The following is a 115,343-nucleotide window of genomic DNA, read 5'->3' on the forward strand; positions in this document are numbered from 1 at the left end:
TGGAGGCGCCTCCCGGAGTCGAACCGAGGTCCACGGATTTGCAATCCGCTGCATAGCCACTCTGCCAAGGCGCCTTTTTATTACGCTTCAGGGCTCTACCCCGTTGCGTTGGTGGCTACTTTACGGATTGAGAGAAGATAGTCAAACAAAAATATTTCATTTTCTGTTCGTTTGATTTCTTTTAAGTCAATTCGACCAAAGTTCGATCTTATTGGCTTAAAACGAAGCAATATAAATCTCGCTTTCAGTTCGTTTTGTCCCATGAAACATTAAGGCGTTTAATAGTTGCTGACCCTTTTTAGCAATCTTCCCACAACATTAGGGTGATAAGACCAAGTGTGATCAAACATCGACATTAATGCAGGATTTCCGTATTTCGATAAGCTAATCGCGTGAAAACGGTTTTTCTTCGCTTTGAGCGCATCCACTTTGGCCAGTAACTCGTCTTGTTGTTTTGGCGCGATAAAGTCGGAAATGACTACCATGTCTGCGTTTTTATATTTATCACCGCTCATCAAGTCGATAGATTTAATCAAAGTTGGCTCTAAGTCTGTACCACCATGGAAGCTATAAGTTAGAAAGTCCGCCGCCTCGCGCAGACCATCTTGTTTGGTTAGTTCGTAGGTAATGTGTTCCGTAGAAAAAATAATGACATAGCAATCACGTTGCTCCGCTAGTGCGATTTGCATCAGAGCATAAGCCATGGCTTTGGCGCATTGCTCAGGAAAGCCACTCATGGAACCGGACGCGTCCACACAAACAATGAAGGGGCCTTTTTCGATATCTACCGCTTTATGGTCAGGTCGGTGAGCTTTAACTTTACGTAACGTGCGCGATTTGCCTTGTGTACGATAGTTCATGAGCCGTTTATCAACTAAGTGTTTATAGAACACAACTTCAAGTTCAGGATACGCCAAAAACATCGTTTCGTTGGGAAGTAGCTTATTTAGATCATCGCTTTCGTGAATACCGACAATATCATCCGTCGCCTCATCACTTTTCTCTTCGACCAATTGAAGTTCTTCAGTGGGCGCACGATTTAGTTCAGGATCATTTACTTGCCCCGCCATACGACCGAGTTGCTCCGCAATTTCTTGCAAGCCTTGGTGCTTCTTCAGAAACTCAGCATGGCGCTTCATCACCGTTAAGTCTGTTTTACTCAACTTGGCAGATGCCATATCCCACAGGCGCCCTACACTTTCAGCGTCACCCGACTCCGTGACTTTATCCATATTACGCATGGTTTCCATACGTTGATACAGGTCATTCAGCACCTTTTCTTTATTGGCTTCAAGCTCGCTTACTTGCGCTTGTTTTATAGCATCGGTGAGGCTTTTGTACCATTGATCACAAAAGTAATGAGGGAACATAGGGTTATTCATCCCTTTGTTCTTTTCCATCATTCGGCGAGCTTGCATGTAAAACGCAGAGTGCCATTCCAGCTTTTTAATCACATCTTCGATGTTTTCAAAAAACGCCTCTTCATCCCAATGAATAACCTCTTGATATAAAGACAGCTCTTGTTGGAAACGCTCTGTCTCACATACCTTGGTGATCCGTTTTTTGACGCTGCCTCGCCACTTTAACAAGTGACCTTTGACCGAAGATTTAACACCTCGGTTTTCTGCCATCATCATGACTTGTGAACGAGCCATCAAATCATTAACTGCGCTATCGATGATGCCGGAGTCGGCCACCATCAGCGCGAGGTTAAGTCCGTCTGCACCTAGCATGTCGTCTCCTTATGAGAAAAACTGATTTAAGTTTTTAAAGCGTTGGATAACTTTTTCACTTTCTGCTTGGATTGATTCAAGTCTCTGACTGACCTGTTGCAGACTCGACTCCATTAGGCGGGGTAGTTCAGGATCAACAAAGCTATGCGGAAGCGCATCATGAAAGTTCGCTTTCACCTTGCGCATATGGTGTTCTGCCTCACTAAGCTGATTTACGGCTTTTTCGCTCTGCGTTAACCACTTTTGGTAAAGCTCTACATCCAAGCCCTCTTGAGTCACTAGGCTAACCAAAATGCCTCGGTTCGCGATATCACGGATAACTAGGTTATTCGCCGCGTCAACATCAAATCGTAAACGGCACATGTTGGTGTTTTGATTGACGTAACCATACACATCACCGCTTCCCTCTTTAATGACTCGATCTAACTCATCTTTGGGTACATAAACCCAGCGGCTATCACCTTTTTCTGATTCTGAAACCGACATGTTGCTTTGCAAGACAACCAATTTAACTAAGTTAACGGCTGCGCCAACTTTGTACATCTTGGCTTTAGAGGTATCAAAGCGCATGGTTTCTTTACGCAAAATGCCCGTTGCCGCTTCAGACGTTAACGTCATGCGGTAGGCATCTTCAAGTTCATGTTGAACATCAACCAAAGACTCTCGGCAGTACTCAATTTCCTGCTCCGCGTCTTGTTGATCAAATGCATGTTTTAAGGCGAACTCTTGAACCACTTCACGTACCACATCTCGCGATTCAGGACTGTTCCATAAACAATCTTGCAGCAGTAGAAGGTCAAGCGGATTTATTTCATCGCGACCATTAAAAAACGCGCTCGCTTTTAACAACTTCACGGCTTTCTTCCAGCGGCGGTCAGAGACATACATATCGGTATTGGCCACATCACCAAACTGAGCTTCAACTTTGCTTTCTAACATCGTTTTAAGCTGGAAAAGCTTTTCGAATGCATTGTCGGTTAACGTCAATTTGTCGAGCTGTTGTTGCCATTGATGATATTCTTCATCAGTTATCGCTAGGCCTTCTGGTACTTGTGCCTCTTGCGATGTGCCCACAGTCAACATCGACTTAAAGTTTTGTTTATTCTGAATTCGATTCACAAACACACGCACCAACATGCGGTCGTAGAGCGCATCCAATCCACTATCTTCATCGGGTAATTCATTGGAAGCCGATACCAACAAGCGCATTGGCACACGCTCTATATCGCTGCCATTTTTGAATGTTTTCTCATTAACCACTGTCAGCAATGTATTAAGAATTGCAGGGCCCGCCTTCCAGATTTCATCCAAAAATACGACTTGTGCAGTTGGCAAATACCCTTTAGTTAAGCGAACATAACGGCCGTTGTCTTTTAGCTCTTGGATACTCAGTGGCCCAAACACCTCTTCAGGGGTTGAGAAGCGCGTCATCAGGTATTCGAAGTAACTGCTGTTATCGAACGCTTGGATGAGTCGTTTGGCAATTAAGCTTTTTGCAATACCAGGCGGACCTAAAAGAAAAACACTTTCACCAGCAAGTGCAGCAAGAAGGCAGAGCTTGATCGTATGTTCACGCTCATAAACGCCATCCGTTAACGCTTTCGCCAATTTATTGATGCGTTCTGAGAGAAGCGCTTTTTCGGCATTTGAGGCAAATAAGGTTTGTGTCATACGTTCTCCGGCTGCTGAAGTGGTATTGCGTTAACATTTTTATACACTTGTTATAACTTTGTTACAAATGTATTTTGTCGAATTCCTCTTATAGCAGATGCTTTTCCCCTTCTTGACGAAGCAATCAAAGTTTCCATTTATGAGACATTGCTCACTTAAAGTGCAAACGCTTTCGTCGTGTTGCAGTATTTTTTGCTTTTGTTTCCCACCATTTGTGGTTAATGTCGAAAAACGTCAAAAATGCGGTAACAGCTAGGGTTCATAACTGCATGAGCAAGATAATTTATAAATGGAAGCAAATTTCTCTGATTGAAGAAGACGTTATGCTTCCTACAGGACAGGCAATTACGCACACTACAATCCATCATCCGGGCGCTGCAGTGATTCTCCCTATTACAGCGGAGGGTGAGGTTGTCCTTGTCCACCAATTTCGGCCTTCACTTAATAAATGGCTATTGGAACTTCCTGCTGGTACCAGGGAAGGCAACGAAGAGCCGCTCTGCTGCGCCAAAAGAGAGTTAGAGGAAGAAACTGGGTTTAGTGCAGAGAAATTCACGTCTCTCGGCCAAGTCACCCCTCTTGCCGGATTTTGTGATGAGATACAGTATCTATTTGTTGCCGAAAAGCTCAATAAAACAAACCGTTACGAGTGCGATGAAGACGAAGTGATTGAGGTCGTCACCTTGTCAATCAAGCAACTCGAAGAAAAGATTGTCGATGGCACGATCACCGATGCCAAAACGATCGCTTGCTTAAGCAAAGCGCGCCTTTGCGGATATATTTAGGACTTTGACCAAGGAGACATTCATGGATTTTCGATCAGATACCGTTACACAGCCCACCCAAGCCATGCGAGAAGCCATGTTTAAGGCCCCCGTTGGGGATGATGTTTATGGTGATGACCCTACGGTCAATGAGCTTGAAAAATTTGCTGCGCAGCTTGCTGGTTTCGAAGCAGCTTTGTTTACCACTTCAGGCACTCAAGCCAATCTGCTCGGTTTAATGGCGCATTGCGAGCGGGGAGATGAATATCTATGTGGGCAACAAGCACATAACTACAAATACGAAGCTGGTGGCGCGGCGGTTTTGGGATCAATTCAACCTCAACCAGTCGAAAATAACCCAGATGGCACGCTACCATTTGATAAACTGGCTGCTGCGATTAAACCAGATGATTGTCACTTTGCTCGCACTAAGCTTCTCAGCTTAGAAAACACAATTAATGGTAAAGTACTACCTCTGTCTTACTTAGCAGAAGCACGTGACTTCGTGAATAAACATAACTTGCAGATGCATCTAGATGGCGCTCGCGTTTTTAACGCAGCCGTTGCACTTGATGTTCCGGTAAAAGAGATCGGTCAGTACTTTGATTCAATGACGATCTGTCTGTCGAAAGGTCTGGCTGCCCCTGTTGGCTCGCTACTGCTTGGTAGCAAAGACTACATCGCAAAAGCACGTCGCTTAAGAAAGATGGTCGGCGGTGGTATGCGTCAAGCGGGTATTCTTGCCGCAGCAGGCAAACTTGCCCTTACCGAACAAGTGGAACAGCTAAAACAAGATCACATCAACGCAAAAACCTTAGCGGAAGGTTTAGCAGAACTGCCTGGTTTTTCAGTCAACCCTGAATTTGTTCAAACGAACATCGTGTTCGCGAAGCTTGATCCTCAAGTGGACATAGTAAGTATCGCTGCGAAACTAAAGGAACAAAACATCACGATAACCCTTGGAAATCCAATTCGTTTTGTAACTCATAAAGATATTTCAGCGAAAGACATCGACACTTTCTTATCAAGTATAAAATCTCTACTTTAATTTGATTTTGATCATTGAGCTTCCCCTAAGGGGAAGCTTTATTGTATCGGCATGATTTTTAGCGAATAGATAACCTCCATGCTCAGATTTGTACTTTTAATCTCTTTTATTTTCTCTTCCGCTATCTATGCCGAACCGTTTGGTGATGCTGATAAAGGTAAAAGCAAATCACCTAGCTGTGTCTATTGCCACGGTGTTACAGGCATCGCAACGAACAACACCTATCCAAGCCTTGCTGGTCAAAATGCTCAGTACCTTTACAATGCAATGAAATCTTACCAAGCCGGTGAGCGTAAAGGGCCACTTGCAGAAATGATGGCAGCACAGTTAAAAATGTTAAATGATGGAGACCTTCGTGATGTCGCTGCTTTTTATGCAGAACAGTCGGAAATCAAGTGATTAGATCACCTGTAGATGTACTATGAAAGCTCGTGAATCATCCAAACTCAACGCATATTGAAACATTAACCCAATATTTGACCACAAAACAATCAAATTAACTTCACTTCAAATATTTGATGAATTTATAGTTCAACGTAAGCATTAATATTGACTTTTTATTCTATTTTATCGATATTTCATGCTTTATTGAATTTGACGTGAAGTAAGTTATGTCTCACACACATGCGCAACCAGCAGACTCGGTTGCTACCCCTAAGTCGTGGCAGATGCCAGATACCCTCATTTTGATCTTCATTGTTGGTATTCTTGCTGCGATTCTTACCTACTTAATTCCTGCTGGTCATTTTGATAGCCAACAGGTGACCTACATGGTCGACGGTGCAGAAAAAACTCGCACAGTTATCGATCCTTCTTCTTTCTCTTATGCAACCGACGAAAACGGTGAACTGGTTTACAACAAGGTTGGCCTGTTTGCTTCTGGTGGTGGCATTGGTCTGATGAACTTCCCTTTCGAAGGGCTAGTTTCTGGCTCTAAATGGGGCAGCGCAATCGGCGTGATTATGTTCATGTTGGTTATCGGCGGTGCTTTCGGCGTTGTAATGCGCACAGGCACAATCGATAACGGTATCCTGCGCCTTATCGATAAGACCAAAGGTAACGAAGCGCTATTCATTCCAGTGCTATTTTTGCTGTTCTCGCTAGGCGGTGCGGTATTTGGTATGGGTGAAGAAGCCGTAGCGTTTGCGATTATTATCGCGCCGCTTATGGTTCGCCTTGGTTATGATGGTATCACTACGGTAATGGTTACCTATGTTGCGACTCAAATTGGCTTCGCTACTTCTTGGATGAACCCTTTTTCCGTAGCTATTGCGCAAGGCATTGCGGGTGTACCTGTTTTATCCGGCATGACAGTACGCATGGGGTTATGGGCTGGCTTTACGTTAATCGGTATCGCTTTCACAATGATCTACGCCGCTCGTGTGAAGTCAAATCCTAAACTTTCTTACAGCCATCGCACAGACCAGTATTTCCGTCAGCAAGAGCTTGGCAATCAAGATTCTCGTTGGAACCTAGGTGACACACTCGTTATCCTTACGGTTATTGCGACCACGGTGTGGGTCGTTTGGGGCGTAGTCGCTAACGCATGGTACATCCCAGAAATCGCGTCTCAATTTTTCACTATGGGCTTTGTTGTCGCGATCATCGGTACGATTTTCCGCCTGAACGGTATGACGCTAAACTGCGCAGCTGATGCATTTAAAGAAGGTGCAGCTATTATGCTTGCACCTGCCCTGTTAGTGGGTTGTGCAAAAGGTGTATTGTTGATCCTTGGTGGTGGTACAACTGATGAAGCGAGTGTACTGAACTCAATTCTAAACAGTGCTGGCGGCGTGATTAGCGGGCTTCCTGACGTGGCTGCGGCATGGTTAATGTATGTATTCCAATCTATCTTCAACTTCTTCGTCACTTCGGGCTCTGGACAAGCGGCACTAACGATGCCTCTACTGGCCCCTCTGGCAGACATTGCAGGCGTTACGCGCCAAGTGGCAGTTTTGTCATTCCAACTTGGCGATGGCTTTACTAACGTTATCGTCCCTACTTCGGCATCTCTCATGGCAACGCTTGGTGTCTGCCGTATCGACTGGGGTGACTGGGCAAAATTCTGCTGGCGATTTATTCTATTACTCTTTACCCTATCAAGTATCGTCGTTATCGCAGCTCATATTATGGGTTTTGCGTAAAACGAAGCCAATTGGTAATTAAGGCGAGACATGTTCTCGCCTTATTAATATTCATGGTATGACGACGCTAAGGTTTTAGATTAGCTTATGGTTTTGGAGTGGTAACTTTAATGGCAACACAATTTCTCGATGACGTGATTCAAGGTCATCAAGTGATTCAATCTCTCAATGTAGCAGACCTAAATTCGGGCGAGCATAAGTTTTGGTTTCGCATCGCAACGAATGCTCTCTCTCAGTGGCAACACCTACCTGTGCTAGTGTTCAAAGGTGAAAAACCTGGCAAGAAGATCATGATTACCGCAGGGGTTCATGGTGATGAGTACAATGGTGTGTTAGCAGCGCAGAAAACTGCTCGAGAGCTCATCGGCACTGAAGTCGCTGGTACTGTCACTATTGTTCCAACCATTAACATGCCTGGTATGCTAAACCACAGCCGCGATTTCTATTCCGCAGACCCTGATGCGTCTCCTGCAAACTTAAACCGCTTTTTTCCTGGTGACCAAAACGGCAATGAGGCCCAACGTTACTTATATGCATTGTGGAATGATTTGCTCAAGCCAAATGCTGATTTAGCCATTGACCTTCACACTCAAACCAGTGGTGCGGCCTATCCACTTTACGTGTTTGCAGATTTCCGAATCGAGCAATCATTAGAAATGGCTCGCCTCATTAATCCTGATGCGATTTTAAATGATCCTGGAGATGCTGGCGTCCTTGAAACGGTCTGGAATAACCATGGTGTCCCAAGTATTACTGTTGAAGTAGGTATGGGGCGATACACCGAGCAAGAACTTATCAGTCGAACTGTAACAGGCATTTTTAATGTGCTGAAAAAGCATAGCATTGTTGAAGGTGATATGGACCCTATTACGTCATGCTTGGAAGGAAACGAAATCGTCAGTGTGAAAGCGACACACGGCGGCTTTGTACTGCCTCATGTCAGTTTGATGAATTTTGTCGAGCAAGGCCAACTTCTTGCGATTCAATACGACAACTTTGGCGCTGAGATTAAACGCTACACCGCCCCAACAAGCGGCACAGTACTTAGCCACAATGTTGAATCTATTCGAGCACCAGGTTCCCTGATCGTTCGTTTGATTAAGTAAACCATAACCGTTTGTTGATAGAGCAACCTTTCGACGCTCACTCAAATTTATATAAGCCCCATCACGAGTAATCACAAATGATGGGGCTATATCCATTTTGACCACATTAAGTTACGCCGTAACAAATTACTGTTAAGCGAAATGACAAACTGAGCTCTTAATTAGGAAGCTTCCCCTCTGTCCGCTTTTTCAGCCACGCTGATGAACTTAAAGTTGTCTTTGTTTCTCTTGTTCAACAAAAATGAGCTCGTCGATAGCGAAACCTTTCTCTTTAGCTACGTACTTAAAGCGCTCCACTACTTTCTCATCAACGTTAGGCGTTCTAGACAATAGCCACAAATAGTCGTGGTTGTAACCGGAAACAAACGCATAGTCATAGTTTTCACCTAGCTCAAAAACAATGTAAGAAGAGTATATTGGCCCAAAAAAGGAAACCTTTAAGTGTCCAACCGTTTTATCTTCAACAAAATAAGCTTTGCCTTCAGCTTCTGACCACTGTCGCTCTTCTTCGGAATATCCACGGTTTATCACCTTAACCCCACCATCCTCGCGAACCTGATACTCAGCGGTAACGTTGGATAAGCCTCGCTCAAATGAATGGTCTAGGCGTGCAATTTCGTACCACTTACCTAGATATGGCTCTAAATCGAAATTATTGACGGGTTCCACCCCATCCGGCTTCGAAGTACAACCAAATAAAGTTGCAAGTGACAAAAGTAAAAATATTTTTATCGATTTCATACAACACCTAAATTTTAATTAGTGATTGATTTTACTCTAGAAGATAACAAATCGATCACTAAGCCGCACCATCGCCCTCATAGGTACACATCACAATTCTTCATCATCAATAGCGCGCTGAACACCGAAACCTCGTCATCTCAGCAAATCGATAACAAGATTGCTCTATTTTTGACTTACAAGCTGACCATGATTGTACATTTTGTCAGCATTTAACCCTATGCATATAGAAACTTTGCACAACATAGACATTCGTAGGCATATCACCCTCCTATAATACGTTGCGTTATAGACAGAGGTTATTGTTATGAAATTAAAAACAGTGTCAGTTTGTGCACTTTTGGTGTTACTTGCAGGTTGTCAGCAGGAAAAGCCGAGCGAAACGACACAATTAACGACCTCGGCAGATGTATGTAATGCACAAGGAAACATGCCAGGTGGGTGGAATGAGTTTAACGCGACCCCTGATGCACAAAAGGCAATGGCCTTTGTTTTAAAGAAAATGGACACAATAGCGTCGTTTAAACAAATACTGAATGTTCACGCGCAAATCGTTAGCGGCGTCAACTATGCTATTGAGTTTGAATTGGATGATGGCTCTGTTTGGAACACGATTGTTTATCGCAACCTCGATGGCGAATATGCGATTACCCAATCGCCAAAAGAAGGCCACTTTTGCGAACAGTAGCGACTTAGTCAGAAAGCCCCTAACAATAGGGGCTTTTTGATCTAACAGTAATCACTGAATTAGACAGCGAAGCGACATTGAGATTTAATCGACACCGTTGAACCAAGTCTTGATGGTTCAACATCAATCCTCTGCGCCATTTGCTCTTTCAGCTCAGAAACGTGAGAAATAACACCGATCATGCGCCCAGTCTGTTGCAAGTCCACTAGCGTTTGAATAGCAAGATCTAAAGACTCTGGGTCTAAACTACCGAAGCCCTCATCAATAAATAAAGTGTCTAAACGGATACCGCCACTATAGGATTGCACAACATCCGACAAACCAAGTGCCAGAGCAAGCGCTGCCATAAATGATTCACCGCCGGAAAGTGTCGCAACATCACGCGTTTTTCCTGTGTAGCCATCTTCAACCATTAAATCTAAGCCGCGACCCGCTGCGCCTTTGAAGCCCTCTGTTTTTCGAGCAAGAATATAGCGCCCTTTACTCATAAGGCTTAAGCGTTGAGAGGCCTGAATCAGCACATCATCCAACAGTACACCAAGAACAAAGCGATGTAGGCTAACCCTGCTGCCTGTTTTACCGCTAGCAACGTCGTACAACGTACCAAAGACTTTGTATTCTTTTTCTAACTTACTATTTTTCTCATGCAACACGGCAATATCTTTACGAACCTTTTTAAGACGTTCAAATATTGAGCGTGTGGTATCAAGTTGATTCCTTACTTCAATATATTGCGCCTGCAGAGTGGTTAACCTGTCGTTAAACGACTCCAAATTAGGCCTTTCAAGATCTTTCAATGCATGATTTAAATCATGTAGTGTTTGCTCAAGCTTGGTTTGTGCCTGTTTGAAACTGTCTATTTCTTGCTGCCAGGCTTGAAGTTCATCATCTCCCACTCGACTACTTAGATAATGGCTTTCATCCTCAAATTTACTCGCCTGTAGTGCCTCATTCCACGCTAATTCTGCTTGGCTAAGTTTTTGCTCTGACTCAGATAACCACTGCTTGTTCGTCGCTAAGTGACTTTCCGCATTTGATTTCTCCAATATCGCTTGCTGCAAAGCGGTTTGCGCCTTTTCTAAGCCTGTGTTCAAACTCAGAATTTGCTCTTTTGTCAGCAAAATTTCACGTTCAAGCAAGTCAGCGGAACTGTATTTTGGGTCAATAGAAGCGTGTAATTGAGCCAATTGTTCTTGGTTCGCTTTAACGGTTGATTCATTTGCCGCCATTTTATTCTGCAGCTCATAAATTTTATTTTCACCCACGACGCAGCGTTGATTAAGCTGTTCAACGTTCCTTTCTAGTTTTTCAATATCAATAGCTTGTAGACGTAGGAGTTGAGCATTAAGCGCTTGCAAATCATTTTGAACCGTCGAGATCTCAGATGTAGCATACTCACCCAACTCCTCTTTCAACTGGTTACACTGATTCTGATACTGACTAATGACAACGTTATGTTGTTCTAGCTGATTGCTTAGTTGGTTCAACAAGGTTTGAGCTTCTCGCTCTTTCGCTCTAGCCGCCTGAACTTGCTCTTTTGTAACGGCTTCTTCAACAAACGTTGCGGGGTTAGGATGCGTTTCGCTACCACACACCGGGCATGCTTCACCTGCTTTTAGTCGCTGCGCTAATACTGCTGCTTGAGCGTTGTGCCACTTAAGCTCTATCGTATCAGCGTCTTGTTGACACTGCATATAGCGCTGACTGGCTTCGTTTAGTGACTGCTGCTTACCTACAGTTAGCGCATTGAGTTTAGAGAGCTCTAAAGTAAGATCATGCAGCTTTTTTAGATCCTGTAGCAGCCGTTGTTTTTGTTTTATTTCCGCATCGATGCTGCCAATAAGCGCAACATCAACTCGTGCTTTCTCTAGCTCCTTCTGTCCCTGCTGGGCCTGTAACGTTAACTTATCTTTTAGTTCTATGTACTGTTTTAACGTTGCTTCAAATTGTTGTTTTTGTTGATAACCCGCCGTTATTTTACTTTCCAAATTGTCTTTCTCGACCAACTTGTTTTTCATACTTTCAAGCTGATACTGCAGTTGCGTTAACTGCGGGACCTTTGCCGCGGCCTCTTTTGCACTTTGCTGCAAGTTTTCTTGTTCTCTCGCAACGACATGAGCTTTTTCGAGACTCTCTTTCAAAGCTACGATTTTTTGCCTAAGCTCTTGCGTTTGAGCTTTTGCATTTTGTAATGAGACGTAGGGCAACTCTATCTTATTGGCATTTTTAGCGTTTTCTAATTGCTGTTGACGAGCTTTTATCGAATCTGAGTGTTCTAGATGCAGCTTGAGTGCGCTTTCTGCTTGCTCTCGTTTCGAAAACTCTCCATTCAAGGTTTCCGCTTTTTGCAATTCAGATTTAGCAGTATTGAGCTTATCTAACGCTGCTTGCTCATTCTGTTTATCAGACTCTAATTGCTTAGTTACTTGTTCCAGTTGTTGTAATAGTTCTTGTTCAGAACTCGCTTCTGCAACTTGTAAAGCACCTCGAATTTGATTATCAAATTCGCCTTTCGCTTTACTAATTGCACTCGCTTTATCTTTGAGCGCGTACTCAATTTTTTTATATATGTCAGTTTGAAAGAGTTGGCCAAAAATTTCTTCACGCTCTTTAGAGCTAGCAAGCAACAGTTCTCGGAATTTTCCTTGAGGCAACACCATAACTTGACGAAATTGAGTTTCATTCAAGCCAATAATATTGCTAACTTCAGTTTTAACCTGAGTCGTCTTGCTGGTGATAAGCGTTTCAGTCTCACCGAGTTCATAAAGAGCAGCAGTGTGCTTTTTAATCGTCATCCCTTCACCACGGGCCTTGGGCGCTTTCTGCTCAGGGGATCGAACAACTCGGTATTGTTTGCCGTGTAACGAAAATTCGAGAACTACTTCGGTTGGTAAATCTTGCGCGGATAAGTCACACCGCATCTGAATACCTTGTCGCTCATTACCTGTGGTTTCACCATAAAGGGCGAAGCAAATGGCATCTAAGATCGACGTTTTACCGGAACCTGTAGGACCATTAATCAAAAATAGAGGGTTACTGCCAAGCTTCTCAAAATCAATGATTTCAGTTTTTGCAAACGGACCAAAGGCTTGCATGATTAGTTTAATTGGTTTCATCTTTGGTCCCTATTGCTGTGATAATTGCTTAATAATGTCAGTAACAGCTTGCTCTTGCTCTTTAGACAACTGGCTATCTTGCGCCTCAATAAAAAAATCTCGGAACATATCAATTTCGCTTCGCGCCAACTTTGCTTGCGCCATTTCCTGCTCTACCCCAATTAACATGCCAGGTTTCTCAAGGTGTAAAACGTTTGGATACACTGAACGAAGTTTTTCCATTGGGTTTAAAATCGCATGTTTATCCATCAAACGAACTAACAAATAATCTTCATTCTTAGGGTCTGTTTTTCCTTGCTCAATAACTTTATCCAGCTCGCCCTCTACAATACGCATTTCATGAGGAGCCGTAAGATCAATATGCTTTGCAGAAACGAATCCTTTCTTGTTCAGTTCAACTAACGTGAAACCTTTTCTCTGGTTCTGTTCACCAAAGCTATACTTCATGGGAGAGCCAGAGTAACGGATATGCTCTGCGCCTTTCTTTTGAGGCTGATGCAAATGACCAAGTGCGACGTAGTCAAAATCTAAGAAGTGTTCATGACTCACGCGATCAGAACCACCAATAGATAATGGTCGTTCAGAGTCTGACTCGATGGCCCCATCAACAAAACAGTGACTCACGAGTACGCGCTTTTGCTTAGAGATAAAGCGCTCTTTAATTTGCTCAACAAGCAATTGATGAGCCTCATCATGAGTGGATACCGAGGCTTTGTAGGCAAACCTGACCTGTTCAGGGTCGTTATAAGGCATACCATAAAACGCGACCTCATCCCCAGAATCCGTTTTTATGATGATGGGAGTGAGCATATCTTCAAAGTTGCTAACAATATGAAGACCTGCATTTTTCATTTGCTCTGAGCCGAAACCTAACCTTTCTGCACCATCATGGTTGCCAGATATCAATATCATTGGTGTTTCTAACTCGGTACAAATGCGTTTCACGACTCGATTTAACAGTTCTATTGCAACCGTTGGTGGCACCGAACGGTCATAGATATCTCCCGCCACTACAACTGCATCGACGGGGTTGCGTTCAATATAGTTAATCAGTTGTTCGAGTACTGCTTGTTGATCTTCGAGTAGTGATACGTTGTGGAATTGTCGACCAAGATGCCAATCTGAGGTGTGGATAAACTTCATTCGAATTCACTTTCCGCCAATTCTATGAGTAGGCTTGCTTCTGTCAGAGTCCATGTACCGTTTATAAAAAGGAATGCGTCACGGGTGGGATCTCGAACAAGCCAAAACTCAAGTTATTTTATATCGGTAAGGATATCTTGAGTCGAACAGCTTTTCATGTGGTTTGTGTTCTATGACTGGCTATTTAATCAGAAAGCGAGAATAACACTGTAAAAACGCGGTGAGCAAAGCTATTTTGACAAGCAAGCTGCGCCTAGTCATTGTCCAAACATCATTAAAGGGCCAGTTTCGAGTCAATCCCCCATAACATTTGCATCACTAAAACCTCAGCTACTAGAAGGAAAAGCAATAGCCAGACCTATTCACTACGCCAATTGTATATTACTCCTACCGCATAGCCATCTGGCTCGATGTCGGCTTGCAACACGTGAAAGTCTGGGCAGGGGCTGCTTCTTTGAAGCTCATCAATCACTAACGCTTTTAAAACGCCGCCACATGCACCCAATCCGCCAAGTTTGATATCAACAAATTGATACTGAGTTTGATCGGTCACCCACGGAGACAAGAATTGCATTGAGTTTAACCATTGCGGTTCTTCCTCATTAACGGATAAATACAATTGACTGAGTGGATGTTCACAACTTACTCCTAATTGCTTAAACACTTTGTCCACGGCGATGCGTTGTTGTTTGGCATCTAAATCAATTCGAACAACATCAGGCACAAGACCTGAATGTCGAAAAAAACACTTGGTTAAAATGATAGAGCTTTGAGGTTTGACATGCCCTTCTACATCGCTCGTAACCTCTATAGCCAGTATCCAAGTCGCTTGCGTTTCATTAACTTCACGATTTATCCGATTTAGTGCCATCAAAAATGCAGCTTGGCCATAAGGATAAAAGTAAATTTCAGTATTGACAGTTTGGTCAACGAAAATAGAAAGCTCCCTTATCAATGCTTTAAGCAAACTTTTGTCTACCGAAGATGGTAAAAGAACACAGAGATTCCCCTTGATATCAGCTTGCTCAAGACTCTCGCGCTCAGAGCGCACGAGGCTTAATATATGCTCATCTATTGATTGAGCAAAGTCAGGGGGTCGGATTTCCTCGGACAATCTAAAAGAATCATCAGCTATCTCGCGAACGGTGTGTGAACGGCCATTAAAGGATAGAAGATGCGTTTGAAATGCGAGTGGCATCTAGCCTCCGATTAAAACCGTAGGCATACCAGATAGAATTTTGCCACCATGAGACGTTGAATCGCCGACTCTCGCGGCTGGTTTACCGTTGATTGTTACGCTAGAAGAACCTGCTGAGATACTATCCGGAGGACCGATACAAATAAGCTTGTCGCCTTGTCTTGCCGCAGGTATCCCGCCAATCGTTACGTTTGGTGAACCAACAACGACGGGACCACCGACATGCGGTATCTTTCCTGTTTTTTTAGGGCAAAGATGAAAGCTGCCCAAAATTGCGGCTGGTTTACCCACTTTAAATCACCTTAGTTCAATGAAATTTGCCCAGCTTTAAGAGCAATAGCTGAGCCGTTAATGGATATTTTATTACCTTTGATATTGATTTCTCCAGAGCTAGACATCTGAATAGAAGCACCACCTACTTTGATCTCGACGCTCTTTCCTGCATTAAAAGACAGTACTTCACCCGTTTCATTCGAAAAGTTTTTACCTACTTTCAAGCTCGCGTTCTGACCAACCTCTTGATTAACATCATTGGTCACTTTTTCGGTTTTACTGTTTTCAACGGCGATATCAACACAGTCTTCAACTAGCATTTGGAACAGTTTTTCAGCATGAAGATAAATGTGCTCTTCACCAGGCTTATCATCGAAGCGCAACTCATTAAAATTGGATGTACCTTTTTGTACAGAGCGTGATTTATAACCACTCTGAGAACTTTGCTCTGGTAAAGCGTAAGGAGGGAGTTGACTACCGTTATATAGTGACCCCGTTACGATTGGTTGATCAGGGTCTCCGTTGACAAACTCGACGATGACCTCTTGTCCGACTCTAGGGTGAAACACCGACCCCCATCCGTTACCTGCAATATTTTGCGCAACACGAATCCAACATGAACTATTTACATCGTATTTACCAACACGGTCCCAGTGAAACTGAACTTTGATACGGCCATGTTTGTCTATGTAAATTTCACCATCTTTGTTCCCCGTAACTACTGCGGTTTGCAAACCTTTCATCTGAGGTTTCGGGTAGTTAACTGAAGGACGCAGGATTGTCTTTGAGTCAACACAACTAAACGAGACTTTGACACCTTGCGCACCGGTCCCACCTTGACCAGTCTGGTTATAAACAGCAGCAGACAAAAAAACAGAAGACAGTACATATTCTTTGCCGACTCGAGATTTATCTTCATGCTTTTTAAACTTGAAGCACTTGCCTACACTGAATGTTCTGCACGTAGCCTCGCCACGACACAAATATGCATTTTGCTGTAGTGCTTCTATTGCATGCGTGTTTCTCAGTGCGTATTGATCATTGCTCTCCATTTCACCCATGTATTCAAAATACTCGCTTCCAGGTACTGTAAAAAAATCACTTTCACCCTTTGCAGTATTTTTAGGATTCGAAGAAGGCTTGAGCATGTTATAGCCTGACTTTTGACTCGCTTTAGTAGTCAGAATTTGCGTTTCATGCCAAGAAGAAATGTGGCTAGACTTCGCCGTACCTGTATCAAAATCGACTAAAAACTCAGTACCCGGCTTATAAAAACTGATGTCATCAAAAATATTGAGCGTATGGGCAGACTTAGTATGTGTAAAACAAAATGATAGCCCCTCCTCCGATAACAGACGTCGAACAAATTCAAGATCTGATTCTTCATATTGTACTTTGTACGTGTATTTAGGATAGGACTTGGTTAGCTCAAAACTAAAGGCAACACTATGCTCCGATAGTACTTCAGAGATAATTTCCTTTATATCTTTATACTGAAATATTCTGCAATTTTTTCGATATTCAGCGAAACGTAATTTAGGCTCTATTAATAATTCTATGTTTTTATAATTTTCGCCTTTATGTGTATTAAAAACCCTTTTCCCTTCTAATCTTGCAGCAGAAACATAACCATGCATATAACGAGGATTTGAAGAAACATCCTCATTATTTTCAAGGGTAATGGTAACTTCCTTACCAATAATTTCGTTTAACTCACTTCGTTGATCATTAAAGTAAGCTTTAGCACGCAATGAAAAAAGTTCTGAGATCTCTTCTCTATACTCAAACGAGTTTAGTATGATGGCATCTTTACCGAATGGCGAAGAAATTCGGATGAAATTGTTATCTTGAGTTGCTCTTTTCATTAAATACTTCTTTCAAAAAAATGCGGAGGAATACTCCCCCGCATGAAAATTACATTTGTTGACCTTTAACACCGCTGTAGCCGTATACCAATGGAGCAGAAGTGTTGTTCTTATCGTCAGTAGGAGTCACTGTCATCATCATTTCTGTGTAAGAAATTGTGATAGTTTCAACTGGACGATCGTCTTGGATAGAAACTGAGTAGTTAGAAATCATCGCATCAGTCAGTTCGATCTTCATGATCTCTTCAACCTTCTCACCCTGCTTAGTAATATGGAAAACCGCTGGTTTACCTTTACCAATCGTCGCTTCTTTAAATAAGTCAGGAGAAGAACGGTCTTGAAGTTTAGTGATAGTCAAATCATATAGACGAGTAGCGCTCGCTTCACGGTCCATCGCTGTACCAGTGTATGATGAGATCTCACGACCTACACTCCAATCTACAGATAGTAGTGTAATCAAATCTTTGTATTGCTCGGCTGTTGCCTCACCCTTAATATCTGCGTATTTAAGATACGTATTAGACTGCATGCTAATCTCCTATAGCATTATTAATTGACATATATCGTAATAATTTAATTATCTGACGTTTGGTGATAATTAGTGATTAATGTATCAAAAACTTCATTTTAAATACGCCCTGTTATATCTTTAAATAAGATTTAATTTAAGCGTTTTTTATAAAAAATAATAGTTAATATGAACCAAATCCCAATTATTATTGAGAGTGTAAAGGATGTTAAACTATTGAGACATCAAGTCCACTAGTTGTACCTTTAACAATAATTTCATCAAACGTCTTATCATTAAGAATTGCATGCAATATTTCATGAGAAATCTTCGGAAGCAATGTATTTTCTATGGTTGTTTGTACCACACGCGCACCACTCCCAGACTCATTGCTATTGTCTACAATATCATTAATTAGTTCCTCATCAAAAAACAGGTCAGCGTTATAGTGCTTACGAATACGAGTCGTAATTTTATCCAACTTTAGTTTTGTTATTTCTATCAATACTTTTCTTGATAGAGGCAAATAAGGTAATACATTCACACGCCCTAAAAATGCTGGTTTAAAGTCAACCAACAAATCATCGCGTAAAGCATCTTTTAGTGCTGACGGCTCAGGCGCTAAATCAGGATCAGAATACAAAGACATCGTCGTTTCGGTCCCTGTGTTCGCGGTCATAATAATAATAGTGTTTTTAAAGTCTATATCTCGACCTTCACCGTCTTTAATTGAGCCTTTATCAAATACCTGATAAAAAATATCTTGAACACCAGGGTGCGCTTTTTCCATTTCATCGAGGAGAATTACACTATAAGGTTTACGTCTAACAGCTTCAGTCAGTACACCTCCTTCTCCATAACCGACATAACCAGGAGGAGAACCTAATAGCAATGAGACTTTATGCTCTTCCTTAAATTCCGACATATTGATAGTCGTGACATTTTCTTCACTACCATACACTTTCTCTGCAATCGCCAAAGCCGATTCGGTTTTACCCACTCCGCTTGGTCCGGTTAGGAGAAATACACCATTTGGTCGTGTCTCATCCGTGAGCTGCGCACTCGCAGTTTTTATCACTTCAGACATGAGCTCTAAAGCGTGATCCTGCCCGACAACTCGCTTGCACAAACTTTCTTTCAAACCCAATACTGCTTGGATTTCATCATCCTGAAGTTTACCCAGCGGTATACCGGTCCAATCCGAAATAACTTCTGCGATTAGCGCTTCATTTACATGCGAAAAAACTAAGGGCTGTGAGTTAGCGGAGAGGTTATTTTCAAGCTCTTGTAACTTGTCTCTCGCAGTCTCAGAACCCTCCTGGATTATTTGGGTTCTAAGTGACTTAGCTTCACTTACCCATTCTTTTTCTTTTTCCCAAAGTACTTCTAATTCAATAATGTCATTAGATAGCGCATCAATCTCTTTTCGGACACTTTGCAGCTGCACATCAAGAGATGCTCCTAGCCGATTCTCTTGGCTAAGATGCTCATACTCAGCTTGCTTTGCTTTAAGTTTATTTCTTTTCGCATCTAGGCCTCCCGGTGTAGATGACTGACTTAACGCAACTCGAGAGCAGGCCGTATCCAAAACAGAAACCGCTTTATCTGGCAGTTGACGACCATTAATGTATCGAGCTGAGAGTTGGACCGCTGCATTGAGAGCTTGGTTAGTGATATGAACATCGTGGTGTTGTGCCATTACATCAAGTAAGCCTCGTAACATTTCGATCGCGAGTTCAGGGGCAGGCTCATCAACCTTTACGACTTGAAAACGCCTAGTTAAAGCTGCATCTTTTTCAAAATACTTTTTATACTCTGCCCACGTTGTTGCTGCGATCGTTCTGAGTTCACCTCTCGCTAATGCTGGCTTCAGAATATTCGCCGCATCACCTTGGCCCGCTTGCCCACCACCGCCAATTAGGCCATGAGCTTCATCAATGAACAATATAATAGGCTGTGGAGCGTCGTTTACTTCCTTAACAAGGTTCTTAAGCCTGTTTTCAAACTCACCTTTCATGCCCGCGCCGGCTTGCAGTAACGCCAAATCCAGAGACTTAATTGCCACATTTTGCAGAGCGGGAGGTACATCGCCATCAATGATCTTTTGCGCCAAACCTTCAACAACGGCTGTTTTTCCAACACCAGCTTCTCCCGTAAGAATCGGGTTGTTTTGTCGGCGTCTTAATAAAATATCGATCATTAGGCGAATTTCATTATCTCTACCAATCACCGGATCTATTTTACCTTCCCTAGCTTGCTCAGTAAGGTCTGTTGTAAATTGATTCAAGGCGGAATTCGCGTTTGACTGCGCTAAGTCATTCGATCTTGATTGAGGCGCATTACTTTCTTTAAAGTTCAATAAGCGAGATGGTTCTATCTTGTTTAGTTCAGGACTAATCGAACCAGCCATGTTGACTAACGTATCATCAGACAAGTAGGCAAATAAAAGATGGATGCACCCCAACTGTTCTTGATTGAATTCAATGGTTGCAGATAACAAGGCATTTTGCATAACAGTCACCGTATGAGCTGATAGCCCAGGCACCGACTGGCATCCTGTTTTGTATTTTTCTAATGCCTTTTGAATATCGGTTTCAACCTTGATTTTATCGACATCAAATTCGTCAAAAACTTCAGAGTAAATATCGTCAGGATGGCGGATAATCATCATTAACCAGTGAGACATTTCAATACTGTGATGAGTTCGGGAGCTTGCCATCGCAGCTGCCTGTTCAAGTGTTTCCTTAGCCTGAGGAGACAATCTTTCGACCAACGCTGAAAGTGAGAGTGAAGCCATTACATTTCCTTTAAATAGTAATTGTTATAGTTCGATCTTTTGTACGTTCGTGTTTTTTAAGCACAGAACCAATACCTAACTGCCCCTGCTGTTTCGATAAACAAGCTTGTGGTAGCAAACTATGTTTGGTGGTGAGCTGCCACTTCAGTTGTTTATGTTTTCCAATCAACTCATAAGCAGCGTTCTTAATGATTGCTATATTGGGTTGGTTAGGAAGCAATTTACTAACTAGCTGTTTATCTTTTGGCAGAAATTCTATTGTTGTCCCCGCGTTGATATTCCATGCTTTCGAACCCAAAGAAGCTCCAAAACCAAGTTGAGCAAACTGCCCTTCAGGCATAGTTCGGGATGCAAGGCGTGTTTGCTCTTCTTTCGTAAGGTGTAACCATTGTCCTTGAAATTCATGAACTTTTACTTGGCATCCAGATAAACATTCAAGAATACTTTTTAGTCCACCTTTACTTCTCATTGGTGAAGCAAACACACCACCATAGTGCCGGGACAGTGAACTCCCTTCCCCAGTTAATGCCGATTTACAGCTTTCTAACGGCGAACGCGCGCCCTGCGCATGCGCACGAGACTGAACAGTCAGCTGACTCAGTTGCCAACATCGATAATAAAGAGATAATAAGCGATGATTGAAAATATCGTAGAAGTCCACCATAGCCGTATCGCCTTCTTTTTGGCGATGTAAAGCTAATTCACTATAGTGCTGGGGAAGCACACCTTGCTCACCCGTTAGGCCAATTAAATTGGTCTCAATCTCTAACTTGTTGTCATCTATATTTTTCAGTTCACAAAGCTGAGCATTTTCAAAACCTAATGATGGATTAACCTTTAAGTTTAGCTTTTCATGCTTCGGTAACGCATCTGTTCCTATTTGCGCCTCTGCTTGCAGAACTTCGTGTTCAATAAGATGAATCGCTTCAAACAATGGATGTTGCTTTAATTCTCGATAAAACTGTTCCGCGCTCATAGCAACACCTTATCGCCAGTTAATGCGGGCCATACGTGGAAAGACTTTCCCGTGGACTTAAGTCTTATTTCTAACTGCGTAAAAATGTTAATTTCAGCATATTGCGAGAAGTAAACAGATAAAACACTACCTAAGAGAAAGATCTGCTCTTTAGGTAAAATTTGATCAGAAACCGTCAAAATAATTTTTATACCGTGCGCAAATCCAACTTTACCTTTCTGACTAATTCTTCCTGTAGTAGGCTTAAACTCTAACTTAGTTAAAGCATCGATTACCGCTTTCGTTTCTGCTGTCCCAGAAAATGCATAGAGATTAAGGGTCTGCTTCAAAGTTGCTAAACCATCTTCCTCGGTAAAATGGTTTAAAGTTAAAAGCTTAGTTAACTGCCATCGTGTGCTTTCATCCATTTCTGGCCGAATAGTTTCTGATAAAGAAACTAAACAACGAACAGATTCGAAATTGTCATTAACCTCCGGTAAAGATACTTGCGGCAGCCCACCTCCAAATGGAAGTTTCTGCGCTAAGTTGCGGTTACAGCACTCAGCTTCCACGTACATTAACCAGTTTTCCCGGCTATCCGGGCTGAACAATTGATGTTTTTTATCAACAAAAGAAATGTAAGTTTCTCTACCTGGCTCATCATACCCACCAGCCCAGTTCTTATCCTCACGTCTCATCAACCAATAAATCTCACTAGTGTTCGTATAATGCGTGTGCTCACCAGCGTGATAACATGGCAAATTGTGGTACGTTTTGTTCCAGTTTCTCAACGTTACGTCAGAAATTGAGACAACCTCATTACTTTCAGCTTCTTGGTATTGTGGAGACAAGTGGTAATCGTATTCAGTTGGTAGAATACGCTTAGGCTCCATAATACTTTTAAATAAGTTGATCACAGGCACACAGCCTACCATTAAGCTTTCTTCGTCCACTTGCTTTGGAAGCCAGTCATCGTTGGTATCAAAGTAAAAATACAGTTCGACTTGCTCTCTAAGATCTAGCTCTGATAATCCAAGTTCGGTGATATCAAAGAACATAAACTTCTCAGGAAAGTGTAAATACTCAACAAGTAATCTTGCTCCTGAAAAGCTTCTTTTACTGTATGGCACAACTTTCTCATCTTCTGAAAATCCCACTTCAGAAAGATGTCTTTTGGTTAAAGGACGAACTTCTTTGCCATCCACAACAACAGATAAACCAATTAGGTTTTGAAACAGCATTTGGTAGAGCTTAAAAGTCAATTGAGATTGACCGTTTAAATAGAAGCGCAGCCGTTCTACCCCCATTTCACCAAGAGGAGTCTCTTCATCTTGAGCCGTGAGCTGTACTTTCAAAACTGAATGAGCATTGCTTTCCCATCGTGAGCCAACTGGCTTGAAAGGCGCATTTTTAAAAACGCCAGAGGTCACATCAACAGGATACATTCTGACCGGATAACAAGTTCTAAACTCGCACTCATGATATCCAGGAGCACCGATAACAACTCGCTCGCCTTCTTCTACATCAAAATAAGAGGAAGTGGAGTTCGAACAGCTCATTTTAATGACTGACATTGACGGGATTGGGGCGTGAAAATCCGGATATAACTGTCCCATCAAAGACTCTGTAAACTGAGGGTAACTATTGTCTAAGCTTTGTCTAATCCTTGCTGTTAGAAATGCGCAGCCTTCTAACAATCTTTCTACGTGTGGATCGTCAACCTGTTCCTCACTAATACGAAGTCTCGCAGCAATCTTAGGATACTGCTCCCCAAACTCTTGCCCTTTATGACGCAAATAAGCTAACTCGCGATTATAGTACTTGAGAAACTCTTCACTCATTTTGCTCTACTCAGTTTCATACCTAAATTTACCGGCTCTACTTCAGAATTGAATCGCACTTCATGAATACTGTTATCAATTAAGCAAGTGGCATTTATCTGTAACCTCAATACCCTATCAATAGCGTTTTTCTCGTCCGAAATCTGGACATGAGGGTTCCTTAACCTCGGCTCAAACTCTTTAATTGCATCATGAACAATGTCGCAAAGCTGATTCTGCCCTTCTTGGCTGCTATAGGGCATTGAGGAAAAATCTGGCAGCCCATAATTCAATATTGAATAACGAACCTCTAGAAGATCATCAGGAATGTTTTTCCATCCAATACGACTATTCAGCATCGACTCTAGATCTCTAAGTAAGCTGCTCAACATTTGTTGCTGGCTTGCAGGGAAGTCTTTCTCATCTCGAGTGAGAGGATCACTATCTATCAATTTGTCGAGCAGAGAAACGGTTAACGACATGATATTTCTACGCTATTTGTTTCTGTTCTAATAATGTAGTCAAATCACAGATTGGAAGCGCTGAGTCACCGACTAACCAACATTTTTGACCCAAGCCAACAAAAGATTCTTGCTCACCAATCTGCTTCCAATCCGTTTCTCGACCTAACTTTTGCGCATCGGTCTCTGAGTCAACATATGTCAACGGCATATGGCCTTCGCCTTCACCAAGTCCATCGATATCAAACTCGACAGGTCGCCAAATACTCTCTAACAAAGAAGTAGGTGCTTTAACTTCTAGCGTATGGATGCTCGATATGGGTACAAGAAAATAGTTACCTGCTGTAGAAAACAGTTCAATGTAACCACCTAAACGATCATCAATATCTCTAGCATCTTCGTAGTTTGTGCCGTTTACGTTAAACCCTTTAATAGTACGATGCTCTTCAATGCGATGCGATAGACGTGACGCTTCTTCGTACTCTTGATTTCCGAGAGCAAGATTAAATCGAACAAGCTCTTTAGTTAATTCCTCATCACCTAATACTTTGGCACTAGCCGCACCATTGATAAAATCCTTTCTAGCTTGAGCTGCTTTCACTAAATGTCGTAGCTGACTTGCACCAGGCAGATACTCAGGAAACAATTTAATCGATTGCATGAGCTGAGCGTCCGCACGCTCGAAGTCCCCATCAATGCAAAGAAGCTCAATGAAGGAACTTCTCAAGCTCGCATCTTTAGGGGTTGCTTTAATTTCATCAATTAATTGCTCTAGAGCGTGTTGCAATAGGCCTTGGGACAAAGCATTTTTCCATTGAGTCATTGTTATTTCCTTACACCATGTGCTCTGGTGATAATTCGGTAATTAATTTAATGCTAGATACCATTTGATCGAGTTGAAAATGCGGTCGCAAATGGATAACTGAGTAATAATGTCCAGGAGTTTCTCTTTTCTCTCGAACTGTAATTTTCGCTTCATTTAGGGGGTATTTAGCCCGAAGCTCATCAGACGCTTCATCTGATGCGGTAGTGTACTGATGTAACCAGCGTTGAAAGTCACGCTCTAGGCTTTCCGCGTCTTGATACCCACCAATTTTGTCACGCCCCATAACCTTGAGATAATGTGCGACTCGCGATACACACAATGTGTATTGCAACATCGATGTCAGTTTTGCATTCGTTGAAATATGCTTTTCTGCGTATTGTTTGGGCTTGTAGAGAGATACATTCGAGGTCATCCCTACCATATCGGTCTCAGGTATTGGAGAAATAGAAATAAAACCGCACTCAGACAATTCTTGTTCTTTTCTCTCAGAGATTTTCAAGTTTAACGGACATCTTTCACGATCATTCTTGCCATTAACACGCATCTTGCTCCTTGTAGGAGCGACGATAATACCCTGACTGTAATCGCCTTGTTTAATCCCTCGCATATGCGTGAACCAACCATGTTCCTGAAATGCTCTAATTGATACAGCAGCAAAACAGTACGCACTACTCCCCCATAGCAAATCTCGGTTGGAGTCGCAGACGTGTTCTTGAAAATTGAATTTATCATTCCGCGAGCCATCACTTTTGTATGGCTGACGGAACAAGACGTTAGGTGCAGTCAAACCAATAAATTTAGCGTCATCGTTATCTCTCAAACTACGCCACTTTGCATAATCTTCCTGTTCAAATTGGGCTGCTATATCTCTTATCGCAGAGAGTTGAGCGAAACTATCAACACCAAACATCTCTGGCGATGCAGACATGATAAATGGGCTGAATGCTGCAGCTGCAGACTGAGAGATCTTACTTAACACAGACAGATCTCTATCAAAATAATTTTTACTAGGATCACAGCGAAGCTGATAATCTCCAACCACCACACCAAAGGGTTCTCCCCCTGCCATGCCATATTCATTTTGATAGAGCAACTTAAATAGTGCTGATTGGTCAAACTCGATGGCTTTTAAAGCATCTTTACTGATTTCATTCCATGTCGCCGTTAAAACCTTAACTTTTACAGAATCCGATGAATGAGAATCAACCTGTTCACATAAATACCTAACTCCAACCCACCCCCTTTCGAGCTGTTGAAACTCAGGATGATGTAATATTTCATTTAGTTGAGATTCTAATAGCTCATCAATGCGGTTAATTGTGTTCATCACACTATGACGAAAGCTGTCCAAATCTCTTGAACGTGTACCTTCTAGCCAAATTCGCGCTGACGCTACAAGATCAGAAGATTCATTGAATCGAGTCAACCACGGGCTATCAAGTTCAGCATAGCCTCCGGTACTAAACTCATGTTTTAGCTTGCTAGGGTCGCGAAAGTTAAGTGACACTGCTAATTCCATCTAGAACATAAAGATTGGTCATGGCTGGCCTTTCGACCAGCCAATTCATTTCTTATCCACCTGACTGAGGGATCTTGGCCACAAGTCGCAAAGATGTAGTCAGTTCTTCCATTTGCAACCAAGGTTTCAGCCATGCTACGGCATTGTAAGAACCAGGTGCGCCAGGAATTTCCTTAACCTGAACACGAGCGTCTGCTAGAGGGTATTTCGCTCTGATCTCTTGACCACCGCCTTCAGAAGCATTGACGTAACCTAGGATCCAGCGGTTCAGCCAAGACTCAACGTCTTCTGCTTCCATAAAGCTACCAATTTTATCTCGAGCCATTACTTTCAAATAATGCGCAAAACGAGATGTTGCCATCATATAAGGTAGGCGGGCAGAAATGGCCGCATTGGCCGTTGCTTCAGGGGATTCATGGTTCGCTGGTTTTTGACAGGTTTGCGCACCAAAGAACACTGCATAGTTGGTGTTTTTGTAGTGACAAAGCGGTAAGAAACCAAGCTTACCAAGCTCCGCCTCACGTCTGTCGGTAATACCAATCTCTGTTGGGCACTTCATATCAGGGTCGCCATCATCACTCATGAAGAAATGCGTTGGCAAGTTATCCACTCGACCGCCGCCTTCTGCACCACGGATGGCAGTACAAAATCCATATTTTGAAAATGCGTCAGTTAACTTAACACCAAGAACATACGAAGAGTTCATCCAACAGTAGTCGTTATGTTCAGCGTTAACAGCAATACCTGAAACAGGATCTACTTCGAACTCTTCAAACCCAAACTCTTCGACTGGAGCGGTAGCTTGTCCGTATGGCAAACGAGCAAGGACTTTTGGCATAGTCAGACTAACGAAGCGCGAATCGGCACTCTCGCGGAACGAACGCCATTGGGCGTATTCTAGTGATTCAAATACCTTATCTAGGTCGCGTGGTTTTGACAGCTCAGTCCACTCATCAAAGCCGAATAGTGCTGGTGAAGCCGCGGACAAGAATGGAGAGAAGCCAGAAGCCGCTACATTTGACATTAGGCGTAACGACTCAATATCTTCTGGGTGGTTGGTAAACTCATAGTCTCCAATCAATGCACCATACGGTTCACCACCAGCACTACCAAACTCAGACTCGTAAACCTTTTTAAAGATCTGGCTTTGATCAAACTCAACAGCTTTGCTCAAGTCTTTATGTAGCTCTTTCTTGGTCATGCTCATCATGCGAACTTTCAGAGTAGAGCTGGTCTCTGAATTCATCACTAGATAATTTAAGCCACGCCAAGAACCTTCGAGTTTCTGTAATTCTGGGTGATGCATTACTTCAGACAACTGATCAGAAATCTGCCTATCGAGCAAATTAATCGCTTCACGAAAAGTTACTGTTAGGTTTTTGTTCCAAGTAACTGTCCCTTTCATTGCTTCTTCAGCGAGCGTTTTAATCAGCTCCTCAGCACGAGAAGCTTCGGTCTGCTTAGTCGCACCAATAGCTTGATCTAAGAATGAAGTTGTCTGTTCATTAACAGTTGGATCTAACTGTTTTTCAGCTTCAGTCGTCATTATTCCGCTCCTTCAGTACTGTCTGACTTCGCTTTCTTGCCAAGATCTAACTCGCCTGCAAGTCTTGCCAGATTGTCTGTATTGTTCAAAACATCCTCTAGGATATTTTCAAGCTCTTCTGAGCGGTCAACTTTTGTCATCAAATCACGCAGTTTATTACGCGTTTCCATCAATTGGCGTAGTGGATCAACTTGATTTACGATCGCAGCAGGCTCAAAGTCTTGCATTGATTTAAAGTTTAAATCGACCTCAAACTGTGAATCGTCATTCGCAAGCTTATTCGCAACTTTAAACTTCACCGATGGATTCATTTTTTTGAGTACATCGTCAAAGTTATCTCGATCGATCTGAATAAAACGGCGGTCTTTTAATGGCTTCAACGCTTCTGTGTTTTGACCAGCGAAGTCACCCATTACACCTACAACAAAAGGCAGTTCTTTCTTAAGAGTCGTACCTTCAGTTTCAACATCATAGGTAATGTGGACACGAGGCTTCCGTACTCGTGATAGTTTCGAGTGGATACTCGTCATACCATTCTCCCTTTATTAATTTTCATTTTGTTCTGCTATGCCAACCAAACGGAAGTAGCTTTTCTTTGCATCCCCGTCGGAGATAAGTTCCGCCAGTAACTCCGGCAGAGGCATCCCACACCAACGAATGATCTGTTCGATGGAGTAAGAAACTGGTGAGTGAGGTTCACTCTCTCGGAAGAAATCAGCTACTTGCTGCAATTGTCTAATTGCCTGCTCTCGTGATTTCATGTTTGTCGCTAATAATGCATCACAACTTTGTGCACTTAACGGTTGTTCAGAAGAAGATTCATCAAGATCCTCTAGCTCTTCAATCACTGCTTGTGGTTGATTAAAACGATCTCCAAGAAGGTGCTTTAATGCCGAGTGTATTGATTCAAGTCTTTTTGATATATAAGAGCTAGGAGTCACATCACCGACCGCTTCATCTAATCGCTGACTGAATTCATTAAATGATTCCGTAGCGAACTCCAAATCCGTGATTAATTCTCGATAAAACGTATCAGAAGTCGACTTAACCGTAGTTGCAATTTCAGATAGCTCAACAGCCCCAAGCTCGACTCGATTTCGGCGCTTATCTTCGTCTAAGCGCTCAAGCTCTATAGCTTGCTGATATTCCCAATAGGCATAAGCTTGCTCCACGCCTAAGTCAGTCAATGGTATACAAGCAATTGGAAAAATAAGTGTTCCTTCACTATCGATACCATTGAGGCCAATAATCGCCGATATTCTTGTCTCAATACCATCTTCATCAGGCATTGGGTACAGATCATCCCAAAAGTTCTCAATTAAACTGGTTGCGAGTTTGTAGCCAACGCCCATACCACGAAAACCATACAATCGAGTTAGGGCTTCTATAAGCCAGGCAACAAATTCCAAATCTTTAGACTGATTCGTGAGTATTTCTGGGACATCTTCAATAAATACTCGCCATAAATTACTGTGGGTATAGATACTTTCTTCTTCTATAAGAGCATTACGTTCAGCGTTGCGGGCGGCCATACGCTGATCTTTCAACCGATAGTAAGCAGACTGTGGTGATACATCCTCTCTAGGATCAACACCTGTAGGATTTTCTTGAGATATAGGAGCCAACGCTTGTTCATACCAATCAAACATTTCATTACTCATAAGCTCTCCCTCTTAGAAAGACAGGTATCGTCGCGTCTTCTCTAGTTACTGTTTCGCACTCCGTTTGCGCTTGGCGAACTTTGATCAAAGCACAAGTTACGTTATCACTTGCGCCCCGAACCAAAGCCGAATGCATGAGCGCTAATCCAGCTTGGTTGACTGAGTCTGCATACAATGTCCGATGAATTTCATCACTCGTAAGTTCCTTAGAGAGTCCATCGCTACAGAGTAGAAACTGATCGCCGTCAGCCAACTGCCCTGAAACTTGATCAATAGTGACACTTTCGTCGACCCCAACAGCTCTGGTAATAACATTTGCAAGAGGGTGCGATTCGGCATCTTCAAATGCCAATAAGCCCTGATCCACTAAGTCCATGACTTGACTATGATCACGTGTTTTTTGGACAAAATTACCACTTCTAAGCTGGTAAATTCGGCTATCACCCACCCAAAGACAGTGGTAATACCCATCCTGAATAAACAACAAAACAAGTGTTGTTCCCATCGTTTTACCGTCTAAGTGATTTTGTGCGTATTGGTAAATTTCTAAGTTCGCTTCTTGAACCACTCTTCGGATATCATCGATATTAGTATTGGAGACATCCTGCATGTGGCGCGCGACTCTATCCACTAGCATCTGGCTTGCTATATCGCCAGCACTGTGTCCACCCATTCCATCGGCAACCACCCAAATATGCTGCTCTGTCATATCCAACAGAGCATCCTCGTTATAAGGGCGTACTTTTCCTGCGTGCGATTTAGCAAAGGTAAAATAGTTCCAATTCATTCTTCTATCCTACCAATTCCACTTTTTCCAGCCGCCATCAAGCATGGCTGAAAACTGACCAATTGAAGGAAATCCACTAGTAATGAACATGCATGGTTCAACCTTCGTTGAACCTTCAGTCCACCAAAAACATGGTTTACTCAATTTTTCTTTAATGAAGTAATTCAAAAGCGTGTTTTGATCAGTATTGCCGTGATCATGAAAAACTGTAGATATTTGGCTTTGATAAAGAAACTCTAGAGGCCTCACTTCACTTGTTACATTCGCAACGAGGTCATTTTTTTCTTGAGTACTCTTATGCCAAACATCAAAGACAAAGTCGTCCTCAAGTACTGAAAGAGCAAGAGCGGCACTGTCCTCTGTCCAAGCTCTGTCACCCCAATATTGCGCAGCTTCACCTTTTACGGCACGAGCTATAGTAAAGAAAAAGTATCTACCGCATGCATCAACACTAGGAATCATGCTACCAATGTAGGTTGAGTCTTCTAAATAGCTAATATCCAAAGCAAAGTGCCACACAGGAGCCGTTAAAAAGTGCTCATTCCAGCTTTCACCCAGTTGTTCCCTGCTGACTGCAATAACCGCCTGTTGCCAATCATGCCAACGCTCCGAGAAATCTTGTGATAAACCATCTTTCACAAAGTCCCCTTTTGCAGGCATTTTGCCGATATATCCCCAGCCTGATGTTACAAGGTTCGTGGACATCTGAACCTCTCCATTTCATTTGACCAAAACGGATTAATGGCACTAGAAGGAATAAGCTCTAGCTGCACCTTATTTCCCTTTAAATCAATCATAACTATATTGTCTTTACGCGATTCTGGCCTTGCTTTAAGTGATTGATCCAAAAGCTTGAATATGCCCCACTCACCTTCATAGGTATGCGCAATTTCGCGTTTAGATTCAGGTGGTGTGAACACAATTCGAGTCTGATCTTGACCGGCAGGCCAACTCAACGATTTAGCTCTTGCTGGTCCATGCTTATAAACCAAATCTTGTCCACCCAACTCTAAGACAAATCGAGTAATGTGCTGGTCTAGATAAACAGGCTTCATCCCAAACTCTACGCGTAATGAATTATCAGATTCAAAGAAAGACTGCCTGATACGTTGCGCTCTTTGAAAGACCATTAGTGTTTCTGGACGAACTCCAATTTCCTTTTCTAATCGCCAACGACTTTTCGAAGTATCCACAAACGGTTCGAGGTATTCTTGGAAGAATGCGTCAAGCATACCTCCATAACCAAAGAATCGCTTAAAGTCTTTCAATCTAACTTCTCTGCTCGCGTTGGGCTCGAATGGATATCTGCCAGCAATAGTCCGCTGATAAGGGCGGACCACCTGTGTTACCCAAAGTTGATTTAGATGATCCTTCGAACCGCTCTCCGCAAACTTAACCGACTCTTGAGAAAGCTCACCTAGCCATTGATTAAATGGTCTCGGCAAAAGTTCTTTAGCACGAGCAATGGAAGCTGCGACATCTTGTGTAACGGTTCCATCTAAAATACTTTTGTAGGCAATTTTCTGATTGTTACCAGAGCTTGATAAGTCACTTAAATACGAACGCAAGTTAACCATTGCTTGTTGAATATCATCAAAGTCTTGCTCACCAAGGCGTAAGATCTCTGAAAAATGCGATTCGACTTCTTTACCTGGCAGAGCAACATTGAAGCCGTTTTCTTCAGGTAAATACATGTCTAGTCTATCTGCCGTATTTGAAAACTTAACTTTGGCAACTTTACCAGCAACTTCAGAAGCGGCTTTTTGATTTTCTGACAATGATACTTTTGATAGAGCAACCTCTTTTTGGATTGCTCTCAACAAAGATTCGATTGGTCTTTCAACTCCAGATAAAACCCTCGCTTGCTCTGTCGCAAGTTCTAGGCTCGGAGCCTGCTTCAATTGAATATCTTCGATCAACGTTTTCCATTCATTAACATAATCTTGATAGTATCGAGACTGAACGCCTTGGATGGCACTATCTTGATCAATTTCATGAGCCTTAAGATCGTCACCATAAACCCAGTTCTCTTCCATTAGGCTTTTTACTGTACGGTTGATCTGAATCTGAAAAATGCTATGAAAACCATTGTACGTGTAGAAACCCGAAATGCCTTGTGATAGCGGTTTTCCACTAGCTCGCTCGAACTGCTCAAGCCCTTTAGGTCCCAATACATCAGTCAAGCGAAATGAAGGTACATGACTCTTAGAAAATTGTATTTTCATTCGCTGATAAGCACGTTCAGGTAGAGACATTTGAGTCAACACTTCTCGAGCACTCGTCACAGCAGCAGTGTTGTAAGTAAAGCCTTGTCCATCGTTGCCTAATAAATATTGAGTGTGCTGTAGCAAGCGTCTTCTTAAGTCTGCGTTTAGCTCACCCGGATATTGACGTTCGAAATAAAAGTTAAACCAAGCCAACACTTCATCTTGTTGATATTTGTCTGGATTGAATAACATCAAATACGTTTTTAACGTTTCGTACAAATACTCACGATGCTGTTGATTGCTCTCCATTTCTGACACCAGGCTATCAAGAAGCAAAGGGGCGAAATATTGGGTCAAAGCATCAGAATATGCATTGTTTGCCGCCTGAGATACTTTGTCTCCTTGATAGAGACCAAACCTCTTTACAGAGTCGGCATCACCGTAGTTGCTTTGCTTTCCGAGAGGAAGCGTCATCAACCTATCTAATGTTTCTACAGCTGAAACAATATCCGCTTCAAAATCTAAACTTTGAGCGCCAATCAGTGCATCAATATGGCTAGCTTGTTCATTGGTATCGACAATTAACTGTGAGTTCCACTTATAACTCATAAACCAAAGCGCAGAAGCTCCTAGCAGTAGCGTTGTACATCCAATGTAAACACCTCGACGCATCCAACCTGACTGCTTTTGATAGTGACGATTAACTGTTCCTAACAGTTGCTCTTTGAAAATAACCTTGTCAAAAAGATTCTTTACGAAATAACTATGAGAACCAGTCTGACTCTTTGCTAGAGCTAAACGATTTAACCCAAGTCCATTGGTTGATTCATTCATCAGCTTATCGACTGGTAAGCCTTCTTGAACCGAACTCAACATAAACACACCACGAATCAAGGCAGGCTCTTCAAAACTGTTTTGTGCAAAAATTTCAGCTAAAAACTCGTCAAGATTAGCTTGTAGCACTCTTAATTGCTTTGGAAATTCAAAGATAAGCGCGCGTTTATCTAAATCGTCCTCAGTTTCAAGTATTCTAAGCATACGGGCATCAAGACGCTCCAACATGCCATGAAACTCTTTGTTGAATAGAGAAATAACGCCTCTTTCATCATCCACTTCACGAGGGAACATGAAACCAAATAATTCCTCTCGCTCTCCCTTACTTAAATCGGCAAAGAACTCATTGAAACCGGCAACTAAATCCATTTTGGTGAGCAATACGTAAATCGGAAACTGCATGCCTAACTGGTTTTTCAGTTCTTGAAGTCTCGACTTAATTGCTCGAGCATGAAGACTTCGCTCGGTTCGAGTCTGAGACATCACGCTGGCTAAGCTTATCGTAACAATCGCACCATTAATTGGTCTTTGCGTTCTATACTTTTTCAACAATCCTAAGAAACCATGCCACGCTTTAGAGTCGACCTTTTCTTGACTGTCTTGTGTCGTATACCGGCCAGCCGTATCTATAAGAACTGCTTTATTTGCAAACCACCAATCACAGTGGCGAGTGCCACCTACACCGGCAATAGAGTCAGAGCCAAGGCTGTCTCCTAATGGAAACTCTAACCCCGACTGCTTTAATACGGTTGTTTTCCCCGTTCCAGGAGGGCCAATCAATACATACCACGGTAAGTCATACAAACTTCTCTTGCCTTTGTGTGTTTTCGTCACTACTTTGACAGCTTGCTCAATACGCTCGCGCATTAAGTCAATTTCACTTGCCGCTTCTTTATCTGATTGGCTATCAACCTCAAGCAACGTTTGAATACTTTCGTCTTCTTTCACCTTCTGCTTATGCTGCTTGGTAACGTTAAATATCGCCCAAAGCAACACTAACACAAGAATAGTGACTAGCCGTTGAAAGTCACTCTTTAGGGGCTCATACCCCGCTATCGTAATAAGTGGACCAACAACCCAAATGAAAATAGAACAAGCAGCGACACCGATAAGACCGAGAAACCATCTTTGAGTAAATATTCTGCCAATTTCTTTAATACGCATCTCTATCTACCTATTATTAATTCGCGACAAGAAGGTCGATTTCAATCCGGCGGTTAATAGCTCGGTTTTCATCACTACTGTTTTCAACTAATGGTCTTGCATCCCCCAATCCCTCGGGTATCACTCGCCCTTCTAATGCACTATTCGAGATCAGTTGTTCAGACATAGCAGTGGCTCGAGCTAATGATAGGTGCCAGTTCGAGGGATATTTACTCGTGAAAATAGGCCTATCGTCGGTGTGACCAGTAACAATGATCTTGCCTTGGGTCGACTCCAATGTTCTCGCAAGCTTAGAAATAACGGGTTGGATGTAAGCGACAACATCAGCACTACCTGATTCAAATAGATCTTGAGACTTTAACGAAATTCTTACCCTGTCTTGCAGCGGCTCAACATTGATTAGCCCCTTACCGATCTCAGTTGCTAGATACATTGAAATCTTTTCTGCAATTGGCGCTGATTTTGATTCTGACGTTGCATCTTGCTTAAGTTGTTGCGGTTGAATCAAATTGACTAATTGAGAAAAGGTGTGATTGGATGCCTTATTTAGCTCATAGCTAAAATACATATATATGCAGACCAATAATGCCGCCGTTACAGAACATACAACCCAAAGAGGGGCTCTATCAGAAGCCTTTGAGCCATTCAAAATGTGTTGGTCGATACTATTACTTAGCTCCTGAGGGACTCCTCTCCCATAAGACTTAAGAGTAGCAATAACCTGTCTTCTCAATTTCCGGTGCGATTCCAGTCCATTTTTTTCTAAACGGTATTGACCCAGAAACCCGAGAGATAAGCACACATACATTAGTTCAAGCAAATCTAAGTTCGCATCTGGTTTCGCCATGCACTTATCAAGATGCTTAAAGAACGCTTCCCCACCTTGACTGCTAGCATAGAAGGAGCTGAGTAATGAATCGTGACTCCAGAATGAATGCCCACCCCAATTGGTGTTAAGGACAACTTCATCTAGTGAACAGCATAAACAATAACGAGCTGTATCAATGGTATCCAAATCAACGTCATGCTGACGTAATCGGTTCTCATAATCTCTAAGCTTTTGTGCCAATGTCTCTTTTAGAAACAACGGATCGGAATGAGTCGCTGTCGACCGAATTTGACCGATAATAGATAACAGGCCATTCGCCTCTGCTAGTAGAGAGTTATTCCCATAAGCGACCACTGAATCATTGTTCACCAATTCAGGGCTTTTTGAGATAACTACGGTATTATCCACAGACTTTTCTGATTGTGGTTTCGATGCGGGTGCTCTTCCACCCGGTGTTGGTTTTACTATCGTTTGTTCCATACAGAGCGCGCCTATTGATTAATACTCCAAAGCTCAAGTTCAGCATTCGGAAAATGCCCTGATAGGTGAAGCGCAATACCGCCACTATCTTTTAGCCTCATCCAAAATGGCCCTTTCTTGACAACTTCGAAATAGACATAGCCCGTTTGGTAAGGAATCTGTCTCGGGACGACACTCAACGGCACTACGTTTATACCGTTGATCTGATTATTAATTAGATCGCGAATCTGTTCTGCCGGGCCAAACTTGAGTTGCGCTGGGACCAGGCGTCTTATTTCATCTGTTGTGGTATCTGCTTTAATTGCTAGCACAAATTGGCATGACTCAAGCAAGCGTTTATCTGGAAGCGGCGTCACTTGAATACCGTATTGGCGAGGCTCCAACGGAAGTTTGGTCGCAGTTTGGTCAAGAACAACACTGAGGTACTGACTGAGTATCTGATTCAACTCGCTATAAACACTTGATACATCTAAGTGATCATACGCAAGCAAACTTGGGAGTCTTTTAGTTTTATTAGAAAAAGTGGCTAACTCACCAATGTAACCTTTAAGTGTCGTCGCTAATTCCAGTGGATGTAACCTATCTAACTCACTGAAATGCTTTAACTTCGCCTCATATCGGTTCAACATTTGGAGCATGATGAAATCAACAGCAGATGCCGATGCAGATTTGCCCTTAATCAAGCGCTGCGCAATAACGTCAGCACGCATCTTTGTCATCGCGATAACGTTACGTAGATAAGCTGACATGACTTTATCGCTCAGGAGATTGATAAGCGGAGGAACGTACTCATCGTCTAGTATAACTTCCCCTTCAGGAGTTACCTCTTTGATCCTTAAGATAGGTAACTCCACATAACCCGCTAATTTGTCATTACTCGCTTTCAACTCAAGGTTGAGGGCTGCAACTTGGATGGTTTCTTCATCTTGTCCTGTAAGGTTATCTATCACGTCGATATCTTGAAGTACATAACGAGAGAGGATCGATTCGCTTACATCCGAAACGTTTTTACCTGTAACACTTGAAAGAGGGAGAGTTATTTTTACTAACGTATTTTCAGTGTTTTTATCAATAAGTAGAGGCGAAACTGAATCGTTGGATATTAACGTATTAACCAACGTCATATCTGGCAAAACAGCTTCAAGATGCTCAAGTTCAATAAGACCATCTTTTAGCGCGTGTTTTTTTACTCGACATTTCCAAACTCCCCAATTGTAAACCCCACCTAACTGATGTAAGCCCTTGAATTCTTGAGAGGTTGCGCGTTCTTGTTGTTGGAAGTGCTGGGGACGTAAAAACATTCCTTCGCACCAAGCCGTCTTGGAGTATTGCGTCATTTATAATTAGCCAACTAAACGTTATTTAACGACCAAAGACAGATCTTCTAACAATACTTGATATGTGTTGTAACCGGTCTTATCCACTTTAATGACTTGTCGCCAATTTGAGTTTTCAATATCTCGAAACGCTACGACAATGCCTAAATATTCTGTCTTTGGAGACATACTTGCTTGATATGTTTCTTTCTGACCTGGAGTTAATGAAACTTCATATTTATTCACTAAATCAGGTCCTAAGACTTTTTCACTTTCTTCATAAATAGAAAAAAAGTCCTGGCTTTCGAAAATGGTATTTGACGTTAATTCAAATACATACACCACTACAGGAGAAGGCCTGCCGTTTGAATCAGGATTAATGTTATGACTTGCTGCTATTTCTAAATCTGAGTATGGATCAACAACTAGGTTCGCTGCTGAGCACCCAAATAAAGCTATTGAAATTAATAACAAAATATATTGGTAAAACTTTTTCATCACCCTAATTCCTAGCCTTTGTTTTTTAATGCTAATTCATAGTGCTTAGCGAAGTCTTCTAAATAGAACGGAGACTCTTTATTGATAATATCATCGGATAACTTTTCATGAATATCCTCAAACCTCTTCCAACTTTGAGCATATTTTCTAGCTGGAATAACCTTATTAATAACCGTGTCTTTCGCTAAAGCATCTGAGTATATAGAAGTAGGTTCAACAAGTGACATAACACTCGAAACCGTACCTTCAACACCTTTCATTAAGGCTTGCTCATGACTTTCGATGTCATTAAATGCTTCTTTAATGGCTGCATTTGGCTTTAAGAAGCTAGCGGTTTGACGGTTATATAAGTTATGAATCGCATCTTCTAAGTTTGCAGAAAACTTTAAAGGGTTATTTTCTGACTTACGAAATGCGGTATGACTAAGTCGATTTGTTTGTTTAAACACTGCTCTGTTATGCAGTGTTTCCATTAAACCAACTAGCATCAAAGAAAATGACTCCCCCAGTTGTTCGAACCATTCCTCTCGGTTATCGCTGGGAATCATCATTGGATCTATACCCACCCCTCTAACAAAAGCCGCAAGTTCACCCCCATTGGTATCAAAGTTGGGAGTCGATAGGTGTTCTGATTGTCGGTTAACTTTCGGTAAAGTTTCAGATACGGTGCTCTGTTTTTCGGGCTTTGGGATATCAATAAAATCATCGACTAAACCAATATCTAGCTGAAAGTCAGAAGGAACACTTTCGTTTAAGAGTTCACTAGCACTAAGGCCTAGGTCAACAAATTCTGCTTCCGATGGACTTGAGACTACTTCAGGGGGTGCGCTAGAAAGACTTTTACTTGTCTCAAGACTGAATACATCTGTATCTGTTTGAATAGAAACTGAAATTTGATAATCCCCTAAGCTAACCATATCGTCATCGCTTAGTGCTATTTCATTTCCTTGACCCACAGGAGTTACAGCATTATTTACAAAAGTACCATTAGTTGAGAGGTCTTTTATCAAGTATTTGTCACCAAACTTAATCAGTTCTCCGTGGGTTCCGGATACCACTCTTTCAGGATCTGGTAGTGTCCAATCACATTGTTCAGACCTACCAAATGTAACCTTGGCATGTTCATCACTTGATTCAAACACGAACTCACTCTCAATCTCTGGAGTAAATTTGTGAAAACTTGTTATGGTTAAAACCAACTTCATGTAAACCTCGCCAAAGACCTGCTAGATATTATTTTTAATTTTATTATTAACTGCTTTCTTATTAACAGTAAGATTAATAAAAATCTTAATACTGCCATTGAAAATCATGCACGGAATAATGAATCATTTTTTTATCAAAGCAATCACGTATTGTTCAACAATTTTAATTATCCAACCAAGTTCAAATTTTTGACACTTAGACTTTCATCAATAAAAAAACGAATGTTAGTTTGGCCGAGAAATTCTAACATAATGACTTTTCATTGAGCAGAAAGGTATATATTCCCCCATCATTTATACGGAGTTCTTGTGATGGAAGACAGTAATAAAAACAATTCTATAAATAACGAAGAAAGCGGAGATAAAACTAAAATTGTAAAGACTCAAAAACGAGACAATGCAATTAAATCAACCAAACTCACTAATAATGAAACCTCCGTTAAAAATAAAAATGAAACAAATACAAAACTGTCTCAAAAAGAAAACACTCCGTTAGTTAATAAGAAAAAAAACAATAAAGATGACTCATTAAATAATAACAAAGATGTTATTAACGAAAGCTTAATAGGAACGACCGTTAAAAATCGGTATGAAATTGAGTCGGTTATTGGGCATGGTGGGCTTTGCGATGTTTACTTAGCTAAAGATAAGATTCTTGAATCTTCAGGTTCAGAAACACCCTACGTTGCGTTAAAAATATTACAGAAAGAGTTTGCTTCTCAACCAGAGACTGCACGCATGTTAATACGTGAAGCTCAACAAACTCAAAGGTTAAGCCACCCTAATATCATTAGGGTTTTTGATTTTGGTGTTGATGGCGAAATATACTTTTTAGTTATGGAGTATATTAACGGAGAAACATTAGAGAGTTTAATACAGCGTTCTAGGCCCCATGGGCTGAAGTTTAATGCAACTTTATCAATCCTAAATCAGGTACTCGATGCACTCTCATATGCTCACTCTCTTGGTGTAGTGCACGCCGACCTAAAGCCCGCTAATGTGATTTTAACGTCTGAGGGTAACGTTAAGCTGCTTGATTTTGGTGTATCTAAAACTCATCAATTAAAGCAGGATCAATATGCGGCTAAACGTAAATCCGAAAATGTTGAAACGCTTGGTTATACTCCCAACTATGCATCACTCAACCTGTTATCCGGTAAGGAACCGAACTTAAGCGACGATATGTTTGCTCTATTTTGTATTGCTTACGAGTTATTGAGTTGCAAACACCCTTACGCAAGAACTCCAGTTAATGAAGCTCTCAAACAGAAGATCAAGGTCTCTAAACCAACTAACATGCCCGCATCTAAGTGGCCAATATTTTCAAGCGTATTTTCAACTGGCATCATTCCGAACGAGCTGACCCCTGAGCAGTTGAAACGCAAATTGAATATGCGCTATTGGCCTATCGCTAGCGGCGCGGCAGCGAGTATATTATTAGTTAGCGGCATTGTATTTGGTTATCAGCAGCAACAAGAAACCATCGCCACTTTGGAAACCGTTATTAGCAAGCAAAATGATCAAATTGCCGGACAAGAGTGGCAGCTTGATACGCCAGCAGAAAAAAGTTTGGCACTGATTGATAGTGAAAAAAGCTTACATCCAGTCGTTAAGGCTGGCTTATTACGCTTACACAAGACCTATATTCTCAGCGAGTTTGAATCTGAAATTGATCAGGTTTTGAATTCTGATGCCAACAACTACCCGAATTATGATGAAATTGAGTCCATACTTGATAAAGCAAAAACCTACTACCCTGACTCACATAAAATAGAAGTTCTTGCCTTAGATATTCAGTCAAGCAAGCACTCCACGTTACTTTCGATAGCAAGGCAAATCAACAGTCAACTTGAAAAGTCTCGGTACAGTAAAGAAGACGGCAGTAAATCCATCTATGAGCTCAAGGATGAGTTAAATCAGATTCATCAAGGTTATCCTTTCACGCCAAGTTCGTTATCTAGCGATGTTTTCGGTCAGCACCTCACTGAAGCACTCAAAAAGAAAGACGCAGCTGCACTTGTTGCTCTTATTAAGGTTGGGAACACCTTCTTTTCAAACGTAGAAGAGCATCAAGAGAACTTACAGATAAGTAATGCGATGAAAGATGCAGTGCTGGAAATGAAATTATATGAGACAGCGCTAGATTCCAACAACCCTCTACCGTTTCCAGAAGATGCCGCTAGAATCCTGTTCCAAGAAGAGTTTGAAAACTTTTATTCTCGCCTAGAAAAGGCAAGGACGACAACTCATCTCGATAACTTGGTGAAGGATGTGGATCTGTTCTCGAAAAACTTTCCTATTGGTTTTCAGGATGTTAACGATTTAAGATTCAAAACTGCTGATAAATACTTACGCTTCTCCGATATATTGCTTAATAAGCGAAGGACTTCAAGCGCAAGACGCGCTATGAAGAAAGCCAACGAGCTTATGAAGCAAATAGAACAGGACTCTAAGCAAAGCTAGTAATACAAAAGGGACTCGAGTCCCTTTTTTGCCGTAGATTACTTGCCAATATGCAACTAGATTGCTAATTTATACTTGTACTTAATGAGGAGAGTTAGCCTTGACTGAAGGAATAGTCAAAGTTGGCGAACGTCTGGCGTCCGTATGTAACGATAGCCTTAAACTAGGACTGCAAGACACTTACCGACTCGGCGTTTTACTTGGAAACATCCCCTTTGCTACTTGTGTTAAAAACACGCGAGTTGAAGTTTTTTCATCCCTACATTTCGACCATTGCCGTTTGGATATAAGTCAAAATATCTTTAACAATCACTTTCTTTTTGTAAGTTTATCTCAAGCGACAAGCAAACTATTTCTGCTCAAATACTGGTTATGCCATTCATACCTTCGGCTAAGCCTTCATTATCCGAAACATTCCTCTACCTCAACGTTTAATAGGGGTATACATGATTAATTTTGATGTTCTCAATACATACATGGATAACGACGTAGATCTGATCGTCACTGTTTTTTCTACATACCTTGAAGATCACACGAATGATATAGAGCGTATAGATGAGCTATATGCAAGCAAATGTTGGTCAGAACTCTATCTATTAGCTCATAGTTTAAAGGGCATTCTAGAGAGTTTCGGAGAAGACACCGCGGTCATTGCGTTTCAAAGAATAGAAGAAAAAACCAGAAACGATACAGCGCCAGATAGCTCAGATATAGCTATAGTTACTAAAGAGCTAGCTGCAATTAATCAACAAATCTTCACTTACTTGAAGAATATGCAATAAAGAAATTCAAGGCTTAACTGGGGGAAATATGGCAATGAATAATAGCAATTTTAGGGAGTTGATTGAGTCTCTCAAAGACCTAACACCAACTCAAAAAAGGTACTTACTTAGCCGTACAAAGATGGCGCTAGATGATGAAAGTAATATGTTAAACATCAGTGATATTCTAACACCAGAAGAGTTGGAGGCGTTACTATCACCGGCACCAACAACGAATACAAAATAACAATGATATACAACGCAACCGTCAGATTAACGCTAGGGACCAAGTGAAGCAAATCGACTTTGCTTGGTTGTTAGTTTCTCTCCCTATTCCTTTTCACTACAACAAACGTATTGTTTTCGAAACCTTTTTCCAATGTAAACAGGTCAGATAATTGAGCGACTAACATCAGTCCGCGACCAGAGGAGGACCAACTATCGTCATCCATTAAGTTAGGTGCCTCAATCTGTTTATTTTTATGTTGGATGAACGTCTTTTCATTGATCGGCGCTCCGCAATCAGAGACTCTCAGTTCCACGAAACCGGACACTTGGTCATCCCCAACCCTACACTCCACTTCAATTGGCAGGCCTTCTATTTCACTGTAAGAATGAATATAAGCGTTATTCATGAGCTCAACGACACAAAGCTCCAATGATTGAATTGCATTTAAGGGGATTTGATGACCCATCAAAAACCGAACAACGTCTTTGCTCGCACTTCGTGAGTGAGTAAGGGAGCTCCCGTAAGTTCGTTTAAATTCGCTCTTTGACATTCTTTTCCTTAAAATCGAGCCTCTCACCATGCCATTTTACCTGTAAAAGGCTGGCATCATCATCAAACTCATCTTCGTTGTGCCAAGATTGTACTTTTTTAAAGACGTCTCCCACTTGATCTTCAACTGGCAGCGTGCAAACAGCTTTTACACTCGATGCCAATCGTTGTAGTGAAAACATCTCCTCACCCTGTCTCGCTTCAATCAAACCATCCGAATAAAGCCACAATGCATCGCCCTCATCCAGACTAATTTGGTTACCGATATATTCCATCGGCTGCATTGCACCAACGATAAAGTTATCGTCACCTATCTGTTCCATCGTTTTCGTACTCGCTCGCCAAACTAAGATCCTGGGGTGGCCAGCCGTGCAATAGCTAAGTCGCCCTGATTTTGTGTTAAGAATGGCGTAAGCCATAGTAAAGTAAAGTTGACTGTTTCTAGTTTGCTGATAACGCCGATTTAGCCGTTCAATCACAGATGCAGGCTCACTTACGCAATAGCCGTCATCTCTCAACTCCATCGTGATCGAATCAGGCCCCTGACTTTGAGATAGCGTCTGTTGAATAGAAAAAGCCATCAAAGCTGAAGAAACACCATGACCAGAAACATCAAATACATAAAACGCAACATGTTGTTCATCGAGCTCCAAATACCCCAACATATCACCACCAATCTGGGAGCATGGTTTGTAGACATAACTAAACTGTATATTTTGGATAGTTGATTCAGAAGGGAGTAGTTGCTCCATCAGATGACTCGCAGACTGCAGGTCTTGGTGAATTGTTTGATAGGCCGCATCTAGTTCTTTATTTCTCTCAACGAGTTTGTTGTGCAGTTCTAAAGTACGAAACCCCGCACGGATTCTGGCCTGAAGTTCCTCTACAGACGTCTTCTTATCTACGAAATCATCTGCGCCAGCATCAATGCCTTTCACGATCGAACTTTGGTCATTTCTAGAAGACAGTAGAACAAAGAAAATGTAACGCTCGCTAACTTTAGATTTTAATTGGCGACACAATTCAATACCACTAATTCCAGGCATCATTAAATCACTCAGCACAAACTGAATATCAGGGCGGTGGGTTAGCACTTCGAGCGCCGCTCGTCCGTCTTCAACAGCAAGCACTTCATAGCCTTGCTTTTCCAATGCACTGCTGATGTAAAGCAGGACTGTTTTACTATCATCGACCAAAAGAATGGGTTTCATCTTCCTCCTTAATACGGTTGCTTTACTGGCTAACGCAAAACACTAGTCACTGACTGCTCATTTCTAAAACGGCTGTAGTCTTCGGCTAATAATTGGTGTTGATATCGAGTGTAAGACAACGCTTCATTAGAAATTAGTATCTGATGCTCTTTTTCGATTAACTGACTTTGCAGCCTTTCAATCTGTTCATTCTGCTGTGTGTAATTGAGGTACAGTGCGAATAGACCAAAAACCGAAACCATTAACAGGGCTATTAAAATATTATTGATAGTTTTCACTTGAATATTCATGACCTCTCCTTGTCTATTATTAGACTTTCCATGATGAAAGAGAGCGTCTACGGACCAAGAGCTCGAGGCTCTAAAACGCAACGAAGCAAATTGAGGTTGTTTTTCCAATTATAGGCGATAGGAGAAAAAATAAGAAAAATCTGAAAAAATTTGAATATCCTGCTGAGTTAAGAATCGGTAAGGTAGTAGCAGCGAGCTATCATCCACTCGCTGCAATACATTAACTCTGAAATGCAGGTCTAGCTAAAATTTGGTTATACCATCGAGCAATGTTTGGCGACGTCGATAGCACATCAATTTCTAGGCCTTTAATTGCGAAACTGATCAAAATAAAGCCTGTTATATCGACAATAGTAAAATGGTCTACGGCGATAAAATCATTATGTTCAAGACGCTTGTCTAAGACAGGCAGAAATTCGTAGACGCGTTGTTTTGATTCTTCGCCCCATGCTTCAACGCAACGTTCTCTGTCTCCATAAACTCCGGTCATGTTTCGAAACGCCTGAAATGCCGCATTTAGTCCTTGGAACTCCACCACACGATGCCACATTTCCACCTGAGCACGTTCGAGCTGGTTAGCACCAAACAGCGCCAGATCATTTTCAAACGCTTCATCTAGGTAGCGACAAATCGCCACGCTTTCACAGATCGTCGTACCATCATCCAGTTCTAGTAGAGGCACTTTACCGTTCACGCTTTTCGATTTAAACGGTTCAGATAGGTTATCGCCCTCACGAACGTTCAGCGCAATTCGCTCAACCTCGCCACCGATTTCCTTTAGAAAAATGCTAACTCGCTTACAACTTGGAGTCATTGCGGTTTCATAGAGCTTCATTTCACATCCTTTTATCTTTTTCTAACCGATTGGTTAGGATATACTGTAGCCAGTTTATAAACGATCAGTCAAGAACTTCACTATCAAAAATTTTCAAACAGTTGTGGGTCTGTTTGCTGAGCGAGATTTTTGATGCCGTTTGTGAGTTCACATGAATTTGGAGGTTGATACCCAAGAATAGATGGGTATTCATCATATTGGTTCAGTTCGAACGCTAGAGGTTCTCTGTACCATCCCTCCAAAGCAATTTAACTACCCGATAAGCAGACCCAGGCAGGTAATTTATGGCAAGAAAAGCCAACTTCGACCGAGATGAAAAGCTTCTCGTGGCTATGGATGTGTTTTGGCGCAAGGGCTTTGCGAACACGTCTATCTCGGATCTCACCGACGAGTTGAACATCAACCGCTTCAGTCTTTACAACACCTATGGTGACAAGCAACAGCTCTACTACGAAGCGCTCGATACCTACTTGAAAAAGGTCTCGCTACCGTCACTGAATGATTTGGAAAAAGACGACGCGTCCTTACCTGAGTTGGAATCGTTCCTCAAATCCTTTGCTGAACTGCAACGCAAACGCAACTGTGGGTGTTTTATCCAAAATGCGTTGATTGAGCACGCTGGTGAAGACGATGATGTACTGCGTAAAGGGCATTTTTTGTTCGACCATCTTATCGACATCATTGCGGATGCGCTGACCAATGCGCAAAAAGAAACCTTAGTGCCGAAAACGTTGAAACCAGAAGAGCTCGCTCGTTTTGTTCTCAACAACATGCAAGGTATGCGCGTACTTGGCAAAGCCAAACGTTATGCCGACTTGGATACCGCGCTTTCCTGCTTGCTGGTTTTGATTAGGAAGTGACATGTCGATTGAAGTGATAGCAGTACGTCTTACCAAAGGCATGGACTTAAAGCTGAGCCTAGCGAAATTGGTCGAGCAGCATGGTATCAAAGCAGGCTCGATTGCCTCATGCGTTGGCTGTATCTCTGACCTCAACCTTCGTTTGGCAGGTGCAGAGAGTAAGTTAACCAAACAAGAGCCATTTGAAATCGTCTCTGTGATGGGAACACTAACGCCTGAGCATCAGCACGTTCATATCTCGGTGTCTGATCGTGATGGACTAGTTTGGGGTGGGCATTTGCTGGAAGGCACAGTGATTGATACTACCGCAGAATTGATCATCCATTCTTACTCAGAGCTTGAGTTCACTAGAGCGATGGACGACTCGACTGGCTATACCGAACTACAAGTGAATCCTTCCAAATAGTAAAAAGCTCCAGAGCCATACTGTGGTGTCTCTGGAGCTTTATTCGCTTGTCTCTTACGCTAAGAATTTACTCATATCGCGCAAGCTAATTTCGAGGATCATTCTTCGACTAAATAACAAACCTGATTATCGTCGATCGTTACTTGCCACGTTTTTAGGCAGTGCGCATCGTCTTCCAAACACTGCCCACTCTTTAAACTGAAGTGTTGTTTGTATAGCGGTGATGCAACACACATCTCACCATCGATATCACCGACAATCCCTCGACTCATCACATAAGCCTTACCAATTGGGTCCCAATCTTGAACGGCGTAAACACCGCTATCAGGAATGTAGAATAGCGCGACATGCTCGCCTTCAATCAACACCGTGGCACCGATGAACGGCATTAGGTCACCAAGCTGACACAATTTCACTTTGGTTAAAGCTGCCATTTACACCTCCTGTTTCACTGGAATACGCTGACCGCGCACACGTTGGTACGGTAAGACTTTACTGCCCGACGTGCTGTTCAAGAAAGGACGGAAGCGTTGCAATTTTTGAGGATTATCCAACGTACTCTTCCACTCACATTGATAAGTATCTACGACTCGCGCCATTTGTTCATCCAAAGAATCACATAGATTCAGATAGTCATCCAAAATCACTTGTTTAAGGTAATCTAGGCCCCCTTCCATGTTCTCCATCCACACTGACGTGCGCTGCAAGCGATCAGCGGTGCTGACGTAGAACATCAAGACTCGGTCAATCATGGTGATCAACTCTGGTTTGGATAAGTCGGATGCAAACAAATCAGCGTGTCTTGGTCTCATGCCGCCATTACCACACACATATAGATTCCAGCCGTTTTCAGTGGCGATCACCCCAATGTCTTTACTTTGCGCTTCTGCACACTCGCGAGTACATCCCGATACGGCAAACTTAAGCTTATGGGGCGCTCGCAATCCTTTGTAGCGGTTCTCTAACTCAATGGCTAATCCGACCGAGTCATCAACACCATAGCGACACCAAGTAGAACCCACACAAGATTTCACGGTGCGCACCGACTTGCCGTAGGCGTGCCCTGTTTCAAAACCAGCATCGATTAAGGTTTGCCAGATTTCAGGAAGCTGTTCTAACTGCGCACCAAATAAATCCACGCGCTGACCGCCAGTGATCTTGGTGTATAGATCGTATTGCTGAGCAACTTCGCCTAGCACGATAAGTTTGTCTGGTGTGATTTCGCCGCCCGGAACACGAGGCACTATCGAGTAAGAGCCATCTTTTTGCAGGTTAGCCATGAAAGCATCGTTAGAATCTTGCAGAGATTGATGCTGTGGCTCCATGATGTGTTCATTCCACAAAGAAGCAAACACAGATGCCGCTGTCGGCTTACAGATATCACACCCATGCCCTTTGCCATGCAGTGCAATTAAGGTGTCGAAGTCTTTAATCTGTTCTACTTGGCAAATATGGAACATCTCTTGGCGACTTAACTCAAAGTGCTCACAAAGGTGGTTGTTAACCTCTACCCCCATGGCTGCCAGTTGAGTATCCAATACCGACTTGACCATATTGCTACAGCCACCACAGCCAGTACCGGCTTTGGTGTTGGCTTTAAGGTCCGTCAGGTTGGTAGTGCCAGCTTGTATCTCGGCAACTAAGTCGCCTTTTGTGACGTTGTGACAAGAACAGATGATGGCGCTGTCTGGCATCTCTCCATCAAGCATTCCGGTATCAAACAACAGGTTCGCGGCGTGGTCTGGTAGAACCGTTTTGTTCAAATAACACTGTAAGAGCGCATCGTAGTCACTGTTGTCACCAACGAGAATCGCACCAAGCAATTGGGTGCCGCTCGCATCAACCACCAGCTTTTTGTAGATGCCTGCAACCGCATCTTGCAACACCATTTCTTGAGCGCCTTCGGTTTGCATTTGTGCATCGCCGATAGACGCCACATCCACCCCAAGCAGCTTGAGCTTGGTGCTCATGTCTGCGCCTTTAAAACCTTCGCTTGGCATACCAGTCAAGACATCGGCAGTGGTTCTCGCCATGGTGTAACCGGGTGCGACTAAACCAAAGATCTTCTGCTCCCAAAGGGCACATTCGCCAATCGCGTAAATGTTCTCATCGCTGGTTTGGCATTGGTTATTAATCACAATGCCGCCTCGCTCGCCTATTTCTAGCTCAGCCAGCCTTGCCAACTCATCTTGAGGACGAATGCCTGCGGAGAAGACAATCACATCCACTTCGAGAGGATCTTTGTCTTTAAACACCATACGATGCTTAGCCGTTTCACCATCGCAGATTCGTTCCGTACCCGTTGAGGTGTGAACGGTTAGCCCTAGCGCTTCAATCTTCTCTTTTAGCACTAAGCCAGCACCATCATCTAACTGTACAGGCATCAGGCGAGGCGCAAATTCAATGACGTGAGTTTCTAACCCCAATAGTTTGAGTGCGTTTGCCGCTTCTAAACCCAATAAGCCACCGCCAATCACTGCACCTGTTCTTGCACCTTCACATGCCTTTTTGATCTGTGAAAGATCATCAAGCGTGCGGTAGACAAACACATTGTCGCGGTCTTTACCTTCAATTGGCGGCACAAATGGGTAAGAACCGGTCGCGAGCACGAGTTGGTCGTAACCCAGCACATCTTCACCATCAAGAAGAATGCGCTTTTGTTCTCTGTCGATGCCTATTACTTGGCTGCCAAGTACGAGTTGGATGCCATGTATGTCGTACCATTCTTGGTTACTCAGCATTAAATCATCATGAGACTTACCCGCAAACAAAGAGGACAACTGTACACGGTCATACGCGATAAAACGCTCTGCACCAATCACGGTAATTCGGTGCTCCAAATGCGCGTTTTTCTGCACCAATTGCTCGACAAGGTGTTGCCCGACCATACCGTTACCTACCACAACGATGTGGCTCAATGCGTTCTTTACTGGAATCGTTAAAGGACTGTTCATCGCTGCCTCCTTATGCCGTTTGCGCTGCGGTTTTGGGTTTGTCTTCTTTCGAAGCAGGAATCTCGACTTTGGATTGCTTCTCGTAAAGAAACTTCAGCACCGCTTGTCGACACTTCTGATACTGCGCATCATCCGCCAGTGCTACACGCTCACGAGGGCGCGGTAGATTCACTTCTAACACTTCACCAATGGTTGCTGCTGGTCCGTTAGTCATCATCACGATTTTGTCAGATAGCAGCACGGCTTCATCCACGTCATGGGTAATCATGATGACGGTATTGTTTAGCTCGGCTTGAATCTTCATCAGTGCATCCTGCAAATGCGCACGAGTTAACGCATCCAACGCGCCAAATGGTTCATCCATCAGCAAAACCTTTGGTTGAAGTGCCAGTGCTCTCGCGATGCCGACTCGCTGCTTCATACCACCCGAGATTTCATCCGGTTTTTTGTGCGCGGCATGCTGCATTTGAATCAACTCCAAGTAGTGATTCACTTGTTCCTGAATCCACGCTTTGCCCTTTTTGACTGCAATTTGTTTTACTGCAAGCTCAACGTTTTGATACACGGTGAGCCAAGGCAATAATGAATGGTTTTGGAACACCACTGCGCGGTCAGGTCCCGGTCCAGCTACTTCTCGTCCATCGACGATCACGCCGCCATCTGTTGGCATGTGCAGCCCTGCGACTAAGTTCAATACCGTTGATTTACCACAGCCAGAGTGACCAATTAGGGATACAAACTCGCCTTTATTGATTTGTAAATCGACGTTCTTAAGCGCGATGAACTCGCCATCTGGCGTTGGGAATCGCATCCCTAAACGCGTTAGATCTAATAATGCTTTTTCCATGATCTTTTCCCTTATCTCAACGCTTGTTGTTTATTCCAAGACAGCCACTTTTGAAGTTGCAACATGCCTCTATCGAGCATCAATCCAATAAAGCCGATCGTGATGACGGCGACCATAATACGACCCAATGATGCCGAGCTGCCGTTTTGGAATTCATCCCAAACGAACTTGCCTAACCCTGGGTTCTGAGCGAGCATTTCTGCCGCAATCAACACCATCCAAGCGATACCTAAAGAGAGACGTAAACCGGTGAAGATCATTGGAATGGCAGAAGGTAAAACGATGGTGCGAATGTGCTGCCACCACGAAAGTTGAAGTACTTTGCTCACGTTGACCAAGTCTTTATCAACGCTCGTTACGCCCACGGCGGTATTAATCAGCGTCGGCCATAAGCTACACAGCGCCACTGTGATCAGAGAGTTAATGAACGACTTAGCAAACATCGGGTCATCACTCACATAAGTGGCACTTACAACCATAGTGACGATAGGCAGCCAAGCCAAAGGTGATACGGGCTTGAGCAATTGAATGATTGGGTTGAACGCTTGATACAGCCCTTGATTAAGACCAAGCACGATGCCAAGCGGAATCGCAATAACCGTCGCCAACAGAAAGCCTGCAGTCACAGTCACTAAGCTTGTTATGATTTGGTCGAAGAACGTCGGTTTACCTGTGTAAGGACGAATCTTCACTTCCGCATCCGGATTCTTGACTAACTTCGCAGCATTGCGTTTTTCCTGACGTTCGATAAACGCTTGTTCCTTTTCTCGCTCTTGCCAATGGTCATCGACAAGGTTGCTGAACTGCTGAAAAGTTTGCACAGGCCCCGGTAGCGTACCTAATGAGGTTTGCACTTCTCTCGCTGCTAAGTGCCACATTGCCAAAAATATCAGCAAACCAATGACGGGCAAAAGTACCAACCGACTTCGGTTCACTACCTGCTTAGCAGGAAAAAGGGAAATGACATTACTAGACATACTCACTCCTAAGAAATTTACATCCTTGTTGCCACAAGCGAATCCCCTCGCCTGTGGCGTTTATCGTTATGGTTAAACCTTGTCTTTTCCTTTAAGCCCGATAGAGAACTTCTCTAGATATTTATTTGGCTCGCGACCGTCATAAACGATGTTGTCGATAAAGTGTGTTTGTGGTGCACGGAAACCATCTTCAGCACTAAAATCTGGGAAGTCTTTTTTACTCAACACACCATCTTCAATTAGCGCTTGAGCCGCTTGTTGGTAAATGTCCGGTCGGTAAACCTCTTTTGCGACATCCATGTACCAATCATCGGATTTCTCGCTTGAGATCTGTCCCCAGCGACGCATTTGGGTCAGGTACCAAATCGCATCGCTGTAATACGGATAAGTGGCGTTATGACGGAAGAACACGTTGAAGTCTGGCACGTCTCGTTTGTCGCCTTTCTCGTATTCAAATGTGCCCGTCATCGAGTTAGCAATAACTTCGGCATCGGCTCCAACGTATTCGCTTTTTGATAGCATCTTCACTGCCTCTTGGCGGTTGGCATTGTCGTTTTCATCTAACCAATGTGCCGCTCGAATCAAGGCTTTCACTACGCGAATGTGCGTGTTTGGATACTTCTCAGCCCAAGCTTTAGAAACACCAAATACTTTCTCTGGGTTGTTCTTCCAGATCTCGTAATCGGTCACGACTGGTGTACCAATGCCCTTGAACACAGCTTGTTGGTTCCATGGTTCGCCAACGCAGTAGCCTTTGATTGTGCCCGCTTCCATTGTGGCTGGCATTTGTGGTGGCGGTGTAACACTCAAAAGAACGTCAGCATCCAACTGGCCACTGTTATCGCCTGATTCTGGTGCATAAAAACCTGGATGAATCCCGCCTGCCGCTAACCAGTAACGCAACTCATAGTTGTGTGTCGATACAGGGAACACCATGCCCATGTTGAACGGTTTGCCTTTATCCAGATAGCTGTCGACCACAGGCTTCAGCGCATCCGCTTTGATTGGGTGAACAGGTTTGCCATCTGGTTGTTTGGGAATGTATTGCTTCATCTGTTCCCAAGTATCATTGGAAACCGTGATTGCGTTGCCGTTCAAATCCATACTGAACGCAGTAATCACTTCTGCTTTTGTGCCAACACCAATCGTCGCGCCCAATGGCTGACCAGCAAGCATGTGCGCGCCCGCAAGCTCACCGTCGATGACTCGGTCTAATAGCACCTTCCAGTTTGCTTGCGCTTCTAAAGTGACGTACAAGCCTTCGTCTTCAAAAAAGCCTTTCTCATAAGCAACCGCCAGCGGTGCCATATCGGTTAACTTAATAAAACCAAACTTCAGGTCTTCAATTTCTGGTTCACCCAACTCTGCCTTTACGCTAACCGTGGTGAATACCGACAACGAAATTGCTGACACTTTCAGCATCGAACTCCATTTCATTGGTTTGCTCCCATAAAAAAAGCGCCACTACTCCGAAGAGCAGTAGCGCCGTTGCTAAGTCTACAATTACCGCCGTTGATAATTGAGATAAGCGATTCAACAATAAACCCAATTCTACTAATCCAATTACTGTGCCAACTTATTTTTTACAGTAAATACAATAAATTAGATTATTCCACCGTTTCTTATTCCCTGTTATTGCTTGCTGATAGTGCAACACGCACCACGTTAGAAAATGCACCCTAACCCCAAAGTGGTAGAGCAACTAATCCAACACTTCCAAAGTAGTTATCAAATTCTTGGCAACTTGTGCGAGCGTTTGGCTCGATTGCATGGCCGAATTTCTAAGCGCTTTATAAGCCTGATCTTCATCAACGCTGTGCATCTTCATCAGCAGACCTTTGGCTTTTTCCACCAGCTTGCGCTCTTCAATCTTGTGGGTCAGCGATTCAATTTCCGATTGCATACTTTCGAATTTCGCTCTCACTAATGTCGCATGTTCAATCCAAGGTTGAAGTGCAAACTCACTATCGTTCGGCATAAGAACATAGTCCATTTTTTCTGATAACCGATTGATATCATTGGATGATAATTGCTTTAAGACGATAAGAAGTGGTGCCGATTTTCTGCGGCAGAAATCGACGATCAAACGCAGTTCTGCCGTTGGCTGCTGCCATCCAACCACAATGCTTGCTGACGGTTCTCGTTGCATTAACGTTTCTAGTTGTGCCAATTGGCAACCGATGATGTTGTCGTAATCTTTGCTCAATAAGCCGGACAATCGAGCCTGCTCTTGGAGGCTATCACAGCATACTATGATGGGTGTTTTTGACGTTGATTGAGTCATGCACATTCCTTGTTTATATCTCACTCACTAAGAGAGACATAACAAGGAATGTGCCAACTAAAGCTGAAGCGTTTTAACCAGAGGCAAGATGTTCTTTGAAGAAGCCGAGTGTGCGCTCCCAAGCGAGTGCTGCTTCTTCCGGTGCGTAGCGTGCTGTTGAGTCGTTATGGAAGCCGTGGTTGACGTTCTCATACATTAACGCTTGATACTGTGCGTCGGTTGCGATCAATTGCTGCTCATAAGCAGGCCATGTGTCGTTAACACGCTTATCGAGCCCTGCAAAGTGAATCATCAACGGTCCTTTGACTTGCTTTTGGATCTCTTGCGCCGCTGGTGTTCCATAGAAAGGCACACCTGCATCGAGCTCTTCTGGCATTACCGCGGCAAGCATGTTGACAATGTATCCACCGAAGCAGAATCCAACCGCGCCCAATTTACCGTTGCCACCCTCGTATTGTTTGAGGAAGTTCGCGGCTGCAATAAAGTCTTGTTCGATCTTGGCTCTGTCCATCTCTTTCTGCATGGCGCGCCCCTCATCGTCGTTCCCCGGATAGCCGCCGAGTGGATAAAGCGCGTCTGGAGCGAAAGCAATAAAGCCATCTTTTGCAAGTCGTCTTGCGACATCTTTGATATAAGGGTTCAGACCTCGGTTTTCATGAATCACCAACACGGTCGGCGATTTCAAGGTCTTCTTCTGTGGCATCACCAAATAACCACGCCCTTCTCCATGCCCATTTGGAGATGGAAAGGTTTCGTAAGTTGCTTTGATGTCAGGATCGTTAAATGAAACTTGTTCTGCGAGTGCGTAATTCGGGGTTAGCGCATCGACCAGTGCTGTCATGCTAAAGCCAAGCACAGCAAGGCCACCCAGCCTATTTAGAAACTCACGGCGCGAGATTTTTCCGTGGGCGTATTCGTCGTACCAATCGAAAGCTTCTTGCGGGATCGGGTGGGAAGCCTTTTCACTAGGAGTGGTATGCTTTAGAACCATTATCCATGTCCTCTGTGTCTTACCATATGGGATTTTCTCATTCTCAAAAGCGAAGCGAGAAACGAACGCGATTGAGGCTAAAACTGCGGTTTCACCACTCTGATACGGAGCAAGGTGGTGAAACACATCATTGGCGAGCTAGGATCTTTTACCTTCTTCAAACAATAGATAATGGATTCAGATTCAACAACTTTGCGTCGTTGGTTTTACATTAATTGACAATAGTGCGTCATTGCTAGGCGCAATAGGCTTGCCAGTAAGAGAAGGCTCGTTCGAATGCTTTTTCTCTGTCGTGCATTTGTGCAAATAGCACCACTGTCATGGTGGCAAGAACCGTATTCGCCATTTGATTCATGTCGTCTTCTGACGTCCCAAATGGGCAATTCGCAGGCATTGGCACCTCAGACAGCATTTGCTCCGTCCAGTAGTGCGATGTCACGCCGCTTGTTTGGCTTAGCCATACCGTTTGGCTTACTTTCGGGTTGTATTCTGACTCACCCGATTGTCCTTTGAATGACACAACAGCGTGAGCGGTTTGACCAATCTCATATTCGACTTCAGCATGAAGTTGTTGGAACCCAGGATGGAAGCTACCACGAATACCAACCGTCGCCTGCCCCGGATTCAATGCTCGAACCACTGTATTAATCGGCGTTCTAAGCCCATAACGAATCTTCCAACCGATCATGGTTTCTGCTTGAGGAGCGAACGCACTCAGCGGTAGATACACAATGTTTTGTGTTTCTAACACACGCTTTGCGTCTTCTGCTGATTCCGCTTTCGTAATAGCAAACTTGTCGAGGTAATCTTCTGCGTGTAAACGTCCAGATTGACGGTCGTGATAGCCATGCATCAACACTTTATGACCATTATCGGCGAGGATCTTCGCTGCCAACAAATGCCAAGGCTGACCTGCCGCTTCACGTTTGCCCGCATAACATGGCCAATCAATATCTGCACCAATAGCTGGCATACGGGATTGGAATGCTTTCACAAAGCCAGCGATTTCTTGTTGAGTTTCGTTCTGTACACGGATCAGCATCAACAGCATTGCCATCTGATCGTCGTCGCACTCACCGTTTAGGTATTCATCCATAACTCGAAACGCTTGGTCAAAGTTCAGTGGTTTTCTACCACGTTCGCCACGACCGACTGTTCTAATACATTCCAAAATGCTGCTCATATTCCCTCGTATTCCGTCACTGACTGTACGGTTTCTATTAGTTGTTCGCGCAGTTTGACAACTTCTCCCATCACAATCAATGCTGGGCTCACGCCTTTAAGTATAATCGATAAATCATTGAGCTGATTGAGTTGTGTAACGTGCACTTGTTGTTGAGGACTGCACCCATGAGTGATGATTGCGACTGGGAAATCTTCTCTCAAACCGGAGTTGATTAAACCCGTTTGTATTTGCATTGATTTTTCTAACCCCATATAGAAAACTAACGTTTGTCCGCTTTGCATCAGTTGGCTCCACGCTTCAAATGCGCCTGTTACGACTTGCCCAGTAACAAAGGTAACGCTGCGAGCAACGCCACGATGAGTCAGCGGAATCAAGCTGTTTGCTGAACATCCAATCGCAGCAGTAATACCGGGGATGACTTCGTACGCGACTGAGTTTTTGACGAGCGCTAACGCCTCTTCGCCTCCACGGCCAAATACGAAAGGATCTCCCCCTTTTAAGCGCACAACTCGCTTTCCTTGCTGAGCGAGCGACACCATCAAATCACAGATTTCTTCCTGACCTATACTAGGTTGTCCGCATCGTTTGCCCACGTAAATCCAATCGGCTTGTGGCGAAGCCAACTCCAAAATATCTTTGTTAACCAAACGGTCGTACAGCAGAACCTCTGCCGACATAATCGCTTTCACAGCCTTCACGGTTAACAAGTCAGGATCGTGCGGCCCTGCTCCAACAATCGAGACAAAACCTTTGCGGTTCGCGTCGAGGTCTACTGAATGGTCTTCTAAGAGTTGGTTCAGTTTGCTTGCTTGATCATGCTTAGAAAAGCGAGACGAGCGTTCTTGTTTCTGACTCGCTTCTCCTTTCTTAAACCAAGACTTTTGATAAGGCGCTTCCATGTGCTTATCCTCTTTATGACTTACTTTATTTGAATAGCCAGACTTTGCTGGTTCGCTTGCTGTTTGCCCTTTTGATGCTGATGACTGTCGACCATTTGTTTGATTTGAGAGACGCACGAGCCACAGTTGGTGCCGCATTTGAGTTTGTTTTGAAGCTGGGTCAGTGACGTGCAGTCTTGTTTCTCCATCGCGTCATGTATTTGTTTATCAGTGACACGGAAACAACTACAAACCAGTTTGGCACTGCTTTGCGATTGAGTGATGGTAAGCAGTTGCGATAGCTCCATCGGTTTGCCAATCAAGCCGGTAAAGTTGGTGTAGTCGGTTTGAATCGGTTCACTAGACACCACCAAAACAGAGCGAATGATACGAACGTCTCCAACAAGGTCGTAATCCACCGCTAGCCAACCTTGGGCAATATCTATCGTAATTCTGCGGCTCTTTTCCGTTCGACAAAAACTCTGCTTCTTTGGTCGCTTATCGTGTGCAAAGCGCCAAATGCCCAAATTGCTTTCTGCTTGAAATGCGCTGTAGAGAAATTTACCGGAATCGAACTGTGTACCGATGAACATACCGTAGGTTTTTACCGCCGCATCTTGCACTTCAACATAAGACGACTTAAACGCAGGCTGCCCGGAAATAGGGTCTTTTGCGCTGTTTACTATCGCGTTAACACTGCTTTCACCGCCATATCGACCCGCCCAGTGCATTGACATAAATAGCTCTTGAAAACCCAAACCTTCATCAATGGCAACTTTGGCATAAATACTGGTGTTTGAAGTAGGCTGAAACAGCTTGGTGAGTTGTCCTGCTTTTAAGCGATTTTGAGTAGCAGAGAGTGTGTTCATGTACACGGTTGGTTCTAACTCGGAGGCGGCAAGGTGTGCGATATGACCTGTGCGCGTCATGGTATGCCATTGATCGCGTTGCCTGCCCGTATTGAGCCACCAGCCTTTTGTTCTCTCTAAACGCGTTGGAGATTCACTGGTCACGACAAAACGCGCTTTACCATCTGGGTGCGAATAGATGCCATCAGCAAAAGGACGCTCTCCTCCCCATTGTGTCGGCCCCCACTCTTCGTATTCTTGCTCGGTTAAGTTGGCGTATTGAGAAAGATCTAGCTTCAATGGCGAATCTGCATTCATGCGTGTCATCGCCGCATATTCCCTGAATACCGCCCGCTCAGAAGTAAACGCAAAACCATTTTGTGTCTTTTCCAATGCACACAGAGCTTGCCCGACTTGGCTTATCGCCCACCAATCTGATTTTGCTTCACCCGGAGGCGCTTGAAACTGGCGCTGCCTAGAAAGTCGACGCTCAGAGTTAGTTACCATGCCTTGCTTCTCACCCCAACCAGCGGCGGGCAGCAACAGATCCGCGTAATGCGCCACATCCGAATCCGCTGTGATATCGGAAACAATCACAAACGGACAAATCTCTAGCGCACGTTTTACCAATTGGTTATCTGGTAAAGAGACAACGGGGTTGGTTGCCATGATCCACAGAACTTTAATCTCACCACGTTCTACCGCCTCAAACAGTTCAACGGCTTTTAAACCGGGCTGAGTGGCAATTTCTGGTGAATCCCAAAACGCCTGCACTTGCTTGATAGACTCTGCGTCAAAAGCACGATGAACCGCTAACTGATTGGCCAATCCACCGACTTCTCGCCCACCCATCGCATTCGGCTGACCTGTAATAGAAAACGGCCCGCAACCTGACTTGGCAATTTTGCCTGACGCCAAATGTGCATTAATAATGGCATTGCCTTTATCGACACCATTTTCGGCTTGGTTAACCCCTTGGCAAAACAACGTGATTGCGGTTGGGCTTTGTGCAAACCATTGGAAGAATGTCGTGAGTTTTTCTTCTGAAATCCCAATGGAAGACGTTAGATTAGTGACATCGTAACGCAAATCAGCAACTTCTTCTGCAAGCACCTCAAACCCGTCGGTATAGGAGTTTATGTATTGAGAATCAATGTATTGCTGCTCAATAAGAAACTTGAGCAGCCCATTAAAAAGTGATACATCCCCATCGTTTTTAATCGGTAGATGCAAATCCGCTTGCTGCGCGGTGACCGTTTCCCGAGGGTCAATGACCACTAGCTTGAGGTTAGGATTGTTTTCTCTCGCTTGTTGAATACGTCGGAATAAAACAGGATGCGTCCAAGCGGTATTAGCACCGCAAATTATCAATAGCTCAGTCTTATCAATGTCGTCGTAATTGACGGGAACGACATCTTCACCAAATGCTCGTACATGAGCCGCAACCGCCGAAGACATACACAAACGGGAGTTCGTATCGATGTTTGCGCTGCCAACATAACCTTTCATGAGTTTGTTGGCGACGTAATAGTCTTCCGTCAACAACTGGCCTGACACGTACATCGCGACGGAATCCGACCCAAACTCCGCTTTCGCTTGATGAATCTTTTCTGCAATCAGATCCGTGGCTTGTTGCCATTGTACTTCTTGCCCTTGAGGTCGCTGCTTAGTGACAAGCTTTGGATACAGCAAGCGCGAAGGCATATTCAAGCTCTCTGCCAACGCGACGCCCTTTACGCACAGTGATCCCGCATTTGCAGGATGACACGCATCCCCAACGATTCCTTTCGCATTGACCTCGACACCACATCCAACACCACAATAGGGACAAGTGGTTTTTTTGCATCCTTGCGACATAACACCTCCAGTGCGATTCAGCCCAACTTACTAGCAAAAAAAAGCCTCTCCCGAATCGAGAGAGGCAGCAATGCCTTTAACGCTGTTAGTACATTTTCAAAAAGTAATACCCTATACCGCTCTCGCCTGCTATTGAGAGCGGTGCATCGAGTTATCGATGAACGTTTATGTAAAGCAAGTGAGGTGCCAAGATTAAAAACCATTACTATACAAAAGGTTAGCTTAAAACCAATTATAGCAACGTAATGCTACGCACTGATTGTGTGCAAATTTCGGTCATTATCGTGCAGTATTACTTTACTAATTCCATAACTAACCTGGATTCTTCGTCACCAAAATAATGCGCTTCTTCTTCTAACGTTTTAAAGCCAAGGGAGAGGTATAAAGACAATGCAGGTTGGTTCTTAGGATCGACAGTCAATTTCACGCTTGAGCCTAACGTCAACGGCTCAATTACGTTTTCTAGGAGGGAACGCGCAATACCTTTACCTCTATGTTGAATATCGACGGCCAATGACATGATCCAATATTGATGTGCATTTGTGCTAGTCGTTAGCAATATATACCCTGCGACCTGCTCTCCCTCTTTTGCTACCAGTAAACTCTCTCCCCAACAATCAAAAGCTTGCCGAAAGAAAAATTGAGGATAGGCGTGTTCTCCAAATAAAGTATTTTCGAGCTTATATATGGCAAATAAGTCCTCTTTTTGCGCAGACAAAATGTCCATTCAATGACTCCTTCTTTAACATGAATGGCAGCAGTATACCTAAATCTCATCTAAATGACGGGACACAAACATCTCAATTAAGTGCTTAAGAAATGTAATATTCTTCCTGAAAATTAGGCCTAACTCACTTAGAACATACATCCGTGATTAAGTTTTAACCGCAAAATCAAAAACCACACAATATTAAAATTTCAACACATACAACCATTAAATACATTAAAATTAAGAACTTTATTCTGGTTTATTGAAAAATTCATAGTTGGATAATTTACAACCACCCCAAATCCACAGCATTATTCACCAAGCTTCGCATGTGATAATAAACACTAAAACCTTTACCATTTTCAGCATTATTATTTTTATAAAAGCGAGTTTTAAAGTGAAAGAATCTCGAAATGCCTTAAATCCTAGTGAAATAAACACAACCACAGCTTGGTCAAAACATGATACACATTGGGTTCTTAGCCTATTTGGAACGGCCGTTGGCGCAGGCATCCTGTTTCTGCCAATTAACCTTGGGATTGGTGGTTTTTGGCCTTTAGTCGCGATGGCAGTACTTGCTTTTCCAATGACCTATCTTGCGCACCGTGGCTTAGCTCGTTTTGTACTATCTTCTAAGATCAAAAACGCAGACTTCACTGATGTAGTGGAAGAGCACTTCGGCGCAAAAGCAGGCCGTTCTATTTCACTGCTGTATTTTCTTTCGATCTTCCCGATCCTGTTGATATATGGGGTTGGAATAACAAACACAGTAGATAGCTTCATGGTAAATCAGGCTGATATGGCTTCTTTACCTAGACCTTTGCTTTCTGGCGTACTAGTGTTTGCACTAATTGCTATTATGATGGCGGGTGAAAAAGTAATGCTACGGGCCTTTGCCATTATGGTGTTCCCACTTGTTGCCATTCTTGCCTTTCTATCATTTTACTTAATACCGAACTGGACCATGCCTGTCATGGATGTGCCAGAAGCGTCAGCTTTTGCTAGCACTATGTGGTTAGCAGTTCCTGTAGTGATTTTTTCGTTTAGTCACGCAGCTGCAATTTCAAGCTTTGCAAATGTACAACGTCGCCATTACGGTAAGCAGGCAGATGCCAAATCCGAAGTTATTCTTCGCCGCACTAGCATCATGCTGATTGCCTTTGTTCTTATTTTTGTATTTTCCTGTGTGCTAACACTGTCACCTGAACAATTGGCTCAAGCAAAAGAACAAAACGTATCCGTATTGTCTTACTTAGCGAACGCAACCGATAATCCATTTATTGCAACACTTGGTCCTTTAGTAGCGTTTGTTGCTATCACTTCATCTTTCCTTGGGCATTTTTTAGGTGCGCGTGAAAGCTTAAATGGTTTAATTAACAAGCATTTTAACCTATCTGAGAAGCGTGTTGATCGTATCAGCGTGGCAGCACTGTTCTTCTCAATCTGGGCGGCGGCGATCATGAACCCAAGTATTCTTGGTATGATGGAAGCATTGTCAGGGCCTGTTATTGCAATGATCTTATTTATTATGCCAATGTTAGCGGTGTATAAAATCGAGGCGATGAAACAATATCGAGGAAATGTCTCTACTTACTTTGTTCTAGCAGCAGGCATTGTGGCGGTAAGTGCATTGATTTTTAGCTTCTTCAGCTAATAACTAAAGACTAGCTTGGATTTTCAGGGGAATACCTTACACAAGGTTAAGGTGATTCCCTGAATTTTCTTACTCTTTAAAAGGTAATCATCGTTACCCTTGACTCTTAAATAAGAGCGAAAACACCCGCAATCATAAGTACTGAAGCGATGCAGGTACGGCCGATAATGCCGAAGTGCGAAGGTTGAATCATTTCATTATGCATAGTTAATCTCCTATTTATTATAAATAGCCATTTTTTATTGGCTTAATAACACTATGTCTAATATCCAGTTTTTTAACAACCCATACAAACATTAAATATTTATGACAGAAACGTAATTTTTTACACTTCACCCTGATTTCGAGCGATGAATCCGCGGCTTAAATCATTAGATTGAGTCCACCGAATATGCTCACTTACCTTCCATCGTTACCCTACCTATGCCATCTTCCAATCATTACATAAGTTTTCAATAGATTTTGTTTTTATAAATCATAATATTATAGAGATCCTTCTCGTCTCTCACTCCCAAAGCACTTTGCCACTGGGAATCCATCCGCACTTAACCAACAAGAAATGGTAGACTTAACTGGTATTCGGTTAAGAGATCACATTTTATTAATACGCTCATGCACTTCTCAATTAAAAAACTGGCTTGCGCACTTTGTACTGCACTTGGACTTTTCTTGCATCCGACCAACGTACTGGCGAGTACCGAAAAGCAAGCTTATCTGGAAGAACACATTTCAGCAGAAAGCAAGCCCATGTTAAAACTCTACTTTCGCTCGATGGGTAAGCCGCGATCAATTCAAAAAGATGAGTTAAATGCGCCACAGAATGCATCAGCGGAGTCTCTTGCTCTGTATTACTTTGCACGAAAGTACCTTAAGCGTTACGAAGGCGTTCCATTACCGAAAGATATGCCCGATTTAATCGAATTCGGTAAAAAGCACCATTTGGAATGGGTCGTCGCTGAAGCACAGCTCAATAAGGCTGTAACAATGATTGAGCAAGACGATAACTGGAACGCAGAATTGTTACTCCATGACGTTGTTTCTACAGCCCGTGATCTTGGTTATCTAGCATTAGAAGGCCGTGCTTACCGCTGGTTAGGCAATCTAGAAGTATCTCGAAATCAACTACGCAGTGGCCTAAAATATTATCGCAATGCCTATGAGTTATTAGAAAAAACAGTATTTGAAATACAAGTCGCGATGACACTGAACAACATTGGGACAGTCTACATCGACGCATCAGATTGGGCTCGGGCCAACAGCTACCTAACGCAAGCTCTCGACACTTACCTAGAGAGCGAATATCAATACGATAATAGCTTTTTTATGGGGGTTATCTACGCAAACCTTAGCATCGTTCACTCGAGCCTCGGAGATAACAAAAAAGCGGAATATTATTTCAATGAAGCCATTCGACTTTCAATGCAAACGGGGTCTGACACAGTCAAGCACCACTCTTTATCCAGCTTTTCACAAATGTTGAGCTCGGTAGGAAAAATTGATGATGCATTAATGGTCGCACAGCGTTGCGTAGACCTGCTCATTCCAAAAAATCTAGAAATGCTAAAAACGTCTTGTTACGAGGCATTTGCAGAGGCTTACCTCGCAAACAAACAATACGATAAAGCTATTACAACAGCACTTAACGTTCTAGAACAAACCAAATCAACCAGTGAATTAGAGCTGCGTCAGCGTATTGATATGCTTTCGGTACTGGTAAACGCTCATCAAATTCTTAATGACTATGAAGCGGCTTTTCATTATTTAACCCAATTAAGAGAGCTAGAGGCTGAGTTTTCTCATCATATTCATGGTGAAGAGATGATTAACATTAAGTTTGACCTCGAAGCTAAGTTAGCCCAGAAAGAACTCAAATTGCTAGAAACAAAAAATGCGCTACAAGCCTCTGAACTGCGTTCACAGCGCTATCGAGAAATGTTCTACTTTATCGCTATTGCGGCAATTGGAGTCGTTGGTTTTCGTTACGTACTGCGCGTTAGACGTATTAATAAAGCACTCACTCAAGAAAATACTACCGATCCATTAACTCAACTGCATAACCGTCGCTATCTTCACATTTGGTTGGACAAAATGGCTCGTAGAAGCCCAGATAGAACATTTGCCTTAGCCGTTTTAGATGTCGATCATTTTAAAACCTTTAATGATCAATATGGACACGATATTGGCGATAAAATGCTGACTCATATTGCCACGCTATTTAATGAATCCACCCGCTCTGGTGACCTACTCATTCGTTGGGGTGGAGAAGAGTTTGTCCTATTATTCGAAGTACAGCGAGTTGAAGATTGCGCTAAGTTTTTGGAGCGATTGAGACATACTGTTGAAAACACGCCATTGGTGGTTGACTCTAAACCATTAAGCGCGACAATTTCCCTTGGAGCAGTGGACAAACTATCGGCACAAATAATTAAACAAGAATGGGATCAGTGGTTTTTCTTGGCAGACCAAGCTTTGTATGATGCGAAGCAAGCTGGCAGAAACCAGTTCATCATTCACCCTACATCATAAAAAAGCACACATGAAAAAAAATCTAATCATTATTACTTTTGCGCCTCTATTTCTTATGGCGTGCAGTAATCAGCAAGCATCTCAACTGGGAATGCGCAGCAGCAGTGTCAATGTATATGCCCAGCAAATGAGTAACACTCAACTATGTGAAACTCTCTACTACAACCGTGCAACCAACCAAACCAAAGTGGCGATTGGTGCTGAGTTCAATCGACGTGGATTAAACAAAAAGTGGTGTGATAAAGAATTCGATAAGTTGTACATTAAAAAGTGGATTGATAACGTGCTGCCTAAAGAAAAAGCCGAACCTAAGAAACCAATGGCAACTATTCAACCCACTTCAACTAAATAACTCCCCTCTTGAAGCAGACGGTACACTCGTATTTTCTGCTTTTCACTTTTCATGCATGCTCGATGCGACATATAAAAACCTCATGGTTTCAGTAAATTAACAAAGACTTATGTTGTCCATCGAACTTTTAATGTAAACAAGTTGTAAATGGTTTTCGTCCTTATTCTTTGTCGTTAGCTTTGTTTGTTCCTGTTAGCGGAATATGAAACAGGAACTAAAAAATTCCAAACAAAGACATGAGGTCAAAAATGGAAATACGCATTAATCGCCTATTTGCTGCTATGTTGGCAGTAGGCATTGCACCTGCCGTCTCGGCGTTTGATCCACTCTATTCTGAACAATGGCACTTAGACAACACGGGGCAAACTGCGTTTGCGGCTAATCCTGCTGTTGCTGGGAACGACTTAAACACTAAGCTCACTCAAGCAATGGGGATTGCAGGTGTTGGTGTGAAAGTTGCCGTTATTGATTCTGGAGTGCAGATCGATCACCCCGACCTTGCAGGTAATATAGTAACAGGTAGCAGAAACTTCGTCGAAGACTCTTCATTCCCACCAAGTTATCCGGTTGATACTAATGGTCATGGCACTGCTGTAGCCGGTTTGATTAGCGCCGTCGGCAACAACGGTGAAGGCGGACGCGGTGTCGCTTCTCACTCTTCCCTCATTGGTTTTAACTGGTTAGCCAACCAGACATTAGAAGGTTGGTTAATCTCCCATGGCATGGACCCAGCAACACGTGATGTTCGCGTATTTAACCAAAGTTACGGTTTCAGCCCTATAAACCCGATTACTTTTGATGAAAGCGACCCTCAACTAAAACTTGAAATGGACGTGATGAAAAACGTCAGCGAGAGTAACGCCTGGGGTCGAGGTGCTGTATTTGTAAAGTCAGCAGGTAATGGTTACCGTTATTTCAATGCAGGGCGATTCTTCGTATTGCCAAGTAACTTCTTTGCTGGTGGAGACAATCAAGGCTTACCGATGCACAACTCTGCTCAGTCTTATGATAACGCCAATTACTTCAATTTAGTCACTAGTGCACTACGCGCGGATGGTACGCGAGCGAGTTACTCATCGGTGGGTTCGAACGTGTGGGTTGCAGCACCAGCAGGTGAATATGGGCAAGATTTCCCTGCTATGGTCACCACTGATTTAATAGGTTGTGAAGAAGGGCAAAATACCAGTGAAGGCCTAGGCATTAATGGGTTACACGGCGGAACGGAGCTCGATCCGAACTGTAACTATACCAGTACGATGAACGGAACCTCATCGGCTGCGCCAAACACATCGGGTGCCATCGCGGCAATCATGTCAACCAACCACGCACTTTCTGCTCGTGATGTACGTGCTTTACTAGCGGAGACAGCAAAAGTAACGGATAAAGCGCATCCAGGCCTACAGCTTGAATTTACTAACCATAATGGTGAACAGGTTAGCTACGAGGCCATTGCCCCTTGGCAGAAAAACGCAGCAGGCGTAGATTTCCATACTTTTTATGGCTTCGGCGCTGTAGATTTAGATGAAGCGATGCAACGTGCTCGCATGACGAATCGTGTTTTACCAGCGCAAGTCATTACGCCATGGGTTAATAACGCTACAGAAGTAAGTGTACCCGATGCAAGTCTAGTTGGTGGTTCTTCAAGTATCGCCATTGCCGATGAGCTGACAGTAGAATCCGTTCAGGTGACATTGACATTGGACCACGCTCGTCTGCCCGACTTAGCTATCGAGCTCATTTCGCCATCAGGGACTCGTTCCGTTTTGCAAACACCGCGCAATGGTCTTGTTGGTCAATCTCTTGATCCAACGATTACAGGCTACAAAGATCAATTAATGTTGTCTAACCAATTTTATGGCGAAGATGCAAAAGGCGAATGGACGTTGCGAGCAATAGATACGAACGGCGATGAAGCCTATTCTTACATTGCATATTTCAACTCTTCCACCATCTATGACGTTCCGATGGCAAACAACGCTCAACCCGGTGTTATTAAGAACTGGTCGATGCGCATATTTGGACACTAAGGAGTCAATAACATGAAATACAAATCATTTTCTATGCTGGCTCTCGTTATCATGACGTCGAGTGTATACGCTGAGCAACAGCTCTCTCAACAACCTGCACCAGAACTGTTTGTGCCATCAGAAGCGGTTGAGATTAATGGCCAAGATTATCGAAAAGTGCAAACTGGCACTGTTAGAACCCTATCTGAAGACGTAAAACTTCAAGCGGGTGATGAGGTGTTTAAGAATGCGTTTAGTAACGTATCCAAAGCCACAGGACTGGTTTATATCACCGTAAACAATCCTAACGAAGCGAAAGCAGTCGCCAAAGAGTTAAAATTAGAAGTTATCTTCGCAGAGGGGGAATCAGCGGTGTTAAAAGCATCTCAAGATCAAGATCTGCTAAGTATTAGCGACTACTTAAATGCAGACAGCCGGGTAAAAGCGTCTAAAATTGAACTAAACAGCGGTAAATACCGTGCACAATAATTCTCTAACAAGAGAAGTTGGCCTGTAAAACCATGCCTCAGCGATTGCTGAGGCATTTTTATGGGTAGGAACAGATACGCTATTATTCTTTAGTAACATTTCGCATAACTAGTATGATACCTAAACACCCTACTCGCCTGCGCCTGTCATTTCTTAAACAAAATAATTTCCGTTCTTAGCTCTTCTTCCGTGGTTTCCTTCGGACTATTCAGATAGCGTTCGATTCCTAAAGGACTGGTTTTGACTTTGATACCACTCTGACGAACCAAGTTCATCGCTAAAGCCCATGCATTTCCCAAAAACTGATATTCACCTCGGTGTTCAACGACAAATGTTTCACTCTCAGGAATGGTACCAGTAACCGCCCCTTGAGGCGCTGGTACTGAGTTATGAAGAGGAAAGCAAGTGATAAACTCGAATGTACCTTTCTGCATATCCATCGACTGGTAATAACAAAACAATTCACCATTCACGGATAGGGTTTCGTCACTAATTAACTGTTCTAGTTGCTGAACATGCTTCTCAATTACCGAACCTAATTCCTGCAAGCTAGCCACACCCTTGATCCCAATATAATGAATTTGAGGCAACGTTCGGTTCCCAATTTCGACTAAGTCTGAATGCACTCTTCCGGTTTCAAGCTTACTTTTAAGCATGCGTAACCCACGTTGATAATCCATCTCTATCATCGACTTAAACATACTTTTCAGAAAGAACAGATACCAAGGGACGCGAGATTGCATTTGCCATTCGACTAAACAGCCATTTTGTGACGGCGTCACGATTAGAGTCACCTTTCCATGGCTCTTGATTGGACGAAAGAAATGCAGCTCCATATCTAATCGATGCTCTTGAGTACTTTCCAGTACAATCGCGCCAGTCCCAATACGCTGACCATTCCATTGATAACCAGCTCCAACGTGGCCCTGATTATCACTGAATGTCAGCTCGCAGCTTGGTTCAAGAATGATCCATGGTGACCAGCTGGGCCAGTTATTGAAGTTCTTGAGATAGCCAATAATTTCACTTTGATTCTTATTAATTTCAATACTTCGGCTGACCAGATAAGAGAGCATAACGGTTCCTCGAGTTTCCGCTTCACTAACTTCAGTCTAATTCAAATTCCAGTTTTTTCTTGTTTGACTGCGAGTTAGATGCGTACGACAAGAAAAAGCCAGAGCGTTAATTCTCACTTGAATCAATACGCACAAAGCTAAGAGCAGAACTCCACTTTTGCACTAAATCGAACACCATCATCGTCCAGTACTAACGCCCACCCCATCCGTTCACATATTCGTTGTACGATAACAAGCCCACAACCATAACCAGCGTTGTACGTCTCGTTGCCATCGTGACGGTTTAGGATCTTAAGCGCATGACCTTTCAACTCAATTTCAATATCTCCCACACTATAGCTAAAGGCGTTTTTAATCAGATTGTTGATAACAATGGTCACAAAACTCTCTGGTGCCTTCACTACACCACTATGTTGTTCGTGCAAAGCGTAATTCGAATCTTGCTTGGCAAATAAAGGAGCTAGCTCTTCCAACTGTTTTTGTAAACAAGTGAGAAGCTGATGCTCTCCGTAATGCTGAGGCTCTATTTTCTCTTTACCAAGTAAGAGAAACGCTTCTGTCAGTACACGCATCTCGTCACAAGCTGACTGCATCCTCGTGATGGCTTTTTGCGCAACTCGAGGTTGATCAGGAATACGCGTCAGAATGTCTGTTGAGCCTTTAATCACCATGATTGGCGTTCTCAACTCATGCGATGCAAAACGGCTAAATTCTTGTTCTCGTTTGAAATAGCCCGCGATATCGTTCTTATTATCCAGCAAAGTTTGCTCTATCTGGCGTGTTTCGCTGAACTTAGTTTCAACTTGGAAAGCGGGTTGATCCGGTGACATTTGGCTAATTTTGTCTTCAATTTGCGCTAGTGGTCGAGACAATATTCGCACCATGTAAATGCCATACCCGACCATAACAAATGAAAATAAGCCACCGAGCAGTAGCGTAAACTGATGCAGCGAGCTTTCGTATTCGTCCAAGTAATCATCTGAGTCATCTTGAAATACAATGTACATAAGCCCCTTCCCTGAGGGATGGTTCAATACAACAAAGTGTTTGTCTTCTTCACCAAGCAGGTATTCGTAAAAACCAGGTGAAGTAAAAGAGAGCAACCAATCCGGTGTCGGAGCTTCACTCCAATATGAGTTGAACTCCAATACGTTTGGCAATGGCGCATCCCAGCCCTGTTTCTCGAAATTCTCACTATAAAGCGCAGCTTCAGTATCGAGCCAGTGATGTAAACTCAGCACTTCCAGTTTGTTTTCTGCCACATAAATCAGCGACCAAAAAAGAGTAAACATCACAAACGTCATGACCCCAAAACCCCAACGGATCTTGCGATAAATGCTTGGATATTCGTTATGCTTTAAGTCGGTAACCTTGTCCATGAATAGTCTCTAATCGTGATTCTTCAAAACCTTTGTCTAGCGCGGTTCTTAAACCGTAAATATGGCTACGAAGTGCATCACTTCCGGGTGGTTCGTCTCCCCACACACTATCGATCACTTCTGTGCGCGAGACCGCTGCTGGAGCACGTTGGAGGAGCAATTTTAAAATTTTAGTTTGAATTCGACTCAGCTTAATTTCTTTGTCTTTTCTCGTTACTTTTCCTATCCGCGCATCTAAACAAATATCTGCAAATTTGAGCGTTCCGATATCTTGTCTTGGACCACGATTAGCCAAAGCATGAACACGCAAACTGAGCTCTTCCATCGCAAATGGCTTCATTAAATAATCATCTCCCCCCGCTTTAAAAGCCGCGATTTTGTCCTCTAGCGTATCTTTTGCCGTTAGGAAGAGAATTGGCGTTCCACATAACTTATCTTGTCGAAGCTTCTGTACCGTACTGATGCCATCGAGCTTCGGCATCATGATATCCATGATGATTACATCGTAATGATTTTCCTCGATTAACTTAATCGCAGCCTCTCCATGAAACGCACAATCGATAATCATGCCTTCTAGCTCAAGATAGTCTGCAATCGTCTCCGAGACGTTATGGTTGTCATCTACAATTAAAATTTTCATAAAATCACATTTCTTCACGATCTCTTCACGATATGCCCAATAAGATACAGGCAATTTCCTAAACTCGCTCGTAAATTGAGGTTAATACAATGAAAAAACTCGCTCTTATTTCTGTAGTAGGTTTGGCATTGTCTGGTTGTGGTGGTTCAGGTGGTGGCAGCAATAGCGATAGCACATCAACTCAACCAGCAGTGAAACCAAGTGTAGCGATTGGCTCTGTTGAAGCGGTCAACGCTGAAGAAAGCACGTTAACCGTCAATGGACATACGTATCGTGTGTCTGAGGTGGTTTATGACGACACACAAGTGCAACTGGCCGATGTAAAACCAAAAATGGTGGTTCGCGTGGGGTCAGATATTCGGCAAGCTTCGAATAATGGCGTCCGAGTCACACTTGAACCAACCATTACAGGACGTGTCACAGCGATTGATCATGTGAAGAAAACATTTACGGTAAACGGCGTAGATCTGCAGTTTGACGGTTTAAGTGATGATATAGAGGTCAACGACTGGGTGATGGTGTCATCCTTGCCGACTGCGGATGCGGGTTATCGAGTGTTGTCTGTGGTCGAACTCGACGTAGATAACGATTACCCAGTACTTGATAACGACTGCGAACTGGAAGGCCGTATTACCAGTATCGATGAAAATGCTGGCACGTTTGAGCTTGGTACAAATATAACCGTATCTTACGACAACATTAGCCAACTTAGCATCGGCCAATGGGTGGAAGTAGAAGGTGAAATGCAAAACGGTATCTTCATGGCACATGAGGTAGAAGTTGAAGGCTACGACGTCATAAGCAATGACAGCGATGTGGAAGGCATCGTCACTTGGGTTGCAAATGACTACAGTGAGTTCTCACTAAACTACCGAGGTGCATTCTTCATCGATAACGCAACACGATTTGAGGATGGTAGCAAAGCTAATCTAGAACAAGGTCAAGAAGTAGAAGTGACCTCTGTGATGAAAAATGGCAAACGCACAGCTACCGTCATCGAATTTGAGCGGTCGGAGTTTGACAATGACAACCAATGGCGGGGTAAAGAGTTTGAATGTGAAGGCTATGTATCAAACTACGATGCTGATTCAAGAGTGTTTGAAATTGAGCATTGTGAGAATGATGCTGATCAAGTACTAAGTAACACCACCGTTGTGATTGATGCACAAACACGCTTCCAAGGCATTGAAGAACTTAACCTAAATGGTGCTCGTGTCGAAGTCGAAGGTGTGATCATTAACGAGCAAAATATTGCCCGTGAAGTGGAGTTAGACGTTTACGACTACTAATCCCTTCTACGCTTAAGAAAAAGTGTCACTTCGGTGGCACTTTTTCTTTTCACCTTACTTTGCTTCCCAAGCTCAAACCAACAAATTCTCAGCCAAAGCCTTTTCTCTCCGTTACACTTTACCTATGTTTCACAACATTGGTGACGAATATGAAAAAACGCAACCTCATTTTGTTAATCTTGTTTTTTGGTTCAGCCACGAGCTTAGCTAGCGTTATGGATCCTGACTGCGATGCAGAAAAGGCAGCTAAAGCCGCTGCGACAAAAGCCGTGGTTGGTGTTGGGGGTCGCTGTACGCCTAAAGAGGCACTGAAAGATACCGCAGTTGATGCAGGAAAAGACAAATTGCCAGATGAAGGGATGGCGGGTAAAGCTGTTGATGCAATGACACCGGAAAAAGAGAAGAAAACGGTGAAAGACGTAACCAAAAAGCTCAATAAAGATTGATACGCTTTCTTGTAGTTAACTTTAATAGCGAAACTCCCCCCTCCCCAAAAAAAAGAGCGCCGATTGACGCTCTTTCCGAACTCTAATAGATAACCAATTATGCGGTTCCTGCTTCACCTATCCAATGATAATGGTGGTTGGCTTTTTTCCCCACTAAACCGAGCTCTGCCAATTCTTCAAATACCTTGTCTACCTCTTCCGCAGACAGCCTAAACTGTTTAGCAACGGCTTTTTTGGTGCACGTAATTTGATGCGTTTTAAGTGCATCGCTAACTTGCTCTAACAAGGTTTTCGGTTCCTTTGGTTCTTCTGGCTCCGGCGCAGCTGGTATTTCTTGCTCTTCTTCCTCTTTTATATGAGGAAGATAACCCGCAGGCGCTGGGTCTATATCGCGAACTGTTTTCAATATCATGCCCTCATTTCTGCGATAGAAATATCGGAACCGTTGCTCTTCACCAATCAAGCCAACAAAAAATGCAGCAAAGAAGTCCAAAAGAATCGAAAGAAATACAACCAAGCCAAGCTGAGCTTGTTGAGAGGTGGTACCAAATGCATTGGCTAGGCTATCAATCAAACCAATCACTGAGCCTTGCGTCACCGGCGGTAAACTATCACGCTCCATAGCCAAGCGTTGCTGCTCTTCACGTAAGGTTTTGTTTTGATCCTGAATGCGAGTTACACCAGTCGCGATACGCTCCATCTCGATGTATTTCTGCGCTGCCATATTGTTGAGCTCAATCTGCTTATCGATTGCCGCAATCTGACGATTAAACGCTTCCACTTTCGCCTGCTCTACCGAAATATGACTTTGTGCACTATTGGTTGCACTATTAATCCCACCAATACTACCGCCAATGGAAATCGCAGCTAAAACTAAATAAAACACGAGAGCGGTGGCTGCTCCTGTGTAGTTGCGATGGGCTCGGCGCTCACCGTATTCATACCAAGCGTAAAATTTACCCGCTTCAAAAATGATCGCTAAACCACCAAATAAGGTTTGCATCATCGGGTTTTCGTCGATCGACAAAAACAGCAATAGAGAAAAAATAGTCGATGCTAAAATCGCAGCACCGGTGAATGCATATACACTCACCATGGCAAATCGACCTTTAGGGTATCGATATCCAATCTGTTGTTCGTATTTCATTTGAGAAATTTCTTAAGATTAATCGCCCCTCCGACTAAGTAGGACGGACGTTTCTGGCATGTACAAAGGAGCGCAGAATACCGTATCCTTTATTAAATTACTGTCATAATTCCGTTAATGGAAAACAAGTGAAGATTCGCTGTGCATTTTGAATCGATATCAGCCAAATCTAGCACGTAAAAACACCACCACGACACCCACTAACCGAAGCTTCAGTGACATATAAGAGAGATTAATTCGGTATCTTCAAAAGCGACTAGGCAAGACTGACAAGTTGAATTGGAGGTTGTGAATGTCAGCCGAATCAAGACATTAAAGCGTTAAAAATAGGCAACAAAACAAATAATGCACACTTGCATCACCTTTTAGTAAACTGATAATTACATTGTTTGGTTAATTTGTTAGTATCCCGCGCCGAAGAAGATAAGCACTCAATTGTATGGAAAACACTCTAATACAGCACAAACACCATCGCTTGCACGCTATTGCGGTTATTATCGCGGTGTTGTTTCAGTTGTGTTTAGCGTCCACAGCCGCTCTTAATCCTACACAAGTTCACAGCACAACTTGGCTCAACAAAGTCCAAAGTGAAAAGGTTTTACTGTGTACCGCAGATGGTTTCAAATGGGTGGATATCAATACGTTGATTGAGGCTAACGCTCAATCTTCTTCTAAGCTCATCCAAGATCTTAACTTACACGACGGCTTCCAGTTTGAATGCCCGCTTCTTCAAGCTGTTCAATTCTTTCTTTTAGTTGCGATTGGGCTTTACCTGACAACCATCCATTGGCTGCGCCGAGTAAAGTATGCACTGACGACTTATCACTTTTCAAAATGCGATAAGCTCGTTTACAAACACATCGCGCCTAAGCACTCTCCGCCGAGTGTTTTTCCTGCCTAACAGGCATCTAATCATTGACAACTTTATTCAAAAATAACGATGACTCTGTTTGTTGTCCATTCAGAGAAGCTATTAATTCAAAAGGAAAAACACATGCTTAAATCATTAAAAACCGCCGCTATCGCGCTTATTGCTGTCATCGCTAGCCCACTGAGTTTAGCGCACGATTATGAAGCAGGAAAAATTCATATCGACCATCCATGGAGCCGCGAAGCGCCACCAAACGCACCTGTTATCGGTGGTTTTTTTCAATTAACCAACCACGGTGACAGTGAAGATGCATTGATCGCAGCAGAAAGCCCAATCGCAGGGCATGTCGAAATTCACACGCATAAGAAAGAAGATGGTGTGATGAAAATGATTAAGATTGACGAAGTGCGCGTTCCAGCCAATGACTCAGTGTTATTTAAGCCAGGCAGCTTCCATTTAATGATTTTTAACCCAACACAAACTCTTAAAGAAGGCGACCGCTTCCCTATGACGTTAACATTCAAAAACGCGGGTAAAGTGGAAGTAGAAATGGCGGTTGAAAAACAAGGTCACATGGAAAAACACATGCACCATTAATGACGTAAACAAAAGTGCCCGCTGATTTAGCGGGCATTTTTATCTCAGCTTAGTCAAAATCATTATTCCGGTAGATCCTAACTCGACTCTTCAGAATAATGGTGATGAATAACGCTCGGCGAAACGGGGTCACATATCATAACAGCGTGCTCGGGCAAGAGATTCTAAATCACGCTCGTCCCTCGCTATTCAGAATGACCTTGAAAGACTTAAGATCCTAAAAAGGTTCCCTACCCGCTTAAAACTCAACCTCTCGACAAAGTTCTCCAACCATCACTTGGCAAGCCTGAATGAAATCATAAGTTTGGCAACAAAGACCCACGGTTAATCAGCTTTCTTTCTACTTGAAACAAACCTCAGCCCAACGAGCTAAGCCGGCAGCTATATGCTCAATTGTTTATATATCCCGATTCTCCTGACTAGATACAAATCATGCACGACCGTAAAAGTCGATATATGCCACTGGATGAGTCAGCATCTAAAGAAAGTACGTGATCGACTTCTCATTGTTGGTGTTTCTCTGTTTATTAAAACCATTTGTATTACAATAATACTCTATGTTAAATAAAAAATCCTTTCCAACTCTACAAACATGAGAGAACACCATTATGTCTACTAAAATTGCATTTATTTCTGGTGCTACTGGCGGTATCGGCTTCCAAGTAGCAAAGCGTCTTGGTCAGGATGGATACACGGTCATTCTAAACGGCATTGAAGATGAAAAAGGTTCGGAGTGTGTCTCCAAACTACATAACGCAGGAATTGAGGCTGAATACTACGGTTTTGACGTTACAGATGAACATGCCGTCGATGAAAACATCAATGCTATTGGTGAAAAATACGGCAAAATCGATGTTGTCGTTAATAACGCAGGTGGTCTTGGTGGTCGTAGTCCTATTGAAGGTATGGAAACTGCTTTTTTCCGTAAAGTCATGGCTTTAAACCTCGATAGTGCATTCTTCGTATCACGCGCAGCGATTCCATTTCTAAAAAAGTCTGATAACGCATCAATTATCAACTTCACTTCAAACGCTGCTTGGAATGCAGGTGGTCCAGGTGCAGGTATTTACGGTACATCAAAAGCCGCCGTTCATACATTAACTCGCGCTTTAGCTAAAGAGTTAGCTCCGGCTGGAATTCGAGTCAATGCAGTATCTCCTGGCACTATCGATACACCATTCCATGCTCAAATCAAAGCAACCAAGCCTGAAGTATTTGCTTCTTGGGCAGACAGTATTATGCTTGGACGCCTAGGCCAGCCAGAGGAAGTCGCCTCTGCTATCTCTTTTCTGGTAAGTAAAGATGCATCATTCATTACCGCAGAAACACTGCAAATTGGTGGTGGTCAAGCTTTAGGCATTTAGTACCAATAAGTCTTTTTACCTATCAGTAAGTACGCTTTAGTACTGATTTGATAACGGCCGCAGTATGTTTGTACTGCGGCTTATCCTTATACCACCTCGCCTTTCACCCCATTTGTAACGTTTCACCCATTTTTTGGTATGGACAGTATTCCTCTAGCTGAAACAAAACCACTTGTATTACAATAAACTTTATTTTTTACGTTATTTAAGCCTCCTAAAGGCTTTGTTCACGATAAAAATGGAAGCGTGATGAATCCGCTTTTCTTATATACTCTGATGAATAAAACCCTCACAAACCTTACTTACATCTCACTTTTAGAAAAAATCCATCCCAAGCCCGCTATGCTCATAATTTTCAATTGCAAAAGCCACAATAGTCATTATGATTATCAACAAGCAATATAATCATACAATAGTATTTTTGGAGTTAAAATGACTAAACCTATCATTGGTTTCATCGGCCTAGGCTTGATGGGCGGAAACATGGTTGAAAACCTACAGAAACGTGGTTACGAAGTTGCTGTAATGGACCTCAATAAAGATGCTGTTGACGCAGTACTAGCTCGTGGAAACGCTTCTGAAGCTTCTTCAGGTAAAGAACTAGCAGAGAAAAGTGATATCGTGATGCTGTGCCTAACAACATCTGAAGTTGTCGAAAAAGTTGTTTACGGAGACACTGGTGTTCTAGCTGGCATGTCAGAAGGTAAAACACTCATCGACTTCGGTACATCTATTCCAGCTTCAACGAAGAAGATTGGCGCTGACCTTGCTAAGAAAGGGGCTGGTATGATTGATGCGCCTCTAGGTCGTACACCTGCCCACGCAAAAGATGGTTTACTGAACATCATGGCCGCAGGCGACGTCGAAACATTCAATAAGGTTAAGCCAGTGCTGGACGATCAAGGTGAAAACGTATTCCACCTTGGCGCACTAGGCTCTGGTCACGTAACTAAGCTTGTGAATAACTTTATGGGTATGACAACCGTAGCAACCATGTCTCAGGCATTTGCTGTTGCTAAACGTGCTGGTGTTGATGGTCAACAATTATTCGACATCATGTCTGCAGGACCATCAAACTCACCATTTATGCAATTCTGTAAGTTTTACGCCGTAGATGGCGAAGAAAAACTAGGCTTCTCTGTCGCAAACGCAAACAAAGACCTCGGTTACTTCCTTGCTCTATGCGAAGAGCTTGGTACAACTTCCCTGATTGCAGAGGGCACTTCTAAGAGTCTACAAGCAGCAGTTGATAAAGGCCTTGGTCAAAATGACGTTCCAGTCATCTTCGACTACTTTGCAGAGCTAGAAGCTTAGTCACACTCAGTTGTAACTAAAAGCCCAACTACCAATGTAGCTGGGCTTTTTTTGTTTTTCCTCTTCCCCTGACGCTCATCACTCCTTGATACCCTAGCCACTCCATTAAGGTTTTGCAGGGCTGCCTCTTCCAATTCTCTTATATATTTTCCACTAACACTTCAAAACCTCTCTCCTATTTCTGGCGTACGCCTCATTAAAGCTACGTCTGATTTAATGCTTTTTCTTTGCTGAGAAGACACGCATATTTATTTAAATAGACAAAGCATCAGGTTTGGGGTGTAAAGTGTAAACACGGCGAGCAAAGAAAGTTAGATTGCTTTTTCGCTTTAGGCTGACGACTCTAATGTGAATTTAGTCGCACCTTATTGGGAGTTCCCCAATACAACGAATAACAACAAACGATGCGCCACGCTTTCTCAGTCAGCTTGATCAAAAAATCCCACGGCTTTAACACCGCGGGATTTTTCATTGAGAGTCTTTAACTTTGGTTAGCTTTTCGCGTTAGCTAACTTTGGGCTTTTAGGCCCTCGGGCTGCGTTCACCAATAGAACACCCACCGAGAGAACAATCGCACCACACAAGATAAACAGTAGTCGACCAGATGGTTCATTTGGAATTAGAGCCATAGCTAGGATACCGAAGCCCGCTACGCTGATAAGCTTACCAAGCATGCCGCGCTGTTTTGTATCTAGGTTCTGCTGCTCTTCGCTGTCAGCCACAAGTGGCGTATTCCAGTTCTCGAACAATTGGTCCACTTCTTTCTCACGTTCAGGTGATAGACCTTTGTAGAAGCGCGTTGTCAGCAAGAAGAAACCACCGGTGAAGATAACGTGTGCCGCTAAGCTCAAGCCAACTTTTAGGTCTGCCCACTCACGTCCTGTAAACGCTTGCTCTAGACCGAATAGGCGCTCTACATCTTCTGCTTGTAGTGAGATACCGAAGATGTAAGAAACAAAGCCACCAACAACCAGTGTTGCCCAACCAGCCCAATCCGGCGTCTTACGAATCCACATACCAAGTAGTACAGGAATCAGCATTGGGAAGCCAATTAATGCACCGACGTTCAGTACGATATCGAACAGGCTCAAGTGACGTAGTGAGTTAATGAATAGACCGATACCAATGATGATGAAGCCCATCACGATAGTCGTTGCTTTACTCACGATAACCAGTTCTTTTTGCGACGCTTGTGGACGCACAATCGGGCTGTAGAAGTTCATCACAAAGATGCCCGCGTTACGGTTAAGACCAGAGTCCATTGAAGACATGGTCGCCGCAAACATTGCTGACATCAGAAGACCCACCATACCTGCTGGCATTACGTTTTGTACGAATGCTAGGTATGCTGCATCACCACCTACTGAGCCGTATTGCTCTGCGAAATCAGGCATAAATGCCGCAACGTACCAAGGTGGTAGGAACCAGATGATAGGCCAACAATCATCAGCACACATGCAAGACCTGCAGCTTTACGTGCGTTTTCACTGTCTTTTGCACATAAGTAGCGGTAAGCGTTGATGCTGTTGTTCATGACACCGAACTGTTTAACAAAGATGAAGACAACCCAAAGGATAAAGATACTGAAGTAGTTCAGGTTGTTACCCAGCATGAAGTCGCCGTGGAAGTTCGACACGATGTTGCCAATACCGCCACCATGGAAGTATGCCGCCGCCGCACAAGTGATCGTCACTGCCATGATAACCAGCATCTGCATAAAGTCAGATGCAACAACCGCCCAAGAGCCGCCTGTTACCGCCATTAGCATTAGCACTAAGCCCGTAACGATGATGGTCGCTTCCATAGGAATGTTGAAGACCGCTGCCACGAAAATCGCAAGACCATTCAACCAAATACCGGCCGAGATCAAGCTGTCTGGCATACCAGCCCAAGTGAAGAACTGCTCTGAAGTCTTACCAAAACGTTGACGAATTGCTTCAATCGCCGTCACTACACGTAGTTGGCGGAACTTTGGAGCAAAATAGAGGTAGTTCATAAAGTAGCCAAATGCGTTGGCTAAGAATAGGATTACAACAACGAAACCGTCGTTGAACGCGCGTCCTGCGGCACCTGTAAACGTCCATGCTGAAAATTGCGTCATGAAGGCGGTAGCACCTACCATCCACCATAACATCTTACCGCCCCCTCGGAAGTAGTCACTGGTCGAGGTAGTGAACTTACGGAACATCCAACCAATTGCAACTAAGAAGAAGAAGTAGGCAAGAACAACAAGAGTATCAATAGTCATTTTTTCAGCCTTTCAAGTTTGATCATTTTCTAACGTCTAGACTACTCTCCTCATAACTCTATTTGTACTACAATAAGTTTTAATTGTGATCTAAAGCATAAGTTATTCAACGAAAAAAATACGTCAAACCCCTTACTTTCATAGACCAATGGCTTTCTAGGAGATAATTACCATTCAGAACACCTCAATATATTATAATACAAATTGTCTAATTGAAATTTATTAGAGTATGGAATATTTTTCTTCTTCGCGCTTTGTCTGAAGATCAAAAATGCGCGGCATTTCTTTGAAGGAAACGTAATGAGATGTTTCGAAAAAATTGGATAGAAAGTAGGATTTATATGAATGCGATTCTTAACTCTCGCCTCTTTCAAACTTTCAAACACAAAAAAGCGAGCACTGATGCTCGCTTTTCATTCTTTCGCTAGTTTTATCGGGGTGTTACGACACTTATGCTACGTGAGCTACTGCGTCGCGAACCAGTGTACCCAATTCATCCCACTTACCTTCATCGATAAGTTTTGTTGGCACCATCCAAGTACCGCCACATGCCAGTACTGAAGGGATAGACAAGTACTCGTCTACGTTACCTAGGCTCACGCCACCTGTTGGCATGAATTTCACAGGGTAAACCGCCGTAAGTGCTTTAAGCATACCAACACCGCCAGATGGCTCAGCAGGGAAGAACTTAAGTGTACGCAGACCCATTTCCATCGCTTGCTCAACTAGGCTTGGGTTGTTTACGCCAGGTACGATAGCCACGCCTTTGTCTAGGCAGTATTGAACCGTGCGAGGGTTAAAACCTGGGCTTACGATAAAGTCCACACCAGCTTCGATCGCTTGGTCAACTTGCTCATTAGTTAGGATCGTACCTGCACCGATCAGCATTTCTGGGAACTCAGCGCGCATAGCACGAATCGCTTCTGCAGCACACTCTGTGCGGAACGTGATTTCTGCGCAAGGCATACCGTTTTCAACCAAAGTGCGACCCAGAGGAATCGCATCTTCTGCTTTGTTGATGGCAATAACAGGAATTACTTTTAGGTTTGCTAATTGTTCGTTTAATGTCGTCATAAGAGTGTACTCGTCGTCGTTAACTTGAGTTCAATAAATCACTGCGGAGCGCCGATTACTCAACGCTCCGCAAAAGAATTACAAAGGAAGATCTGGCATCACTTCACGTGGAATGATGGCACCTTTATGTTGAATTACCGCGCCAGCCATACAGTGACCAGAGTAAGCCGATTCCGCAGCATTGCCGCCAGTCAAACGCTTCGCCAAGAAGCCTGCACTGAAAGAATCACCAGCCGCTGTTGTATCAATCACGTTGTCGACTTTGTTTGGCGCCACGTATTGCGCTTCGCCATTCGCGACAACCAAGCAATCTTTGCTACCACGTTTGATGATGATTTCATCCACGCCCAGTGAAGAGGTTCTCTCGATGCATTGTTCTAAATGCTCGTCACCGTAAAGCATTTGCTCATCTTCAAATGTGAGCAGTGCGATATCTGTGTGCTTAAGGATCTTAAGGTACCAAGACATGGCATTCTCGCGGCTTTCCCACAATTTAGGACGGTAGTTGTTATCGAAAATAACCTTACCACCTTGTGCCTTGAAGCGCTCAAGGAAGCCAAACAGCTGCGTCTTACCTTCTTCAGTAAGGATCGCTAATGTAATACCGCTCAAGTAAACCGCATCGTACGAGTAAAGTTTGTCGACTAATAGCGGAGACTCGTTTTGTTCGAATAGGAACTTAGCGGCCGCTTCGTTACGCCAGTAGTGGAAGTAACGTTCGCCAGTTTCATCGGTTTCGATGTAGTAGATACCTGGTTGCTTTTCTTTAACGGAAAGAACCAGACTAGTATCGATGCCCTCTTCTTGCCATGCTGATAGCATTTCTTGGCTAAAAGGATCGTTACCCAGAGCCGTTACATAGCTGGTTTTAATATCGTGAGCTTTGGTCAAACGAGATAAATACAGTGCGGTATTCAACGTATCACCACCGAATGACTGCTTTAGCTGACCTTCCTTTTTCTGTAGCTCAACCATACATTCGCCAATGACCGCGATGTTTAATGATTTCATGTTGTCACCTTAGCAACTGAGGTTGCGCTATAGATTATTTTAAGAAGTCTTCACGAGCTGGGTTGAAGATGTCTAGAAGAATGCTGTCTTGCTCTAGTGCAACCGCACCGTGCATCATGTGCTTACGAGCAAAGTATGCATCGCCTTCTTTCAGTACTTTCTTCTCGCCTTCGATTTCTGCTTCAAAGCTGCCACGTACTACGTAACCGATTTGATCGTGAATTTCGTGAGTATGCGGAGCACCAATCGCGCCTTTGTCGAAACATAGGTGAACCGCCATTAGGTCATCTGTGTAAGCAACAATTTTACGTTTGATACCGCCGCCTAGCTCTTCCCACGGGTTCTCATCTAATACAAAGAAAGAATTCATCGTCATACTCCTAAAAAGTCTCTATTAAAGCGAACCCTACGGCACTTCATTCTTAACCATGCTTTTATTAAAAGGTTCTCTTAAAAAAGCGTCGTATTGATAAAAGTGAAACGCGAAGCGAAAGGGTCTGCTGTCGAATTGGTAACGAGCATATCCGATCTATTTTAATTGTCATACAATATATCTAAAAATATGTGATATTCATCAAATGGCGCTCGCTAAAGCATTCCACTTAACGATTGATAACGTCGAAACATCAGCCACAACAAGGATTACCACAACAATACAAATCAATGGGTTAGCTAAATTCGCGTGATTTCACTCTCCCTTTTTGCCACAAAAACTACACCCAAACTTAATATTGTATTACTTTATAGGAAGTTTAAGAAAACAACACACTTCATCTGAGGGTGGTAAAGAAATGACTACACAACCGATTTTGTTGACTGAAGCAGAAGTCGAACTACTAAGAAAGGAAGTCGGAAAGCCGAGCTTAATGGGCAAATCCATTGAAGCGAATCGCAAGGAACTTGAAGCCTTCATGCGTCTACCTCTAGACGTACCAGGTCACGGCGAAGCGGGTGGCTACGAGCACAACCGCCACAAACAAAACTATACCTACATGAACTTAGCGGGTCGTTTGTTCTTGATCACTCAAGAAGAAAAGTACGCGCAGTTCGTTAAAGATCTTCTCGCTATTTACGCAGAGAAGTACCTCACCTTTGATTTCCACGTACAGAAAAACACGAACCCAACAGGTCGTCTTTTCCACCAGATCCTTAATGAACACTGTTGGTTAATGTTTACTAGCCTTGCTTACTCTTGCGTGGCATCAGTGATGACAGAAGAAGAGCGCACAGCCGTTGTTGAGCGAATTTTCGAACCAATGCTAGACATGTTCACCGTGAAATACGCGCACGACTTCGACCGTATTCACAACCACGGCATCTGGGCAGTTGCAGCTGTTGGTATTTGTGGCCTAGCTATTGGTAAACCTGAATACCTAGAGATGTCGGTATACGGTCAAGACCGTGATGATACCGGTGGCTTCCTAGCGCAAATCTCGCAACTGTTCGCCCCTTCTGGTTACTACATGGAAGGTCCGTACTACCATCGTTATGCGATTCGTCCAACTTGTGTATTTGCAGAAGTAGTACACCGTCACATGCCTGAAGTAGATATCTACAACTACAAAGACAAAGTGATTGGCAACACAGTACAAGCGATGCTAGCAACGGCTTACCCGAACGGTGAGTTCCCTGCCCTAAACGACGCGTCTCGTACCATGAGCATTACCGACATGGGCGTTCAAGTTGCAGTGAGCGTTTACAGCAAGCACTACGGTCTAGACGATAACATCCTAGGCATGGCGAAGATTCAAAACGCCGTTTGGATGCACCCTTGTGGTCTTGAGCTTTCTCAAGCCTACGATAAAGCCATCGCAGACCGTGAAATCGGTATGCCTTTCTGGCCAAGTGTGGAACTAAACGAAGGTCCAACTGGTAACAACGGAGCACAAGGCTTTATCCGCATGCAGGATAAAACCGGTGATGTGTCACAGCTTGTGATGAACTACGGTCAACACGGCATGGGACATGGTAACTTCGATACGCTTGGCATTACCTTCTTCAACCGTGGTCAAGAAGTGCTGCGTGAGTACGGCTTCTGTCGCTGGGTAAACGTAGAGCCTAAATTCGGCGGTCGTTACCTAGACGAAAACAAATCGTACGCACGTCAAACTATCGCGCACAACGCGGTAACGATTGATGAGCAATGTCAGAACGGTTTCGATGTAGACCGCGCTGATTCAGTGCATGGTTTGCCTCACTTCTTCAAAGTAGAAGGCACTGAAATCAACGGTATGAGTGCGTTTGCGAACGACCATTACCCAAATACAGACATGCAGCGCAGTGTGTTCATGCTTAACCTAGATGAGCTTGAAGCACCACTACTGCTAGACCTTTACCGCATCGAAGGTGAAGGCGAGCATCAGTACGACTACTCTCATCAATACGATGGTCAAATCGTACGTACTAACTTTGATTACCAAAGCTTTGGTGAACTGAGCACGCTTGGCGATGATTTCGGTTATCAACACCTTTGGAAAGTAGCAAGCGGCAAAGTGCAAGATACGGCGTTGGTTAGCTGGCTACAAAACAACACCTACTACACTTGGTTAGGCACAAGCAGCAGCGCGAAACAAAACGGTGACAATGAAGTTATCTTCACTCGCACTGGCGCCAATGACCCGAGCTTTAACCTACGTAGCGAACCAGCATTCATTCTACGCAGCAAGGGCGAATCGACGCTATTTGCTTCTGTGCTAGAAACACACGGCTACTTCAACGAAGAGTTTGAGCAGTCGGTGAATGCACGTGGTCAGGTGAAAGATATCCGCGTCGTGGGTTACAACGCCGTTGGCAGCATCGTAGAAATCACGACTGAAAAATCACTGGTTACTGTGATGATCAGCAATGTGCTAGGCGCTGACGACCAAACCCCACACCAAGTAGAAATGAACGGTAAAACCTATAGCTGGAATGGCTTCTACTCTCTAGAAGTGAACGCATTCGGGCAGGAGAAATAATAATGAGCTACCAAACCCAGTCTTACCAACCGCTATTAATGAACTTTGAAGAAGCGGCAGAACTAAGCAAAGCACTTGGCACGGATAGCCTATTAGGAAATGCACTAGCACGTGACATCAAACAAACTGACGCTTACATGGCTGAGGTCGGTATTGAAGTTCCAGGTCACGGCGAAGGCGGCGGTTACGAGCACAACCGTCACAAGCAAAACTACATCCACATTGATCTAGCGGGTCGCCTATTCCTTATCACTGGCGAACAGAAGTACCGCGATTACATCGTGGACATGCTAACGGCTTACGCGAAGGTATACCCGACGCTAGAGAGCAACACCAGCCGTGACTCTAACCCTCCGGGTAAGATCTTCCACCAAACTCTGAACGAGAACATGTGGATGCTATACGCCTCTTGTGCGTACAGCTGCATTTACCACACGTTGGAAGAAGAGCAAAAAACACTGATTGAAAACGACCTGTTCAAACAAATGATTGAGCTGTTCGTAGTTACTTACGGTCACGACTTCGACATCGTACACAACCACGGTCTGTGGGCAGTAGCAGCAGTAGGTATCTGTGGTTACGCAATTAACGATCAAGGTGCAGTAGACAAAGCGCTTTACGGCTTGAAACTGGACAAAGTGAGCGGTGGCTTCCTAGCTCAGTTAGACCAACTGTTCTCGCCAGACGGCTACTACATGGAAGGTCCTTACTACCACCGTTTCTCGCTACGTCCAATCTACCTATTCGCAGAAGCGATTGAACGTCGTCAGCCTGAGCTTGGTATCTACGAGTTCAACGATTCGGTCATCAAGACCACGTCTTACGCAGTATTTAAGACGGCATTCCCAGATGGTACTTTGCCTGCACTGAACGATTCATCGAAGACGATTTCGATTAACGATGAAGGCGTAATCATGGCAACGTCAGTATGTTTCCACCGTTACGAGCAGTCTGAAACGCTACTTGGCATGGCAGACCACCAGCAAGATGTTTGGGTTCATATCTCAGGCAAGACATTGTCTGACGCAGTTGCAGCAACAGACAACATCAAACCGTTCAACTGGGGTAGCCTATTCGTAACAGACGGCCCAGAAGGTGAAAAAGGCGGCGTAAGCATTCTTCGTCACCGTGATGAGCAAGATGACGACACCATGGCGCTTATCTGGTTTGGTCAGCACGGCTCCGATCATCAGTACCACTCAGCGCTAGATCACGGTCACTACGATGGTCTGCACCTGAGCGTGTTTAACCGCGGTCATGAAGTGCTGCACGATTACGGCTTTGGTCGCTGGGTAAACGTTGAGCCTAAATTTGGCGGTCGTTACATCCCAGAGAACAAGTCTTACTGTAAGCAGACGGTCGCGCACAACACAGTAACGGTTGACCAAAAGACGCAAAACAACTTCGACACAGCGCTAGCAGAAACCAAGTTCGGTTCTAAGCACTTCTTCAAAGCTGATGACGAAAAACTGCAAGGCATGAGCGGTCGTATTTCTGGTTACTACAACGGCGTAGACATGCAGCGCAGCATCATTCTTGCTGAATTGCCAGAATTCGAAAAACCACTTGTGATTGATGTTTACCGCATCGAAGCAGATCAAGAGCACCAATACGACCTGCCAGTGCACTACTCTGGTCAAATCATCCGTACGGACTTTGAATACGATGTAGAAAGTACGCTGCGTCCAATGGGCGAAGACAACGGCTACCAGCATCTATGGAATGTGGGTTCAGGCCAAGTTGAAGGCAGCTCACTGGTAAGTTGGTTGCACGACAATAGCTACTACTCGCTAATCACAAGCGCAACAAACGGCGGCAAAGTGTTCTTCACTCGCACGGGCGCAAATGATCCAGACTTCAACTTGAAGAGCGAGCCAGCACTGATCCTACGTCAATCGGGTCAGAACCACGTGTTTGCCTCAGTGCTAGAGACACACGGTTACTTCAACGAGTCTATTGAAGCATCGGTTGGCGCTCGTGGCCTAGTAGAGTCAGTAACCGTCGTTGGCAACAACGAAGTGGGTACTGTGATTCGTCTACAAACAACAACAGGCAACGCTTACCACTTCGCTATCTGCAACCTAGACGAAGACAAGCAAAACGCGGCACATCGCGTTGAGTTCGACGGTGTGACTTACACTTGGGAAGGCGCATTCGCACAAATTTAATCTTTAGCTAGTCACTAAAAATTAATGTAAAAATCGGGAACTAATTCTAAGCCGGACGTCATGTTCGGCTTTTTTTGATTGTTTATATGACTCTAGATGAACTTATCAATTAGCGTTTAATCATAGTAAAACCGTTAATAACTCTTAGAAAAACAGACATAACTTAACCTTACGCCTTATCAAAGACACCACTTATAGATATAGAACTCTTCTGAGATTTAATTAACACTTTTATTATTTAACTTATGACTAAACTACTCCCCAACAACACTAAAATGATATTGTATTATAAATATTAAATAGTGTAAGAGACGTACTACTGTGTTTATAAAATCAACTAAATTGCTTCTAATAAGCTTCTCTGGGCTTGGATTAATAGGGTGTGGAGGAAATACCTCCCCTACAAGCCAAGATGATAAACCAAATATTCCACACCAAGAGCATGTAGCACCATACTCAATAGCAAAATTTCAAAACATATTGAGTAATTCAGATTTACAAGTATCAGATCCCAATGGGAAGGAGGGAAATAAAACCAGTGACGTCAAAAATGGAGCATTCTCGGATTATAAGAGTGACCACTTTTACGCAGAAAAGGATTCCAATTACCTTGTCTTTAAAATGTCGAACTACAAAATGCGCTCAGAAGTTCGTGAGCGAGAAAACTTTAACATTTCAGAACAAGGCGTCTCTAGAACTTTGTATGCAGATGTTCGATTACCAGAGATTAACCTTGCAATGGCTAGCTCCCCTGCAAACCATGATGAAGTCACTTTCCTGCAAATTCATAACAAAGGCACAGATACTTCTGGTACAGGTGCTATCCCACACCCTTTGTTACGAATCGTTTGGGAACAAGAACGAAACAGTATCACTGGTCATTACTGGGCGGTAGTAAAGAACAATGCCATAGATTGCAGTCTACCTTCTAGCGCATCAGATTGTTATGCAACATCATATGATCGTTATGACTTAGGAAAAGCCGATCTCAACGCATTCATGCGATTCGAAGTAAAAATCGGAGAAAACACATTAACCATTAAAGTGAACGATGAACAAAAGGTAGATGTAGATGTATCCTACTGGCAGCACCTCCTGAGCTACTTTAAAGCCGGAGTTTACAACCAGTTTGAAAACGGTGAAGCAAAGGTACAATTTAAGCAGTTAGGACTAACCAAAACTGACCATACTGATTCAATAGCCTGGAATATTGACGATTGGAAATTAACCATTCCTGCAAGCAAAAATGATTGGTATGGTTTTGGCGGTGACAGCGCGGCTGAATTAGAGCCTGAGCGTTGTAATTCAAGTAAAGATCCTCTGTCTAACGAAGAGAGCGTTTACCAACGCGAGATTGATTTATCATACTTCAATGTTATTGACGGTAGCATGCATTTCCGCGCCGATATGGGTTACGGCACGTCAACGGCCAACTCCAGTTACATCCGTTCAGAGTTGCGAGAGCTCTACATCAGTACTAACTCCCCGGATTGCAGCACCAGCGATGAAGAGACAAGTTGGTATATTGAAGATAGTCGTACCGGTGCAACTTCGCATACGCTAAACGCAACACTAAGAATCAACGAACACCCTAAAATCGACGGTCAATTCCCAAAAGTCGTGGTAGGCCAGATACATGGTTGGAAAATCAGCCAAGCACTCGTGAAGCTACTTTGGGAAGGTGACAATAAGCCAGTCCGAGTTATTCTGAACGATAACTACAAACTTGATAACAACAAAGACTGTACTGATTGCAACGCATTCAGCGTTAAGCTTGGTACCTACGCGGTAAACGAAGACTGGCAATATACGATCCGTGCCGATAAGGAAGGACTGTTTTTAGCCACCTACGATGCAGATGGCAGTAATATGGTCTCGCACACACTGAAGTGGGGAGAAGCATACTCAGACACCGCTAACAACAAGTCCTATACTCTTACTGAAAGATGGGCGTCGCCTGATATTGCGTTTTACTTCAAAGCCGGAATTTACCCTCAGTTTAAACCTGATAATGCATATCGAGGAGAAATCTTTGATGTGAGCTTTAGTGCTTTGAGCACTCTTCATCAATAGTCATTTCAATCTCTTAGCAATAGGCTTGCTACTTTGCTCTAAAGCAACGAACAAAGCTCATACTGCCGCCACGGGAAATTTATTTTCTCGTGGCCTCTTCTTTTAGAACACCACAATTCAACTCGCTTCACGCATAGTGTTTCCTTCTACGATAAATATATAAATCAACCTCCACTTAGGCAGCTTAAAAACAGCTTCTATAGTTTCGTGAGATATTTATCTACCCTAACGCTGAGTTATTTTAAATTTAACCAATTAAACTACTCTAATATACATTAGCACTTAAAAATAAACATTGTCAGAAGATAAAAGCAATCAATAATTATTACCTATCTATGGTGATAAATTTTTAAATTAATTTATCTATGTCAATTAAAATAATATTTGAGCTGTTTTATTCTTCTATAGAAAAAAAGCCCTCAGCTACAAAGCTGAGGGCAAAGGACTTCAATCAACTAAAAGTGATAGAACTAGCCTTGGTACTTACCAAAAGATTGTTTTAATTTATAGAAAGTAGCTTGTGCGTAATCATCTGGATTACCGTACATATTCTGGTTATAGACACCGGCTTTAAAGTACATATATCTGCCACCTTCGTCATAGCCACTGTCACTCATATCTACGACTTGAACAACATCATCTTTACCATCACGTTTTACCGTAACTGTCATTGTGTTGCCTTTCACATCAATGATGTAGCTGAATTTTTCACCTAGCGCGATGCCATCGTAACCGACTTCACCAGTCATATCACCCACTAAGCTGTAGTAATCCTCTGTTCCAGTTTTGGTTTTTTCGTGAGCAAAGTAAACTGTACCTGTTGGTTGGTCTGGTAGCTTACGATAATAAAGACGAATTGGCTCATCATCTTTGTCATGAATCTGGCCGATAATAAAGCGGCCAACTTCATGCGACTGACCAGTTGTGGTTGCGTGGTCAATCTTCAGAGTCGCTTCAAGCGTACCGTCTACACCACCCGCTTCTTTTTGATCTTCAACTGGTGCAGAACTGAATACCCAGTTATTAGGATTTACACCTTTTGTGCTGTAAGACTTATCACCAGCACGAAGCATGGTACGTAACTCAGTTCGCGCGTATTTAGTGTTTTCAGAAGTTCGAGCGCCTTTCACATAGCTCTTGAATACCATACCGCCATCATCTGCTGTGTAGAATATATCAGAGTGTTGGAAGCCGTTAGCCAAGTCCCACTCATCAATATCATCAGCACGACCATCTTTGTCATGGTCGAAAGGTGTCGTCAGTTTCCAACGTGTTAAGTCAAAGTTTTCACCCGGTGCATTTGTAGCGAGTGGCTCTTTCGGTAACGTAGGGTAAGGCATCGCTTTAGAAAGATCACACGTCACCGTCGTTTCACAAGGACGGACGATTGGTGCTCCAAAGTCGCCTTTACGATTCTTTTTGAGTAAATCCTTTTGTGCCTTTTGCTCCGCTTTCATTTGCGCAATCATAGCCGCTTCAGCGTTAACGACGTCATCAGTAATGATGTGACTTGCCGGACAGGCATTAATTCCGCAATTAACTGCAGCTAACTCAGTAACTGAGTTCCATTGGTTTTTGCTATTACCGTGGCCAACGTAACGAACATAGCGTGCTTTTACTGCAGGCTCAAACTGGAAGCGCTCTAAGCCAAGTGCTCGACCAGAGCTTTGCGCACCCTCAATAACCGTCACCCAGTTTTCACCATCAGTACTAAACTGAACATCAAATTTGCTGACGCGTTCGTTACCTTTGCTGAACGAGGCTTGAATTGCGTCGAACTCATAAACCGAGCCGTAATCCAACATCGCCCACTCACCATCACCATTTGCTGACCAACGTGTCATAATATCTTGGTCAAACAACTGCTCTGGAACATTACCATCATGACTACTCGCCGTTATCATAACGGGAGTCAGAATATCAGCACCAGTTTCTTGGTTGTTTGGAAATGGATCTACCATGGTCGCCGTACTATTACAGCCCACAGCAAGTAAAATAGAAGAAGCTAACAAGCTTTTGAAGAAAATATGCTTCATGTAATCTAACACCTACAATATAAAAATGAATTAACAGCTCTTTTGCTGTAACAACAATTAGGCAATAACACTCGGGTTAAAAGCTGTATTTAAGGCCAAGGCGTGTTCTCAATTGGCGGTCATCCGTGGTTGAACCATCCTTACCTTTGACATTCCACAATTCAAAGTAAGGACGGAAATCTCCCATTTGGTAACCAACAATTAAGCCAGCATCCCACTCAGAATCTTTCCAATCAGATAAACGCACTTCGTCATAGTTTTTGTTGTAGTTGATCTCATAGCTCAGCTTGACGTTATCAAGGTACTCGTTATCAAACTGACGCATATCGTAAGAGCCTGTCAGTGTCCACTTACCTTGTTCAACTGTTTTCCCAGCAACGCTTACCGAAGTACCATCCGTTAGTGTTTTGTTACCTGCACCATCTGAATAAACTTGAAATTCGTGTCGGTAACGTAAAGCGGTACTTAAGCCAAAAGAGGATTTGTAACCAACACGAACTTGTGGTTTATAAGTGGTTTTTTCGTCATCATCGCCAAAAGTAATAGGCATCCCTGGTTGGATAAACCATTGTTTATTTATTTGGTAGCGAACTCCCCAATCAAACTCAGAATCACCAGCAACGAGTTGATCCCAAAAATGCGAGTTGTCGTAACTATGGAATTTTTGTTCAACACCAAAGTTCAGTTTGGTCTGATCGTTAATTTTAGAACTACCACTAATTTTGATACGTTGGGCATAAGTTTCACTCTCATGCTTATATTCTGCGCGATAGTCTAAAGTTGCTGCGGAAACCGCTCCCGCCATTAATGTGGAAGCAACGAATAGGGACATTGTTGTAACTGCTTTCATGATTATATCTCTCTGTATATATTTTTTGGGATACCACTTAAATCCCTGGATTTGATTCAACACTATTGAATTAATGTATGACAAATACTAGTTAATTCATCATGAGAGTTCTGTGATATTAATCATGTAAGTGCCCCTCAACTGACAATTTGTATTATTATATATTCAAAAGTGTTAGCTATGTCTGATTCTAAAACGACCTTTGTAGACATCACTTACAGAGAAATGTTTTAACTCGTTTCATATGATAAAGAAGAAGATTAAAAAATATAAACAACAATAATTTCAATGACTTAAAATCAAAAATCTTGATGTGAAATCAAATTTCTTTCCTAAATCACCTGTAGTTTTTGCTGTTTCTCTATAAAGAAAGCCCTCAACCTCATAAACGTTCAACTCTCATTGATGTTGATATTCAACTATTTTGTGTGACTTATTCATCACTTCAGTGAGCAATCATTGTATCTAGTGTGAGTCGGATCATTCTATTGATAAAACCATCTAGATGACAGAAATTATTTGTCTAACAATATTACATAAATAAAAACACATAGAAGTGAGTACCTACCATGCAAGTAACAAAAATTGCAGCAGCAATTGCTATTTCCACAGGTTTGTTAACCGGATGTAACACTGATTTAAGGGATGCACCATCGGCTCCCCCACCAACAGAAACTGAGTCTGAGTTGAGCCAAGGTATGTGGGATATTTCAACACCAGCCACTGTGGCGAAATCCGATGATGAGCACGACCTGCCAAACGTCTATGTCTTTGAAGACGGTACGCAAAAGTATTATAACGATGATGATAACTTCGGTACTTACACAATCTACACTTCAACTTATACCGAAGATAAAGATACAGAGACGCTTACATTCAACCTTTATGACGAGAGCGATCTAGGTAACCCTACCGAGTTAACAGGGACTTATGAAGTTTCAAACGGCATGTTAACCATCTCAGGAACAAATGACGGAAACTTCACCGGTAACGATGAATCAGAAAACGATGCGGTGAAAGATGCAGTTGCAGCGGCAAATAATGACGCTGGCGATAACAACGTCGTACAAATTTTGGATACCAATAAAGGTGGAACAGAAGAAGACACCGGTGAGTTACGAATCAAGCTGTCTGATTCAACGAGTGTTTCAGAAATTTCAACAGGCCGACTAACTGTAGATCTAACTTACCAGCATCATGAAGAAACAGAACAGGAAGCCGACGGTTCTGGTGACAATGCTTACATCTCATTTTATGCAGCAAAAACCTCGAATTCCAACTTGCATGGCGAAGTGGCATTTGAAAACGGCAAAATCAAATACCGCGATGCAAGTGGAAACTTGACGGAAACAGGCGACACGTTTGAGTTAGGTGAAAACCTCGCGATAGAAGTCAGTTGGATAGAAAACTTCTTCTCTTTTTCGGTTAACGGTAAACAAATAGGTGAAATGTTACCTGTCGCTGATGGCACCGCTGTAACCTATGTATCACTGAGACTAGGTGATAATGGCAACACTACAAACTTTGAATTAAATGCAGACAACTTGAAGATTTACTCTAGTGATTCGGGCTCTGAAGTGTTGGTTCTAGAAGAGGATTTTGACAACTACATTCCAGGCTTAGACCTCGCGACAATTTACAACAGTGCATCAAGCGAAGCGGTTGTCATTTCAGACGGAAGTTCTAATCCTGATAAACCGTCAGAAGACGTGAGTGAAAACTTTGACTCATACCCAGTAGGAACAAATATCAGTTCAGCAAACTCTAGTTGGAAAGAATACAATACGGTTGCTGATGACTCCTCCACCTTGACGTCCGTGGCTGTAGTAAGTGATGACGTATCAAAGAGCGGCGCTAACTCTCTGCTAATATCCGACACAGATACGACCAACAAACCATACGTTACGCGCGAGTTTTCAAACGGAGCAACATCAAACGGTAGCGTGTCATTCGATGTTTACATTCCGTCAGACAACGAAAAAACTACATACATTAATGTTGGCTCAGGTAAAAACAACTCAGATCGTTACTACGAATTGAGAATTTCGGGCAGTGGTAAAGTTGAAGCCGAAGCAGGATCAGATGACGTAGAAATAGGCACTATTACGACTGACGCTTGGAACTCAATGTCCCTAGCTTGGGATGGTGATGAGATTAACGTTTCTATTAATGGAAAAACGGTTGATGCGCCAAGCCAGTCCGAAACAGGCTTAGACGCAACGAATACACCATCACAGCTAACTATTTACGTAGGGGACACAAGTGGTGCTTCAACAAAAGCATATTTCGATAACATCGATTCAAAGCAACTCTAGTGTTATTTTGTAGCACTTGATACTAGGCCAGGCTTTCGAGCCTGGCTTTATTTTTTTACCTCTTAAGAAGAACAAAATTCAACACAATACTCTAAATTCAAGCCAGTCCCAGTGATTGCTTGCTCTATCTTGTTTCTTACCTTTTAAAGAATTCCACTGAAAACAAAAGCCTCATCAAATCGATGAGGCTTAAGTAGAAATCGAGTAGCTCTTAGTTTTCTATTAGTTTCAATTTTGATTTAGCTTGAGCTTAGAAAATGTCACGCTGTTATAGTCACCGTTTTTCTTGTCGACTGAAAAATCACCGGTGCCCGCACATCCTGTACCCCACACAGGGTGAGACTCACTGACGCTACATTGACCATAAGCTCCTGCTTTAAAATAGAACATGTCTTCTGCGTAGCCATGCTCAAAGTCCTTACTATCAATCCCCTTACTGAGATCTATGGAATAAGTCACTGTCTCGTGGCGTTCTGTTTCAAACGTCAAGTTCATCATAGTTCCTTGAACTTCTATCTTGTAGCTGAACTCTTCACCAAGAGCGATACCTGCTTGGCCTGGTTCTTCAAGGTTATCCCAAGTATTTCCCCATACTGGATATGCAATATCAATACGATTTGGATCTTCCTTTGCTAGGTTACGCTCGTAGTTCCAAAATACAGAGCCCATTTTGTGTTCTGGGAATTTTTTATAGAAGATTTTAATGGGTTCATTTCCATGTCCATAACCTTTACCCTCTTTTATTCTTGCATCAATTTTTTTCGCGTGGATTTGACCGACAACAACAGAATGAGCAGGCCCTTTTTCTGGAAATTTGGCGTGTTCAGAAACATGGTTCACTTTCAAGGTCGCTTCCAACGTTCCACCTACGCGACTGTGTTTAGCAGCCTGAGGGTGGCTCGATAAAGCCCAATGGTTTGCTAAATCATCGGTTTGAATAGAAAAGTCAGCGCCACGAGGCATTTCACGTAGTTCAGAGCGAGCATTCTTCGAGTTTTTTGTCGTTACCGCTTTATTCTGCACTTCAAACACCAAGTTGCCTTCTTCGTTCAAGAAGAAGAAGTCTCGGTGTGAATAACTCAGCATCGCCACACCCTCGATTTCGTCCACTTTTCCGTCTTCATTGATATCGGAAGGAATAGTGATCTTCCAGTTTCGCATATCAAATTTATCGGCAGGGACTGGATAATCAACGCCATTATTTAAATCAGAAGCGATAGCAAGAGTTGGTAAGGTAACAGCCATTGCGGCTACGAGTAGATTGAGTTTCATGTTCAAACCTTATTATATGTAATATTGTCATACATATAATAAGGTTTGCAACGGAATGATTCGAGGAAAGAAGTTATGATGTGCTCTATTGATCACAATTTATAAACTCGATAAACCCCAAAATGATAAGCTAGACATACTCCTCTTTAGTCCATAGCATCTACGAATATTTTCGACCTAATCCAATAGTCATAGAATCAATCGTACATTAGCTTGTCTGCCTTATTAATATCGAAATCTTTCAGAGACTTACGTGCTAAATGCCTAAATGGCCATGCCTTAACAATTTCTTCAAACGGCATGATTGCAAACACCCAAAACACTGAAAGGTCCAAGTATAAAATCATCAAAGCACATAACGGTATTGAGATTACCCACTGACCGGTAAAGTTAATCTTAAACACCTCCGTTGTTTTACCTAACGCTCTCAAAATATGACCATGAACGGTGTTATAGCCACGTACTATCGGTAGCAGTATGTAAAGTGGAGCAATCGCGGATAACGCTTTGTAAGTACTCGGGTCTAAGTCGGGATACAAATCAGGAAGAACGAAACTAAGTGCAAAAAAGAAAAATGCTGAAACGAACGAGATCATCACGGCCATATCAATACTAATATCGACATTGTTACGCAGCTCATCCATTTTTCTTGATCCAATTGCTTGGCTAATCGTGATTGCCGATGAATGCGCCCAAGCAGTAATGAACTGAGTACCCGCTTTGATCCAAGGCATCACGATAGTCATAGCGACATAAGCATTTAAGGTCAGTTGCGAGTACAGCAACATGTATATCGTTGCGCCAGTTTGTAACATTGTGACGTTCGCCGCGACGGGGAAAATCTCTTTAAAATGCTTATGTATATTGCTTTTCAATGACGCATCAAGCTTCTTAATAGACAAGATGATAGAATCATCAAGCTTAATGCACATGGTTAAATATAACAGCCGAATACTAATAGCAACCAAACTACCCGCCGCGGCGCCTTGAACGCCAATACCTTCAAAATTAGTCAGGCCGTGAATCAGAACATAAGACATCGCCACGTTGACTGGCAATTCAATCAAATAGCCTTTAAATGGAACTTTGGTCCGTCCAAGCGCATTGAACACCGCAATCATAACCTGAGTAATGGCATTGAATATGACGATGAACTTAGCAATTGCAAGGTAGCATTTTGTCTCCGCATAGAGATCAACGTTATCCGTCAACTTACTGATTAACGCTTCATCAAAGACAGTAATCAACAGCCAGAATAAGGATGCGACTAGAACGTTGATAACTAAAGCTGCCCAGAAACCTTTATTTAACGATAGATAATGACCAGAGCCTACTGCACGGCTAAGTACCAATTGAGACCCATTTGCTAGAGCCATTTGGATACCTAAAACGAAAGAAACTATTGTTGTAGCAATCCCCATAGCAGCAAGTGAAACTTCACCTAATGGCGTAACAAGCAGCGTATCAATCATAAGCATTGATTGCATCAACAAAGCATTAAGAGCGAGCGGCCAAGCAAGAGATAAATTTTTCTTTATATATGGTTGGGAAAACATTAGTAAACCTTTGTAATGAGGTTAAACGTTTAAACTAAAGAGCTCGGTCATTAGGCAAAGTTCATGACAAAAAGAAACGACAGAAAACTCTTTTTAGTCAATAAAGGTGTACGCAAGCTCTTAACTATTCACGGCGTCGGAAAGCCTCTGATTCTCATCATTTAACAGCGTTTGAGAGGCTAAACGAGCTTGAAATGAGTTTCCGACCATAATTGCATCATAAATTGCACGGTGCTCATTAAGGCAGAACCTCCCTCCTTCAACTGACTTGTCAATAAACACCTTAAATATGGTCGAAAGTATATTGCTGAAGGGAACGTAGAATTGATTATCGGTACAAAGGAATATCGTTTGATGAAACAAATGATCGTTAGCAATCCACTCATCATAATCGTGACATCGTGCTGCCATCGTCATTCTTTGAAATACAATTGACAACAGCTTTCTTTGCTCAGCATTGGCATTTTGGGCTGCCAGCGCACACGCCTCTGGTTCTATGGCTTTACGCAATCCTAAAAACTGAGATAGAAACGGCTTAGTATCTTCTAAATCTTGGATCCACTCTAAGAGTTGAGGATCAAGAAAATGCCAATAGTTTCTTGGTAGTACCGTAGTTCCAACTTTTGGTTTAGAGATAATTAAGCCTTTAGCAGACAGCAACTTCGTCGACTCTCGTAGTGCTGTCCGACTAACACCAAACAACTTACACAGTTCTATTTCACTCGGGAGCTTCTCATTTTGACTTAATTCTCCTGACAATATTTTGCAAGAAATCTGTCTTGCTACTTGTACATGTATCTTGTGATTTGAATTCCCGAGAAGTGAAAACTCTGCCATCTATATTCCTCATTGCCAGCAGCCTAAACGACTTGTTTAGCTAATAGTTAGAAAAGGCCAAATGAAACACGCTTTGAAGGCGGAGACTTTCTGTGTAAATGTAAAGCACTGTTATTTAGCGTCTAAAATCTAACGATCTTATGAATATGATTTTTACTCGCGAGGTATATTGGCCAAACTCAATATTGAATGGTCGAGTAGTAACATCATGCACACCGATCTTTAGTATATAATAATACAATATCACTTTATTTAACAAGAAACCTGATCTTCTATTCAAATTGTGTGCTGTGTATTGAAAATCAGTGAGTACAATAAGTAGGCGCGACTAGAGTTAACTAACATATTGAGCTAACAAATAAATAAGGAATGATGTAAGAATCGGTGGCCTCATCTGTTATACGCTAAGTATCATAATCATGAAGGCTTCATAAAGCAGTCGGAGATTCAAAATGGATTTGTGAAGACAGCTGTTATTACGTAAACATCTTCTTGGTGAGCTACACTTTGGATGATATAGTCCAAGCTTAAATAATACAATTTTAACGATAAGTGATTTTATGTCTGGTGAATTTCATTCTATCTCCGGTTCCAAGCGCAGCTTACATGTACAAGTAGCTCGCGAAATTGCTCGTAGCATTTTGTCAGGCAAGATCCCTCAAGGGTCCATTCTTCCAGGAGAAATGTCCCTGTGTGAACAGTTTGGTATCAGTCGCACAGCTTTGCGTGAAGCCGTAAAACTTTTAACATCAAAAGGTTTACTCGAGTCACGTCCAAAAGTTGGTACTCGAGTCATCAACCGAGCGTACTGGAACTTTTTAGACCCACAATTAATTGAATGGATGGACGGTCTAACAGAGATAGATCAGTTCTGTCATCAATTTTTGGGGTTACGACGCGCGATAGAGCCTGAAGCTTGTGCACTCGCAGCGAAAAATGCCACTGCGGAACAGCGAATTCAGCTATCAGAAGCATTCCAAGATATGTTGGAAGTCGCTAAAGCAGACGAACTGGACAAAGCGCGTTGGATGGATGTAGATATTCGTTTCCATAGCATTATTTTTAACTCCACCGGAAACGACTTTTTCTTACCGTTTGGGCATGTTCTGACTACAATGTTCATTAACTTTATTGCACACTCATCTGAGGAAGGCAATACGTGCATCGAAGAACATCGTGAGATTTATGAAGCAATAATGGCAGGCAATGCTGAAAAAGCACGTCAAGCTTCGGCTAACCACTTGTTGGAGTCAAAACATCGCTTACCCGAAGCCAGTTAAGCTTGGGCTTGGGCGATCTAATAACTAGGCAAAAGCACGCATCTCGCGTGCTTTTTTAATTTCGTTTCCTCCAATTCTTTATGGCACACCATCAATATTTTGATATATAGTAATACAAATGTATTTTGAGAATGTTGTGTTATGACCGACTCGCTACTGCCAAATATCATACAGTTTATCAGCCAGATTGATCCGTTTGACAAGGTACCTAAAGGTGCACTTCGCGAGCTTGCTTCATCTGTTAAGATCACTTATTTAAGCAAGGGGGATGTTGTTGATCAGTATTCTTCTAAGAACGAAAAGTCACTTTATATTATTAGAACTGGCTCTATCGAACAGCGTAAATCTGATGGCATATTGAGAGCTAAACTTGGTCCGGAAGATTTGTTTGGCTTCACTTTTCTTGGTAACGAAGTCGAAAGCGGAAAAGAATACAAAGCAATTGCAATCGAAAATTCATTAGTTTATGTAATTCCAAATGCTGCGCTGAAAAAGTTGTGCACTTCTCATCCTGAATGTGCTGAACATTTTGCATCACAAGCTCAGGTACGGCTAAAGTCAGCATTAGATGTCGTGTGGTCTAACAAAGAAAAAGGGTTGTTTATTCGGCGTGTAGAGGAAGTCGCTAGTGGTCGAGTTGCAATTGTAACCGCTGAGCAATCCATTCAGTCAGTCGCCAACGAGATGATCGATAAGTGCTCTCCCTGCGCTGTCGTTTATCGTGATAATAAAATAGTTGGACTGATTACCGACCGAGATATGACAAAGCGAGTCATCGCCAAAGGATTAAGCATCTCAACACCAGTCGTCGAAGTCATGTCGCCTGATCCTAAAACAATTCATCCTGACGATTTAGTTCTGCACGCAGCCTCCATTATGATGCAGCACAATATAAGAAACTTACCCTTAGTCAGAGACAATAACGTCGTTGGCGTTTTGACCACAACGCACTTGGTTCAAAACCATCGAGTCCAAGCTATATTTTTAATTGAAAAGATCAAATATGCTGGCAGTGTCAAAGCGTTGTCTAGTTTTACGTCCGAGCGCCAAGCTATTTTTGAAGCATTAGTCGAAGGACGGGTTTCACCAGAAATCATTGGTAAAGTGATGACCATGATTATGGATGCGTACACTCGTAGGTTAATACAAATAGCCATTGATAAGTTGGGAACACCTCCCTGTGACTTCTCTTGGATTGTGGCAGGCTCTCATGCTCGCCAAGAAGTACATATGCTGTCAGATCAAGATAGCGCCATCGTATTAGATGATTCGGCAACAGATAACGACCGTATCTACTTCAAACATTTAGCAATGATAGTAAGTAATGGTCTGAATAAATGTAACTATCCATTGTGTCCAGGGAAATTTATGGCAGCGACCCCTAAATGGTGCCAGCCTCTCTCTGTTTGGAAAAAGTACTATAAGAAATGGGTGGCAAATCCTGAATACGAGCGCCTCCTCAATATCAGTGTCTTTTTAGAAATCCGAACCGTTTATGGAAACAAAGACTTTGAACAGATACTTCGCGATGAGCTTCACTCTAACATCAACGCTAATAGAGAATTCCTTACGATGTTAGTTAACGATGCAGTGAAAACAAACCCACCGCTAGGAATATTCAATAGCCTAGTATTACAAAAATCGGGAGAGAACAAGAAAACGCTCGACGTAAAAAAATACGCGATTAATCTAATCATTGATCTTGCAAGGATTTATGGTCTTGCAGTTGAATGTGACCTCACTGCAACTGATGAGCGTTTTAAAGCAGCCAACGAAAAAGGGCTGCTCAGCCATGACGCGTACAAAAATATAATAAACGCATATCAATTCATCTTGTCGTTTCGATTTGCCCATCAATTAGAAGCACTAAAAAGTGGAGATGAGCCAAATAACCACATTGACCCCAATACGTTCGGTAGTTTTGAACGTCAACATTTAAAAGACGCGTTCCGCATCATTGCAGATCTACAAGAAGTCGCCAAACTCCGTTTTGGGAGCCGATAATGAAGCGCTTACTTGAGTACTTTCATCCATTGACACGAAAAAATCGTCAGAGACAAAAGCACTCTAAAAAGAAGCACATCCCTCTTTATCTTAAAAAGCTGCTTCGCTCGCCAAATCTGGACATAAATCAACGAGCTTTTGACACTGAGTTCATCGTTCTTGATCTTGAAACAACTGGCTTAGACAGTGAGGAAGAAGTCATTCTTTCCATGGGCTGGGTAGAGATTCGACAAGGCCATATTGACTTAGCAACAAGCCAACACCTTTATGTACATAGCGACTCAAAAATCAAGCCCGAAACCATAGTTGTTAACCATATTACCCAACAAATGCTGACTGATGGAATCTCTATTCATGAAGCAATGCGGACATTCTTTAAAGCAGCAGAAAACAAAGTTATTGTTGCTCACGGATGTATAGTCGAAACTAGCTTTATTAATCAATATTTACAGCGAGTTTTCAACATAAAAGAGTTGCCGCTCATTTGGATAGACACCTTGCGAATAGAAAAAAGGTTACAAAGAGCTATCAATGCTTCCGATGAATCAGATGTGACTCTAGCAGCGACAAGGGAACGTTACGGGTTACCCGCTTACAACGGCCATAATGCACTTGCAGATGCAATTGCAACTGCAGAGTTACTATTAGTTCAACAAACCCGTATCGCACCTCAGACAAAAGCGACAGTCGGGCCCCTTTACCGACTTAGCCTGTAATCATCCAGATCACAGGCCTATTTGCTAAACATGTTCTCTGTCACAATTTGGTATCATCAGCATTTACCTTAATTAATAATACAATATCATTAATGGGGCGACGTTAGCAAAATGCAGCGAATAGCCATTGTCACTTGCCAACATCAGAGCGAGTGTAAACTGATTAGTTGCTCCATATCATAACTACATTTTAGAGAGTTTAGCATTGCATGTGCGCAATGATTGTCGAAGATCTAGCAGCGTTACATAAACAACCGAATTCAGGTGATGTCCCCTCGAACGTCATCTGCAGTGGTTAGTAATCATGTAAAGCCGCTGTTGCGAACTTCAGCCGACAGCTCGCGGTACTACTACCGTTTGGCCCATGCAGTACAGGCTTGCATGGGCTTTTTTTTAACAATCCTACATCAATCGATGTTATATCCCTCTGCCAGATATGCATAAATCCGCGTCCATTCTTATTAGAGGACTTAAGATTCTTTATAAGTATATTCATAGAACCCATGCCTAAACTCGACACTTTTAGCAGCTTCAGAGAAAAGCAATATCTGACACCGATCACTTGTATGATTAATTAAAGGGTTTATTACGCCTTACTGGTCACGGTTTTGAGTTATTGTACTACAAATAAGAGAGGCGAACGTTACTATTACTTAGGACAATAAACTACTTCAAAGGTCTAAAGATGGAACTCAATACTCTCATTGTGGGCATCTATTTTCTATTCTTAATCGCAATAGGTTGGATGTTCAGAACTTTTACTAGTACTACAAGCGACTACTTCCGAGGTGGCGGCAACATGCTTTGGTGGATGGTTGGAGCAACGGCGTTTATGACTCAATTCTCTGCTTGGACATTTACTGGCGCCGCTGGTAAAGCCTACAATGATGGTTTTGCTGTCGCCATTATTTTCCTTGCAAACGCGTTTGGTTACTTCATGAACTTCGCTTACTTTGCACCGAAATTTCGTCAGTTACGCGTCGTAACTGTCATAGAAGCCATTCGTATGCGTTTTGGTACAACAAACGAACAAGTATTTACTTGGTCTTCGATGCCAAACAGTGTTGTCTCTGCAGGTGTATGGCTTAACGCCCTTGCTATTATAGCTTCAGGTATTTTTGGTTTTGATATGACAGCAACCATCTGGATTACCGGTTTAGTTGTACTTGCGATGTCGGTAACTGGCGGCTCTTGGGCGGTTATCGCCTCCGATTTCATGCAAATGGTCATCATCATGGCGGTAACGATCACATGTGCAGCCGTTGCTATTGTTCAAGGTGGTGGCGTTACTGAAATTATCTCTAACTTCCCAGTCGCAGAAAGTGGCAGCTTTGTTGCAGGTAACAACCTGAACTACTTAAGCATCTTTAGTATTTGGGCGTTCTTTATCTTCGTTAAGCAGTTCTCTATTACAAACAATATGTTGAACTCTTACCGTTACCTAGCTGCAAAAGACTCTAAAAATGCAAAAAAAGCAGCTTTGCTAGCATGTGTATTGATGCTGGGTGGAGTTTTCATTTGGTTCATGCCTTCTTGGTATATTGCAGGCCAAGGTGTTGATTTAGCGGCAGCTTATCCAGATGCTGGTAACAAAGCAGGCGACTTCGCGTACCTATACTTCGTTCAAGAATACATGCCAGCAGGTATGGTTGGACTTCTGGTCGCTGCAATGTTTGCTGCTACGATGTCCTCTATGGACTCTGGTCTTAACCGCAACTCAGGTATTTTCGTAAAGAACTTTTATGAACCGATCGTTCGTAAAGGCCAAGCATCAGAGAAAGAGCTAGTCGCAGTTTCTAAAGCAACATCGGCGGTATTTGGCGTTGCAATTATTCTAATCGCGCAGTTTATAAACTCTCTAAAAGGTCTGAGTCTATTCGACACTATGATGTACGTTGGTGCGCTCATCGGATTCCCAATGACAATTCCAGCGTTTTTAGGCTTCTTTATCAAGAAAACTCCAGACTGGGCAGGTTGGGGAACTCTAGTCGTGGGTGGCATCGTTTCCTACCTTGTTGGGTTTGTTATCACAGCTGATATGGTGTCATCGGCGTTTGGCCTTGAGGAGTTGACTAGCCGAGAATGGTCTGATGTGAAAGTAGCAATAGGTCTAATCGGACACATGACGCTAACTGGTGGCTTCTTCATGTTGTCGACTCTATTCTACAAGCCTCTAACTGACAAACGCCAAGCAGATGTCGATAAGTTCTTTGAAAACCTATCAACGCCTCTTGTAGCGGAATCAGTGGCACAGAGAAAACTCGATAACAAGCAACGTCAAATGCTGGGTAAACTTATCGCGGTCGCAGGTATAGGTGTCATGTTTATGGCTCTGCTACCTAACCCAGTATGGGGGCGCTTAGTGTTTATTCTATGTGGTGCCATCGTCGGAGGTGTTGGTCTACTACTTGTAAAAGCTGTGGATTCAAGCGCTGAACAAGCCTCTGAACCTGTGACAGAAAGTTAAATCTCTTATTCTAATAAACGCGGCTATTCTTTGGCCGCGTTTTTTAATTCTAAGTTCCCAGTACGAACACTTCACCCTTTTACGAAGACATATCATCTTGTCTAGGGTTATCGAATTGCAGCTTTATTTTGTCATTTGATAAGGCTAAACCAGAACGTGATAATCTGATCGAGTTAAAAGTGCAGCCTACCTTGCTTAAGTAAACGCCCCAAAAATACCTGATGAAGTAAAGATCTCGGCTCGTATACTTTGTTGCCACTTCGTGATTTAGACTCGCTAGTCCTTTACATCACTACCTAGTCTACAAGCCAAACTATTCCCGCTGAACAAACCATCTCGGGATTACTTAGGTACACTATTTTCTCTTTTTGCAGATGGCACAACAACCGCTACCAATAAAGCTAACAGCAGGAACACAGGGCTAAGCATTAATCCATGCCAGATTGAATACCCATCATGGAACAGCCAGAATATACCAAGCGTCAGTAGGTACGAAAAGTAGCTGCAAAACACCAAGCTAATCGCGACAAAGCGCTTTTGATTAATAATAAGAATCCGCACTAGATACTGGCTAAGAATACCGGAGCAGCGCATGGCAAGTTGCCAATTAATGATAAAGAAAGCAAGCGCAATAAACCCAGCTACGACCAGTGCATCATGCGTACTTAAAATGAAGTAGCTACCAAATCGGCTTATGATGATCGGATAATCGCCTTCGTATATCGTTGACCAAGATATTGCGTTCGCTGCTGCTACGTAATTGGCAAAATAAGCAATGGCGTAGAAAGTCGTTTGAGAACTGAACGGCTGAAATACGTCTGTACAAAACCCTCGCCATTCTTCTTTGTTGGCGGTAGGCCCAACCCAGTCACGTTTTTTTTGAGCGGTACGCCCGGCAAACGCAGGCTCGTTGCGAAACAACAGCCAAAATATATAGAGTGCAAGTATAACCAAGAGTATCGAAAACATACCCTTCCCCCTCAGAAATTATCGGCGCCACTGCCAATGGCGTTGGGGTCGTAAACTGCACTTCCCTGCTATACCTATTTGATTTATCAAAGACTTATTATTTTATTACCACCAAAATTCATTTAATGGCATGCTAAACAGCAACATTTTCACGCTTTGTGCGTGAAGTTCGAAAGCCTACTTTTAGGTTTAGCACAAAAATAACTACAGCAAAGCGTAAGAGAGGGATTCCGCACCCATCAATGAAGATGAGGCGTTAAGCAGAAGCTGCGACCGCAATGAGAAGAGAAGGATTCAAAGCGGTCATGCATGGGCGAGAAGAGCAACTATTTCTCTAACTTTTCTTCAAATACACCAATCTCTCTGCCCAACCAAATCGCGCGTTCTGTGTGATCGAGCAACTCATCTTCGCTTACTGGGTGAATAAGCACAGAAAAATCGCCTCGAATCGTATCAAGCCACGCCAAGAACTCTTCACTCAATGATTCTAGGTGAATTTCAAACATCGGCATCTTGTGTGGGCCAACTAACCTTCCAACTAATGGAAACACACGCAGCACATCTTGACGCTCTTGACGGATGATCTCGTTCAAGGCTTGCGCTTTATCTTGTTCTCTTAGGGGAAAATAAACATGAGCGTGGTACATAACTTCTCCATAATCACTTCCGCTTGAGCACCACCTACTTTGGATAAGCTCAAGGACTGCCGAGGGTATACATTTGTAATGCCGTCACCCTACCTTGATTCCACTCAGTTGGGAAGAAGTTATGCATTCTCATAAGGTCGAGGCTTCGAGCACAACAAAAATTTGCAATTCATCATATAGCAACTGTTTGAGTTGATTCATTAATAATGACTCACTTTGTCAAATTTTACAGCCAAACTTTGTTGCAAATATGTTTCATTAACCAGTAATTAAATTCGATTTTAAAAATACCACCAACAAAATAGCAGCATATTACTCTGCAAAATCAGGGTGTAAGCAAAACTTTACTACTGAGCGAAAGTCAAAATGAAGCATAATTTAACAATTTGTTTACACTTATTGTATCTGGCTATACCACGATTTAGTTAGAGGGTTAGATACAGAAAAGCCTTTCTCTGTATCTTGCGGTGAAATAGTCGCAGCGATGTTATCGACAAATAGTTTAAGGGACGAACAGATGCCTACCGCTATCGAAAGCACACGCAACCTTAGGTATGGCCTTTGCGCTGATATCAGAGTTTGAGTACCCATACAAACTCTGGTTTTGTATGAACAGCTGCAGTCCAAAAGACCCGCAGCGTCAAAAGGAGCTTGAGATGAACGTTCAGGCATTACCCATGCATCGGTTTATCGACCATCGTGGGGACCTAGTCGGCCAACTACCCAACTGGGCTGACACTGAAACATTGGTCGGGTTTTACCGAGATATGGTATTAACTCGCACTTACGACAACAAAGCAGTTGCCTTGCAACGCACCGGTAAGCTAGGGACCTATCCCTCACACTTAGGCGCGGAAGCCATAGGCATTGCGGTCGGCAGAGCACTTAAAGCCGATGATGTGTTTGTCCCTTACTACCGCGATATGCCTGCGATGTGGTGTCGTGGCATTGGCATGGAAAAGAACCTTCAATACTGGGGTGGCGATGAGCGCGGGAGTGATTTTGCTCCTGAGGGCAGTCCGGTTCCTAGCCGAGACCTTCCCTACTGTGTACCCATAGCGACGCAATGTACGCATGCTGTCGGGGTGGCTTCCGCGCTAAAAATTCAAGGTAACCATGAAGCTGCGCTAGTCATGTGCGGCGATGGTGGTACATCCAAAGGGGACTTTCTTGAGTCAATAAACTGCGCAGGTACTTGGAATATTCCACTTGTTTTCGTCGTAAACAATAACCAGTGGGCAATTTCAGTGCCGCGTAGTCTCCAATGTGCCGCCGATTTCTTATCAGAAAAAGCGCAAGGTGCAGGTATACCGGGTATTACTGTCGATGGTAACGATGTCGTCGCCGTTTATGATGCAACTAAAACCGCCCTTGAGAGAGCAAGAAAAGGGAAAGGCGCAACACTCATCGAAGCGGTGAGTTACCGACTGAGTGACCACACTACGGCCGATGATGCGACTCGTTATCGTAAAGAAGATGATGTTCAAACTGCATGGCAATACGAACCTATCGCACGTCTTAAAACGTATCTCCTTAATCAAGGCGCTTGGAGCGACGAACAAGAACAGCAATGGCTAGATTACTGTAAAGAGCAAGTAGAGTTAGCTGTTGAACGCTATCTGAGCTTACCGCCACAAGCACCAGAAACCGGTTTCGATTATTTGTATGAATCGCTACCTCAAGAGCTTCATGCACAAAGAGATGAACTCATCAACAAGGCAATGAGAATGCAGGGAGGCAGACATGGCTGAGCTAACGTTGGTTGAAGCAGTAAACCTTGCCCTGCACCACGAAATGCAACAAGACCCCAATGTTGTCGTATTAGGTGAAGACGTGGGCGATAATGGTGGTGTATTTCGTGCCACTGTTGGACTCAAGCAAGAGTTTGGTCTTAAACGAGTCATCGATACGCCACTCGCTGAAGCCTTAATCGGCGGGGTTGCGGTCGGTATGGCAACGCAAGGATTACGACCTGTCGCCGAATTTCAGTTTCAAGGTTTCGTTTTTCCTGCGATGGAGCACTTAATGTGCCACGCGGCTCGAATGCGTAACAGAACTCGCGGTCGGCTCACTTGTCCCGCGGTTTTCCGTGCGCCATTTGGCGGCGGTATCCACGCTCCGGAACACCACTCAGAAAGCGTGGAAGCGTTATTTGCTCACACTGCTGGATTTAAAGTGGTGATTCCTTCTTCTCCACAACGCGCATACGGCTTACTTCTCGCTGCAATTAGAAGCAATGATCCCGTCATGTTCTTCGAACCGAAGCGCATATATCGCACCGTTAAATCTGAAGTCGTTGATAACGGCGAAGCACTCCCACTCGACACCTGCTTCACCTTACGCAAGGGGCGAGATATCACGCTCGTTACTTGGGGCGCATGCGTCGTAGAGTCACTTCAGGCCGCGCAAACCTTGTCTAGTCAGGGAATTGAAGTCGAGGTGATTGATTTGGCGAGTATTAAGCCAATTGATACCGCGACGATTTTCAGCTCACTAGAAAAAACTGGACGTTTACTCGTTGTTCATGAAGCGAGTAAAACTTGTGGTGTGGGATCTGAGCTATTAGCTCGAACCGCTGAACACGCCATGTGCTTACTTAAAGCCCCACCTAAACGAGTAACTGGAATGGACACCATTATGCCTTATTACCGTAACGAAGATTATTTCATGGTTCAGAAAGAAGACATTGTGACCGCAGCGCGCGAACTCGTGGAGGATTGGAAATGAAGACGTTTAACTTACCCGATCTCGGCGAAGGCCTCGCTGAATCAGAAATTGTAAAATGGCACGTTAATGTCGGTGACATGGTTAAATTAGATCAAGTGATCTTAACCGTAGAGACAGCAAAAGCGACGGTCGACGTCCCTGCCCCCTATTCGGGCCGTGTGGTCAGCCGTCATGGTGAGGAAGGTGAAATCGTCAATATTGGTGCATTACTGCTAGAGATTGATGAAACAGGTGCCGGGAGAGAAGTAACGGCAGAGAAAAAAGCCACTGCTGACGCCGCAACCGTCGTCGGTAGCGTTTCTCACCAAGCGCATCATGTTAACGTTGATGATTTCTGGATTGGTGGCAACCACAACACGACAGAAAGTAACCTCGTTACCGCCCTGCCTTCGGCTCGCTTGTTGGCACAAAAACTTGGGGTAGATCTTAACCTTGTGTCAGGTAGTGGCCCGAACGGACTTATCGTAGATGCCGATATTTACGACGAAGCCGGAAAACAGCGTCCAGGCACCGAAGTTTTGAAAGGCGCTCGACGTACCATGGTATCGTCTATGACCGAATCGCACGAACATGTTGCTGCCGTAACCATTACGGAAGAAGCATTGTTGGAAGATTGGCTGCCAAACGAAGATATCAGTATCCGCCTTGTTCAAGCGATTGTTCATGCGTGTCAAGAAGAGCCCGCTTTAAACGCTTGGTTTGATGCCGAAACCATGACACGCTGTGTACACACAACGGTCAATGTAGGAATTGCAGTAGATAGCCGTCATGGATTGTACGTACCAGTCTTGCGCCACGCAGATGAATACGAGCCACAAGATGTTCGTCGTTGGCTCGATCAAACCGTTGAAGGGATCAGAGAGAGAAAAATCGGTCGTGAGCAATTGCAGCACGCGACGATTACGCTTTCCAACTTCGGCGCGATTGCCGGTATTTACGCAACACCTGTCGTCACACCGCCACAAGTCGCTATTGTCGGCGCGGGCCGAATACTCGACCGAGTAGTGATAAGAAACGGTCAAGCAATTTCGGTGAAAGCAATGCCGCTATCCGTAACGTTTGATCATCGCGCTTGTACTGGTGGTGAAGCTGCAAGGTTTACGAAAGTACTTGCAGAGCACCTGCAACGTCCGAGCGAAAAGTAACTTATTAAAATCAAATGATAAAGGCTTCCAGTCCGGAAGCCTTTTGTTTTAGGAAGCAAGACTATATCTACAGCTTCTCTAACAGCTCAGGCATTACCACAAACAAATCGTCGACCAATCCATAATCTGCAATGTCAAAAATAGGCGCATCAGGATCGCTATTAATTGCAACAATCACCTTGGAATCTTTCATTCCCGCCAAATGCTGGATCGCGCCAGAAATTCCGACGGCAATGTATAACTCCGGTGCAACAATTTTGCCGGTTTGCCCGACTTGATGGTCATTAGACACATAGCCCGCATCGACCGCCGCTCGTGACGCCCCTACCGCTCCACCTAGCTTGTCAGCCAATTGTTCTACTAAAGCAAACTTCTCTTTACTCCCGAATGCACGCCCCCCCGACACCACTACTCTAGCCGCTGGCAATTCTGGTCGCTCACTTTCTGGCGTTTGTTGCGAAACAAACTCACTAAGTTTATTGATAATCACCGTGTCGACTTGAGTAAGCTTAGGGACAACTGGCGTGTCAGATATCTCTGCGGCATCAAAAGCCGTACTTCTTATGGTCATCACTTTATAGGGGTCATTCGACGTGACTCTCGCCAATGCATTTCCAGCATAAATTGGACGAATCACCGTATCGATAGACTCGATTGTCATCACGTCAGAAAGTTGACCAACATTAAGCAACGCCGCCACACGAGGCATCACATTCTTACCAAATGTACTGGCAGGAGAAAGAATGTGTGAGTAGTTTTTGGCTACTTGTGAGATCAAAGGTGCGATATTTTCCGCTAAGCCATGTTCATATCCCTTCGCATCAACCCAGATAATTTCTGCAACACCCTGAACGCAATTCAACTCATCCAAAACTGATTGGCACTGATAACCAATAAGCAACACAGAAACAGGAAGCGATTTATCATCATCCTTAATCTCAAATGCCGCTTTAATTGCACACAGCGTCCCTACAGCCAACGATTGGTTGTCATGCTCTGCGAGCACAAGTGTTGCTAATGGTCGGTCTTCCATGGTCATGCCTCATATAACACGTCAGATCCATTACTTGAGCTTAGTCCACTTCACGTTAACGTCAACTGAGCTATAGTTTTCTGTATAGAAACCAAAACCTGTCACGCAGATGACGATAATAGAAAGGAAGCATAAAGATGGAACGAGAATGCATGGAGTTTGATGTCGTGATCGTGGGGGCCGGACCTGCAGGCTTAAGCGCCGCTTGTCGGCTAGCTCAACTCAGCCAAGACAGTGAAGGTGACGCACTTTCAATTTGCGTTGTAGAAAAAGGCTCAGAAGTGGGCGCACATGTTTTATCTGGCGCTGTTTTTGAAACTAGTGCCTTAGATGAGCTTTTCCCCAATTGGAAAGAAATGGACGCCCCGCTAGCAGCCTCGGTTCAACGAGATGATTTCCTTTATCTTACTACTGAACAAAACCATATTCGCGTTCCCCACTTCCTTACACCGCGTCCAATGATAAATGGCGAGAATAATTACGTAATTAGCCTTGCCAACCTTTGCCGTTGGCTCGCTAACCAAGCAGAAAATCTTGGGGTGGAAGTTTTTCCGGGCTTTGCCGCTGCAAGCATCAATTATGATCAGACTGGCGCCGTGACAGGCATTAACACGAGCGATATGGGACTAGATAAGAACGGCCAGGCCAAACCTAACTTTGAACCAGGTATCGAACTAAGGGCAAAATACACCCTTTTTGCTGAAGGTTGTCGCGGACATCTGGGTAAAGAACTTATTCAAAGGTTCGACCTAGACGCAGGAAAGCAACCACAGCACTACGCGCTTGGCCTAAAAGAGATATGGGAGTTACCCACTGACAGTAAGGATGTATCTGGCAGTGTTATCCACTCCGCTGGCTGGCCCTTGAGTGAAACAAATACCACAGGCGGCGGTTTTCTCTATCACATGGAGAACAACCAAATCGCCGTGGGGCTTATTGTCGACTTGAATTACAGCAATCCTTACTTGAGTCCGTTTGACGAATTTCAACGCTTTAAACACCATCCTGCTATTGAACCACATTTGAAAGGTGCTCAGCGCATCGCTTACGGCGCAAGAGCCATTGCGAAAGGTGGGCTTTCCTCTCTGCCGAGACAACAATTCCCTGGCGGTTTATTGATTGGTTGTGATGCGGGGACTTTGAACGTTGCTAAAATTAAAGGCAGCCACACAGCAATGAAATCCGGAATCATTGCAGCAGAAGCGGTACATACGGCCCGACAAACTGGAGCTTCTGAGCCAGACTACCAGTCGTTGTTTGAATCATCATGGTTGTATGACGAACTCGCCGAAACGCGTAACTTTGGTGCGAACATTCATAAGTTTGGCAGCATACTTGGCGGTGCTCTTTCGACTTTTGAACACAACCTGTGGCAACCACTGGTTAAGAAGCCGTTACCTTGGTCTATCAAGGACTATTCGCACGATCATGAGCAGTTAAAACCTAAACAAGAGTGCCACCCAATTGCATACCCAAAACCAGATGGTGAAATCAGTTTTGATAAGCCTTCGTCGGTATTTTTGTCGGGAACACAGCACGAAGAGAATCAACCTTGTCACCTTGTTCTGACTTACCCTCACATTCCAATTGATGTGAATTTAGGTATGTATGACGAACCAAGTCAGCGCTATTGCCCCGCTGGGGTTTACGAAGTGGTGGAAGTGGACAATAAGTTGAAGTTTCAGATAAATGCCGCCAACTGCGTGCATTGCAAAACCTGTGACATCAAAGATCCTTCGCAAAACATCACGTGGAAAGCACCAGAAGGTGGCGGTGGACCGAGCTATCAAAACATGTAGATACGTTAGTATGTTGACGATCTAACAAATGGATAAACAAACCGATTGGCAGAGCCTCATTACTCCTGCCAATCGGCAAAATGATCAAGCAAGAAGTCGATAGCCAATCGCGCTCGTAGTGGCAGAAAGTGACGATTCTGATAAACAATCCAGCTGCTGTTACCACTTCCCCAATAGGGCTCTAGGATTGGCACCAAACGACCAGACGAAATAGCATCGTTGAAACTGCTCTTCGGTAAGTACGCCACACCTAATCCTTCTGCACAGGCTTGCAAGACCGTGTGTGCGTTATTGCTCTTCCATCTGCCCTGCACTTTTACGCCATCTAAAGGCTTGCCGTCTTTTTCAAACAACCAAACGTCCTTATTGGCAATAATGCAGCTATGACGCTTGAGTTGCTCTGGGTGCGTTGGTAAACCATGTTCATCGAGATAACGCTGACTGGCTGCCGCTGCCATGGGACGATCCACCAGCTTTCTCGCAACCAAGCCTGAATCACTCAACCTGCCGTAACGAATGGCAAAATCGAAACCATCTTCAATAAAGTTGACCATGCTGGTGTTGAAGTTAATTTCAACCGTGAGATTAGGATGTTGCTTGGCAAACGCCATCAAGGCAGGCGCTACATGGTTCTCAGAAAACGCACCAGCGGCACTCACGCGTAACGTACCACTCAACTGAGTTTGCTGCGTGGTGAGCTGTTCATTGGCTTGCTGAAGCCCAATCACCAATTCTTTACACTGCTGATAATACGCTTGCCCCGCTTCCGTTAGACTCACCATTCTTGTCGAACGGGCTAACAAAGCGACACCTAATCGCTCTTCTAATCTTGTGACTTGGCGACTGACATGACTGGTACTGCAACCTAACTGTTTTGCCGCTGCAGAAAACCCTAAGCTCTCAGCAACCGTAACAAACTCATTGATGCCTTCAAAACTGTCCATACTTACCTTTGCTATATAGCAATAATGTTTTGCCAATTAATCGTATTATCACTTATTTGTTTAGCAATTAGTATGAAGGTGTTCAACAAATACACGTAAGCCAAAAAGGAAACCATCATGAAGAAAGTACTCATCATTGTGACGAACCATGCGACCCTTGGTGAAACTGACCAAGCAAACGGAACTTACGCGCCAGAGCTCACTCATGCGCTTAGCGAACTAATAGATGCAGGCTTCGATTACGACATTGCCTCTATCAAAGGCGGGCAAGCACCACTGTACGGAACCGACATCGAAGGCGACGCAGTCAACGAGAAAATCTTAGCGGATGATGATTTCCAGAACCGCATCAACAACACGATTCCAGTGTCACAAATCAACGGTGACAACTATGATGCGATCTTCTATCCGGGTGGTTTTGGTCTTCTTTCAGACCTAGCGAGCAACGAAGATTTTGCCAAGATTTCTGCAAAACACTATGAAGATGGCGGTATTGTTGCAGCAGTTTGTCACGGTCCGGGCGCTCTTCTCCCTATCACGCTTAGCAATGGCGAAAAGCTACTTTCGTCTAAATCAGTAACAGGCTTCACTCGTGAAGAAGAGATCGACTTCGGCACCATCAACGATATCCCATTCCTATTGGAAGAATCTCTTGCACGCAGCGCAGCGCGCTACTCTAAAGTGCAACCATGGCAAGAGTTTGTAATTGTGGATGATCGTGTCATCACAGGTCAAAACCCAACGAGCGCACACGGCGTAGGCAGAACGATTGTTGAACACCTAGCTTAAACGCGCCGGAAACGACAACCATCCTAGAAGAGGAAAGCGTGCTTTGTCATGCTTTCCCTTGCTACAGGCGATCGCAAGATGCGCTTATACTTCTTCCCCTGCCTCGTCCTCTTCTACGATATCTGTTTCTTGGCTCGCCTCTTCCAGCCATTGCTGTAAAGATTCACTTGCTAGCACCTTCTGTTGGTATGCTTTAGCACCTTCCGATAGCTCGATGCCGTAAGTTTGGAAACGCAATACCACAGGTGCATACATGGCATCTGCAATAGACCATTCTCCAAACAACCAGCCGTTGGGATACCGCTTGGCTTGCTCTACCCAAATGGCGTCAATACGAGCAATATCTTTAAGCGCACCCTTCGTTAAGTCGACTTTTCTGTGTGCGCGGATGTTCATTGGAAGTTCGTTTCTTAAATCAAAGAAACCCGAATGCATTTCTGATGCAATGGCGCGTGCTTTAGCTCGTTCTGCGGAGTTACTTGGCCAAGCTTTACCTTGTAAGTATTGCTCGTTAACGTATTCCAAAATCGCTAATGAATCCCACACGGTTGCGTCACCATCCACCAAGGTAGGTACTTTCGCGGTTGGTGTAATACCTTCCAAGGTCTTATAAAAATCTTCTGTGAATAATTTGAGCTTGGTGACTTCGACATCTAGTTTGAATTGAGAAAAGATCAACCATGCGCGCAGTGACCAGCTTGAGTAGTTTTGATTAGCAATAAACAGTTTCATGACGCCTCCATGCGGTTCGTGTTTTGAGTACCCATTCACAATATCTGATTGTATTTAAGGGGACTAACGGATAGTTTTGATGGAACACTTCAACAAAAACGATGGATGAGTTTTAGATATGGATATCGATGCGTTACGCAGCTTTCTGGCTTTTGTCGAAACGGGAAGTTTCACTCGTGCAGCCAAGCAGATCAATCGCACCCAATCCGCGTTCAGTGCGCAAATGCGTAAGCTAGAAGACGAACTCAGCGTCAGTTTGTTTGAAAAAGAAGGTCGCAATCTTGTCTTAAGTGAAGCGGGATTAGCACTACGCTCTCACGCAGAGCAATTGGTTAGCTTGCACAATCAAGCACTGAAACAAGTGAAACGTTATGAAAATAAGCGTCCTCTTCGCTTAGGTTGCCCAGAAGATTACAACGACAATATCTTGCCTAAAGTCATCCGCGTATTACAGCAATCTGAGCCCACATGTTCGATTCAGGTCTTTAGTGAGCCGAGCATCACCT

94 protein-coding genes, 1 tRNA gene and 1 pseudogene (1 of these 96 running past the window's edge) are annotated in these 115,343 nt (G+C 43.3%); 36 read left to right on the forward strand and 60 right to left on the reverse strand.

What is annotated here, in order from left to right:
* The 3 genes from R7E42_RS10750 to R7E42_RS10760 all read right to left on the reverse strand — a co-directional run bounded on the left by R7E42_RS10750 (position 1) and on the right by R7E42_RS10760 (position 3,404).
* A tRNA-Cys gene (locus tag R7E42_RS10750) sits at positions 1-74 on the reverse strand.
* A 204-nt stretch (positions 75-278) separates the two neighbouring features.
* Positions 279-1,733 carry an ATPase RavA stimulator ViaA gene (viaA, locus tag R7E42_RS10755; protein WP_005375981.1) on the reverse strand — a complete coding sequence of 485 codons (1,455 nt, stop codon included), beginning with the start codon at positions 1,731-1,733 and terminating at the stop codon, positions 279-281.
* Positions 1,734-1,742: 9 nt separating this feature from the next.
* On the reverse strand, positions 1,743-3,404 hold the full coding sequence (locus R7E42_RS10760) for an ATPase RavA domain-containing protein (protein ID WP_054576741.1): 1,662 nt from the start codon (positions 3,402-3,404) through the stop codon (positions 1,743-1,745).
* 269 nt (positions 3,405-3,673) lie between these two features.
* Between R7E42_RS10760 and R7E42_RS10765 the strand changes: the two genes are divergently transcribed.
* The 5 genes from R7E42_RS10765 (at position 3,674) to R7E42_RS10785 (ending at position 8,466) form a co-directional block, all read left to right on the forward strand.
* Positions 3,674-4,189 (forward strand): NUDIX hydrolase, encoded by a 516-nt coding sequence (locus R7E42_RS10765; protein WP_031781375.1) that lies wholly within the window; start codon positions 3,674-3,676, stop codon positions 4,187-4,189.
* Positions 4,190-4,211: 22 nt separating this feature from the next.
* On the forward strand, positions 4,212-5,216 hold the full coding sequence (ltaE, locus tag R7E42_RS10770; RefSeq protein ID WP_318072647.1) for a low-specificity L-threonine aldolase: 1,005 nt from the start codon (positions 4,212-4,214) through the stop codon (positions 5,214-5,216).
* A gap of 78 nt (positions 5,217-5,294) precedes the next feature.
* A complete protein-coding gene (locus R7E42_RS10775) occupies positions 5,295-5,615 on the forward strand; it encodes a c-type cytochrome (RefSeq protein WP_005389998.1) in 321 nt (106 codons plus the stop codon).
* 212 nt (positions 5,616-5,827) lie between these two features.
* Entirely contained in the window at positions 5,828-7,360 is a 1,533-nt protein-coding gene (yfcC, locus tag R7E42_RS10780) for a putative basic amino acid antiporter YfcC (protein WP_005387492.1), read from the forward strand.
* Between the two features lie 110 nt (positions 7,361-7,470).
* Positions 7,471-8,466, forward strand: coding sequence for a succinylglutamate desuccinylase/aspartoacylase family protein (locus R7E42_RS10785; RefSeq protein ID WP_005387494.1), 996 nt, complete (start codon positions 7,471-7,473; stop codon positions 8,464-8,466).
* Between the two features lie 207 nt (positions 8,467-8,673).
* Here the strand turns inward: R7E42_RS10785 and R7E42_RS10790 are convergent, their stop codons facing one another.
* Positions 8,674-9,207: a lipocalin family protein gene (locus R7E42_RS10790; protein ID WP_017820207.1), complete on the reverse strand. Its 534-nt coding sequence runs from the start codon at positions 9,205-9,207 to the stop codon at positions 8,674-8,676.
* A 307-nt stretch (positions 9,208-9,514) separates the two neighbouring features.
* Between R7E42_RS10790 and R7E42_RS10795 the strand changes: the two genes are divergently transcribed.
* Positions 9,515-9,895, forward strand: coding sequence for a cystatin domain-containing protein (locus R7E42_RS10795; protein ID WP_005387498.1), 381 nt, complete (start codon positions 9,515-9,517; stop codon positions 9,893-9,895).
* Between the two features lie 59 nt (positions 9,896-9,954).
* On the opposite strand, the gene R7E42_RS10800 is transcribed toward R7E42_RS10795, so the two are convergent.
* From R7E42_RS10800 to tagH, 22 genes are all read right to left on the reverse strand, one after another.
* Complete coding sequence (locus R7E42_RS10800) at positions 9,955-13,011, reverse strand: SMC family ATPase (protein ID WP_318072648.1); 3,057 nt, start codon at positions 13,009-13,011, stop codon at positions 9,955-9,957.
* Between the two features lie 9 nt (positions 13,012-13,020).
* Positions 13,021-14,154 (reverse strand): exonuclease SbcCD subunit D, encoded by a 1,134-nt coding sequence (locus R7E42_RS10805; RefSeq protein ID WP_213970842.1) that lies wholly within the window; start codon positions 14,152-14,154, stop codon positions 13,021-13,023.
* A 358-nt stretch (positions 14,155-14,512) separates the two neighbouring features.
* The gene (locus R7E42_RS10810; protein WP_318072649.1) at positions 14,513-15,352 is read right to left on the reverse strand and encodes an NAD/NADP transhydrogenase subunit beta; all 840 of its coding nucleotides are present in this window, start codon (positions 15,350-15,352) and stop codon (positions 14,513-14,515) included.
* A complete protein-coding gene (locus tag R7E42_RS10815; RefSeq protein ID WP_005375969.1) occupies positions 15,353-15,643 on the reverse strand; it encodes a PAAR domain-containing protein in 291 nt (96 codons plus the stop codon).
* Positions 15,644-15,654: 11 nt separating this feature from the next.
* On the reverse strand, positions 15,655-17,490 hold the full coding sequence (tssI, locus tag R7E42_RS10820) for a type VI secretion system tip protein TssI/VgrG (RefSeq protein ID WP_318072650.1): 1,836 nt from the start codon (positions 17,488-17,490) through the stop codon (positions 15,655-15,657).
* A 49-nt stretch (positions 17,491-17,539) separates the two neighbouring features.
* Positions 17,540-18,019, reverse strand: coding sequence for an Hcp family type VI secretion system effector (locus R7E42_RS10825; protein WP_005375967.1), 480 nt, complete (start codon positions 18,017-18,019; stop codon positions 17,540-17,542).
* A gap of 208 nt (positions 18,020-18,227) precedes the next feature.
* Positions 18,228-20,795 (reverse strand): type VI secretion system ATPase TssH, encoded by a 2,568-nt coding sequence (gene tssH / locus R7E42_RS10830; protein ID WP_025767715.1) that lies wholly within the window; start codon positions 20,793-20,795, stop codon positions 18,228-18,230.
* A gap of 10 nt (positions 20,796-20,805) precedes the next feature.
* The gene (gene tssG, locus R7E42_RS10835) at positions 20,806-21,771 is read right to left on the reverse strand and encodes a type VI secretion system baseplate subunit TssG (protein WP_222711883.1); all 966 of its coding nucleotides are present in this window, start codon (positions 21,769-21,771) and stop codon (positions 20,806-20,808) included.
* Positions 21,768-23,591: a type VI secretion system baseplate subunit TssF gene (gene tssF / locus R7E42_RS10840; protein WP_137282594.1), complete on the reverse strand. Its 1,824-nt coding sequence runs from the start codon at positions 23,589-23,591 to the stop codon at positions 21,768-21,770. Before tssF ends, tssG begins: the two co-directional genes overlap by 4 nt.
* The gene (tssE, locus tag R7E42_RS10845) at positions 23,588-24,052 is read right to left on the reverse strand and encodes a type VI secretion system baseplate subunit TssE (protein WP_017635621.1); all 465 of its coding nucleotides are present in this window, start codon (positions 24,050-24,052) and stop codon (positions 23,588-23,590) included. Before tssE ends, tssF begins: the two co-directional genes overlap by 4 nt.
* A gap of 7 nt (positions 24,053-24,059) precedes the next feature.
* Positions 24,060-24,854 (reverse strand): type VI secretion system accessory protein TagJ, encoded by a 795-nt coding sequence (locus R7E42_RS10850; protein WP_017635622.1) that lies wholly within the window; start codon positions 24,852-24,854, stop codon positions 24,060-24,062.
* 10 nt (positions 24,855-24,864) lie between these two features.
* Positions 24,865-26,376 carry a type VI secretion system contractile sheath large subunit gene (tssC, locus tag R7E42_RS10855; protein WP_047100991.1) on the reverse strand — a complete coding sequence of 504 codons (1,512 nt, stop codon included), beginning with the start codon at positions 26,374-26,376 and terminating at the stop codon, positions 24,865-24,867.
* A 52-nt stretch (positions 26,377-26,428) separates the two neighbouring features.
* Positions 26,429-27,922, reverse strand: a complete 1,494-nt coding sequence (gene tssC, locus R7E42_RS10860) for a type VI secretion system contractile sheath large subunit (protein ID WP_005375950.1) — start codon at positions 27,920-27,922, stop codon at positions 26,429-26,431.
* Positions 27,922-28,452: a type VI secretion system contractile sheath small subunit gene (tssB, locus tag R7E42_RS10865; RefSeq protein WP_005375949.1), complete on the reverse strand. Its 531-nt coding sequence runs from the start codon at positions 28,450-28,452 to the stop codon at positions 27,922-27,924. The genes tssC (R7E42_RS10860) and tssB overlap by 1 nt, the downstream gene beginning before the upstream one ends.
* A 15-nt stretch (positions 28,453-28,467) precedes the next feature.
* The gene (gene tssA / locus R7E42_RS10870; RefSeq protein ID WP_262627903.1) at positions 28,468-29,583 is read right to left on the reverse strand and encodes a type VI secretion system protein TssA; all 1,116 of its coding nucleotides are present in this window, start codon (positions 29,581-29,583) and stop codon (positions 28,468-28,470) included.
* Positions 29,576-30,370, reverse strand: coding sequence for a PP2C family protein-serine/threonine phosphatase (locus R7E42_RS10875; RefSeq protein ID WP_005375947.1), 795 nt, complete (start codon positions 30,368-30,370; stop codon positions 29,576-29,578). Before R7E42_RS10875 ends, tssA begins: the two co-directional genes overlap by 8 nt.
* A gap of 9 nt (positions 30,371-30,379) precedes the next feature.
* Positions 30,380-31,075 (reverse strand): type VI secretion system-associated protein TagF, encoded by a 696-nt coding sequence (tagF, locus tag R7E42_RS10880; RefSeq protein ID WP_213893381.1) that lies wholly within the window; start codon positions 31,073-31,075, stop codon positions 30,380-30,382.
* On the reverse strand, positions 31,057-34,575 hold the full coding sequence (tssM, locus tag R7E42_RS10885; RefSeq protein ID WP_318072651.1) for a type VI secretion system membrane subunit TssM: 3,519 nt from the start codon (positions 34,573-34,575) through the stop codon (positions 31,057-31,059). Before tssM ends, tagF begins: the two co-directional genes overlap by 19 nt.
* A gap of 16 nt (positions 34,576-34,591) precedes the next feature.
* Positions 34,592-35,884, reverse strand: a complete 1,293-nt coding sequence (gene tssL, locus R7E42_RS10890) for a type VI secretion system protein TssL, long form (protein ID WP_318072652.1) — start codon at positions 35,882-35,884, stop codon at positions 34,592-34,594.
* 11 nt (positions 35,885-35,895) lie between these two features.
* Positions 35,896-37,221, reverse strand: a complete 1,326-nt coding sequence (tssK, locus tag R7E42_RS10895; RefSeq protein ID WP_318072653.1) for a type VI secretion system baseplate subunit TssK — start codon at positions 37,219-37,221, stop codon at positions 35,896-35,898.
* Between the two features lie 21 nt (positions 37,222-37,242).
* Positions 37,243-37,698 (reverse strand): type VI secretion system lipoprotein TssJ, encoded by a 456-nt coding sequence (tssJ, locus tag R7E42_RS10900; RefSeq protein WP_005375933.1) that lies wholly within the window; start codon positions 37,696-37,698, stop codon positions 37,243-37,245.
* Positions 37,699-37,709: 11 nt separating this feature from the next.
* The gene (gene tagH, locus R7E42_RS10905) at positions 37,710-38,903 is read right to left on the reverse strand and encodes a type VI secretion system-associated FHA domain protein TagH (protein WP_005375931.1); all 1,194 of its coding nucleotides are present in this window, start codon (positions 38,901-38,903) and stop codon (positions 37,710-37,712) included.
* A gap of 312 nt (positions 38,904-39,215) precedes the next feature.
* Here tagH and R7E42_RS10910 point away from each other — a divergent pair, with 312 nt between their 5' ends.
* From R7E42_RS10910 to R7E42_RS10920, 3 genes are all read left to right on the forward strand, one after another.
* On the forward strand, positions 39,216-41,366 hold the full coding sequence (locus R7E42_RS10910) for a serine/threonine-protein kinase (protein ID WP_258660937.1): 2,151 nt from the start codon (positions 39,216-39,218) through the stop codon (positions 41,364-41,366).
* Positions 41,367-41,812: 446 nt separating this feature from the next.
* Entirely contained in the window at positions 41,813-42,148 is a 336-nt protein-coding gene (locus R7E42_RS10915) for an Hpt domain-containing protein (RefSeq protein WP_031781126.1), read from the forward strand.
* 34 nt (positions 42,149-42,182) lie between these two features.
* Positions 42,183-42,374 carry a hypothetical protein gene (locus tag R7E42_RS10920; RefSeq protein WP_025767706.1) on the forward strand — a complete coding sequence of 64 codons (192 nt, stop codon included), beginning with the start codon at positions 42,183-42,185 and terminating at the stop codon, positions 42,372-42,374.
* Between the two features lie 70 nt (positions 42,375-42,444).
* On the opposite strand, the gene R7E42_RS10925 is transcribed toward R7E42_RS10920, so the two are convergent.
* From R7E42_RS10925 to R7E42_RS10940, 4 genes are all read right to left on the reverse strand, one after another.
* Positions 42,445-42,906, reverse strand: a complete 462-nt coding sequence (locus R7E42_RS10925) for an ATP-binding protein (protein ID WP_025998580.1) — start codon at positions 42,904-42,906, stop codon at positions 42,445-42,447.
* Complete coding sequence (locus R7E42_RS10930; RefSeq protein WP_318070641.1) at positions 42,887-44,116, reverse strand: PP2C family protein-serine/threonine phosphatase; 1,230 nt, start codon at positions 44,114-44,116, stop codon at positions 42,887-42,889. The genes R7E42_RS10925 and R7E42_RS10930 overlap by 20 nt, the downstream gene beginning before the upstream one ends.
* Before the next feature lie 29 nt (positions 44,117-44,145).
* Entirely contained in the window at positions 44,146-44,406 is a 261-nt protein-coding gene (locus R7E42_RS10935) for a hypothetical protein (RefSeq protein WP_005375908.1), read from the reverse strand.
* A 220-nt stretch (positions 44,407-44,626) separates the two neighbouring features.
* Positions 44,627-45,241, reverse strand: coding sequence for a glutathione S-transferase family protein (locus R7E42_RS10940; protein WP_005375905.1), 615 nt, complete (start codon positions 45,239-45,241; stop codon positions 44,627-44,629).
* A gap of 284 nt (positions 45,242-45,525) precedes the next feature.
* Here R7E42_RS10940 and R7E42_RS10945 point away from each other — a divergent pair, with 284 nt between their 5' ends.
* Positions 45,526-46,101, forward strand: coding sequence for a TetR/AcrR family transcriptional regulator (locus tag R7E42_RS10945; protein WP_005375904.1), 576 nt, complete (start codon positions 45,526-45,528; stop codon positions 46,099-46,101).
* A gap of 1 nt (position 46,102) precedes the next feature.
* On the forward strand, positions 46,103-46,507 hold the full coding sequence (locus R7E42_RS10950) for a PPC domain-containing DNA-binding protein (protein ID WP_151515507.1): 405 nt from the start codon (positions 46,103-46,105) through the stop codon (positions 46,505-46,507).
* 98 nt (positions 46,508-46,605) lie between these two features.
* Here the strand turns inward: R7E42_RS10950 and nirD are convergent, their stop codons facing one another.
* From nirD to R7E42_RS11005, 11 genes are all read right to left on the reverse strand, one after another.
* Positions 46,606-46,941, reverse strand: a complete 336-nt coding sequence (nirD, locus tag R7E42_RS10955) for a nitrite reductase small subunit NirD (RefSeq protein WP_005387555.1) — start codon at positions 46,939-46,941, stop codon at positions 46,606-46,608.
* The gene (nirB, locus tag R7E42_RS10960; RefSeq protein ID WP_318072654.1) at positions 46,942-49,461 is read right to left on the reverse strand and encodes a nitrite reductase large subunit NirB; all 2,520 of its coding nucleotides are present in this window, start codon (positions 49,459-49,461) and stop codon (positions 46,942-46,944) included.
* A gap of 10 nt (positions 49,462-49,471) precedes the next feature.
* On the reverse strand, positions 49,472-50,308 hold the full coding sequence (locus R7E42_RS10965) for an ABC transporter ATP-binding protein (protein WP_005387561.1): 837 nt from the start codon (positions 50,306-50,308) through the stop codon (positions 49,472-49,474).
* An 11-nt stretch (positions 50,309-50,319) separates the two neighbouring features.
* Complete coding sequence (locus tag R7E42_RS10970) at positions 50,320-51,285, reverse strand: ABC transporter permease (protein WP_005387563.1); 966 nt, start codon at positions 51,283-51,285, stop codon at positions 50,320-50,322.
* Positions 51,286-51,357: 72 nt separating this feature from the next.
* Entirely contained in the window at positions 51,358-52,722 is a 1,365-nt protein-coding gene (locus tag R7E42_RS10975; RefSeq protein ID WP_005387573.1) for a CmpA/NrtA family ABC transporter substrate-binding protein, read from the reverse strand.
* A gap of 265 nt (positions 52,723-52,987) precedes the next feature.
* Positions 52,988-53,569 (reverse strand): ANTAR domain-containing response regulator, encoded by a 582-nt coding sequence (locus R7E42_RS10980; protein ID WP_318072655.1) that lies wholly within the window; start codon positions 53,567-53,569, stop codon positions 52,988-52,990.
* A gap of 73 nt (positions 53,570-53,642) precedes the next feature.
* The gene (locus tag R7E42_RS10985) at positions 53,643-54,560 is read right to left on the reverse strand and encodes a dienelactone hydrolase family protein (RefSeq protein ID WP_318072656.1); all 918 of its coding nucleotides are present in this window, start codon (positions 54,558-54,560) and stop codon (positions 53,643-53,645) included.
* 235 nt (positions 54,561-54,795) lie between these two features.
* Positions 54,796-55,743, reverse strand: a complete 948-nt coding sequence (locus tag R7E42_RS10990; protein ID WP_258656099.1) for a glycosyl transferase family protein — start codon at positions 55,741-55,743, stop codon at positions 54,796-54,798.
* The gene (cobA, locus tag R7E42_RS10995) at positions 55,740-56,645 is read right to left on the reverse strand and encodes a uroporphyrinogen-III C-methyltransferase (protein ID WP_258656096.1); all 906 of its coding nucleotides are present in this window, start codon (positions 56,643-56,645) and stop codon (positions 55,740-55,742) included. Before cobA ends, R7E42_RS10990 begins: the two co-directional genes overlap by 4 nt.
* 20 nt (positions 56,646-56,665) lie before the next feature.
* Positions 56,666-59,329: a nitrate reductase gene (locus R7E42_RS11000; protein WP_318072657.1), complete on the reverse strand. Its 2,664-nt coding sequence runs from the start codon at positions 59,327-59,329 to the stop codon at positions 56,666-56,668.
* Positions 59,330-59,621: 292 nt separating this feature from the next.
* The gene (locus R7E42_RS11005; RefSeq protein WP_238952593.1) at positions 59,622-60,056 is read right to left on the reverse strand and encodes a GNAT family N-acetyltransferase; all 435 of its coding nucleotides are present in this window, start codon (positions 60,054-60,056) and stop codon (positions 59,622-59,624) included.
* Between the two features lie 379 nt (positions 60,057-60,435).
* On the opposite strand from R7E42_RS11005, the gene R7E42_RS11010 reads away from it, so the two are divergent.
* The 5 genes from R7E42_RS11010 to R7E42_RS11030 all read left to right on the forward strand — a co-directional run bounded on the left by R7E42_RS11010 (position 60,436) and on the right by R7E42_RS11030 (position 67,065).
* Complete coding sequence (locus R7E42_RS11010; RefSeq protein WP_017820237.1) at positions 60,436-61,692, forward strand: aromatic amino acid transport family protein; 1,257 nt, start codon at positions 60,436-60,438, stop codon at positions 61,690-61,692.
* Positions 61,693-62,304: 612 nt separating this feature from the next.
* Positions 62,305-64,218: a tetratricopeptide repeat-containing diguanylate cyclase gene (locus R7E42_RS11015; RefSeq protein ID WP_238952592.1), complete on the forward strand. Its 1,914-nt coding sequence runs from the start codon at positions 62,305-62,307 to the stop codon at positions 64,216-64,218.
* 10 nt (positions 64,219-64,228) lie between these two features.
* Complete coding sequence (locus R7E42_RS11020; RefSeq protein WP_238952591.1) at positions 64,229-64,570, forward strand: hypothetical protein; 342 nt, start codon at positions 64,229-64,231, stop codon at positions 64,568-64,570.
* A 248-nt stretch (positions 64,571-64,818) separates the two neighbouring features.
* Positions 64,819-66,597 (forward strand): S8 family peptidase, encoded by a 1,779-nt coding sequence (locus tag R7E42_RS11025; RefSeq protein ID WP_318072658.1) that lies wholly within the window; start codon positions 64,819-64,821, stop codon positions 66,595-66,597.
* Positions 66,598-66,609: 12 nt separating this feature from the next.
* The gene (locus R7E42_RS11030) at positions 66,610-67,065 is read left to right on the forward strand and encodes a hypothetical protein (RefSeq protein WP_025767689.1); all 456 of its coding nucleotides are present in this window, start codon (positions 66,610-66,612) and stop codon (positions 67,063-67,065) included.
* Between the two features lie 146 nt (positions 67,066-67,211).
* On the opposite strand, the gene R7E42_RS11035 is transcribed toward R7E42_RS11030, so the two are convergent.
* The 3 genes from R7E42_RS11035 to R7E42_RS11045 form a co-directional block, all read right to left on the reverse strand.
* Complete coding sequence (locus R7E42_RS11035) at positions 67,212-68,141, reverse strand: SRPBCC family protein (RefSeq protein ID WP_238952584.1); 930 nt, start codon at positions 68,139-68,141, stop codon at positions 67,212-67,214.
* A gap of 137 nt (positions 68,142-68,278) precedes the next feature.
* Positions 68,279-69,520, reverse strand: coding sequence for a sensor histidine kinase (locus R7E42_RS11040; RefSeq protein ID WP_025767687.1), 1,242 nt, complete (start codon positions 69,518-69,520; stop codon positions 68,279-68,281).
* Positions 69,492-70,160, reverse strand: coding sequence for a response regulator transcription factor (locus R7E42_RS11045; RefSeq protein ID WP_318072659.1), 669 nt, complete (start codon positions 70,158-70,160; stop codon positions 69,492-69,494). Before R7E42_RS11045 ends, R7E42_RS11040 begins: the two co-directional genes overlap by 29 nt.
* 89 nt (positions 70,161-70,249) lie before the next feature.
* Here R7E42_RS11045 and R7E42_RS11050 point away from each other — a divergent pair, with 89 nt between their 5' ends.
* Both R7E42_RS11050 and R7E42_RS11055 read left to right on the forward strand, forming a co-directional pair.
* A complete protein-coding gene (locus R7E42_RS11050) occupies positions 70,250-71,449 on the forward strand; it encodes a DUF5666 domain-containing protein (RefSeq protein WP_318072660.1) in 1,200 nt (399 codons plus the stop codon).
* A 149-nt stretch (positions 71,450-71,598) separates the two neighbouring features.
* Positions 71,599-71,895, forward strand: a complete 297-nt coding sequence (locus tag R7E42_RS11055) for a hypothetical protein (RefSeq protein ID WP_017634219.1) — start codon at positions 71,599-71,601, stop codon at positions 71,893-71,895.
* A gap of 97 nt (positions 71,896-71,992) precedes the next feature.
* On the opposite strand, the gene R7E42_RS11060 is transcribed toward R7E42_RS11055, so the two are convergent.
* Positions 71,993-73,042, reverse strand: coding sequence for a Preprotein translocase subunit SecY (locus R7E42_RS11060; RefSeq protein WP_318072661.1), 1,050 nt, complete (start codon positions 73,040-73,042; stop codon positions 71,993-71,995).
* A gap of 439 nt (positions 73,043-73,481) precedes the next feature.
* Between R7E42_RS11060 and R7E42_RS11065 the strand changes: the two genes are divergently transcribed.
* From R7E42_RS11065 to R7E42_RS11080, 4 genes are all read left to right on the forward strand, one after another.
* On the forward strand, positions 73,482-73,943 hold the full coding sequence (locus R7E42_RS11065) for a hypothetical protein (protein ID WP_318072662.1): 462 nt from the start codon (positions 73,482-73,484) through the stop codon (positions 73,941-73,943).
* A 93-nt stretch (positions 73,944-74,036) separates the two neighbouring features.
* The gene (locus tag R7E42_RS11070; RefSeq protein WP_005375841.1) at positions 74,037-74,510 is read left to right on the forward strand and encodes a copper chaperone PCu(A)C; all 474 of its coding nucleotides are present in this window, start codon (positions 74,037-74,039) and stop codon (positions 74,508-74,510) included.
* Positions 74,511-75,118: 608 nt separating this feature from the next.
* Positions 75,119-75,874 (forward strand): SDR family NAD(P)-dependent oxidoreductase, encoded by a 756-nt coding sequence (locus R7E42_RS11075; RefSeq protein ID WP_017634222.1) that lies wholly within the window; start codon positions 75,119-75,121, stop codon positions 75,872-75,874.
* 417 nt (positions 75,875-76,291) lie between these two features.
* Positions 76,292-77,188 (forward strand): NAD(P)-dependent oxidoreductase, encoded by an 897-nt coding sequence (locus R7E42_RS11080; RefSeq protein ID WP_372051950.1) that lies wholly within the window; start codon positions 76,292-76,294, stop codon positions 77,186-77,188.
* 491 nt (positions 77,189-77,679) lie between these two features.
* Here R7E42_RS11080 and R7E42_RS11085 read toward each other — a convergent pair.
* The 4 genes and pseudogenes from R7E42_RS11085 to R7E42_RS11100 all read right to left on the reverse strand — a co-directional run bounded on the left by R7E42_RS11085 (position 77,680) and on the right by R7E42_RS11100 (position 81,891).
* Positions 77,680-79,436: pseudogene (locus R7E42_RS11085) on the reverse strand (sodium:solute symporter family transporter).
* A gap of 450 nt (positions 79,437-79,886) precedes the next feature.
* On the reverse strand, positions 79,887-80,510 hold the full coding sequence (locus R7E42_RS11090; protein ID WP_005388506.1) for a bifunctional 4-hydroxy-2-oxoglutarate aldolase/2-dehydro-3-deoxy-phosphogluconate aldolase: 624 nt from the start codon (positions 80,508-80,510) through the stop codon (positions 79,887-79,889).
* Between the two features lie 78 nt (positions 80,511-80,588).
* The gene (locus tag R7E42_RS11095; RefSeq protein ID WP_054576765.1) at positions 80,589-81,521 is read right to left on the reverse strand and encodes a sugar kinase; all 933 of its coding nucleotides are present in this window, start codon (positions 81,519-81,521) and stop codon (positions 80,589-80,591) included.
* Between the two features lie 34 nt (positions 81,522-81,555).
* Positions 81,556-81,891: a cupin domain-containing protein gene (locus R7E42_RS11100; protein WP_005450851.1), complete on the reverse strand. Its 336-nt coding sequence runs from the start codon at positions 81,889-81,891 to the stop codon at positions 81,556-81,558.
* Between the two features lie 421 nt (positions 81,892-82,312).
* On the opposite strand from R7E42_RS11100, the gene R7E42_RS11105 reads away from it, so the two are divergent.
* From R7E42_RS11105 to R7E42_RS11115, 3 genes are all read left to right on the forward strand, one after another.
* Positions 82,313-84,478, forward strand: a complete 2,166-nt coding sequence (locus tag R7E42_RS11105; RefSeq protein ID WP_213876144.1) for a heparinase II/III family protein — start codon at positions 82,313-82,315, stop codon at positions 84,476-84,478.
* Between the two features lie 2 nt (positions 84,479-84,480).
* Positions 84,481-86,646 (forward strand): heparinase II/III family protein, encoded by a 2,166-nt coding sequence (locus R7E42_RS11110; RefSeq protein WP_213876142.1) that lies wholly within the window; start codon positions 84,481-84,483, stop codon positions 86,644-86,646.
* A gap of 321 nt (positions 86,647-86,967) precedes the next feature.
* A complete protein-coding gene (locus R7E42_RS11115; protein WP_318072663.1) occupies positions 86,968-88,719 on the forward strand; it encodes a polysaccharide lyase family 7 protein in 1,752 nt (583 codons plus the stop codon).
* A 470-nt stretch (positions 88,720-89,189) separates the two neighbouring features.
* On the opposite strand, the gene R7E42_RS11120 is transcribed toward R7E42_RS11115, so the two are convergent.
* Positions 89,190-90,755 carry a polysaccharide lyase family 7 protein gene (locus tag R7E42_RS11120; protein ID WP_318072664.1) on the reverse strand — a complete coding sequence of 522 codons (1,566 nt, stop codon included), beginning with the start codon at positions 90,753-90,755 and terminating at the stop codon, positions 89,190-89,192.
* Positions 90,756-90,831: 76 nt separating this feature from the next.
* A complete protein-coding gene (locus R7E42_RS11125) occupies positions 90,832-91,605 on the reverse strand; it encodes an oligogalacturonate-specific porin KdgM family protein (RefSeq protein WP_017634227.1) in 774 nt (257 codons plus the stop codon).
* A 569-nt stretch (positions 91,606-92,174) separates the two neighbouring features.
* Between R7E42_RS11125 and R7E42_RS11130 the strand changes: the two genes are divergently transcribed.
* Positions 92,175-93,920 carry a hypothetical protein gene (locus R7E42_RS11130; RefSeq protein WP_033906977.1) on the forward strand — a complete coding sequence of 582 codons (1,746 nt, stop codon included), beginning with the start codon at positions 92,175-92,177 and terminating at the stop codon, positions 93,918-93,920.
* A 228-nt stretch (positions 93,921-94,148) separates the two neighbouring features.
* Here R7E42_RS11130 and R7E42_RS11135 read toward each other — a convergent pair whose 3' ends face one another.
* The 3 genes from R7E42_RS11135 to R7E42_RS11145 form a co-directional block, all read right to left on the reverse strand.
* Positions 94,149-95,192: a polysaccharide lyase family 7 protein gene (locus R7E42_RS11135; RefSeq protein ID WP_318072665.1), complete on the reverse strand. Its 1,044-nt coding sequence runs from the start codon at positions 95,190-95,192 to the stop codon at positions 94,149-94,151.
* 197 nt (positions 95,193-95,389) lie between these two features.
* Positions 95,390-96,679, reverse strand: coding sequence for an MATE family efflux transporter (locus R7E42_RS11140; RefSeq protein WP_025998585.1), 1,290 nt, complete (start codon positions 96,677-96,679; stop codon positions 95,390-95,392).
* Positions 96,680-96,868: 189 nt separating this feature from the next.
* Positions 96,869-97,585 (reverse strand): FadR/GntR family transcriptional regulator, encoded by a 717-nt coding sequence (locus R7E42_RS11145; RefSeq protein WP_005388528.1) that lies wholly within the window; start codon positions 97,583-97,585, stop codon positions 96,869-96,871.
* A 560-nt stretch (positions 97,586-98,145) separates the two neighbouring features.
* Here R7E42_RS11145 and R7E42_RS11150 point away from each other — a divergent pair.
* The 4 genes from R7E42_RS11150 (at position 98,146) to R7E42_RS11165 (ending at position 104,052) form a co-directional block, all read left to right on the forward strand.
* Positions 98,146-98,865, forward strand: a complete 720-nt coding sequence (locus tag R7E42_RS11150) for a FadR/GntR family transcriptional regulator (protein WP_005388529.1) — start codon at positions 98,146-98,148, stop codon at positions 98,863-98,865.
* 141 nt (positions 98,866-99,006) lie between these two features.
* Complete coding sequence (locus R7E42_RS11155; protein WP_017634232.1) at positions 99,007-100,869, forward strand: putative nucleotidyltransferase substrate binding domain-containing protein; 1,863 nt, start codon at positions 99,007-99,009, stop codon at positions 100,867-100,869.
* Positions 100,869-101,585: a 3'-5' exonuclease gene (locus tag R7E42_RS11160; protein ID WP_054574340.1), complete on the forward strand. Its 717-nt coding sequence runs from the start codon at positions 100,869-100,871 to the stop codon at positions 101,583-101,585. The genes R7E42_RS11155 and R7E42_RS11160 overlap by 1 nt, the downstream gene beginning before the upstream one ends.
* Positions 101,586-102,270: 685 nt before the next feature.
* The gene (locus R7E42_RS11165) at positions 102,271-104,052 is read left to right on the forward strand and encodes a sodium:solute symporter family transporter (protein WP_031781211.1); all 1,782 of its coding nucleotides are present in this window, start codon (positions 102,271-102,273) and stop codon (positions 104,050-104,052) included.
* A gap of 342 nt (positions 104,053-104,394) precedes the next feature.
* On the opposite strand, the gene R7E42_RS11170 is transcribed toward R7E42_RS11165, so the two are convergent.
* From R7E42_RS11170 to R7E42_RS11180, 3 genes are all read right to left on the reverse strand, one after another.
* Entirely contained in the window at positions 104,395-105,021 is a 627-nt protein-coding gene (locus tag R7E42_RS11170) for a hypothetical protein (protein WP_054578994.1), read from the reverse strand.
* Positions 105,022-105,347: 326 nt separating this feature from the next.
* Positions 105,348-105,668 (reverse strand): DOPA 4,5-dioxygenase family protein, encoded by a 321-nt coding sequence (locus R7E42_RS11175; protein ID WP_206971209.1) that lies wholly within the window; start codon positions 105,666-105,668, stop codon positions 105,348-105,350.
* Positions 105,669-106,064: 396 nt separating this feature from the next.
* Positions 106,065-106,259 carry a hypothetical protein gene (locus R7E42_RS11180; RefSeq protein WP_127891143.1) on the reverse strand — a complete coding sequence of 65 codons (195 nt, stop codon included), beginning with the start codon at positions 106,257-106,259 and terminating at the stop codon, positions 106,065-106,067.
* A 65-nt stretch (positions 106,260-106,324) separates the two neighbouring features.
* On the opposite strand from R7E42_RS11180, the gene pdhA reads away from it, so the two are divergent.
* From pdhA to R7E42_RS11195, 3 genes are read left to right on the forward strand one after another with little or no spacing between them, the layout of a single operon-like run.
* A complete protein-coding gene (gene pdhA, locus R7E42_RS11185) occupies positions 106,325-107,419 on the forward strand; it encodes a pyruvate dehydrogenase (acetyl-transferring) E1 component subunit alpha (protein ID WP_025998586.1) in 1,095 nt (364 codons plus the stop codon).
* A complete protein-coding gene (locus R7E42_RS11190; RefSeq protein ID WP_042521051.1) occupies positions 107,412-108,395 on the forward strand; it encodes an alpha-ketoacid dehydrogenase subunit beta in 984 nt (327 codons plus the stop codon). The genes pdhA and R7E42_RS11190 overlap by 8 nt, the downstream gene beginning before the upstream one ends.
* Positions 108,392-109,540, forward strand: coding sequence for a dihydrolipoamide acetyltransferase family protein (locus R7E42_RS11195; protein WP_005375831.1), 1,149 nt, complete (start codon positions 108,392-108,394; stop codon positions 109,538-109,540). Before R7E42_RS11190 ends, R7E42_RS11195 begins: the two co-directional genes overlap by 4 nt.
* A 67-nt stretch (positions 109,541-109,607) precedes the next feature.
* Here the strand turns inward: R7E42_RS11195 and R7E42_RS11200 are convergent, their stop codons facing one another.
* Positions 109,608-110,573, reverse strand: a complete 966-nt coding sequence (locus R7E42_RS11200; RefSeq protein ID WP_318072666.1) for an electron transfer flavoprotein subunit alpha/FixB family protein — start codon at positions 110,571-110,573, stop codon at positions 109,608-109,610.
* 137 nt (positions 110,574-110,710) lie between these two features.
* Here R7E42_RS11200 and R7E42_RS11205 point away from each other — a divergent pair, with 137 nt between their 5' ends.
* Positions 110,711-112,372, forward strand: a complete 1,662-nt coding sequence (locus tag R7E42_RS11205) for an electron transfer flavoprotein-ubiquinone oxidoreductase (RefSeq protein WP_137282560.1) — start codon at positions 110,711-110,713, stop codon at positions 112,370-112,372.
* Positions 112,373-112,431: 59 nt separating this feature from the next.
* Here R7E42_RS11205 and R7E42_RS11210 read toward each other — a convergent pair whose 3' ends face one another.
* Complete coding sequence (locus R7E42_RS11210) at positions 112,432-113,316, reverse strand: LysR family transcriptional regulator (protein ID WP_005388553.1); 885 nt, start codon at positions 113,314-113,316, stop codon at positions 112,432-112,434.
* Between the two features lie 117 nt (positions 113,317-113,433).
* Here R7E42_RS11210 and R7E42_RS11215 point away from each other — a divergent pair, with 117 nt between their 5' ends.
* Positions 113,434-114,105 (forward strand): type 1 glutamine amidotransferase domain-containing protein, encoded by a 672-nt coding sequence (locus tag R7E42_RS11215; RefSeq protein WP_318072667.1) that lies wholly within the window; start codon positions 113,434-113,436, stop codon positions 114,103-114,105.
* A gap of 84 nt (positions 114,106-114,189) precedes the next feature.
* Here the strand turns inward: R7E42_RS11215 and R7E42_RS11220 are convergent, their stop codons facing one another.
* Positions 114,190-114,837, reverse strand: coding sequence for a glutathione S-transferase family protein (locus R7E42_RS11220; protein ID WP_258624110.1), 648 nt, complete (start codon positions 114,835-114,837; stop codon positions 114,190-114,192).
* A 118-nt stretch (positions 114,838-114,955) separates the two neighbouring features.
* Between R7E42_RS11220 and R7E42_RS11225 the strand changes: the two genes are divergently transcribed.
* On the forward strand, positions 114,956-115,343 hold the beginning of the coding sequence (locus R7E42_RS11225; protein WP_085568967.1) for a LysR family transcriptional regulator. It continues 443 nt past the right edge of the window; the window shows 388 of its 831 coding nt (coding positions 1-388); it begins with the start codon at positions 114,956-114,958; its stop codon lies beyond the right edge, outside the window.

Source organism: Vibrio sp. Vb1337 (assembly GCF_033338715.1).
Lineage (GTDB): Bacteria > Pseudomonadota > Gammaproteobacteria > Enterobacterales > Vibrionaceae > Vibrio > Vibrio alginolyticus.

Bases quoted from the DNA above. Each gene is read 5' to 3' on its own strand.
- viaA (WP_005375981.1), bottom strand. From the start codon at position 1,733: ATGCTAGGTGCAGACGGACTTAACCTCGCGCTGATGGTGGCCGACTCC.
- R7E42_RS10760 (WP_054576741.1), bottom strand. From the start codon at position 3,404: ATGACACAAACCTTATTTGCCTCAAATGCCGAAAAAGCGCTTCTCTCA.
- R7E42_RS10765 (WP_031781375.1), top strand. From the start codon at position 3,674: ATGAGCAAGATAATTTATAAATGGAAGCAAATTTCTCTGATTGAAGAA.
- ltaE (WP_318072647.1), top strand. From the start codon at position 4,212: ATGGATTTTCGATCAGATACCGTTACACAGCCCACCCAAGCCATGCGA.
- R7E42_RS10775 (WP_005389998.1), top strand. From the start codon at position 5,295: ATGCTCAGATTTGTACTTTTAATCTCTTTTATTTTCTCTTCCGCTATC.
- yfcC (WP_005387492.1), top strand. From the start codon at position 5,828: ATGTCTCACACACATGCGCAACCAGCAGACTCGGTTGCTACCCCTAAG.
- R7E42_RS10785 (WP_005387494.1), top strand. From the start codon at position 7,471: ATGGCAACACAATTTCTCGATGACGTGATTCAAGGTCATCAAGTGATT.
- R7E42_RS10790 (WP_017820207.1), bottom strand. From the start codon at position 9,207: ATGAAATCGATAAAAATATTTTTACTTTTGTCACTTGCAACTTTATTT.
- R7E42_RS10795 (WP_005387498.1), top strand. From the start codon at position 9,515: ATGAAATTAAAAACAGTGTCAGTTTGTGCACTTTTGGTGTTACTTGCA.
- R7E42_RS10800 (WP_318072648.1), bottom strand. From the start codon at position 13,011: ATGAAACCAATTAAACTAATCATGCAAGCCTTTGGTCCGTTTGCAAAA.
- R7E42_RS10805 (WP_213970842.1), bottom strand. From the start codon at position 14,154: ATGAAGTTTATCCACACCTCAGATTGGCATCTTGGTCGACAATTCCAC.
- R7E42_RS10810 (WP_318072649.1), bottom strand. From the start codon at position 15,352: ATGCCACTCGCATTTCAAACGCATCTTCTATCCTTTAATGGCCGTTCA.
- tssI (WP_318072650.1), bottom strand. From the start codon at position 17,490: ATGAAAAGAGCAACTCAAGATAACAATTTCATCCGAATTTCTTCGCCA.
- R7E42_RS10825 (WP_005375967.1), bottom strand. From the start codon at position 18,019: ATGCAGTCTAATACGTATCTTAAATACGCAGATATTAAGGGTGAGGCA.
- tssH (WP_025767715.1), bottom strand. From the start codon at position 20,795: ATGGCTTCACTCTCACTTTCAGCGTTGGTCGAAAGATTGTCTCCTCAG.
- tssG (WP_222711883.1), bottom strand. From the start codon at position 21,771: ATGAGCGCGGAACAGTTTTATCGAGAATTAAAGCAACATCCATTGTTT.
- tssF (WP_137282594.1), bottom strand. From the start codon at position 23,591: ATGAGTGAAGAGTTTCTCAAGTACTATAATCGCGAGTTAGCTTATTTG.
- tssE (WP_017635621.1), bottom strand. From the start codon at position 24,052: ATGTCGTTAACCGTTTCTCTGCTCGACAAATTGATAGATAGTGATCCT.
- R7E42_RS10850 (WP_017635622.1), bottom strand. From the start codon at position 24,854: ATGACTCAATGGAAAAATGCTTTGTCCCAAGGCCTATTGCAACACGCT.
- tssC (WP_047100991.1), bottom strand. From the start codon at position 26,376: ATGGAATTAGCAGTGTCACTTAACTTTCGCGACCCTAGCAAGCTAAAA.
- tssC (WP_005375950.1), bottom strand. From the start codon at position 27,922: ATGACGACTGAAGCTGAAAAACAGTTAGATCCAACTGTTAATGAACAG.
- tssB (WP_005375949.1), bottom strand. From the start codon at position 28,452: ATGACGAGTATCCACTCGAAACTATCACGAGTACGGAAGCCTCGTGTC.
- tssA (WP_262627903.1), bottom strand. From the start codon at position 29,583: ATGAGTAATGAAATGTTTGATTGGTATGAACAAGCGTTGGCTCCTATA.
- R7E42_RS10875 (WP_005375947.1), bottom strand. From the start codon at position 30,370: ATGAATTGGAACTATTTTACCTTTGCTAAATCGCACGCAGGAAAAGTA.
- tagF (WP_213893381.1), bottom strand. From the start codon at position 31,075: ATGTCCACGAACCTTGTAACATCAGGCTGGGGATATATCGGCAAAATG.
- tssM (WP_318072651.1), bottom strand. From the start codon at position 34,575: ATGCGTATTAAAGAAATTGGCAGAATATTTACTCAAAGATGGTTTCTC.
- tssL (WP_318072652.1), bottom strand. From the start codon at position 35,884: ATGGAACAAACGATAGTAAAACCAACACCGGGTGGAAGAGCACCCGCA.
- tssK (WP_318072653.1), bottom strand. From the start codon at position 37,221: ATGACGCAATACTCCAAGACGGCTTGGTGCGAAGGAATGTTTTTACGT.
- tssJ (WP_005375933.1), bottom strand. From the start codon at position 37,698: ATGAAAAAGTTTTACCAATATATTTTGTTATTAATTTCAATAGCTTTA.
- tagH (WP_005375931.1), bottom strand. From the start codon at position 38,903: ATGAAGTTGGTTTTAACCATAACAAGTTTTCACAAATTTACTCCAGAG.
- R7E42_RS10910 (WP_258660937.1), top strand. From the start codon at position 39,216: ATGGAAGACAGTAATAAAAACAATTCTATAAATAACGAAGAAAGCGGA.
- R7E42_RS10915 (WP_031781126.1), top strand. From the start codon at position 41,813: ATGATTAATTTTGATGTTCTCAATACATACATGGATAACGACGTAGAT.
- R7E42_RS10920 (WP_025767706.1), top strand. From the start codon at position 42,183: ATGAATAATAGCAATTTTAGGGAGTTGATTGAGTCTCTCAAAGACCTA.
- R7E42_RS10925 (WP_025998580.1), bottom strand. From the start codon at position 42,906: ATGTCAAAGAGCGAATTTAAACGAACTTACGGGAGCTCCCTTACTCAC.
- R7E42_RS10930 (WP_318070641.1), bottom strand. From the start codon at position 44,116: ATGAAACCCATTCTTTTGGTCGATGATAGTAAAACAGTCCTGCTTTAC.
- R7E42_RS10935 (WP_005375908.1), bottom strand. From the start codon at position 44,406: ATGAATATTCAAGTGAAAACTATCAATAATATTTTAATAGCCCTGTTA.
- R7E42_RS10940 (WP_005375905.1), bottom strand. From the start codon at position 45,241: ATGAAGCTCTATGAAACCGCAATGACTCCAAGTTGTAAGCGAGTTAGC.
- R7E42_RS10945 (WP_005375904.1), top strand. From the start codon at position 45,526: ATGGCAAGAAAAGCCAACTTCGACCGAGATGAAAAGCTTCTCGTGGCT.
- R7E42_RS10950 (WP_151515507.1), top strand. From the start codon at position 46,103: ATGTCGATTGAAGTGATAGCAGTACGTCTTACCAAAGGCATGGACTTA.
- nirD (WP_005387555.1), bottom strand. From the start codon at position 46,941: ATGGCAGCTTTAACCAAAGTGAAATTGTGTCAGCTTGGTGACCTAATG.
- nirB (WP_318072654.1), bottom strand. From the start codon at position 49,461: ATGAACAGTCCTTTAACGATTCCAGTAAAGAACGCATTGAGCCACATC.
- R7E42_RS10965 (WP_005387561.1), bottom strand. From the start codon at position 50,308: ATGGAAAAAGCATTATTAGATCTAACGCGTTTAGGGATGCGATTCCCA.
- R7E42_RS10970 (WP_005387563.1), bottom strand. From the start codon at position 51,285: ATGTCTAGTAATGTCATTTCCCTTTTTCCTGCTAAGCAGGTAGTGAAC.
- R7E42_RS10975 (WP_005387573.1), bottom strand. From the start codon at position 52,722: ATGAAATGGAGTTCGATGCTGAAAGTGTCAGCAATTTCGTTGTCGGTA.
- R7E42_RS10980 (WP_318072655.1), bottom strand. From the start codon at position 53,569: ATGACTCAATCAACGTCAAAAACACCCATCATAGTATGCTGTGATAGC.
- R7E42_RS10985 (WP_318072656.1), bottom strand. From the start codon at position 54,560: ATGGTTCTAAAGCATACCACTCCTAGTGAAAAGGCTTCCCACCCGATC.
- R7E42_RS10990 (WP_258656099.1), bottom strand. From the start codon at position 55,743: ATGAGCAGCATTTTGGAATGTATTAGAACAGTCGGTCGTGGCGAACGT.
- cobA (WP_258656096.1), bottom strand. From the start codon at position 56,645: ATGGAAGCGCCTTATCAAAAGTCTTGGTTTAAGAAAGGAGAAGCGAGT.
- R7E42_RS11000 (WP_318072657.1), bottom strand. From the start codon at position 59,329: ATGTCGCAAGGATGCAAAAAAACCACTTGTCCCTATTGTGGTGTTGGA.
- R7E42_RS11005 (WP_238952593.1), bottom strand. From the start codon at position 60,056: ATGGACATTTTGTCTGCGCAAAAAGAGGACTTATTTGCCATATATAAG.
- R7E42_RS11015 (WP_238952592.1), top strand. From the start codon at position 62,305: ATGCACTTCTCAATTAAAAAACTGGCTTGCGCACTTTGTACTGCACTT.
- R7E42_RS11020 (WP_238952591.1), top strand. From the start codon at position 64,229: ATGAAAAAAAATCTAATCATTATTACTTTTGCGCCTCTATTTCTTATG.
- R7E42_RS11025 (WP_318072658.1), top strand. From the start codon at position 64,819: ATGGAAATACGCATTAATCGCCTATTTGCTGCTATGTTGGCAGTAGGC.
- R7E42_RS11030 (WP_025767689.1), top strand. From the start codon at position 66,610: ATGAAATACAAATCATTTTCTATGCTGGCTCTCGTTATCATGACGTCG.
- R7E42_RS11035 (WP_238952584.1), bottom strand. From the start codon at position 68,141: ATGCTCTCTTATCTGGTCAGCCGAAGTATTGAAATTAATAAGAATCAA.
- R7E42_RS11040 (WP_025767687.1), bottom strand. From the start codon at position 69,520: ATGGACAAGGTTACCGACTTAAAGCATAACGAATATCCAAGCATTTAT.
- R7E42_RS11045 (WP_318072659.1), bottom strand. From the start codon at position 70,160: ATGAAAATTTTAATTGTAGATGACAACCATAACGTCTCGGAGACGATT.
- R7E42_RS11050 (WP_318072660.1), top strand. From the start codon at position 70,250: ATGAAAAAACTCGCTCTTATTTCTGTAGTAGGTTTGGCATTGTCTGGT.
- R7E42_RS11055 (WP_017634219.1), top strand. From the start codon at position 71,599: ATGAAAAAACGCAACCTCATTTTGTTAATCTTGTTTTTTGGTTCAGCC.
- R7E42_RS11060 (WP_318072661.1), bottom strand. From the start codon at position 73,042: ATGAAATACGAACAACAGATTGGATATCGATACCCTAAAGGTCGATTT.
- R7E42_RS11065 (WP_318072662.1), top strand. From the start codon at position 73,482: ATGGAAAACACTCTAATACAGCACAAACACCATCGCTTGCACGCTATT.
- R7E42_RS11070 (WP_005375841.1), top strand. From the start codon at position 74,037: ATGCTTAAATCATTAAAAACCGCCGCTATCGCGCTTATTGCTGTCATC.
- R7E42_RS11075 (WP_017634222.1), top strand. From the start codon at position 75,119: ATGTCTACTAAAATTGCATTTATTTCTGGTGCTACTGGCGGTATCGGC.
- R7E42_RS11090 (WP_005388506.1), bottom strand. From the start codon at position 80,510: ATGACGACATTAAACGAACAATTAGCAAACCTAAAAGTAATTCCTGTT.
- R7E42_RS11095 (WP_054576765.1), bottom strand. From the start codon at position 81,521: ATGAAATCATTAAACATCGCGGTCATTGGCGAATGTATGGTTGAGCTA.
- R7E42_RS11100 (WP_005450851.1), bottom strand. From the start codon at position 81,891: ATGAATTCTTTCTTTGTATTAGATGAGAACCCGTGGGAAGAGCTAGGC.
- R7E42_RS11105 (WP_213876144.1), top strand. From the start codon at position 82,313: ATGACTACACAACCGATTTTGTTGACTGAAGCAGAAGTCGAACTACTA.
- R7E42_RS11110 (WP_213876142.1), top strand. From the start codon at position 84,481: ATGAGCTACCAAACCCAGTCTTACCAACCGCTATTAATGAACTTTGAA.
- R7E42_RS11120 (WP_318072664.1), bottom strand. From the start codon at position 90,755: ATGAAGCATATTTTCTTCAAAAGCTTGTTAGCTTCTTCTATTTTACTT.
- R7E42_RS11125 (WP_017634227.1), bottom strand. From the start codon at position 91,605: ATGAAAGCAGTTACAACAATGTCCCTATTCGTTGCTTCCACATTAATG.
- R7E42_RS11130 (WP_033906977.1), top strand. From the start codon at position 92,175: ATGCAAGTAACAAAAATTGCAGCAGCAATTGCTATTTCCACAGGTTTG.
- R7E42_RS11135 (WP_318072665.1), bottom strand. From the start codon at position 95,192: ATGAAACTCAATCTACTCGTAGCCGCAATGGCTGTTACCTTACCAACT.
- R7E42_RS11140 (WP_025998585.1), bottom strand. From the start codon at position 96,679: ATGCAATCAATGCTTATGATTGATACGCTGCTTGTTACGCCATTAGGT.
- R7E42_RS11145 (WP_005388528.1), bottom strand. From the start codon at position 97,585: ATGGCAGAGTTTTCACTTCTCGGGAATTCAAATCACAAGATACATGTA.
- R7E42_RS11150 (WP_005388529.1), top strand. From the start codon at position 98,146: ATGTCTGGTGAATTTCATTCTATCTCCGGTTCCAAGCGCAGCTTACAT.
- R7E42_RS11155 (WP_017634232.1), top strand. From the start codon at position 99,007: ATGACCGACTCGCTACTGCCAAATATCATACAGTTTATCAGCCAGATT.
- R7E42_RS11160 (WP_054574340.1), top strand. From the start codon at position 100,869: ATGAAGCGCTTACTTGAGTACTTTCATCCATTGACACGAAAAAATCGT.
- R7E42_RS11165 (WP_031781211.1), top strand. From the start codon at position 102,271: ATGGAACTCAATACTCTCATTGTGGGCATCTATTTTCTATTCTTAATC.
- R7E42_RS11170 (WP_054578994.1), bottom strand. From the start codon at position 105,021: ATGTTTTCGATACTCTTGGTTATACTTGCACTCTATATATTTTGGCTG.
- R7E42_RS11175 (WP_206971209.1), bottom strand. From the start codon at position 105,668: ATGTACCACGCTCATGTTTATTTTCCCCTAAGAGAACAAGATAAAGCG.
- R7E42_RS11180 (WP_127891143.1), bottom strand. From the start codon at position 106,259: ATGGGTACTCAAACTCTGATATCAGCGCAAAGGCCATACCTAAGGTTG.
- pdhA (WP_025998586.1), top strand. From the start codon at position 106,325: ATGAACGTTCAGGCATTACCCATGCATCGGTTTATCGACCATCGTGGG.
- R7E42_RS11190 (WP_042521051.1), top strand. From the start codon at position 107,412: ATGGCTGAGCTAACGTTGGTTGAAGCAGTAAACCTTGCCCTGCACCAC.
- R7E42_RS11195 (WP_005375831.1), top strand. From the start codon at position 108,392: ATGAAGACGTTTAACTTACCCGATCTCGGCGAAGGCCTCGCTGAATCA.
- R7E42_RS11200 (WP_318072666.1), bottom strand. From the start codon at position 110,573: ATGGAAGACCGACCATTAGCAACACTTGTGCTCGCAGAGCATGACAAC.
- R7E42_RS11205 (WP_137282560.1), top strand. From the start codon at position 110,711: ATGGAACGAGAATGCATGGAGTTTGATGTCGTGATCGTGGGGGCCGGA.
- R7E42_RS11210 (WP_005388553.1), bottom strand. From the start codon at position 113,316: ATGGACAGTTTTGAAGGCATCAATGAGTTTGTTACGGTTGCTGAGAGC.
- R7E42_RS11215 (WP_318072667.1), top strand. From the start codon at position 113,434: ATGAAGAAAGTACTCATCATTGTGACGAACCATGCGACCCTTGGTGAA.
- R7E42_RS11220 (WP_258624110.1), bottom strand. From the start codon at position 114,837: ATGAAACTGTTTATTGCTAATCAAAACTACTCAAGCTGGTCACTGCGC.